Source organism: Paenibacillus sp. 7541, from assembly GCF_002276395.1.
Classification (GTDB): Bacteria; Bacillota; Bacilli; order Paenibacillales; family Paenibacillaceae; genus Paenibacillus_AQ; species Paenibacillus_AQ campinasensis.
Genome location: NZ_NQLZ01000013.1, coordinates 1 through 114,986 on the forward strand (window position 1 = coordinate 1; position 114,986 = coordinate 114,986).

At 52.8% G+C, this 114,986-nt stretch carries 112 protein-coding genes, 1 tRNA gene, 1 other RNA gene and 2 pseudogenes (1 of these 116 running past the window's edge); 74 read left to right on the forward strand and 42 right to left on the reverse strand.

Translation table 11 applies throughout. The features are described 5' to 3' along the window. From CHH75_RS08350 to CHH75_RS08360, 3 genes are all read left to right on the forward strand, one after another. A partial coding sequence (locus tag CHH75_RS08350) for an extracellular solute-binding protein (RefSeq protein WP_095397940.1) occupies window positions 1-1,339 on the forward strand: 1,339 nt, incomplete at its 5' end. A gap of 99 nt (window positions 1,340-1,438) precedes the next feature. Next, complete coding sequence (locus CHH75_RS08355; protein ID WP_095397941.1) at window positions 1,439-2,350, forward strand: ABC transporter permease; 912 nt, start codon at window positions 1,439-1,441, stop codon at window positions 2,348-2,350. A 24-nt stretch (window positions 2,351-2,374) separates the two neighbouring features. Continuing rightward, complete coding sequence (locus CHH75_RS08360) at window positions 2,375-3,274, forward strand: carbohydrate ABC transporter permease (RefSeq protein WP_095263923.1); 900 nt, start codon at window positions 2,375-2,377, stop codon at window positions 3,272-3,274. Window positions 3,275-3,440: 166 nt separating this feature from the next. On the opposite strand, the gene CHH75_RS08365 is transcribed toward CHH75_RS08360, so the two are convergent. The 4 genes from CHH75_RS08365 to CHH75_RS24625 form a co-directional block, all read right to left on the reverse strand. Further along, entirely contained in the window at window positions 3,441-6,557 is a 3,117-nt protein-coding gene (locus CHH75_RS08365; protein WP_095397942.1) for an ATP-binding protein, read from the reverse strand. Window positions 6,558-6,774: 217 nt separating this feature from the next. Next, window positions 6,775-9,945: an MMPL family transporter gene (locus CHH75_RS08370; protein ID WP_095397943.1), complete on the reverse strand. Its 3,171-nt coding sequence runs from the start codon at window positions 9,943-9,945 to the stop codon at window positions 6,775-6,777. Next, window positions 9,942-10,391, reverse strand: coding sequence for a MarR family winged helix-turn-helix transcriptional regulator (locus CHH75_RS08375; protein WP_095263926.1), 450 nt, complete (start codon window positions 10,389-10,391; stop codon window positions 9,942-9,944). Before CHH75_RS08375 ends, CHH75_RS08370 begins: the two co-directional genes overlap by 4 nt. A gap of 132 nt (window positions 10,392-10,523) precedes the next feature. Beyond that, window positions 10,524-10,730, reverse strand: coding sequence for a hypothetical protein (locus tag CHH75_RS24625; protein ID WP_141235821.1), 207 nt, complete (start codon window positions 10,728-10,730; stop codon window positions 10,524-10,526). 22 nt (window positions 10,731-10,752) lie between these two features. Here CHH75_RS24625 and uvrA point away from each other — a divergent pair, with 22 nt between their 5' ends. The 3 genes from uvrA (at window position 10,753) to CHH75_RS08390 (ending at window position 16,199) form a co-directional block, all read left to right on the forward strand. Further along, entirely contained in the window at window positions 10,753-13,257 is a 2,505-nt protein-coding gene (gene uvrA, locus CHH75_RS08380; protein ID WP_095397944.1) for an excinuclease ABC subunit UvrA, read from the forward strand. A gap of 46 nt (window positions 13,258-13,303) precedes the next feature. Next, a complete protein-coding gene (locus CHH75_RS08385; protein WP_095397996.1) occupies window positions 13,304-15,070 on the forward strand; it encodes an ABC transporter ATP-binding protein in 1,767 nt (588 codons plus the stop codon). Window positions 15,071-15,296: 226 nt separating this feature from the next. Further along, window positions 15,297-16,199 (forward strand): LysR family transcriptional regulator, encoded by a 903-nt coding sequence (locus tag CHH75_RS08390; RefSeq protein ID WP_095263928.1) that lies wholly within the window; start codon window positions 15,297-15,299, stop codon window positions 16,197-16,199. Window positions 16,200-16,789: 590 nt separating this feature from the next. On the opposite strand, the gene CHH75_RS08395 is transcribed toward CHH75_RS08390, so the two are convergent. Together CHH75_RS08395 and CHH75_RS25230 are read right to left on the reverse strand one after the other, a co-directional pair. Then, window positions 16,790-17,479, reverse strand: coding sequence for a hypothetical protein (locus tag CHH75_RS08395; RefSeq protein WP_230875637.1), 690 nt, complete (start codon window positions 17,477-17,479; stop codon window positions 16,790-16,792). Between the two features lie 33 nt (window positions 17,480-17,512). After that, window positions 17,513-17,692: pseudogene (locus CHH75_RS25230) on the reverse strand (transposase); the annotation flags it as partial. Window positions 17,693-18,042: 350 nt separating this feature from the next. On the opposite strand from CHH75_RS25230, the gene CHH75_RS08400 reads away from it, so the two are divergent. The 6 genes and pseudogenes from CHH75_RS08400 (at window position 18,043) to CHH75_RS08425 (ending at window position 24,739) form a co-directional block, all read left to right on the forward strand. After that, on the forward strand, window positions 18,043-19,236 hold the full coding sequence (locus CHH75_RS08400) for a glycine C-acetyltransferase (RefSeq protein ID WP_095397946.1): 1,194 nt from the start codon (window positions 18,043-18,045) through the stop codon (window positions 19,234-19,236). 15 nt (window positions 19,237-19,251) lie between these two features. Beyond that, complete coding sequence (locus CHH75_RS08405) at window positions 19,252-20,220, forward strand: NAD-dependent epimerase/dehydratase family protein (protein ID WP_095397947.1); 969 nt, start codon at window positions 19,252-19,254, stop codon at window positions 20,218-20,220. A gap of 36 nt (window positions 20,221-20,256) precedes the next feature. Beyond that, window positions 20,257-20,826 (forward strand): helix-turn-helix domain-containing protein, encoded by a 570-nt coding sequence (locus CHH75_RS08410; protein ID WP_095397948.1) that lies wholly within the window; start codon window positions 20,257-20,259, stop codon window positions 20,824-20,826. Between the two features lie 218 nt (window positions 20,827-21,044). Beyond that, window positions 21,045-22,508 carry an aminotransferase-like domain-containing protein gene (locus CHH75_RS08415; RefSeq protein WP_095397949.1) on the forward strand — a complete coding sequence of 488 codons (1,464 nt, stop codon included), beginning with the start codon at window positions 21,045-21,047 and terminating at the stop codon, window positions 22,506-22,508. A 58-nt stretch (window positions 22,509-22,566) separates the two neighbouring features. Beyond that, window positions 22,567-23,495: pseudogene (locus tag CHH75_RS08420) on the forward strand (D-alanine--D-alanine ligase). After that, on the forward strand, window positions 23,492-24,739 hold the full coding sequence (locus CHH75_RS08425) for a pyridoxal phosphate-dependent aminotransferase (protein ID WP_095263945.1): 1,248 nt from the start codon (window positions 23,492-23,494) through the stop codon (window positions 24,737-24,739). The pseudogene CHH75_RS08420 and the gene CHH75_RS08425 overlap by 4 nt, the downstream one beginning before the upstream one ends. Here CHH75_RS08425 and CHH75_RS08430 read toward each other — a convergent pair. Beyond that, a complete protein-coding gene (locus tag CHH75_RS08430) occupies window positions 24,664-25,572 on the reverse strand; it encodes a helix-turn-helix domain-containing protein (protein ID WP_244908090.1) in 909 nt (302 codons plus the stop codon). The two genes, CHH75_RS08425 and CHH75_RS08430, sit on opposite strands and share 76 nt — an antisense overlap. A 207-nt stretch (window positions 25,573-25,779) precedes the next feature. On the opposite strand from CHH75_RS08430, the gene CHH75_RS08435 reads away from it, so the two are divergent. After that, complete coding sequence (locus tag CHH75_RS08435; protein ID WP_095263934.1) at window positions 25,780-26,628, forward strand: sugar phosphate isomerase/epimerase family protein; 849 nt, start codon at window positions 25,780-25,782, stop codon at window positions 26,626-26,628. A 75-nt stretch (window positions 26,629-26,703) separates the two neighbouring features. After that, window positions 26,704-27,738 (forward strand): Gfo/Idh/MocA family protein, encoded by a 1,035-nt coding sequence (locus tag CHH75_RS08440; protein WP_095263935.1) that lies wholly within the window; start codon window positions 26,704-26,706, stop codon window positions 27,736-27,738. Between the two features lie 350 nt (window positions 27,739-28,088). Here the strand turns inward: CHH75_RS08440 and CHH75_RS08445 are convergent, their stop codons facing one another. From CHH75_RS08445 to CHH75_RS08455, 3 genes are read right to left on the reverse strand one after another with little or no spacing between them, the layout of a single operon-like run. After that, complete coding sequence (locus CHH75_RS08445; RefSeq protein ID WP_095263936.1) at window positions 28,089-28,985, reverse strand: sugar phosphate isomerase/epimerase family protein; 897 nt, start codon at window positions 28,983-28,985, stop codon at window positions 28,089-28,091. A 36-nt stretch (window positions 28,986-29,021) separates the two neighbouring features. Next, window positions 29,022-29,879 carry a sugar phosphate isomerase/epimerase family protein gene (locus CHH75_RS08450; RefSeq protein ID WP_095263937.1) on the reverse strand — a complete coding sequence of 286 codons (858 nt, stop codon included), beginning with the start codon at window positions 29,877-29,879 and terminating at the stop codon, window positions 29,022-29,024. Next, window positions 29,876-30,934: a Gfo/Idh/MocA family protein gene (locus CHH75_RS08455; protein WP_095263938.1), complete on the reverse strand. Its 1,059-nt coding sequence runs from the start codon at window positions 30,932-30,934 to the stop codon at window positions 29,876-29,878. The genes CHH75_RS08450 and CHH75_RS08455 overlap by 4 nt, the downstream gene beginning before the upstream one ends. A 128-nt stretch (window positions 30,935-31,062) precedes the next feature. Between CHH75_RS08455 and CHH75_RS08460 the strand changes: the two genes are divergently transcribed. From CHH75_RS08460 to CHH75_RS08510, 11 genes are all read left to right on the forward strand, one after another. Next, complete coding sequence (locus tag CHH75_RS08460) at window positions 31,063-31,935, forward strand: helix-turn-helix domain-containing protein (protein ID WP_095263939.1); 873 nt, start codon at window positions 31,063-31,065, stop codon at window positions 31,933-31,935. A 290-nt stretch (window positions 31,936-32,225) separates the two neighbouring features. Next, window positions 32,226-32,942, forward strand: coding sequence for an MgtC/SapB family protein (locus CHH75_RS08465; protein ID WP_095263940.1), 717 nt, complete (start codon window positions 32,226-32,228; stop codon window positions 32,940-32,942). A gap of 187 nt (window positions 32,943-33,129) precedes the next feature. Further along, a tRNA-Leu gene (locus CHH75_RS08470) sits at window positions 33,130-33,214 on the forward strand. Window positions 33,215-33,454: 240 nt separating this feature from the next. Next, a complete protein-coding gene (locus CHH75_RS08475) occupies window positions 33,455-35,071 on the forward strand; it encodes a glycoside hydrolase family 5 protein (protein WP_095397950.1) in 1,617 nt (538 codons plus the stop codon). Between the two features lie 144 nt (window positions 35,072-35,215). Further along, entirely contained in the window at window positions 35,216-35,461 is a 246-nt protein-coding gene (locus CHH75_RS08480; protein WP_095263948.1) for a Ger(x)C family spore germination C-terminal domain-containing protein, read from the forward strand. A gap of 4 nt (window positions 35,462-35,465) precedes the next feature. Further along, complete coding sequence (locus CHH75_RS08485) at window positions 35,466-35,657, forward strand: hypothetical protein (RefSeq protein ID WP_095397951.1); 192 nt, start codon at window positions 35,466-35,468, stop codon at window positions 35,655-35,657. Between the two features lie 160 nt (window positions 35,658-35,817). After that, the gene (locus CHH75_RS08490) at window positions 35,818-36,708 is read left to right on the forward strand and encodes a fructosamine kinase family protein (protein ID WP_255222992.1); all 891 of its coding nucleotides are present in this window, start codon (window positions 35,818-35,820) and stop codon (window positions 36,706-36,708) included. A gap of 213 nt (window positions 36,709-36,921) precedes the next feature. Beyond that, entirely contained in the window at window positions 36,922-37,581 is a 660-nt protein-coding gene (locus CHH75_RS08495) for an NAD(P)H-dependent oxidoreductase (RefSeq protein ID WP_095397952.1), read from the forward strand. Between the two features lie 163 nt (window positions 37,582-37,744). Next, the gene (locus CHH75_RS08500) at window positions 37,745-38,245 is read left to right on the forward strand and encodes a hypothetical protein (protein ID WP_095397953.1); all 501 of its coding nucleotides are present in this window, start codon (window positions 37,745-37,747) and stop codon (window positions 38,243-38,245) included. Between the two features lie 159 nt (window positions 38,246-38,404). Further along, a complete protein-coding gene (locus CHH75_RS08505; protein WP_095263952.1) occupies window positions 38,405-38,932 on the forward strand; it encodes a zinc metalloprotease in 528 nt (175 codons plus the stop codon). Window positions 38,933-38,972: 40 nt separating this feature from the next. Beyond that, window positions 38,973-39,605: a hypothetical protein gene (locus CHH75_RS08510; RefSeq protein WP_095397954.1), complete on the forward strand. Its 633-nt coding sequence runs from the start codon at window positions 38,973-38,975 to the stop codon at window positions 39,603-39,605. A gap of 127 nt (window positions 39,606-39,732) precedes the next feature. Here the strand turns inward: CHH75_RS08510 and CHH75_RS08515 are convergent, their stop codons facing one another. Next, entirely contained in the window at window positions 39,733-40,494 is a 762-nt protein-coding gene (locus CHH75_RS08515; protein WP_095397955.1) for a DUF4367 domain-containing protein, read from the reverse strand. Further along, window positions 40,487-41,053, reverse strand: coding sequence for an RNA polymerase sigma factor (locus CHH75_RS08520; RefSeq protein WP_095263955.1), 567 nt, complete (start codon window positions 41,051-41,053; stop codon window positions 40,487-40,489). Before CHH75_RS08520 ends, CHH75_RS08515 begins: the two co-directional genes overlap by 8 nt. Window positions 41,054-41,379: 326 nt before the next feature. On the opposite strand from CHH75_RS08520, the gene CHH75_RS08525 reads away from it, so the two are divergent. Then, window positions 41,380-42,300, forward strand: a complete 921-nt coding sequence (locus tag CHH75_RS08525; RefSeq protein ID WP_095263956.1) for a bifunctional helix-turn-helix transcriptional regulator/GNAT family N-acetyltransferase — start codon at window positions 41,380-41,382, stop codon at window positions 42,298-42,300. A gap of 205 nt (window positions 42,301-42,505) precedes the next feature. Here the strand turns inward: CHH75_RS08525 and CHH75_RS08530 are convergent, their stop codons facing one another. Next, window positions 42,506-42,694, reverse strand: a complete 189-nt coding sequence (locus tag CHH75_RS08530) for a hypothetical protein (protein ID WP_095263957.1) — start codon at window positions 42,692-42,694, stop codon at window positions 42,506-42,508. Between the two features lie 166 nt (window positions 42,695-42,860). Then, complete coding sequence (locus tag CHH75_RS08535) at window positions 42,861-43,466, reverse strand: helix-turn-helix domain-containing protein (RefSeq protein WP_095263958.1); 606 nt, start codon at window positions 43,464-43,466, stop codon at window positions 42,861-42,863. A gap of 230 nt (window positions 43,467-43,696) precedes the next feature. On the opposite strand from CHH75_RS08535, the gene CHH75_RS08540 reads away from it, so the two are divergent. The 4 genes from CHH75_RS08540 to CHH75_RS08555 all read left to right on the forward strand — a co-directional run bounded on the left by CHH75_RS08540 (window position 43,697) and on the right by CHH75_RS08555 (window position 45,561). Further along, on the forward strand, window positions 43,697-43,984 hold the full coding sequence (locus CHH75_RS08540; protein ID WP_095263959.1) for a Dabb family protein: 288 nt from the start codon (window positions 43,697-43,699) through the stop codon (window positions 43,982-43,984). A 104-nt stretch (window positions 43,985-44,088) separates the two neighbouring features. Beyond that, complete coding sequence (locus CHH75_RS08545; RefSeq protein WP_095263960.1) at window positions 44,089-44,508, forward strand: DUF86 domain-containing protein; 420 nt, start codon at window positions 44,089-44,091, stop codon at window positions 44,506-44,508. Window positions 44,509-44,748: 240 nt separating this feature from the next. After that, a complete protein-coding gene (locus CHH75_RS08550) occupies window positions 44,749-45,201 on the forward strand; it encodes a hypothetical protein (RefSeq protein ID WP_095263961.1) in 453 nt (150 codons plus the stop codon). A 15-nt stretch (window positions 45,202-45,216) separates the two neighbouring features. Then, window positions 45,217-45,561, forward strand: coding sequence for a YtxH domain-containing protein (locus CHH75_RS08555; protein WP_095263962.1), 345 nt, complete (start codon window positions 45,217-45,219; stop codon window positions 45,559-45,561). 128 nt (window positions 45,562-45,689) lie between these two features. On the opposite strand, the gene CHH75_RS08560 is transcribed toward CHH75_RS08555, so the two are convergent. Further along, window positions 45,690-46,778, reverse strand: a complete 1,089-nt coding sequence (locus CHH75_RS08560; RefSeq protein WP_413773595.1) for a nitric oxide synthase oxygenase — start codon at window positions 46,776-46,778, stop codon at window positions 45,690-45,692. A 299-nt stretch (window positions 46,779-47,077) separates the two neighbouring features. Between CHH75_RS08560 and racE the strand changes: the two genes are divergently transcribed. From racE to CHH75_RS08590, 6 genes are all read left to right on the forward strand, one after another. Next, a complete protein-coding gene (gene racE, locus CHH75_RS08565; protein WP_095263963.1) occupies window positions 47,078-47,884 on the forward strand; it encodes a glutamate racemase in 807 nt (268 codons plus the stop codon). 374 nt (window positions 47,885-48,258) lie between these two features. Further along, the gene (locus CHH75_RS08570) at window positions 48,259-49,461 is read left to right on the forward strand and encodes a M14 family metallopeptidase (protein ID WP_095397956.1); all 1,203 of its coding nucleotides are present in this window, start codon (window positions 48,259-48,261) and stop codon (window positions 49,459-49,461) included. Between the two features lie 182 nt (window positions 49,462-49,643). Then, entirely contained in the window at window positions 49,644-49,892 is a 249-nt protein-coding gene (locus tag CHH75_RS08575; protein WP_095397957.1) for a hypothetical protein, read from the forward strand. A gap of 143 nt (window positions 49,893-50,035) precedes the next feature. Continuing rightward, window positions 50,036-50,338: a HesB/IscA family protein gene (locus CHH75_RS08580; RefSeq protein ID WP_095263966.1), complete on the forward strand. Its 303-nt coding sequence runs from the start codon at window positions 50,036-50,038 to the stop codon at window positions 50,336-50,338. Window positions 50,339-50,367: 29 nt separating this feature from the next. After that, the gene (locus tag CHH75_RS08585; RefSeq protein WP_095263967.1) at window positions 50,368-50,598 is read left to right on the forward strand and encodes a YuzB family protein; all 231 of its coding nucleotides are present in this window, start codon (window positions 50,368-50,370) and stop codon (window positions 50,596-50,598) included. A 114-nt stretch (window positions 50,599-50,712) separates the two neighbouring features. Continuing rightward, complete coding sequence (locus CHH75_RS08590) at window positions 50,713-50,976, forward strand: hypothetical protein (RefSeq protein ID WP_095264043.1); 264 nt, start codon at window positions 50,713-50,715, stop codon at window positions 50,974-50,976. A gap of 404 nt (window positions 50,977-51,380) precedes the next feature. Here the strand turns inward: CHH75_RS08590 and mgtE are convergent, their stop codons facing one another. Beyond that, window positions 51,381-52,727, reverse strand: a complete 1,347-nt coding sequence (gene mgtE, locus CHH75_RS08595) for a magnesium transporter (protein ID WP_095263968.1) — start codon at window positions 52,725-52,727, stop codon at window positions 51,381-51,383. A 234-nt stretch (window positions 52,728-52,961) separates the two neighbouring features. Between mgtE and CHH75_RS08600 the strand changes: the two genes are divergently transcribed. Beyond that, entirely contained in the window at window positions 52,962-54,209 is a 1,248-nt protein-coding gene (locus CHH75_RS08600) for a mechanosensitive ion channel family protein (protein ID WP_095263969.1), read from the forward strand. A 67-nt stretch (window positions 54,210-54,276) separates the two neighbouring features. Here the strand turns inward: CHH75_RS08600 and CHH75_RS08605 are convergent, their stop codons facing one another. Then, window positions 54,277-56,280, reverse strand: coding sequence for an LTA synthase family protein (locus CHH75_RS08605; protein WP_095263970.1), 2,004 nt, complete (start codon window positions 56,278-56,280; stop codon window positions 54,277-54,279). A 55-nt stretch (window positions 56,281-56,335) separates the two neighbouring features. After that, complete coding sequence (locus tag CHH75_RS08610) at window positions 56,336-57,469, reverse strand: THUMP domain-containing class I SAM-dependent RNA methyltransferase (protein ID WP_095397958.1); 1,134 nt, start codon at window positions 57,467-57,469, stop codon at window positions 56,336-56,338. A gap of 169 nt (window positions 57,470-57,638) precedes the next feature. On the opposite strand from CHH75_RS08610, the gene CHH75_RS08615 reads away from it, so the two are divergent. Next, the gene (locus CHH75_RS08615) at window positions 57,639-58,271 is read left to right on the forward strand and encodes an O-methyltransferase (protein ID WP_095263972.1); all 633 of its coding nucleotides are present in this window, start codon (window positions 57,639-57,641) and stop codon (window positions 58,269-58,271) included. A 104-nt stretch (window positions 58,272-58,375) separates the two neighbouring features. On the opposite strand, the gene CHH75_RS08620 is transcribed toward CHH75_RS08615, so the two are convergent. Continuing rightward, window positions 58,376-59,587: an MFS transporter gene (locus tag CHH75_RS08620; protein WP_095263973.1), complete on the reverse strand. Its 1,212-nt coding sequence runs from the start codon at window positions 59,585-59,587 to the stop codon at window positions 58,376-58,378. A 240-nt stretch (window positions 59,588-59,827) separates the two neighbouring features. On the opposite strand from CHH75_RS08620, the gene hemE reads away from it, so the two are divergent. From hemE to CHH75_RS08665, 9 genes are all read left to right on the forward strand, one after another. Then, complete coding sequence (gene hemE / locus CHH75_RS08625) at window positions 59,828-60,892, forward strand: uroporphyrinogen decarboxylase (protein ID WP_095397959.1); 1,065 nt, start codon at window positions 59,828-59,830, stop codon at window positions 60,890-60,892. A gap of 51 nt (window positions 60,893-60,943) precedes the next feature. Then, the gene (gene hemH, locus CHH75_RS08630) at window positions 60,944-61,894 is read left to right on the forward strand and encodes a ferrochelatase (protein WP_095263975.1); all 951 of its coding nucleotides are present in this window, start codon (window positions 60,944-60,946) and stop codon (window positions 61,892-61,894) included. A gap of 150 nt (window positions 61,895-62,044) precedes the next feature. Further along, window positions 62,045-63,343, forward strand: a complete 1,299-nt coding sequence (locus tag CHH75_RS08635) for a CapA family protein (protein WP_095263976.1) — start codon at window positions 62,045-62,047, stop codon at window positions 63,341-63,343. Between the two features lie 31 nt (window positions 63,344-63,374). Continuing rightward, window positions 63,375-64,154, forward strand: coding sequence for a glycerophosphodiester phosphodiesterase (locus tag CHH75_RS08640; protein ID WP_095263977.1), 780 nt, complete (start codon window positions 63,375-63,377; stop codon window positions 64,152-64,154). A 3-nt stretch (window positions 64,155-64,157) separates the two neighbouring features. Beyond that, window positions 64,158-64,781: a fumarylacetoacetate hydrolase family protein gene (locus tag CHH75_RS08645; protein ID WP_095397960.1), complete on the forward strand. Its 624-nt coding sequence runs from the start codon at window positions 64,158-64,160 to the stop codon at window positions 64,779-64,781. Window positions 64,782-64,823: 42 nt separating this feature from the next. Further along, window positions 64,824-65,630 (forward strand): DUF92 domain-containing protein, encoded by an 807-nt coding sequence (locus CHH75_RS08650; RefSeq protein WP_095397961.1) that lies wholly within the window; start codon window positions 64,824-64,826, stop codon window positions 65,628-65,630. A 187-nt stretch (window positions 65,631-65,817) separates the two neighbouring features. After that, window positions 65,818-67,791: an ABC-F family ATP-binding cassette domain-containing protein gene (locus CHH75_RS08655; protein WP_095397962.1), complete on the forward strand. Its 1,974-nt coding sequence runs from the start codon at window positions 65,818-65,820 to the stop codon at window positions 67,789-67,791. A gap of 256 nt (window positions 67,792-68,047) precedes the next feature. Then, window positions 68,048-68,641, forward strand: a complete 594-nt coding sequence (locus CHH75_RS08660) for an RNA polymerase sigma factor (RefSeq protein ID WP_095263981.1) — start codon at window positions 68,048-68,050, stop codon at window positions 68,639-68,641. Window positions 68,642-68,732: 91 nt separating this feature from the next. Continuing rightward, window positions 68,733-69,782, forward strand: a complete 1,050-nt coding sequence (locus tag CHH75_RS08665; RefSeq protein WP_330163942.1) for a DUF4179 domain-containing protein — start codon at window positions 68,733-68,735, stop codon at window positions 69,780-69,782. Between the two features lie 181 nt (window positions 69,783-69,963). Here CHH75_RS08665 and CHH75_RS08670 read toward each other — a convergent pair whose 3' ends face one another. The 5 genes from CHH75_RS08670 to CHH75_RS08690 all read right to left on the reverse strand — a co-directional run bounded on the left by CHH75_RS08670 (window position 69,964) and on the right by CHH75_RS08690 (window position 73,901). Beyond that, window positions 69,964-71,001 (reverse strand): M42 family metallopeptidase, encoded by a 1,038-nt coding sequence (locus CHH75_RS08670; protein ID WP_095397964.1) that lies wholly within the window; start codon window positions 70,999-71,001, stop codon window positions 69,964-69,966. A 45-nt stretch (window positions 71,002-71,046) separates the two neighbouring features. Next, window positions 71,047-71,388, reverse strand: coding sequence for a LapA family protein (locus tag CHH75_RS08675; protein WP_095263984.1), 342 nt, complete (start codon window positions 71,386-71,388; stop codon window positions 71,047-71,049). Window positions 71,389-71,484: 96 nt separating this feature from the next. Then, window positions 71,485-73,275 carry an oligoendopeptidase F gene (gene pepF / locus CHH75_RS08680; protein WP_095397965.1) on the reverse strand — a complete coding sequence of 597 codons (1,791 nt, stop codon included), beginning with the start codon at window positions 73,273-73,275 and terminating at the stop codon, window positions 71,485-71,487. Between the two features lie 206 nt (window positions 73,276-73,481). Beyond that, on the reverse strand, window positions 73,482-73,664 hold the full coding sequence (locus tag CHH75_RS08685) for a hypothetical protein (RefSeq protein ID WP_095264044.1): 183 nt from the start codon (window positions 73,662-73,664) through the stop codon (window positions 73,482-73,484). A gap of 3 nt (window positions 73,665-73,667) precedes the next feature. Further along, entirely contained in the window at window positions 73,668-73,901 is a 234-nt protein-coding gene (locus CHH75_RS08690) for a hypothetical protein (RefSeq protein ID WP_095263986.1), read from the reverse strand. Window positions 73,902-74,098: 197 nt separating this feature from the next. Between CHH75_RS08690 and CHH75_RS08695 the strand changes: the two genes are divergently transcribed. Continuing rightward, window positions 74,099-74,296: a cold-shock protein gene (locus CHH75_RS08695; protein WP_028405178.1), complete on the forward strand. Its 198-nt coding sequence runs from the start codon at window positions 74,099-74,101 to the stop codon at window positions 74,294-74,296. 133 nt (window positions 74,297-74,429) lie between these two features. Here CHH75_RS08695 and CHH75_RS08700 read toward each other — a convergent pair whose 3' ends face one another. After that, window positions 74,430-75,623: an MFS transporter gene (locus tag CHH75_RS08700; RefSeq protein WP_230875623.1), complete on the reverse strand. Its 1,194-nt coding sequence runs from the start codon at window positions 75,621-75,623 to the stop codon at window positions 74,430-74,432. 219 nt (window positions 75,624-75,842) lie between these two features. On the opposite strand from CHH75_RS08700, the gene CHH75_RS08705 reads away from it, so the two are divergent. After that, entirely contained in the window at window positions 75,843-76,922 is a 1,080-nt protein-coding gene (locus CHH75_RS08705) for a tetraprenyl-beta-curcumene synthase family protein (RefSeq protein WP_095263987.1), read from the forward strand. Window positions 76,923-76,946: 24 nt separating this feature from the next. Further along, a complete protein-coding gene (pfkA, locus tag CHH75_RS08710; protein ID WP_095263988.1) occupies window positions 76,947-77,918 on the forward strand; it encodes a 6-phosphofructokinase in 972 nt (323 codons plus the stop codon). A gap of 186 nt (window positions 77,919-78,104) precedes the next feature. Here pfkA and CHH75_RS08715 read toward each other — a convergent pair whose 3' ends face one another. The 4 genes from CHH75_RS08715 to CHH75_RS08730 form a co-directional block, all read right to left on the reverse strand. Continuing rightward, the gene (locus CHH75_RS08715; RefSeq protein WP_095263989.1) at window positions 78,105-79,481 is read right to left on the reverse strand and encodes an MATE family efflux transporter; all 1,377 of its coding nucleotides are present in this window, start codon (window positions 79,479-79,481) and stop codon (window positions 78,105-78,107) included. 334 nt (window positions 79,482-79,815) lie between these two features. Continuing rightward, complete coding sequence (locus CHH75_RS08720; protein WP_095263991.1) at window positions 79,816-80,994, reverse strand: putative glycoside hydrolase; 1,179 nt, start codon at window positions 80,992-80,994, stop codon at window positions 79,816-79,818. Between the two features lie 288 nt (window positions 80,995-81,282). Beyond that, the gene (locus tag CHH75_RS08725) at window positions 81,283-81,477 is read right to left on the reverse strand and encodes a hypothetical protein (protein WP_095264046.1); all 195 of its coding nucleotides are present in this window, start codon (window positions 81,475-81,477) and stop codon (window positions 81,283-81,285) included. 177 nt (window positions 81,478-81,654) lie between these two features. Then, window positions 81,655-82,476 carry a YitT family protein gene (locus CHH75_RS08730; RefSeq protein WP_095397966.1) on the reverse strand — a complete coding sequence of 274 codons (822 nt, stop codon included), beginning with the start codon at window positions 82,474-82,476 and terminating at the stop codon, window positions 81,655-81,657. 287 nt (window positions 82,477-82,763) lie between these two features. On the opposite strand from CHH75_RS08730, the gene cshA reads away from it, so the two are divergent. Beyond that, the gene (cshA, locus tag CHH75_RS08735) at window positions 82,764-84,341 is read left to right on the forward strand and encodes a degradosome RNA helicase CshA (protein ID WP_095263993.1); all 1,578 of its coding nucleotides are present in this window, start codon (window positions 82,764-82,766) and stop codon (window positions 84,339-84,341) included. 259 nt (window positions 84,342-84,600) lie between these two features. Here cshA and CHH75_RS25035 read toward each other — a convergent pair whose 3' ends face one another. Then, on the reverse strand, window positions 84,601-84,711 hold the full coding sequence (locus tag CHH75_RS25035) for a sporulation protein YjcZ (protein WP_196426406.1): 111 nt from the start codon (window positions 84,709-84,711) through the stop codon (window positions 84,601-84,603). A gap of 174 nt (window positions 84,712-84,885) precedes the next feature. Here CHH75_RS25035 and CHH75_RS08740 point away from each other — a divergent pair, with 174 nt between their 5' ends. The 3 genes from CHH75_RS08740 (at window position 84,886) to CHH75_RS08750 (ending at window position 86,461) form a co-directional block, all read left to right on the forward strand. Further along, on the forward strand, window positions 84,886-85,689 hold the full coding sequence (locus CHH75_RS08740) for a YesL family protein (RefSeq protein WP_095263994.1): 804 nt from the start codon (window positions 84,886-84,888) through the stop codon (window positions 85,687-85,689). A gap of 43 nt (window positions 85,690-85,732) precedes the next feature. Then, window positions 85,733-85,924, forward strand: a non-coding RNA gene (gene ssrS, locus CHH75_RS08745) — 6S RNA. A gap of 144 nt (window positions 85,925-86,068) precedes the next feature. Next, window positions 86,069-86,461, forward strand: coding sequence for a DUF1499 domain-containing protein (locus CHH75_RS08750; RefSeq protein ID WP_095263995.1), 393 nt, complete (start codon window positions 86,069-86,071; stop codon window positions 86,459-86,461). A gap of 116 nt (window positions 86,462-86,577) precedes the next feature. On the opposite strand, the gene tpx is transcribed toward CHH75_RS08750, so the two are convergent. Beyond that, entirely contained in the window at window positions 86,578-87,096 is a 519-nt protein-coding gene (gene tpx / locus CHH75_RS08755) for a thiol peroxidase (RefSeq protein ID WP_095397967.1), read from the reverse strand. Window positions 87,097-87,214: 118 nt separating this feature from the next. Between tpx and CHH75_RS08760 the strand changes: the two genes are divergently transcribed. Then, window positions 87,215-87,844 (forward strand): rhomboid family intramembrane serine protease, encoded by a 630-nt coding sequence (locus CHH75_RS08760; protein ID WP_095398000.1) that lies wholly within the window; start codon window positions 87,215-87,217, stop codon window positions 87,842-87,844. Window positions 87,845-87,917: 73 nt separating this feature from the next. Continuing rightward, window positions 87,918-88,850, forward strand: coding sequence for a glutamate biosynthesis transcriptional regulator GltC (gene gltC, locus CHH75_RS08765; RefSeq protein WP_095263998.1), 933 nt, complete (start codon window positions 87,918-87,920; stop codon window positions 88,848-88,850). Window positions 88,851-88,952: 102 nt separating this feature from the next. Here the strand turns inward: gltC and CHH75_RS08770 are convergent, their stop codons facing one another. Together CHH75_RS08770 and CHH75_RS08775 are read right to left on the reverse strand one after the other, a co-directional pair. Then, complete coding sequence (locus tag CHH75_RS08770; RefSeq protein WP_095264000.1) at window positions 88,953-89,633, reverse strand: zinc metallopeptidase; 681 nt, start codon at window positions 89,631-89,633, stop codon at window positions 88,953-88,955. 41 nt (window positions 89,634-89,674) lie between these two features. Then, window positions 89,675-90,130, reverse strand: a complete 456-nt coding sequence (locus tag CHH75_RS08775) for a MerR family transcriptional regulator (RefSeq protein WP_230875621.1) — start codon at window positions 90,128-90,130, stop codon at window positions 89,675-89,677. 332 nt (window positions 90,131-90,462) lie between these two features. On the opposite strand from CHH75_RS08775, the gene CHH75_RS08780 reads away from it, so the two are divergent. From CHH75_RS08780 to CHH75_RS08790, 3 genes are read left to right on the forward strand one after another with little or no spacing between them, the layout of a single operon-like run. Further along, a complete protein-coding gene (locus CHH75_RS08780) occupies window positions 90,463-91,857 on the forward strand; it encodes an ammonium transporter (RefSeq protein ID WP_095264002.1) in 1,395 nt (464 codons plus the stop codon). Window positions 91,858-91,915: 58 nt separating this feature from the next. Next, window positions 91,916-93,004 (forward strand): DUF294 nucleotidyltransferase-like domain-containing protein, encoded by a 1,089-nt coding sequence (locus tag CHH75_RS08785; protein WP_095397968.1) that lies wholly within the window; start codon window positions 91,916-91,918, stop codon window positions 93,002-93,004. Next, window positions 93,001-93,741, forward strand: coding sequence for a 3'-5' exonuclease (locus CHH75_RS08790; protein ID WP_095397969.1), 741 nt, complete (start codon window positions 93,001-93,003; stop codon window positions 93,739-93,741). Before CHH75_RS08785 ends, CHH75_RS08790 begins: the two co-directional genes overlap by 4 nt. On the opposite strand, the gene CHH75_RS08795 is transcribed toward CHH75_RS08790, so the two are convergent. After that, window positions 93,723-94,271, reverse strand: coding sequence for a M67 family metallopeptidase (locus tag CHH75_RS08795; RefSeq protein ID WP_095397970.1), 549 nt, complete (start codon window positions 94,269-94,271; stop codon window positions 93,723-93,725). The two genes, CHH75_RS08790 and CHH75_RS08795, sit on opposite strands and share 19 nt — an antisense overlap. Window positions 94,272-94,375: 104 nt before the next feature. Between CHH75_RS08795 and CHH75_RS08800 the strand changes: the two genes are divergently transcribed. Then, entirely contained in the window at window positions 94,376-94,924 is a 549-nt protein-coding gene (locus CHH75_RS08800; RefSeq protein ID WP_095397971.1) for a TlpA family protein disulfide reductase, read from the forward strand. 133 nt (window positions 94,925-95,057) lie between these two features. On the opposite strand, the gene cimA is transcribed toward CHH75_RS08800, so the two are convergent. Further along, window positions 95,058-96,674 (reverse strand): citramalate synthase, encoded by a 1,617-nt coding sequence (gene cimA / locus CHH75_RS08805; protein WP_095397972.1) that lies wholly within the window; start codon window positions 96,672-96,674, stop codon window positions 95,058-95,060. A 188-nt stretch (window positions 96,675-96,862) separates the two neighbouring features. On the opposite strand from cimA, the gene CHH75_RS08810 reads away from it, so the two are divergent. The 3 genes from CHH75_RS08810 (at window position 96,863) to CHH75_RS08820 (ending at window position 100,318) form a co-directional block, all read left to right on the forward strand. Next, window positions 96,863-98,164 (forward strand): DNA polymerase IV, encoded by a 1,302-nt coding sequence (locus CHH75_RS08810; RefSeq protein ID WP_095397973.1) that lies wholly within the window; start codon window positions 96,863-96,865, stop codon window positions 98,162-98,164. A gap of 206 nt (window positions 98,165-98,370) precedes the next feature. Then, on the forward strand, window positions 98,371-98,610 hold the full coding sequence (locus CHH75_RS08815) for a ferredoxin (protein ID WP_095264012.1): 240 nt from the start codon (window positions 98,371-98,373) through the stop codon (window positions 98,608-98,610). 292 nt (window positions 98,611-98,902) lie between these two features. Further along, window positions 98,903-100,318 (forward strand): L,D-transpeptidase, encoded by a 1,416-nt coding sequence (locus CHH75_RS08820; RefSeq protein WP_095397974.1) that lies wholly within the window; start codon window positions 98,903-98,905, stop codon window positions 100,316-100,318. Here the strand turns inward: CHH75_RS08820 and CHH75_RS24810 are convergent. Next, window positions 100,315-100,452 (reverse strand): hypothetical protein, encoded by a 138-nt coding sequence (locus CHH75_RS24810; RefSeq protein ID WP_176475501.1) that lies wholly within the window; start codon window positions 100,450-100,452, stop codon window positions 100,315-100,317. The genes CHH75_RS08820 and CHH75_RS24810 overlap by 4 nt on opposite strands. 182 nt (window positions 100,453-100,634) lie before the next feature. On the opposite strand from CHH75_RS24810, the gene CHH75_RS08825 reads away from it, so the two are divergent. Genes CHH75_RS08825 through CHH75_RS08835 form a run of 3 tightly spaced genes read left to right on the forward strand, consistent with a single transcriptional unit; the run spans window position 100,635 to window position 103,010 of the window. Next, a complete protein-coding gene (locus tag CHH75_RS08825; RefSeq protein ID WP_176475508.1) occupies window positions 100,635-101,729 on the forward strand; it encodes a quinone-dependent dihydroorotate dehydrogenase in 1,095 nt (364 codons plus the stop codon). Window positions 101,730-101,755: 26 nt separating this feature from the next. Then, the gene (yjbM, locus tag CHH75_RS08830) at window positions 101,756-102,568 is read left to right on the forward strand and encodes a GTP diphosphokinase (protein WP_095264017.1); all 813 of its coding nucleotides are present in this window, start codon (window positions 101,756-101,758) and stop codon (window positions 102,566-102,568) included. Continuing rightward, window positions 102,558-103,010 carry a DUF309 domain-containing protein gene (locus CHH75_RS08835; RefSeq protein ID WP_155617674.1) on the forward strand — a complete coding sequence of 151 codons (453 nt, stop codon included), beginning with the start codon at window positions 102,558-102,560 and terminating at the stop codon, window positions 103,008-103,010. Before yjbM ends, CHH75_RS08835 begins: the two co-directional genes overlap by 11 nt. 153 nt (window positions 103,011-103,163) lie before the next feature. On the opposite strand, the gene CHH75_RS08840 is transcribed toward CHH75_RS08835, so the two are convergent. Both CHH75_RS08840 and CHH75_RS08845 read right to left on the reverse strand, forming a co-directional pair. Then, on the reverse strand, window positions 103,164-103,619 hold the full coding sequence (locus CHH75_RS08840) for a PCYCGC motif-containing (lipo)protein (RefSeq protein WP_095397976.1): 456 nt from the start codon (window positions 103,617-103,619) through the stop codon (window positions 103,164-103,166). Then, complete coding sequence (locus CHH75_RS08845; RefSeq protein WP_095397977.1) at window positions 103,616-104,143, reverse strand: thioredoxin family protein; 528 nt, start codon at window positions 104,141-104,143, stop codon at window positions 103,616-103,618. Before CHH75_RS08845 ends, CHH75_RS08840 begins: the two co-directional genes overlap by 4 nt. 162 nt (window positions 104,144-104,305) lie before the next feature. Here CHH75_RS08845 and CHH75_RS08850 point away from each other — a divergent pair, with 162 nt between their 5' ends. The 3 genes from CHH75_RS08850 (at window position 104,306) to CHH75_RS08860 (ending at window position 107,576) form a co-directional block, all read left to right on the forward strand. Continuing rightward, window positions 104,306-105,907, forward strand: a complete 1,602-nt coding sequence (locus tag CHH75_RS08850) for an RsmB/NOP family class I SAM-dependent RNA methyltransferase (RefSeq protein ID WP_095397978.1) — start codon at window positions 104,306-104,308, stop codon at window positions 105,905-105,907. Further along, complete coding sequence (locus tag CHH75_RS08855) at window positions 105,904-106,653, forward strand: pseudouridine synthase (protein WP_095397979.1); 750 nt, start codon at window positions 105,904-105,906, stop codon at window positions 106,651-106,653. Before CHH75_RS08850 ends, CHH75_RS08855 begins: the two co-directional genes overlap by 4 nt. Window positions 106,654-106,775: 122 nt before the next feature. After that, window positions 106,776-107,576: a Cof-type HAD-IIB family hydrolase gene (locus tag CHH75_RS08860; RefSeq protein WP_095397980.1), complete on the forward strand. Its 801-nt coding sequence runs from the start codon at window positions 106,776-106,778 to the stop codon at window positions 107,574-107,576. 151 nt (window positions 107,577-107,727) lie between these two features. On the opposite strand, the gene CHH75_RS08865 is transcribed toward CHH75_RS08860, so the two are convergent. Beyond that, window positions 107,728-109,107, reverse strand: a complete 1,380-nt coding sequence (locus tag CHH75_RS08865; protein ID WP_095264028.1) for an RsmB/NOP family class I SAM-dependent RNA methyltransferase — start codon at window positions 109,105-109,107, stop codon at window positions 107,728-107,730. Window positions 109,108-109,188: 81 nt separating this feature from the next. After that, on the reverse strand, window positions 109,189-110,361 hold the full coding sequence (locus CHH75_RS08870) for a GGDEF domain-containing protein (protein ID WP_095264029.1): 1,173 nt from the start codon (window positions 110,359-110,361) through the stop codon (window positions 109,189-109,191). A gap of 107 nt (window positions 110,362-110,468) precedes the next feature. On the opposite strand from CHH75_RS08870, the gene CHH75_RS08875 reads away from it, so the two are divergent. Beyond that, a complete protein-coding gene (locus CHH75_RS08875; protein ID WP_095264031.1) occupies window positions 110,469-111,596 on the forward strand; it encodes a glycosyltransferase family 4 protein in 1,128 nt (375 codons plus the stop codon). A gap of 43 nt (window positions 111,597-111,639) precedes the next feature. On the opposite strand, the gene CHH75_RS08880 is transcribed toward CHH75_RS08875, so the two are convergent. Further along, entirely contained in the window at window positions 111,640-112,683 is a 1,044-nt protein-coding gene (locus CHH75_RS08880; RefSeq protein WP_095264033.1) for a YkvI family membrane protein, read from the reverse strand. 271 nt (window positions 112,684-112,954) lie between these two features. On the opposite strand from CHH75_RS08880, the gene CHH75_RS08885 reads away from it, so the two are divergent. The 4 genes from CHH75_RS08885 (at window position 112,955) to CHH75_RS08900 (ending at window position 114,756) form a co-directional block, all read left to right on the forward strand. Beyond that, window positions 112,955-113,527, forward strand: a complete 573-nt coding sequence (locus tag CHH75_RS08885; RefSeq protein ID WP_095264034.1) for a xanthine phosphoribosyltransferase — start codon at window positions 112,955-112,957, stop codon at window positions 113,525-113,527. Between the two features lie 108 nt (window positions 113,528-113,635). After that, window positions 113,636-113,965: a hypothetical protein gene (locus tag CHH75_RS08890; protein ID WP_095264036.1), complete on the forward strand. Its 330-nt coding sequence runs from the start codon at window positions 113,636-113,638 to the stop codon at window positions 113,963-113,965. 99 nt (window positions 113,966-114,064) lie between these two features. Further along, on the forward strand, window positions 114,065-114,286 hold the full coding sequence (locus CHH75_RS08895) for a hypothetical protein (protein WP_095264049.1): 222 nt from the start codon (window positions 114,065-114,067) through the stop codon (window positions 114,284-114,286). 140 nt (window positions 114,287-114,426) lie between these two features. After that, window positions 114,427-114,756, forward strand: coding sequence for a carboxymuconolactone decarboxylase family protein (locus CHH75_RS08900; protein ID WP_095264038.1), 330 nt, complete (start codon window positions 114,427-114,429; stop codon window positions 114,754-114,756). A 229-nt stretch (window positions 114,757-114,985) separates the two neighbouring features. On the opposite strand, the gene CHH75_RS08905 is transcribed toward CHH75_RS08900, so the two are convergent. Beyond that, a protein-coding gene (locus CHH75_RS08905; RefSeq protein ID WP_095264040.1) for a YhjD family protein crosses the window boundary here: on the reverse strand, window position 114,986 shows a 1-nt sliver of it. Its footprint extends 410 nt past the window's final position; just 1 of its 411 coding nucleotides falls inside the window; its start codon lies off the right edge, out of view; only part of the stop codon is in view: it crosses the right edge, with 1 base visible at window position 114,986.

The following is a 114,986-nucleotide window of genomic DNA, read 5'->3' on the forward strand; positions in this document are numbered from 1 at the left end:
CGCCAGCGGAGACATCCCGGATCTGTTTATCGGGCCCAATGTGATTACAGACGCGGATTTTGCCCAGTTCCAAGGGCTGTTTCAGGACCTGACCGAGATGCTGGATCTGGCTCCCAATGTACAGACGATGTTCAATGAACGTCCTGAGACACAGCGGATTGCAACCCAGGCTGACGGGAAAATATACGGGCTGCCCAAGTACCAGCGTTTCTGGCCGGACACGGCCTCCAGACAGTATATCAATCAGCAATGGCTGGATGAGCTGGGGCTTGAGATGCCGACGACGTGGGATGAGTTATATGAGGTGCTGCTCGCTTTCAAAGAGCGCGATGCCAACGGCAACGGCGATATGAACGACGAAATTCCGATGGATTGGCCTGGCGGCATCGGCGGAAACTTTAACGCTGCACTGCTGCTGGGCAGCATGGGCATTACGTTGTCGGAGGGAAGCAGCCAAGGCTATTTTGTAGAGGATGGTCAGGTAAAGAACTTCCTGATTGACGAACGCTATAAAACGATGGTGATATTTCTGAACAAGCTGTATAAGGCCGGGCTGATCAACCCCGAGGTATTCACGCATGATTACACTAAATACCAATCGATCGCCAGGGGCGATGGGGACACCGCCAAAGTCGGGTTCACCTGGGGCTGGGTCGCTTCAGACCGGTTCGGGGAACGGGTAGCCTCGCAGTACGTATCCTTGCCGCCGCTTAAAGTATCGGATGATTATACGGGCAAGCTGTCCTGGAGTTATGACTACAACTCCCTGAACTACGGGGTGAACCATATCGTGATGTCTGCAAGAACGAAAAATAAGGAGGCGGCCATGCGCTTGATCAACGAACTGTATGATCCGGAAGTGGGTATGCAGGTGCTGTTTGGCTCCATCGGCCCGAATATTCAGGATAACGGGGACGGGAGCTACACCATTCTTCCACCTGGAAATCCAGAGATGGACCCGGGGACATGGAAATGGACATCCACGATGGCCGACCACGGCGCTTTCTATATACCGGATTCGCTCCAGCTTACGCTTGGCAAAGACATGCAGGAGGTCATCGAGCAGTCGGAACCCTTGCAGGAGGCGCTGCAGGTGGATCTGGACAAGGATGTGTTTCCGGCAATGTTTATTAAATATTCGATGATGGACAACAACACGATGAGTTTGAACAATACCAATATCATGAATCTGGCAGAGTCGAGCTTTGCCAAGTGGGTGACCAAGGGCGGTATAGAGGTCGAGTGGGACGCGTATGTCAGAGAAGCCCAGAAGGCCGGCATCACCCAGAACCTGGAGATTATGCAGAAGTACTACGACGAGTACAGAAGCAATCATTGATGTCTGATCAACATGGAATGATGCCATGTCTAGTCTAGCGGCCGTATAGGCCGTATCAACGCCTGGACGGGCATTTCCGTTAAGCTGAGGGGGGATAGGATGCGGATCCACAAAGGAATATCGTCCATAATACGAGACTATCAGCTATGGCTGATGATTATGCCAGCGATTCTCGTCATATTGATCTTTAATTATATACCGATGTACGGTATTCAGCTCGCTTTCCGGGATTATGATTTCAGCAAGGGCCTCACCGGAGGGGAATGGCGCGGGCTGGCGTATTTCCAGCAATTCATCGATAGCTATCTGTTCACCGACCTCATGCGGAATACCTTTCTGATTAGTTTGTCCAGCATTGTGCTGGGCTTTCCGGCCCCGATCATTCTAGCGTTGATTCTGAATCAGATCCGGCGAAAAAAGATGAAGCAGCTGATGCAAACCACCGTTTATTTGCCGCATTTTATTTCGATTATCGTGCTTGTTGGCATGCTGAATGTGCTGCTGTCCTCGGAGACCGGGGTGGTCGGACATTTGATGAAATCCATAGGACTGGGACATATCCAGCTGCTGGCATCCACGTCGACCTTTATCCCGGTATACGTGCTCTCCGACATTTGGCAGCACTGCGGCTGGAACAGCATCATTTATCTTGCTGCCTTGTCCTCGGTGGACCCCCAGCTGTATGACGCGGCCAAGATCGACGGGGCAAGCCGGTGGCAGACGATCCGTTATATTGATTTTCCGGCCCTTGTGCCGACCATCATTATTCTGTTTATTCTCAGTATGGGCAACATCCTCAGCACTGGCTTTGAAAAGATATTTCTGATGCAAAATTCGCTTAATTTGCCGGTATCTGAAGTGATAGCCACTTATGTATATAAAATCGGGATCGTATCCAGCCAGTTCAGCCTGGCCTCGGCCATTGGACTGTTTAATACGCTCATCAACTTTGTGTTTCTGTTTGCGATGAATATGATCTCCAAGAAAGCATCCAATCAAAGCCTATTCTAACGAAGAGAGGAAGGAGGGACCAAGATGGGGCATACCGGATGGCGCGTTAGCGGAAAAGAGATCACATTTAAGATGATGCTGGCGTTTGTGTGCACGATCATCTTTCTGTTGATCGCTTACCCGCTCTATTTTATCGTTATTGCATCCTTTAGCGATTCAACCCTGGTATCAACAGGGAAGGTGCTGTTCTTTCCGAAAAACATCAGTTTGTTTGGATATCGGGAAATTTTTCAGGACGCGAGGATTTGGACGGGGTATCGCAATACGGTGTTTTACACCCTGTTTGGCACCCTGGTCAATATGCTGTTTACGCTGCCGGCTGCTTACGTGCTGTCCAGGCGGGAGTTTCGGCCGAGACGGGTCATCATGTTCTTCTTTGTCGTCACGATGTTTTTTAACGGGGGGTTGATCCCAACCTATTTGCTGATGAAGGATTTGCATTTGACCAACACGATATGGGTGTTCATCATTCCGTTTTCCGTGAATGTGTTTTATTTGATTATCGCCCGTACGTTTTTTGAAAACTCGCTGCCGCAGGAGCTGCATGAGGCGGCTGTAATGGACGGCTGCTCTCACTTCACCTTCTTTGTTAAAGTGGCTCTGCCGCTGTCGAAGGCGCTCATATCCGTTATCGGTCTCTATTATTTGGTCGGACACTGGAATGATTTTTTCACCGCCCTGATCTACATTCGGGATAACCATCTGCAGCCGCTGCAGATCGTGCTGCGGGATATTTTGCTCTCCAATCAGGTGTTTGCCGGAGGGGCGGGAACAGGTGGAGACGCCGGAGGTTATGCCCAGCGATATGCCGATCAGATCAAGTACGGTGTCATTATTGTATCGACCCTGCCGATTCTCATGATCTATCCGTTTATTCAAAAGTATTTTGAGAAGGGGGTCATGATCGGGTCGATCAAAGGTTAAGTAACCTGAAAAACGCCTCGGGTGCCCCTGCGTTGTGCAGGTGCCTCGAGGCGTCCTTATGAGCTTATACAACACTTCATGAATGATGACTCAAGTAGAGCCGCAGGCAGTACCGCAAGACAGCCAATGGCTGTGGGGCGGCTGTCTGCATGATTACCTTTCGCGTTTACGCTTGCCGATAATTCATTTCCGGAATGACAAAAGAGATGCTGGTTCCCTCGTTCGGCACGCTTCGAACGACCAGGCCCGACCCATAAGTCTGGACCAGCCGGCGATGCGTATTGTACATGCCGATGCCGCGCTTCGCCGGACCGGGCTCATCCAGCAGATGAAGCACTTTCTCCGGCTCCATTCCTTTGCCGTTGTCCTTGACTTCCACGAGGATATGCTGCTCCTGCCGCACAATCCGAATGCGGATTGTACCGCCCTTGGCTTTCTGCAGGATGCCATGCCGAACGGCATTTTCAACCAGGGGCTGAATGGTGAGCGGAGGCAGAACCATATCGATCTCCGGATCAACGTCCCATGCAATCGTCATTCGGTTGCTGTGGCGCTCTTGTTCGACATAGAGATAGGCGCGTACCAGTTCAAGCTCCTGCGAAAGCGAAACGAACTGATCCGAATTCTGATAATGGAAGCTGATCTGCAGATAAGAGCTGAACGCTTCGCTCAGGCTGCGCATCCGGTCAAGGTCAATCTCGCTGAGGGCCATAATTGAGTTCAAGGTATTAAACAGAAAGTGCGGGTGAATTTGCGCCTGTAAATACGCAGCCTCCATGCGGAGCCGCTCATCAATCGAGCGCTTCATCGCGGTTAAGGAGCGAATGCGGTATTTCAGTTCCAGCGAATCCACCGGCTTGGTCACATAGTCATTGGCGCCGGCTTGAAACCCTGTATAGATGTCTGCCGCCTCGCTGCGTGCGGTCAGCAGCAGCACAGGGAGCTCGGAAGGGCTAAAGCGCTCCCGGATTCGGCGCGTCAGCTCATACCCCGACATTTGGGGCATCATGACATCCGTGATGACAAGATCCCAGGACTTGGTGCCGAGCAGCTCCAGCGCTTCGCTGCCTGACGAAGCAAACGTAATATGGTAAGGCTCCTGAAACAGGATTCCTCCGAGCACTCTCAGATTGACCCTGTCGTCATCTACGGCGAGCACGTTGAACGGATGCTTGGCCGTGACGGTATCAGCCTCCGGTGGAAGCAGGCTCAGTTGATCGAGCTGGCTGCCCTCCACGATATAGCTGAATGACTCTTGGCCCGCGGCCAGCTCAGCTGCCGCCTCGTCGCCTGTCGCTTCCGCGACAGGCAGCATGAACGCAAAGGTGGAGCCTTGTCCAAGCTCCGACGTAACGCTCAGCGTTCCGCCATGCAGCTCCACCAGCTCTTTGCTGATGCTGAGCCCAAGCCCGATTCCCTTGGCATCGTTAAAGCCGGGATGTCCCTGTTCATAAGGAAGGAATACGCGCTGGCGCGTCTCCTCATCCATACCCACGCCGGTATCGGTGACTTCGATCAGGACGTGATCGTTCACCACCTTGGCACTTACGGTGATCGTTCCGGCTTCGGTAAATTTAAGTGCGTTATGAAGCAGATTCAGCAAAATCTGCAGCAGCCGTTTTTCATCAGCCAAAATGTAAGGAAGCTGCTCCGGGATATCCATCCGCATCTCTACGCCCGCTGCCTTTGGCGTAAATTTCAGAATGTCGAATACGCCATGAACGACCGATTGCAGCGACATCGGCTTCGTCTTAAGCATGATTCGCTTCTCCCTCAGGCGGACGGCATCCAGCAGATCATTCAGCAGATGAGACATCTGATGACCGAGGGTGACAAGCAGCTTCAGATCCTCCACGCTTCGGTATGTCATGCCGGCCTGTTCCCTGTCGGCGACGCTTTGCGCGATATTGATGATGCCGTGCAGCGGCGTTCTCAGCTCATGCGAAGTGTTGGCAAGGAACCGGTCTTTCATCTTGTCCGCAGCTTTCAGCTCTTCGTTCAGCTGGCTGATTTGCTGGGTATTGTGGTAATAGCGGCTGAACCAGTAGGACGAAAATCCGACGACGGCAGCCAGAATATCAAAAGGATAATAGACAACAGGCAGTTCTATAAATATTTCACTGATGGACCATGCCACCCCGCAGAAGATCCCGCTCGATGACAGCAGCAAATAAATGGCGTGCTTGCGGCTTTCGATGACCATGCGCACAAATCGGTACAGGAACACCGGCATCGGAAGCAGATACAATGCCGAGAACACCCGGTAGTGATAGGTGATTGACACCCAAGATGGCGGAGCAAACAGCACAAACACCGAATATAGCAGCAGCAGGGCGGAATAAATGTAAAACCAGGTGCCTTTTGTAGGCTTGCCGTAAAATCTGCTGCTTAACTTGACGAAGAAGAAGACCATCCACATGTACGAAAGAAGTCTGATTTTCAGCGTCCATTCATAGTTGAGCGGCACCCATTGCAGCAGAATTGAGTCTGTACTGATGGCGACCGTAATAGCCGTGATGAGCATCATCAGAAGAAAATCAAGCAGCATGAACTCCCGTGGGTTTAAGAAATACAAGATACATGCATAAAGCGCATGCAGCAGCAAAATGACAAAGGTGATGAGCTGAAGATCAACCGACACGCCGTAGGTGCGGTCGATCTCTTCCTCAGAGCCCAGCATAACGGATCTTGCAATTCCGCCGACGAACGGTTCGTCAAAATTGGCCACGCGAATAAAAAGCTCAATTTCTTCAGCATCGCGAGCACCATCATAGTCAACGACCAATGAGTTTCGGACCGGCACATAGGAATCTGCATTCGTTCCTATTTGGCCGATTTGCAGCAGGGTAGTTCCGTTGATCTCGACTTCGGCGGATAGCCGGATCTCCGACAGCCACAGCGATATCGGCGTTCCTAAAGGCTCGTCCAGCATAATTCGGAGTCTGTAAGTCCCCACACCGAAGGCAGTTTCAGCAAACTCTGAGCTGACGTCCCGCCAGCTCTGGGGCACCTGAATATAGTGAGGCTTCAGCGCTTGTTGCTGTAGCTCTGCCCTTCCGATAAGCACGCCAGGATAAAATTCCCATTCTCCGTCGATCGGGATTGCCGGCAACGGGTTATGCTGATAATTGCGCAGATCCAGAACCCCATGCTTAGCTGAGGGATGAGGCGGCAAGGAGTATGCCTGAAGCCAAATCAGCCGCATGCCCAGAAGCACAGCCAGAAATATAATGACAATCAAGAAGTTTTTTAGTATGGATTTTCTGATGATTTTATCAGGCATTATGGCACCGTCCGCTTTAGCATGTAGTTTCATTATCATACGAAAAAAATCCCGGCGCGTACAGAAGAAAGTCAGGACAATGGCTTAATATTTCTCTATATGAGTCATAAGACCTTGGCTCTAAAGACCTATAAAAACTCGCCTTACTCCTGAAATGGAATAAGGCGAGTGAAGTGAATGGAACTGTCCCGGTTATGAGGCTATAACGAATCAATAATTACATATGAATATCTCGGTTGGTGCTGACGGCATCCTTAGGCGACTCTTTCGGTGTGAACGGCCACCAGTTCGCACGTCCGAATAAACGCACCATCACAGGCACGAAGAACGGAAGGAACACGAGGGCGTACAGTACAAGACCGACAAGTACCACGGTGGCAATCTGCATCATCGACAGCACACCGGACGGATACATGGCTGCGAAGGTGCCGCCAAGGATGACCACCGCAGACAGGATGACGGTTCCCATATTTCGCATCGCGTGAAGGATGGCGTCTTTAACGTCCCAGGTTTTGTTCTCGTTAAACCGGGCCATCAGGAAGATGCTGTAATCGACGCCGAGCGCAATCAGCATGACGAAGCTGAAGAACGGTGTCGCCCATGTAATTCCGGAATAGCCAAGCCCGTTCACGAAGATCAGTTCGGTCACGCCGACAGAGGTGAAGTACGTAATGACCAGAGAGATAATCAGATAGATCGGCATCACGATGGAACGGAGAAGCACGATCAGGATTATGAAGATGCCGGTGAGCATTAAAATAACAGTTCGGCTGTAATCTTCATTCGAGATCGTTTGCAGATCATGGTTGGTGCTCGTAATTCCGCTGATAGCCACTTCGGCATTTTCCAGCTTCGTATGAGCCACCGCGCGTTCTACAGCGGACTGGATCTGCTCAAGACTGTCCATCGCTTCCTCGCTGTACGGATTGGCTGACAGCACGACATCCAGCTTCATCACCTTGCGGTTATCGGACAGGTAAGTGTCGAAGACGGTCTGGAAATCGCTGTTCTCCAGCGCTTCCTGCGGAATGAAGAATCCGCTCAGTTCCTCATCCTGGATGCTTTGAAGCTGTTCTAGGTATCCTTGGGCGGAACCCAGGCCATCCGAGATTTGCCGCAGCCCGTCGGCGCTTGCAGTCAGCCCTTCGGTCAGCTCACCGATTTGGCCGGTTAGTTCGCTGAAGCCGTCTGCCAGCTGCTTCTGTCCGCCTTCCAGCTGTCCCAGCCCATCGGTGATGGACGGAATCTGCCCGACGATTTGCTGCTGTCCATATGCGGCCTGCGACAGTCCGGCTTGCAGTTCACCGATGCCGGCCACAATCTGCTTCAGCCCTTCGGCAAGCGCGTCCTGCCCAGCGGCTGCCTGTGCATATCCGGCATTCGCTTCTTCAACGCCGGCAGCAGCGCCTTTTATCTGCTCTGATATTTGTCCCAGCCCGGCTGCCAACTGGGCTGCGCCGGATCCGGCTTGGGTTACGGTTCCTTTAATGGTCAGGTAATCCGGATTTTGCAGCAGATCCGGGTGGCTGCTCTCCAATCCGGAGAAGGAGGCATCCAGACTGCTCAGGGCAGCTGCAACACCATCCAGCTGCTCTCTGATGCCGGCAACGCCGCCGTCAAGCGCGGATAATCCGCTGCCGAGCTGCTTGTAGCCTTCCAGCAGCTGGGCGTGCGCATCCGCCAGCTCCTTGGCGCTGTCGGCCGCTTGCTGCAAGCCGGCTTTCAATTCGCCGGCGCCGGCGGAGCCGCTCGCAATCCCTTGCTGGATCGCGTTCAAGGCCTGACCAAGCTCGCCAATGCCCTGCTTCAGATCCGCTGTCCCCTGGGTCAGCTCCATGGCGCCGGCAGCGGCTTCGCTCAGCTTGGGCGCATTTTCACTCAGCTGTTTGCCGGCCTCGGACAGGCCATTTTCAATTTCATTCAGCCCGCCTTGAGTCTGATCCAGGCCGTCATTTAAAGTCTGAACCTGTGTCGGGATCAGGAAGTCATGAATTTGTTCCCCGGTCGGGCGCGAGAGGCTGCGAACTGCAGAAACGCCGTCAACCTTTTCGATCTCTCGGCTGATTTTCTCTGCCAGACCGACATATTCGGCCGTATCCATCAGGTCATCGTTTCGGATGACAACGGTAGAAGGCATGGATTCACCAGGTCCGAAGCTCTCAGAGATGATATTAAATCCTTTGACCGACTCGTATTGCGGCCCGATCTCCTCCAGACTGTTAAAGGACAGCTTGCCGCTATAGGTGAGAAGGAACGGTGCTACGATGACTGCAACAACGAGCAGCGACGCCAGGGGACGCTTGAGCGAGAATGCCCCGGCGACTCCCCACAGCTTGTTCTCCGAGTGCTCCAGACTGCCGCGGGAAGGCCAGAAGAGCGCCTTGCCCAGCAGTGCCATGAAGAAGGGCACCACGGTCAGCAATGCAATTAGCATGATCGCAATACCGACGGCTACGGCAACTGCGGATTTGTACAGAATGAATTCAGACAGGCCGATGGCAATAAAGCCAACAAATACCGCGAGCCCGGAGTATATGACTGTACCGCCGGCTTTGCGGTAAGTTTCGATAACCGCTGTTTTGGTATCCTCAGCGGCTGCCAATTCCTCCTTAAAGCGGCTGATCAGCAAAATGCAGTAATCGGTGCCGATCCCGAACATGACAGCGACCATGAATACCTGGGTAAAGGTCGAAATCGGGAAATCGAATCGGTCGACTAGAAAGGAGACCACCGATTGAGACACAATGTAGCTCAAGCCCACGGTCAGCAGTGGCACAAACGGAGCAACAAAGGAACGGAACACAATGAATAGAATGACGAGAATGAAAACGACAGTAATATATTCCGTTTTCTTCAGCCCTTCCTCGGAGCTGACGATGGTATCCTCATTGATGAGGCCTTCACTGGTCAGATAATGGTCTGCTGTTACGTCTGCCAGCAGCTCTTTCACCTGTCCCGGCAACTGCTTGACTGCTTCCTGGCCTCCGCTGACCTGGAGCGCAACCATAATGGTGTTGCCGTCTGCCGCGATCAGCGTATCCGCCAGCTCCGACTGTGTGAACGGATCGTTAATGGAGGTGATGCTGAGCTTATCTCTATTCTCGCTCAGACGCTCCACGCCCTGCCGTATACTGTCTTGATCCGCCTCGCTTAATCCGTCAGGCTTGTTGAAGACAAGCGCCACCTGACTCAGCGAACGGCCGTCCTCACTGTCGGAGGCTTCCCTTAGTATTTGAGAAGCTCTCGAGGAGGAGTAGCCATCCGGAACGGAGAGCTGTCCCTTCTCTCTTACAAGATCCGCCATGGATGGCGCCGTTAGAAACAAGCCAGCGGCTACAGCAATCCATAGGATCATGATGAACCATCTTGCTCTCAGTATGGTTTTCAATTCTTTCTCCCGCCTTCCTGCATTAACTGCCCCAACTTTTCAAAATTAGAAATGAAGGATTCGATTTCTTCCTCCTCAAAATGCTGCAAATAAGGTGAAATGAGTTCCCTGATTTGCTTGCGGCACGAATCGAAAATGGAGCGTCCGTGATCGGTAATCGATAGATAGATGATGCGGCGGTCAGCTTCATCCCGCGTTCGCTCAACCATTCCGGCCTGCACCAGACGATTGACTATCGCCGTAATGGAGCTTTTGCCGACGGAGAACATCTCCGCTAGCTGGGAAGGCGTGCATTGCGGGATATCGTTAATCAGCAGCATGATCTGATATTGATCATCGGTCAGCGTTTCGCCAAGCTCCTCCCGAATACGGGCATTGATTCGACGTACAACAAATGAGTGAGCATTCACATACCGGTCGATCCACTCCTTTATTTTATCGTCCAACAGATTGTTCCTCCTTCAAATAGTTCGATTATGAAATAGTTTTATTATAGAACTATATAGCAGCAGAATATTGAAGTCAAGATGACGCCTTGTCGGACATGGGGGGCTTTCGCTCATTTCGCAAGCCTAGCTTTATACAGATTGTAACATTAAATATAAACCTTCAAGCACCATGACGGTATCAGCTTCGGAAAAGCGGACTGCATCAAGGTTCGGAGTCATCAAATTTTGTACTTGCATCAATGTTGTAAGATAGGAATGCACTGCCGGAGATAGCGTTAATAATGCTTCCGAAGTCAGTTTTGTTGCGAAGACCCCCCAATGAAGCATCTGCTCCACAAAACTTTTAGGAGGTTAAATCATGCACCCAACCATCAAAATCCGCGGGGCGAGGGAGAACAATCTCAAGAACATCTCCCTTGAAATCCCCAAACACAAGCTGATCGTCGTTACAGGTCCTTCCGGTTCGGGGAAATCAACCTTAGCCATGGACACACTCCAGCGGGAATGCCAGAGGCAATATATGGAGTCCATGGGCATGGTATCCGATTCGGTCAGCAAGCCCAAGGTCGATTCCATCGAGGGATTATCTCCTTCCATCAGCGTTGGCCAGCATGTGACCAATCGCAATCCGAGATCGACAATCGGGACGGTTACCGATATCTATACCCTGCTTCGTATATTGTTTGCCAAGCTCGGGGAGCGGCCGTGCCCTGCTTGCGGTGAGACGGTTGCCCCGCCGGTCGATGGCGTGCCTGCCCAGATCTCTGCGGATGACTCCGAGCCCTACGATGCATTTGAGACGGTTCGTTGCAGGCGATGCGGTCATTCACTGGAGAAGCTGACCATGTCGCATTTTTCGTTCAACAAGCCAGAAGGGGCTTGTGAGACTTGCAGCGGTCTTGGCCATACAGTCGAACTGAACATGGAGGCGGTGTTCAGACCGGAGCTGAGCTTGAAAGACGGGGCTGTCACGACATGGTACAGCGCGATTGTGGATTACAGCACGAATATATTAAAGGCGGCCGCGAAGTATTACGGCTTTTCGTTTGATGAGCATCTGCCTTTGCAGGATTATTCGGAAATCCAGCGCGATTTGCTCTATTACGGTGTGGAAAGCGAGCCATTTGCCCGCCATTTCCCAGACATGAAACCGCCGAAGACGGTGAGTCAAGGCAAATTCGAAGGGGTGGTGACTGGGATCCGCCGAAGATATCTGGAGAAAGGAAGCGAATCCTCCGAGGCTTCCCTGTTCCACGAGTTCACATGCACCGATTGCCAAGGCTCCAAGCTGAAGAAAAGCAGCCGCGAGGTCCGGGTGGACGGTGTATCCATCAGCGAAGTCAATGCCTGGGCGATCGGCGATGCATTAACCTGGCTGGAAAGGCTTGGCGGCAAGCTTTCGGAAGATCACCTGCATATCGTGGAACCGATCATTCATGACTGCGTAATAAGACTGAAACGCATAATGGACGTCGGGCTAGGCTATATGTCGCTGGAGCGGCAGGTCGTCACGATGTCCGGAGGTGAAGCCCAGCGACTGCGGCTCGCTTCAATTCTTGGCTCAGGACTCACCGGTGTGCTGTACATTTTGGATGAGCCGACTACCGGTCTGCACCCGAAAGATACAAGAGGATTGATCCAGGTGCTGAAGCAGCTTCGTGATCTGGGGAACACCGTGCTTGTCATTGAGCATGACGAGGAAGTGATGCAGGCTGCTGATCATATTATCGACATCGGCCCGGGAGCAGGCTCGAAGGGCGGTACGGTCGTAGGCCAAGGAACATTCGAGCAGCTGTTGCAACAGCCTTCTTCCGTGACGGGTGCTTATTATAGGGAGTATGGAGGGCATTGGCCGGGAAGGCAGCCAAGGCCGGGCAACGGCAACAAACTAACGATTCATGAAGCCTCCCTTCGGAATTTGAAGCAAATTACGGTTTCCTTCCCGCTCGGTTGTCTGGTCTCGGTAACGGGTGTGTCCGGTTCCGGCAAATCAACGCTGTTATTCGATCTGCTGGCCGAATCAGGCAGCGGGAGCAAGACGCCTCCCGGCTGCAAGGACATTACCGGCTGGGATTCGATTGGCCAGCTTGTTACGGTGGATCAGTCCCCGGTATCTCGCATGCAGCGTTCGAACGTAGCCACATACACGGATGTGTATACCCATATTCGAAGCGTGTTCGCGAGCTTGCCTGAAGCCAGACGAAACCGGCTGACTGCCAAGCATTTTTCCTTTAACACGCCGGGAGGACGCTGTGAAACCTGTCAGGGGCTTGGTGTCGTACCGATGCACATGCACTTTCTGCCCGAGATCGAAATTCGTTGTCCGGCATGCCGAGGCAAACGTTTCAAGCCGGAGGTGCTCGAGGTGACGTATCAAGGGTATTCTATCTCCGATATGCTTGATATGACGGTGGAGGAAAGTCTGCCGGTGCTGGAGGGCCAGCCGAAAGTTCTTGAGCTGACTCGCCTGCTCTGCGAAGTTGGACTTGGTTATTTGAAATGGGGACAGTCTGTGCGCACTTTGTCCGGCGGTGAGGGTCAGCGGATTAAGCTGGCGAAGGAGCTAAGCAAGAAGACGAAGAAGCATACGCTGTACCTTCTGGACGAGCCTTCAACCGGACTTCATCCCGCCGACGTCAGACAGCTGCTGCATCTGCTAGACCGGTTGGTCGATGCAGGCAACACGGTTATTCTGGTTGAACATCATATGGATCTAATTGCTGCCTCGGACTGGATTGTTGATATCGGTCCGGGTGGAGGGGCAGCCGGCGGAGCGGTTGTGGCCGAGGGGACCCCCGAAGCGGTCGCACAAGTGGAGAAGTCGCATACCGGGCGATTCCTCAAGGAATTAAGATATGGATAGGAAAGAGGAGTGAGGCTTGGTGGATCAAACGACAGAGAATGTAAAGATGGAAGAAGAGAAAGGGGCGGTCACACGGACGACCGTCCGTTACCTGATCCGGCTGCTGGGATCGGCAGGCATTCCCAAGCTGGTGCTTGCCTTTGCAGTAGTGCTGAGCTTGATCGGAGCGGTCACAGGGCTCATCGTTCCGCTGATCACCGGGCAGCTGATCGACAGCTTCTCGGCCGATATGCTGCGGATGGAGACGATTGGCATTCTGATTGCGATGTTCCTGCTTGAAGCGGTATCCAGCGGGTTCTCGTACTATATGCTCGCTTATGTCGGGAACCAGACGGTGAATAAAATCCGAAAGCGACTCTGGAACAAGGTACTGGCACTGCCAGTCCCGTTCTTTGATCGCCATCGCTCGGCAGAGACAATGAGCCGGGTCACGAATGATACGAATGAGGTGAAGACACTCATCACCGACCACCTCATCTCATTTTTCTCCAATTTGCTTACCGTTGCCGGGGCGGTGGCGATCCTGTTCTATCTGGATTGGCAAATGACGCTGATTATTCTGATTGCTGTGCCGGTCGGTTTCGGCATTCTGATGCCAATCGGCGGTAAAATGTACAAGGTATCCATGAGCCAGTACGGCAAACTTGCCCAATTGTCGGCCATGCTGACCCAGGTGATCGGCGAAATCCGCCTAGTTAAAGCCTCCAACGCCGAGCGGCGTGAGGAGAAGAGCGGCTATGAACAGATGGATGATCTGTACCGCTTCGGCATGAAGGAAGCGAAGATCAATGCGGTGCTCATTCCGCTCATGTCGATGGTGATGGTGGTGCTGCTGGTCGTCATTATCGGTTACGGCGGTGTCCGGGTATCCTCGGGTGCGCTGAGCGCAGGCGAGCTGGTTTCCTTCATCCTGCTGCTGTTCCAGATCATGTTCCCCTTCAGTCAGTTTGCCACGTTCTACACGCAGCTCCAGAAGGTTATGGCGGCGACAGAGCGTTTGAGACTGATTCTTGAATACGAGCCGGAGACGGAAGAACGCGCAGCGCTGCAGGCTCCGCAGGGACATCAGGACTTGGCATTCCGCGAGGTTACCTTTGCTTATCATGAAGGGGAGACGATTCTGTCAGAGGTAAGCTTCACCATTCCGGCCAAAAAAGTGACGGCGCTTGTCGGACCGAGCGGAAGCGGCAAAACAACGGTGTTCTCTTTGATCGAGCGTTTCTATACGCCAAGCAGCGGCTCGATCGAGTTTGGGGAGGTGCCAATCCGGGATTACAGCCTGGACTCCTGGCGCAGAAAGCTCGGCTACGTCTCCCAGGACAGCCCGCTCATGACCGGGACGATCCGCGACAACATTATCTACGGCCGGGAGGAGCCTGTGACCGAGGAGGAGATCGCTGAGGTGGCAAGGTTGGCTTATGCGGAAGGTTTTATTCAATCGCTGCCAAGAGGCTATGATACGGAGGTTGGCGAGAGAGGCATTCAGCTGTCTGGCGGTCAGCGGCAGCGGGTGGCCATCGCCAGAGCCTTGCTCAGGAAGCCGGATATCCTGCTGCTGGATGAAGCGACGGCCAGCCTGGACAGCGACTCCGAGCATGAAGTGCAGAAGGCGCTCAACAATCTGATGGAGGAGCGGACAACGGTGGTCATCGCGCATCGACTGTCCACGGTCGTGGAAGCCGACCAGATTGTCGTGCTGGAGAACGGTCGCATTACGGGCAGCGGGAAGCATGAGGAGCTGCTGCTTAGCCATCCGTCCTATGCGGAGTGGGCCAAGAAGCAGTTTCATATCGGGAATGACGCAGAAGCGTGAAGTTGTCGTCTCATGAAGAAAAGTCAGGGGAGCTCAGGCCTATCAACGGCCTGAAGTCGCTTCCTATAACAAACACTGGACTCCGGGGCTAAGTATAGCTTAACGGAGTCCCTTTTTTCTGTAATCGACTACCGGTCTTATGGATATACGGATATAATATTTCATCGGTTTGTCGGCCCGAAATTTGATATGATCAATGTAAATATAAAAAAGGGGGAGGCTTTCTATGACTTTGCAGCAGTTAAGATACGTCATTGAGGTTGCCAACCGCGGCTCGATGAACGAGGCGGCCAGGAGGCTGTTCATTTCGCAGCCCAGTCTCTCCAGTGCGATCAAGGATCTGGAAGAGGAGCTTGGCATTACAATCTTCGAACGGACGAACAAAGGGATCATCTTGTCCAAAGAGGGAGCCGAGTTTCTCGGATATGCGCGTCAGGTGGTGGAGCAGGCTGAGCTGCTGGAGAGCAGATATTTGAACGCTAAGCCTTCACCGCAGCATTTTTCCGTCTCGACGCAGCACTATGCGTTTGCTGTGAATGCTTTTGTCTATTTGGTGCAGCAATACGGGCAGGACGAATACGAGCTGGCGCTGCGTGAAACGAAGACCTACGAGATCATCCAAGACGTCAAGACGCTGCGGAGCGAAATAGGCATTCTGTATCTCAACGAATTCAACTCCAAGGTGATTAACAAGCTGTTGAAGGATGCGGGCTTGCAGTTTACAAGCTTGTTTACGGCACGGCCGCATATATTCATCAGCATTAAAAATCCGCTTGCGAAGCAGTCGATAGTGACCATTGAGGAGCTGCAAAATTATCCGTACCTGTCCTTTGAGCAGGGGGAGTACAACTCCTTCCACTTCTCTGAGGAAATTCTGAGCACGCTGTCTCACAAGAAAAGCATTCGTGTCAACGACCGGGCTACATTGTTTAATTTGTTGATCGGTCTGAATGGGTATACGATCTCCACCGGCGTGCTGAGCGCGGATCTGAACGGCAATGAAATTATTCCGGTGCCGCTGGACTGTGACGAGACGATCAACGTAGGCTGGATCAATCATAAGAACGTGTCGCTGTCCAAGCTTGCCGAGGCCTATGTGGAGGCACTGCACCGGGCGATTGCGGAGTAGATGCAAAATAGATGCAAGGATAGATGCAAGGATAGATGCAAGGATAGATGCAACGTAGATGCAAAATAGAGGCAGAGAAACTGCGGCACAGCTGTGGAGTAACTGCGGAGTAGCGGATTAACACTCGCTATTCAGGAACTTTGCATCATTATCCCTTTTGATCAGGTAGCACAGAGATCAGGTAGCACAGAGATCAGGCAGCATAGAGATCAGGTAGCACAGAGATCAGGTAGTACAGAAACAGCCAACTAGGAAGAGCGATAAATTTACATGCTCAGAAGAAGATATATTTTGGTAAAGGCACTAACTAGGCCAATTGCAGATCATGAGCTTGTCTCAGGCGAAGGTCGAAGTTTAAGTGAAGTGAACCAAGCCAGGCAGCAGATCCTGAATTTAGATGAGATGAACCGAGCCAGACAAAGGTTCTACATTTAGACGAGATGAACCAAACTAGGCAGTAAATCCTGAATTTTACAAGATGAAACAGACCCGACAATAGTTCCAGGTTTAGGCGAAGTGAAAAGGGCGGAGCAGAAGATAAAGCCCACGCAAAATGAAACAGAGTGCCCATCACCTTTCCATTCTCACGTTCACGAAACAGCCGCGAAAGGCTGTTTCCGTTGGACTTCGATCAGCTGGCGGTAGGGAAGCGCGGGGATCGCCATACAGATCTGCAGCAGCTTATGCCGCATCGTTTCAACAGTTCCGGACAGGCGTAGCCAGCGGCGTCTGGTGTATTCATTCAGGTATGCCTGCAGATGCTTAACTCCCAGAGCTCCATACGTACTCTTCAGCGATTGCCACGCCTCTCTAACCACTTTCCGCAAAGGAGCATACAACCGAAAGGCTTGAGGAAACAATTGAACCGCTGATGTACCGGCATCCACATGCTCGTCAATGAATGCGGTTAAATCGCGGCGGGTTGCCCTTTCATCGCCTCCTCGCTTATGTGGCACCAGGCGTATTTTCACCTGCTGCAGCTCGCCGGACTCCGCTACCGAGCAGGCGACGGTGACCGCCGTGGCATACGGATGCGAAACTGAACACCGGGAGGGATTACGTCCATACTGATCGGAGTTCACCTTTACCTCTCCGTAGAGCAGTTCCCGGGCATCGAATTCCAGGGCGGCATGGCGTATTTTGTGCAGCATGAGCCACGCAGTCTTGTAAGTAACCCCAATTACCTGACTCAGCCGCATCGCCGAGATGCCATCAGGGAGCAGGAACAATTCCAGGGCCATGAACCACTTGAGCAGAGGCAGACGAGTTCCTTCAAACATCGTGCCAACCAGAGCCGACGTTTGATGCTTGCAACGTCCGCACTCAAACAAGGGGATGCGCCGTGAGGTCAGACGGCTACACCGGGTGTGTGCGCAACGCGGGCAGATGAAGCCGCTCGGCCACTTCATAGCGATCAGTGTTTCCATGCAAGCTTGCTCGCTAGAATAACGACTATTGAAGGATTGAAGCGCTGCTTCCAGATGAACATCCATTTCCACTCGTCCCCTCCAAACAACAAAATACGTACATGTGTTCTATTATCTGTATTATATCGAACTAATGTTCCCATATCAAGTCGAAAATATCATTTGAATGATCCATGGATCCCCACCTCTATTTGTTTACTCTTTCATCTTGCCTGTTCCTTGTTCTCTCCTCTGTCCTGACTTATAGGGATAATCATGCTAAAGCAATGAATAAAGATATCAAGACACCAAGATACCAAGACACTGAGGAATTTGCTATAACATATTTTTGTTTAATATATTGCACAAAGGGGTAGGATTGCATACAATAGGGGTGAAATCATACTTTGAATTTCCATGTGCGGGAGGGAATGGGGATGACAAGCAGGTCATTGGCTTCTTTTTTAACAGAAAATCTGGAGGCGCTCAAGGCAAACGGGCTGTACAATACGATTCAATCATTAGAGGGGCCGAACGGGCCGGTGATCACGATTGATGGGCGGGAGTTGGTCAATCTATCATCCAACAACTATCTCGGATTGGCGAACGATGACCGGCTGAAGCAGGCGGCAATTCGCGCCACCGAGCAGTACGGAGCCGGCAGCGGTGCGGTTCGCACTATCAATGGTACGCTTCAGCTGCATGTGGAGCTGGAGGAGAAGCTGGCGAAATTTAAAGGCACGGAGGCCGTGCTTTCGTATCAATCGGGGTTTAACTGCAACATGGCTGCCATATCGGCGGTGATGGGGCCGCAGGATGCGATTTTGTCCGATGAGCTTAACCATGCTTCGATTATCGATGGCTGCCGTCTGTCGAGAGCCAAAGTCATCCGTTACAGCCACTCGGATATGGAGGATTTGCGGAATAAAGCGAAGGAAGCTAGAGCTTCCGGTCAGTATGAGAAAATAATGGTGATTACCGACGGGGTATTTTCCATGGATGGCGATATTGCCAAGCTGCCGGAAATCGTCGATATTGCGGAACAATTCGATCTCATAACTTACGTGGATGACGCGCATGGCTCCGGCGTGCTGGGAGGCGGGGCAGGCACGGTGAAGCATTTTGGCCTGTCACACAAAATCGATTTTCAGATCGGCACCTTGTCCAAGGCGGTGGGCGTCGTTGGCGGTTATGTAGCCGGTTCCCGGGAGCTGATTGACTGGTTAAAGGTGCGGAGCAGACCGTTCCTGTTCTCGACAGCGCTTCCACCGGGAGCGGTAGCGGCTTGCATTGCGGCCATCGACATTTTGCACAGCAGTCAAGAACTGCAATCCAAGCTGTGGGACAATGCCCGCTACTTGCAGGAGGGACTTAAGAAGCTCGGATTCTCAGTCGGTGCTACCGAGACGCCGATTACGCCATGCATGATCGGCGACGAAGCGGCTACGCAAACATTCAGCCAACGGCTGTATGAAGAGGGCGTGTATGCTAAAGCGATTGTGTTCCCGACCGTTCCAAAGGGGACTGGACGCGTTCGCAACATGCCGACCGCCATCCATACCCGTGACATGCTGGATCAGGCGCTGGATGCCTATGAGCGAATCGGGCGCGAGCTCGGATTGATTCATTAAAGGAGGTTATCGGGGATGAAAAGAATTATGGTCACCGGGGCGCTGGGCCAGATTGGATCTGACCTGGTAACCGTCCTCCGGCAAAGCTATGGTACGGACGCGGTGCTGGCCACCGATATTCGGCTGACAGATCATGAGGTGGCCAAGTCCGGCCCGTTTCAGGTGCTGGACGTGACTGACGGGGCTGCGTTCTACCAGACGGCACACGATTTTCGCGCCGATGCGATCATCCATTTGGCTGCACTGCTGTCCGCGAAAGCGGAGGCGGATCCGATTCTGGCTTGGCAGCTCAATATGGGCGGATTGCTGAACGGACTGGAGACGGCGCGTACGCTGGCCAGCCAGTTCTTCACGCCAAGCTCCATCGCTGCATTCGGCGCGACCACGCCGCGACAGGGTACGCCGCAGGACACACTTCAGCGACCAGCAACGATATACGGCGTGAGCAAGGTGTCGGGGGAGCTGCTGTGCGACTATTATTTTCATAAATACGGGGTGGACACCCGCGGTCTGCGTTTTCCGGGCTTGATCTCTCATTCGGCGCCGCCTGGGGGAGGAACGACCGATTATGCGGTCGACATGTATTGGTCTGCGGTTCATAGTGGAAGTTACGCAAGTTATATTGCGCAGGGAACATACCTCGATATGATGTATATGCCGGATGCGATCCGGGCGATTATTCAGCTGATGGAGGCCGACGGCTCGAAGCTGAAGCATCGCAACGCTTTTAACGTGACCGCGATGAGCGTTGATCCAGAGGCGATTGCGGCAAGCATTCGCAGGCATGTGCCGGAGTTTGTGCTGCGATATGAGATTGATCCGGTGCGGCAACGGATCGCCGAGGAATGGCCGGACTCGATTGACACGTCTTCGGCGCGCGAAGAATGGGGCTTTGATGTACAATATGATTTGGATCGTATGACGGACGATATGATATCCAAATTGACACAGAAGCTCCGGGAAGACCGCGCCAAGATTGGCTGATTCGCCGGATGTCATTGAAGGAGGGCAATAATTCGATTGGAAGCAATTCATAAGAAGGTAGGCAGAAATCTGCAGGCGATTCGGAAATCACGGGGGCTGAGCCTGGATAATGTGGCTGAACTGACAGGGGTAAGCAAGGCGATGCTCGGTCAGATTGAACGTGGGGACTCGAACCCGACCATTTCCGTCCTGTGGCGCATTGTGAACGGACTGAGCATATCCTTTACGACGCTGATTGAAGAGGTGAAGCCGGAGGTTACGGTCGTATCGCCGGATGAATCGGAGCCTTTCATGGAGGCTGATGGCGCATACCGGGTGCATCCTCTGTTCTCCTACAATTTGCGCACCAAATTCGAATCCTACATGGTTGTGATGGACCCGGGCTGCGACTATGGCTCTGAGGCGCATAATGACGGGGTCGAGGAATATATTTTTGTCCATGAAGGCGAATTGGAACTGTGGTGTGACGATGAGAGCTACCGGGTGCCAGCGGGAAGCTCCCTGCATTTCTCGGCGAACCGGCCGCATCGCTACCGCAACCCCGGGACGGATACGGCCAAGTTTTACACCATTATTTTTTATGCGGATGCCGCAGCACGGGGATAGTGGGCTTTCAAGAGAGGTTGTCTCAACAGTCATCGTAGATGACGAAGAGACAGCCTTTTTTTATTTGCCGATAGTTGTACGACAATTCATCCCTATCACCTTATGTTATTTCTGCTCCCTCTGAACAAGACCAACCACGCCCCTTCTGAAACCGGCGTGCTGTGGTTCTAGTGGTTCAGTTCATTTTGTGCCATCATAGTAATCAAGGGGGTTATGGGATGTATTCCGATTTCAAGCTGGCGTCTGATCGCCCGGCATATATACAGGTCAAGGATTATATGAAGCGGCTGATGATGACCGGAGCCATTCAAGGTGACCAGAAGTTGCCGTCCACGCGCGAGTTGAGCGCGCTGTTGCATGTGAGCCGCAATACGGTACTGAGCGCCTACGCTGATCTGGAGGATGAAGGGTATATTTATGCGGTCAAGGGCCGAGGGCATTTTGCGGTTCCGTCCTCCAGGGACAGTGAGGCGAAGCCGCAAGGCGGGCAGCTGGATTGGGGAGCCAGGCTGAATGATTACGCCAGACTTGCGGAGGCCCATGACCTGATGAAGCACGGCATACGAGCACCTAAAGGCGCCATAGTGTTCACAAGCATCGCGCCTGACGAGAAGCTGTTTGATCTGCCGAATGTGAGACGCGCGTTTCTGGACCGGATGGCGATGGAGGGCGAGGTTCTGCTCAATTATGGCTATGCCAAGGGCTACAAGCCGCTCATCGAATATCTTGCTGCTTACATGGAGAATAAGGGCGTTGACATGGAGGGGAAGGATCTGCTCATTACGAGCGGTTTTACCGAAGGATTGAACCTGGTCTTATCTGTTCTGAACAAGGAATCCGGGCGTATTCTGTGTGAAAATCCGACCCATCATACGGCGATTAAAAATTTCAAAATGCACGGCTATGACATTGCCGGCGTAGATATGGAGCCCGATGGCATCAGCCTGGAGAAGCTGGAGCTTGCGTTGTCGCAAGGGAGCTACGATGCAGCCTATCTCGTGCCTTCCTATCACAATCCGACCGGAATCGTCATGTCCCAGCAGAAGAGGCTGGAGGCGCTGCGCCTGCTTGGCAAGGCTCAAATTCCGGTCATTGAAGACGGATTTAACGAGGAACTGCGATACTCGGGGGCGCATATTGCTCCGCTGGCCGCTTGTGTGGGAGAGGGTAATAACAGCCTGATTTATTTAGGCAGTTTCTCGAAGATTTTATTTCCCGGAATCCGGGTGGGGTGGGTGCTTGCAGACCGGACGCTGATCGACGTTCTGGAGAGCGTGAAGCGGGCGCGCAGCATCCATACCTCGACGCTGGATCAATCGCTGCTGTATCAATATTTGTACAATGGCAATTTCGAAAAATATTTAAAGCGCGTGAAGGCGGTATATAAGCGGAAATACGAGCTGGCCACCCAATGCTGCGAAGCATCGATTCCGATGAAGCGCTTGTCGGGGGACGGCGGACTGCATCTGTTTGTAGAATTTGATCCGGGATTTCGGACACGGGAACTGCTAGAGGTCTGCTCCGCCCAAGGGGTTGTTTTCACGCCGGGTGACATCTTCTTCACGGACGGAGGCGGCCACCATACGCTGCGGCTTGGCTTCTCGCGGGTAAGCGAAGACGATATTGTCAAAGGCATTCGCATCATTGGCGAGGCCGCAAAAGGCATGCTGCAGCAACCGTAGGTTCTGGATAGCGCATCACAGAAACATCGAAGAAGATCTGTAGGAGGGAGAAGGCATGATGAAGGTTGGTGTTGTGATGGGAGGCGTATCCTCCGAGCGAGAGGTATCCCTGCTCACTGGCAAGGAGATGATGGCACATCTGGATCCTGGCCGGTACGAGGTGCGCGCGATTGAAATCAGCCATAAACGCGATCTGATCGAGAAGGCGGCGGAGATCGATATGGCGCTGCTTGCGCTTCATGGCAGTTACGGCGAGGATGGAACGGTACAGGGGACGCTGGAGACGATGGGCATTCCGTACACGGGCAGCGGTGTTCTGGCCAGCAGCATATGTATGGATAAGGATGTCAGCAAAAGGCTGATTCGCAGTGAAGAATTGCCGACACCGGACTGGGTGACGGTATCCGGCCTGGCAGATTTGGAAGGAGCAGACGTGCAGCGGCTCGGATTTCCGATTGTAGTCAAACCGAATCGGGGCGGTTCCAGCATCGGGATCCGGATCGTGCATTCGGCCGACGACCTGACTTCTGCTGTGAAAGAAGCGCTAGAGTGGGACCGCACGATCATGTTGGAGCGGTATATCGACGGTCAGGAAATCACCTGTTCGATTCTGAACGGCGAGCTGCTTCCGGTGCTGTCCATCAAGCCGCATGCTGATTTTTTTGATTACAAGTCCAAATATGAAGAAGGCGAGGACGAGGAAACGGTGGCTGTACTTCCGGCGCCAGTGCGGGAGCAGGTCGAAGCTGCTGCTCTGAGTGCTATCATGCTTTAAAATGCAGTGTGTATGCCAGGGTAGACATGATGCTGAAGGATGATAACCTCTATATTCTGGAGGTCAACACCCTTCCCGGACTGACCAAGAACAGCCTGCTTCCCAAAAGCGCAGCGGCAGCAGGCATATCCTTTAGCAGGCTGCTCGACATCATCATCGAATCTTCGCTTCGCGAGCGGCTAGGGGAAGAAGGCAAGGGGCCATGGATATGAATCCCATCAGCAGCCGGATATCACCCGTTGTGCAGTCGATTCCGCCATCGGGGATCAGGCAGTTCTTCAATGTGGTGGAGGGTGACAAGGACATCATCTCCCTTGGGGTAGGAGAGCCGGACTTCTCAACGCCGAAGTGTGCAATCGATGCGGTGAAACGCAGCCTGGAGCAGGGGCAGACGATGTACACGCCAAACGAAGGCATGTCAGACCTGCGGGAGGCGATCGCCGAGTACATGCATGCCAGCTTCGGAATACGCTATGAACCGTCACGGGAGGTGCTGGTGACGGTAGGAGGCAGCGAGGCGATTGATCTTGCGCTGCGAGCGATCTTGTCACCGGGTGATGAGGTGATCGTACCGGTGCCGGGGTATATCGCATACGCTCCCTTGATCCGCTTAAATGGCGGCACCCCGGTCGAGCTTGAGCTGGCAGAGAAGGATCAGTTCAAGCTGACGGCAGAAGCGCTCAGGCAGGCTATTACACCGCAGACAAAAGCGATCATGGTTAATTATCCGAGTAATCCGACCGGAGCAATTATGACGCATGAGGATTGGCTCCCGATTGCTCGTCTTGCTGTACAGCATAATCTGATCATTCTATCGGACGAAATCTATGCGGAGCTGACGTACGAAGGCAAGCATGTCAGCATTGCTTCACTGCCAGGCATGCGGGAGCGAACCGTCGTGATCAGCGGCTTCTCGAAAGCCTATGCCATGACCGGCTGGCGGGTCGGATACGTCTGCGGGGACAGGGCGCTTATCGCGGCCATGACGAAGATTCATCAATATACCGCCCTCTGCGCCCCCCGCGTGGGGCAAGCGGCCGCGCTGGAATGCCTTCGCAGCGGGCAGGCAGACAAAGAGGAGATGAAACGGGCATTCAATGAGCGAAGACGGATGTTTGCAGCGGCGCTTAACGACATCGGCCTGTCGTGCCGCCAGCCGCAGGGCGCCTTCTATCTGTTTCCTTCCATAGCAGGAACCGGGCTGAGCTCCCAGGTGTTCGCCGAGCGTTTGCTTGTGGAAGCGAAAGTTGCGGTCGTGCCAGGGCATGTGTTCGGTGCCGGTGGAGAAGGCTTCATCCGCTGCTCCTACGCGGCTTCAAGCGTACAACTGGCCGAGGCCGTAGAGCGAATAGATCGCTGGCTGAAGCAGACGGGTCTGGTCTACAAAATTCGTGACAGCTTGCGGTATTCCGTAGCGGTAATGCCCTCGAGCCTGCGAAAGATACGGCTGAAATAATGGATATCGGCGTAGCCGACATGGGCACCTACCATCTCGATTGACAGATCGGATTCCCGCAGCAGCCTTCTGGCTTCCCTGTGGCGGATGGACTGGACATATTCGCTCGGCGGCATCCCCGTCAACTGCTTAAACAGCTTGGCTGCATGATCAAGGCTCAGCATGAGTCGTTCCGCAATCACTTTATTGCTCCAGTCTTCGGCTGGAGCTTGTTCCATTTGGGCTATCAATTCATATAGTTTGGCGTCGTGCGGCGATGAATCTGCGAGTGTGCGTGCGGGACGAGAGCGAAGCAGCTGAATAAGAATGTCCAGCATCAGGCCTTTGCATACCAGCTCATAGCCGGCAGGACGCAGCGTGAATTCATCTACAACGCGCTCCATCATCTGTACGCAGGGAACCGGGGGGGTGTAGATGGTGCGGGATGAGAGCGGCGGAAGATGGTCCAAGACTCCCTCGCTGGCGAACTTCTCAGGTGCAAGCCTCGCTTCATTCACAATCATATCCGCTTCTGTCTGAATGTTCAGCTCATCGAAAAAGTCAAAATGAATGCCAAGAAACTTCGCATCCGGCCGTGATACGACCTCATTCTGATGATACACCCCGGATGGCAGGAAGATAAGCTGCCCCGCCTCAATGGGATGACGCTGACCGTACATCGTCGTTACGGCTTCTCCCTGACATACATACAACAGCTCAAAATCATACAACCTCCGCGCAGGCAAAGCGCCGGTCGGCATCCGCTGAAACTGCGCATAATGAATGCTCGGTGACCATGCCTTCGCGGGAGCCTGTCTTTTCCTAGGGTAATCCTGCTCCTGTGGTGGGTACACGCATCTCCCTCCTTTCTGTATGTCTCAAGTCATATTAAAATCACGGAATTATCCAAATATTCGCTTTTCTATCTAAATCAATTATTGAATTAATTATTTAATATATAAGTAATTATTGCAACTCCAAGGACTTCATATCTCAACGGATATGGACAAAACGGAGGCTGCTGAGTCTGTCTTTATCATGAAAATAAAGGAGGGCTTCACATGAGAAAAGGGATTAATATATGGTCGTTTCCCGAGCATGCGTCCATTGCCGAATGCATTTCACTGGCCAAGAATGCGGGCTTTGAGGGGATTGAATTGTCGCTGAACAAGACAGGGGAGCTTGGACTTGAGGCAACCGACAAGGAAGTTGCGGTTATTCAATCCGCGCTCAGGGAAGCAGAGCTGGACATTGCTGGGCTTGCGACCGGGCTGTACTGGGATTACTCCATGACGAGCGACGATCCGGCAATGCGGGAGAAGGCGGTGGATGTATGCAAGAAACAGCTGGAGCTTGCTTCTGCATTTGGCGTGGATGCGATTCTGGTTATTCCCGGCGCAGTGGGAGTAGATTTTATTCCGGGTGCGGCGGTCGTGGACTATGAATATGCGTATGAACGGGCTCAGGAGGCGATCGCGGGACTTGTACCTTTTGCCAAGAGTGCAGGGGTATCCCTAGCTATCGAAAATGTATGGAACAAGTTTCTGTTATCCCCGCTGGAGCTTCGCAGATTCATCGATGAAATCGGCTCCGAACTGGTCGGCTCCTATTTTGATGTAGGCAATGTTGTGCACAGCGGTTATCCAGAGCAGTGGATTCGAATTCTGGGCAAGCGGATTAAAAAGGTGCATTTCAAAGATTACCGTAGACAGGCGGGCGGACTGCACGGCTTTGTTGATTTGCTTGCTGGCGATGTCAACTATCCGGAGGTCGTGAGTGCGCTCCGTTCCATCGGTTATGACAACTACGTAACGGCCGAAATGATTCCAGGGTACACGCATTATGCTGAGCAAATCATTGTGAACACGTCCTTGGCGATGGATGTTATTCTGGGCCGAGCTCAAGGTTAAGGCGTAAGGTTTTACGATGGCAGATGACATTGACAGATGACATTGACAGATGACTTTAAAAAGGAGGGCTTCTGGATGTTGAAGGTGGGATTGCTGGGATTTGGCTTTATGGGACGCATGCATTTTGACAATTACGTCCGTCTGATGGAAGAGGGGGCGGGCGTTCAGCTTCAAGCCATTTGTGATGTTCGCATGGATGAACTCAAGAATGCCAAGGCAAGCGGGAACATGGCGACAGAGAAAGAGGTGTACGACCTGTCGGATTACCGTCTGTATAGCCGTCTGGAGGACATGCTGGAGCAGGAGCAGCTGGACATTGTGGATGTGTGCCTGCAGACGTATCTGCATGCCGATCTTACTTGTATGCTGCTGGAGAAAGGCTATCATGTCCTGTGCGAGAAGCCGGTGGCGGGCTCTTCCGATGAGGGCTGGCGCATGGTGCAGGCTGCTAAGCGTTCCGGAAAGCAGCTGATGATCGGGCAATGTCTTCGCTTCTGGCCGGAGTACGAATACCTGAAAGCATGTGTAGAGGATGGACGGTACGGGAAGGCGCTGGCGGGACAATTCTATCGAGGCTCGGAGTCGCCGACTGGCTGGTTTCTCGATGGGGATCTTAGCGGGGGCTGCATACTGGATATGCACATTCATGATGCGGATATGATTCACTGGCTCTTCGGAAAGCCCGATGCGGTGACAACACAGGCACTGAATGTGATTCCGGGGAGCGGATACGATATTGTGTCGACCCATTACAGCTATCCGGATGGCAAGGTCATACACGGGCATGCGGATTGGACGCTCCAAGGAGAGCATGGTTTCTTCATGGGATACCGGGTGAACTTTGAGCGGGCGACGCTCGTGTTCGATCAGAACGTGCTTACGGTGTATCCAGCAGAAGCTCCTCGCTTCCAGCCTGATTTGTCAACGGATGCGGGATATTACCGTGAGATCAAGTATTTCCTCAACTGTGTGGCGAATGGGGAAAGCACGACAGTATGTACGCCGGACAGCGCGGTAGGATCATTGGAAATAATCGAGGCGGAGATTCGTTCAGCCAAGGAGAACGGCCGGGCAGTGACGGTTGCAAATAATCGGTACACCAAGTCTTGAATATAACCGGGTAAACCGCCATCCGGGCTGTGGTATCAGGGATCAGGTCATGTGTCTGTTGCTGCCTTTGCACCATTATCCCTTTCTTTCAGGTAGCGGGGTCAGGGACAATGGGGGAAGAAAGAGTTACCGGATCGAACGGGATAATCGTGCAAGGCGTACCGAAGCGATCCAAATCCTTTAGGCTGCAAATGATTTAGACCCAAGCTGATATAGTCCTAAAAATGTTGTAACCCTATGTTGTAACCCAAATGTTGTAGCCCTAAATGCATAAGGGAAATGCAATAAGAAACAGGCCGTGTCAAGGAGCAACTCCAACCTTGAACGGCCTGTTCTCATTTGCCTGTCTATTAAGCTCGGAATCCTTTCAGGAAATTCACAGCAAGCTGAATATCCTCTTCCGGATTCGTTTTTACTTCGCGCTCAATCGTCAAGTAGCCGGTGTATCCGATATCCTTCAATGCCTGTAGGTAAGCCGGCCAATCCACGCCGCCTTCCCCGAGCGGCACTTCGCGGAATTTCTCACCGGATTCGGCCATATCGGCCATTTTGTCATGGTCGAGCGCAGGTGCTTCATACCCGAAATCGCCATACACATCGCGCGGATCGATGAAGTCAGCCAGCTTGATGCCATCCTTCGCGTGGGTATGCACGATGTAATCCTTCAGCGTGTATACGCCTTGCACAGGGTCATCACCGGTGACCATTACCATATTGGCCGGGTCGAAGTTAACGGAGACGCCGTTGGAGCCGAGGCTGTCCAGGAACGATTTCAGATGGGCCGAGGGCTCCGGACCTGTCTCAATCGCGAAATAGGCGCCCATCGATTTCGCAAACGAGCTGAGCTCGGAGCAGGCCTTGTGCATCGTTCCATACACCGGGCCGTTCTTGTCTTGTGGCACGATGCCGATATGGGTAGTCACGATGTTGGTGCCGAGATCGAGCGCAAGCTCCATAATCCGTTTGGATTTTTCGATTTTGGCTGGATTTTCAGCAGGGTCCTGGAAGCCGTGACCGCCAAGATCGCCGACCAGGGCGGAGATTTCCAGCCCAAGCGAGGCAATGTAATCCTTCAGCTCCTTGCGGGCGGATGCTGATAGATTAGCTGGATCCATCTCGCCATGTACGGCATAGATCTGGACGCCGTCCGCGCCGACCTTTTTCGCTTTTTGCAGACCTTCTCTCACGCCAACCCGAAAGCTGTCCACAATGACACCGATTTTGTTCGGCATAATAGGCTTTGTCATGCGTAATCCTCCATTCTTATTGAATGCTTTCGCTCTTTATACTTCATTCCATGTTTTACGCAAATATTCCAGTCCAAGCTTCGTGCCTGTCCGGCAGTCTTCCATGCCTTCAAACTCAATGGAAATGTAGCCATCATATCCGGATTCCTTCACGATGCGGATGACATCGCGCATCGGAATATCGCCATGACCGACAATCGCCCCGCGCAGCCAGTTGCCGCTGGAGGTGTTAAACCAGCCTGGACCTGGCGCGAGCTCCTTGGAGCGATAGTAGAAATCCTTGAAGTGGACCATAGAGGCCAGTCCAATATTGTTGGCTACGGCAACGGTTGACGGTTCATCCGCACAGAGGAAGTTGCCGACATCAAGCGTTGTTTTGAAATTCGGATGGTTCACGGTTTGCACCAGCGCCTGGACACGGTCACTATGCTGGATGAAGTACCCGTGGTTCTCCACGCTGGTTGTAATCCCGCGCTCTGCGGCATAATCCGCGATGATGCGGCAGGCATTCGCGAGGCGAGGAAGCTCTTCCAGGAAGTGCTTCATCGACAGGTCCTGGGAGGAGGCGACGTCATGCCGCATCAGCTTGACGCCAAGGGCGGAAGCGATGTCCACTTCGCTTTTCACTCTTTCGATTTCGGCCTCGTAAGCGGCATCGTCCAGTTCAGCGAAGTTTGCGCCGATGGCATAGTTGGAAATGTCCAGCCCTTTGGCTGCGGCATGTGTCTTGATCGTCTCGATCAGCTCCGGGTTCTCCTTCAGGTTGAAGCCGAGCGGAACGATCTCGATATGCTCGCCGCCGATGTCAGCGATATAGTCAATTACGTCGGTGATGGTCATCTCGCCTTTATTCAAGGCTTGGAAGAGGCTGTATGAGCTTACGCCAAACTTCATAGCTTCACTTCAGCTCCTTTTTCCGCAGACTCGTAAATGCCGCACAGAATTTTCATAATTTCCACGCCGTCTTCCACCGGGCTGATCGGGGTGGTTCCGTTCTTAATGCTATCAATAAAATGATCAACCTCGCTCTGGAAAGCCGAGTTGAAGTCAAAGCCTTTGTTATCTGTTTGCGGGTAAATGTTCACGATCGTATCATGCTTCTCGGATACAACGACAACCTCCGGATCCACCTCGAAGCCGCCTTTGTCACCGTACAGCTTGATGGACGTGTCGTTCTCCTTCGCATGGAGGGTGAAGCTGACATCGATCATCAGGGAAGCGCCGTTTTCGAAACGGATCAGGGCGTTGGCCATATCCTCCACGGTGTTCTTCTCGGCATCGTAATCCGCTGCTTTGTAGAAGGACAGATTGCGGACGTTGGAGCGGTTGCCCAGCTTCTTGTATGTGTTAGCGCTGACAGACACCGGTTTTGGACGTCCCATCATGTACCAGCACAGATCGATGACATGCACGCCGATGTCGATCAGCGGGCCGCCGCCGGAGCGTTCGATGTCGGAGAACCAGCCGCCCGGATTGCCCAGTCTGCGAATGGCGGACGCCTTGGCAAAATACAATTCGCCGAATTCGCCTTGATCCGCGAACTGACGAAGCATCTGTGCGTTCGGATCGTAACGTCTGACGAAACCGACCTGAAGCAGCTTGCCGGATGTTTTAACCGCTTCCTGAACGCGGAGCGCTTCTTCAACCGTGCGGCACAGCGGCTTCTCGACAAGCACATGCTTGCCGGCATGAAGGGCAGCGATGCTGATCTCGGCATGGGTGTTATTCCAGGTACAGATGCTGACTGCATCAATCTCCGGATCGGCGAGCAGCTCGTTGTAATCGGTAAATACTTTGGTTGCACCGTATTTGTCAGCAGCTTGGCGTGCTCTTTCCTCGTTCAGATCGCACACCGCAACCAGATTCACCTCCGGATGCTTCATATAAGATTGCAAATGCATGGATGAAATCGATCCAGTTCCAATGACACCAACATTAAAGGTTTTCATCATGTCAACTCCTCTGATTTACTGGCTTGCTACTTTTGTATTATAATGCTAATAACGCATGAAGCCATGATGAACCGTGCTGTTTGTTTGTACATTTGTGCTGACTTCACTGGAAGGAGTTTTTAGCATTGGACAAGTCGCTGCAGGAGCCCATGACGATGCCTGATCCGCATTTTCCGATCAAGGTTCACCGCTGTATCAAGGAAGGAATCGGACAGGTGCTGTTTCCGCATCACTGGCACGAACAACTTGAATTCCTGTATTTTGTCGAAGGTGAGGCTACGCTTGAGCTGGGGTCCTCCACGCTGCAGGTGAAGGAGGGGGATTTCATTGCGGTCAACCGAAACGAGCTTCATTATGGTGTCAGCCGGACCCCTCATTTGTTCTATTATGCCTTGATCGCAGATTTCTCTCTGCTTCAGAGTCATTCCATGGATGCGCCCGAGATGAAGTTCATCACACCGATTGCCCAGAACCGGCTGCTGTTCAACAACCGGATCGGAGGGGATGATGCGATTGCCTCTATGCTGTCCATCATTAAAGAGCTGGAAGAGCGCGAGTTCGGTTATGAGCTGGCGATCAAATCCGAGCTCTACCGGTTGCTGACGCTGCTGCTGCGCGGCTATGTTTCCACGGTGCTGACACAGGAAGAGTATGTGGAACGAATGAAGAACGTCGAGCGCTTCGCACCGATTTTTAAATATATCGAGGATCATTACAAAGAGAATCTGACCGTTGAGCTGCTGTCCGGCATGGCCGGGCTGAGCCGCTATCATTTCAGCAGGTTGTTCAAGGAGATCAGCGGCAGAACGGTAACCGAATATGTCAATGAAACGAGGCTGAACAAGGCGGATTATCTGCTGCGCGAAAGCCCGCTGACAATTTCCGAGATTGCAACCGCGACAGGTTTCAACGACATCTATTACTTCAGCCGCACCTTCAAGAAGGTTAAACAGGTTGCCCCTTCCGCCGTGAGGAAGAAAAGACCGGCAATGAGATAAGCTCTTTCATTCCAGGCTGCTTGCCCGATCGTTATCGGGACAGCACGCTTGGAGTGGGAGGGCTTTTTGTTATGCACGATGCCAGGGGCAGCGGGATTAGGAGCCGTTTTACACGAATGAGGACTAAACGCGCGAGGACACTCATACACATATTGGCGTTGGTCAATCGGGATCTTCTTATGGACTTGAGCCTTCCGTGTTATACATATGAGGTTGAGAGGGTATTATTTAACGGAACATGTCCATCTGATAAAGATTTGGCAGCCGAGGAGAGGAGTGACATATGGATCATGACCATTTATCTGGAAAGTGAAATTATGCTGATGCGGCTGCTGCTGGCTGCGCTGCTCGGCGGTCTCATCGGTTGGGAGCGGGAGCGAAGGAACAAGCAGGCTGGACTCAAAACCCATCTGCTGGTGGCGGTCGGCTCCACCCTGATTATGCTGACCTCCATCTACGGATTTGACAGCACGCTGATCAATCACCCTAATGCCAGGTTCGACCCGGCGCGATTGTCAGCCCAGGTGGTCAGCGGGATCGGATTTTTGGGGGCTGGGGCAATATTACGGCGCTCCAATAACATTATCTCCGGCTTGACGACAGCGGCCACATTATGGGTGGCGGCTGCCATCGGATTAAGTGTCGGGTCCGGGTACTATTTGCCGGCCGTCGTGACAACGATCATTGTGCTGCTTAGCACATTGGTGCTGAATCGGTTTGAGGCACGCTTCTTGTTTATCAAAAAATCCGGACGCTTAAAAATTACCGTGGAATCTGAAGACCAGCCGGTTGAAGTCAGCGCGATCACGTCGCTGCTGCATAAAGCCAATGTCAGTCTGGAAGATATGACGGTTAACAATGAAGGGGCAGACGGGGAATCGACCAGGGTGACGATGGAATTCCGGGTGTATTCTTTTAACGGGAAAGGCGTGGATGAACTGCTGGAGCAGCTGTGGAAGGTGGAAGGCATCAAGCAGGTGCGGATGAACTGGAGAGACAAGGACTAGAACAAGAACCAGAGCGGGGAAGTTGCGGGGAATACTGACATCGCGTATTATGTAAAAAATGAAGAGTATGTATCATCTCGAAAATAATCAAAAAAATCAAAAAAAGGTCTTGCATTTTATTGATGAGCGGGATATACTCTTAATTACGGTGATTGAAACACAGATGACAAACACCACTACATAATATGCGGTCGTGGCGGAATTGGCAGACGCGCACGGTTCAGGTCCGTGTGGGCTAACCCCCCGTGGAGGTTCGAGTCCTCTCGACCGCATCCGGTAAGAACGAGAAAGCTCCGGAGTCTTCTTTCATGAAGATTCCGGGGCTTTTTTGTATATCCGTCGAAATCTCTATCCCGAATCGTGGGACGGTCATACCGGCCGATCATCTAAACAGGAGCCAAGGCCATAATTTTCGGGTTAGGGTCGCAAATATCGGGACGGCTATGATGGGCCAGGACAGGGTGCTATAATGATTGCGTTAAATCGAAGAATAGCACCGGGAGGATGAAACGATGCATGAGAAAACAGATCGTTCGCGCGTGAAGGGCTTTCTGCAGGCCAGAGGGACAAGCATAGTCAACGGCGATGGCGAGGAAATCATTCTGACAGGATGGGGCCTCGGGAATTGGCTGCTCTGTGAAGGGTACATGTGGCTGTCCCACAACACGCGGTTCGACCGTCCACGGCGGATCGAAGCGGTGATTGAGGAAGTGGCGGGCAAGCCGTATGCCGAACAATTCTGGAAGCGTTTCCGTGATAATTATGTGACTCGTGAAGATATCCGGCTTATGGCCGAACAGGGCTACAACTCGGTTCGCATTCCATTCGGATGGAGAGTGCTGATGGAGGACGAGCCGGGGATCCGCTGGAAGGAAGACGGTTTTGCGCTGATCGACCGCTGTCTGGACTGGTGCGAAGAGTTCGGCCTCTACGCCTTCCTGGATTTGCATGGGGCGCCCGGCGGGCAGACGGGGGCCAACATCGATGATTCGGTGGATGACTTTCCGCGTCTGTTCACGGATGAAGACAGCTGGAACAAGGGGATCGAGCTATGGCGGGAATTGGCCCGCCGGTACCGCGACCGCTGGATTGTAGGCGGTTACGACTTGCTGAATGAGCCGGTTCGGCCGGGACTGATGGAAGGGAAGCATGAAGATTATCTTGTGCGCCGCCTGGTGAAGTTCTACGAGGAGGCCATCGCCGCGATCCGGGAAATTGATGATCGGCATCTGCTGTCGGTGGAAGGCCATCACTGGGCAACGAACACAGCGGTATTCTATAAACGGTACGACCCGAACATGGTCATTCATTTCCACCGGTATGCCTGCAAGCCTGGCAAAGAGGTATACGATGAATATTTGGCGCTCTCCAAGGCATTGGATCAGCCGTTATGGCTGGGCGAGACAGGGGAGAACGAACTGGAGTGGTTTGCCGCGATGTATCCGCTGGCGGTGTCGCTGGGGATTGGCTACAACTTATGGCCGTGGAAAAAGATGGGGCGTGCAAATTCACCTTATACCGTGAATAAGCCTGAGGGCTGGGATGAGTTTCTGGCCTACACCGAAGGCGGGGCGCGGCCGAGTTATGATCGTACAAAGCAGATATTGGACGAGTATCTGAATAATATTAAAGTAGAGAATTGCACCGCTCATCCGGAGGTGACGGCATCTGTATTCCGAACGCCGGGCTGCCGGGTGCGGGGAACTGATTTTGACGAGTTTCCGGGAAAGGGCGTATCCTTTAGCGGACTTCGCACGGAAGGAAATATTTATAAGTATCGGGACAAAACGGGCATGAAATTCGTTCCGATTTCTGATGAGCCCCAGACGAAGGCGTTTGTGTTCGACAGCGGCTGGATGAATCTCGCCCTGGAGCTGACAGAGGGCGAATTTGCTGTCTACTCCTTCCGCGGCATCGAGGCGGGAAATTCGGTAACGCTTGAGCTGGTTTGCAGGGAGGCGGCCACTGTTACCGTCCGGCAGGACGGAGCCGAGAAGACGGTCACGTCATTGTCTCCGGGCAGCGACCTATGCCGCGTTAGTGCTACACTTGCACCTGCGGACGCTTCCTCGATTGAAGTTAGAGTGGATGGCGGCAGAATTGAATTGCATTCCGTCGCTTTAGGATAAATTAAAGTGGATAGATCATAGTGATTTATAACCAGCATGCCGTAATAATGAAGGCGCTTGCGCTCCTCAATGGAGATCCAAGCGCCTTTTTGTATTCGGCTAATGATTATTCCCTGTAATGGTATATTTTAAGGGTATGTATCGATGAACTTAATTAAGGGAGAGGCTGATTTAATTCCGGAAATAAACGGACAGCAATTAAAAATGACGTTAAGGATCGAGACTGTAGACGATGTCATTCAGAACCAAACAGAGTGGGATCTAAAGGAAGTGGATAGCATCCGAAAGCTGGAGGATGCCTTGGCTCGCAAGATCGAAGAGCGCTTATCAGCTACACTTGAAGTCGTGCAAAAAGAGTTGAAAGTGGACGTTTCTCAAGCAAAGAGGTGAAAGCATGAAAGTGGTGTATATCGTCGGTATTACATTCCTCGTCCTGTTGATGTTCATCTATCAATGGCCGAGAATACAATCAGGCGAGAGGAGAGAAAAAGCCGCCTTTGCAGCCCTGACAGTAATGACCTCTCCGGCCAAAATCATTGATTTTCTATTGGTGCAGTTAAGAAATATCGTGACAAGTCCTTTTTAGCGCATTTCCACCCAATCAAACTGACATTGCATATGCAGCCAAGTTCCCCTAAGATATGGACTATGGTAAATTGGTGATCGAATCGTGAAGAATGGATCGCCTCTTGTTATTGCGGCAATAAGACACGGTTTGAAGGGAATCCGGGGGAGTGAAGCGATCAATGAGTACAGAGCAGTGGAACACACCACTGATGCAAATATTAACGAAACATGGCATCGATGCCAAGGAGGTTACGCTGACCCCGTTGTCCGGCGGAAGCATCAGCCCGGTGTGGAAGGCAGGTACAACTAAGGGAGATTATCTTGTGAAAATCGGCGAGGTTCCGGCCATGCTGGAGAAGGAAGCAGAGGGTTTGCAGGCCATTGCTTCAGCGGAGGCGATTCCGGTTCCGCATATTTACGGTCGTGGGACGGTCGGCGAGGAGAAGGCGGAAGCGCTAGCGTATATCGTGATGTCGTACGTGCAAGGAAGCGAGGCGCCGGATACGGCAGAGCGACTGGGACGCGGCGTAGCGGGGCTGCATGCCCGGACGACTGGACGATTCGGCTATGGCGCCGACAATTATATTGGCCGCCTGTCCCAGCCGAATGCTTGGGCAGACAATTGGGTTGCATTTCTGCGCACGCATCGGCTCGGGCATCAGCTAGAGCTTGCCATCGCGGGAGGCCATATGCCGGGTGAGCGGCGGGAGCGCATGGAGCGGCTGCTTGACCGGCTCGACCAGTGGATACCGACCCATCCGTCGCCATCTTTGCTGCACGGCGATTTGTGGCGCGGCAACTGGATTGTTGGCCCGGGGGGTCAGCCGTATTTGATTGATCCGGCCGTTTATTACGGAGATGCCGAGATGGAACTGGCCTTCACTGAACTGTTCAGCGGCTTCCCGGAACGCTTCTATGAAGCCTACCGGGAAGTCCGGCCCTTCGATCAGCAGCGCTATGCCGAGCGGCGGCCGCTCTATCAGTTGTACTACCTGCTCGTTCACCTGAATCATTTTGGCGAATCCTATGGCCCCGCTGTCGACCGGGTGCTGGCACGATACGCAGGCTGAAGCAAGATCCGGAGTAGTGAAAGCATCATGGATGAAAGGCATGCATCGGTTGTCGTGAATCTGCGGCGTGAAGTTTTCTTTTGAGGTTATTTTTGTTATTGTTGTACTTGGAAAAGGGCAGGATAGTCGATGCATTTCTCTAGGAAGCATGAACGGTTCACCGGCCGCTGCTTGTCACGGCGCCCTTACTTAATACCGAAGGAGAGAGTGAATATGACCATAACGAAAGAAGAAATTTTGGCTGCGTACCATTTTCGGCATGCAACAAAAGCATTCGACCCGAGCAAAACGATCTCCGATGACGATTTTGAATTTATTTTGGAGACCGGCCGCTTGTCGCCGAGCTCGTTTGGCACAGAGCCATGGCGTTTTCTCGTCATTCAGAATGAACAGCTTCGAACCAAGATTAAAAACGCCTCGTGGGGAGCGGCCGGCAAGCTGCCGGAGGCAAGCGACTTTGTCATCATCCTCGCGCGGACGCATCAGGATACAAGATATGACTCCGCCTATTTAAAGGAGCAGTTCAAAGACATTCCGGAAGAACATTTGGCCAAGTTTTTGGGGATGGTTGAGGAGTTTCAGAGACAGGATTTTAAGCTGCTCGATAACGAGCGCTTCCTTAACGATTGGGCAATGAAGCAGACGTACATCGCGCTTGCCAACATGATGACAGCTGCGGCTCAAATCGGCATCGATTCCTGTCCGATTGAAGGTTTTAATATGGAGACGATGGATCAGCTGCTGGAGGAGGAAGGGCTGCTGGAGGGCGGACGCTTTACGGCTTCCGTGATGGTTGCCTTCGGCTATCGGAAGGAAGAGCCGAGACCGAAGAAACGCAGACCGTATGAGGATGTTGTAAAGTGGGTTAAATAAGCAAGAAATAAGCGAAGCGAGGCGGGAAACCTCGGTATGCAAGCCGACTGCGGTGCAGGGGGAGAAGCCCTTGCGCCGCTTTTTGATGTGACGAGCGTCAGGAAAAGCCAGCGCCCTGCGTTATATACATAGAAGTTAACATGAAGTTAAGGAGGCGAACCCATTGATCGTAACCAAGAGGAACATCCGGATCATCCGATATGTACAGTTAGTTCTGGGCGTGTCGCTGCTGCTTCTGCTGCCCCTTCCGGCATCGGCTTACGAGCCGGCGGCAAGCGCCGAGGCCCATACTTTGCCACCGCGCGAGAACCTAGCTCCGAACACGGTATTTGATCCGAAGTTCGATTATTTGGAGAAAGGGCAGGGTTATCTAACCAATCAGGGGAAACAAAGAGTCAATATTTGGGGTGAAAGCTATGGCACCGTAAGGGTGGATGAAATCGGCGTTCAGCTCACCCTGCAGCGATGGACCGGATCAGCCTGGATCGACGTCTACCTCGGTCCCAATAGCAAAGAACAGAACGCAGCCTATGTGTACTCGTCCATCAGCAATATCTCAGTGTTAAGCGGTTATTATTACCGGACGAAATCCTATCATTGGATCAAAAAGGGGTCAACGGTGGAATCGGGTTACCGCTATTCGCCATCGCATCTGATCCCGTAATGAGCATGAAGTGCGAGTGGGGAAGCCCATTCGCTTTTTTTTTTTATCTATCATCGTTAGAAATGAACCGGCAGCTTCGTTATATCTATAGAAGGAGGTGGAACCAAATAACATTTCTAGCAATAAAAGAATTTTGAATAAATATTAGGAGGCTGTGAAATGAAAAAGAAGTTTTATGTAAGTGTCGTCCTGCTGAGCGGATTGATTCTGCTGAGCAGCACGGCGGTGTATGCCAAGTATCTGAATTACGGATGGCCAAGCTCCACCATTCCGGTCAAATCGTACAGCTTCAACAGCACATGGCAAGCGCCGATGGATCAGTCCCTGTCCAATTGGAACAATGCCGGTGCGAAAGTGAAATTCTCCAAGAACAGCTCCTCCTCGAACACCATCTCGGCAGCACAATACAGCTGGGAAGCCTATGGCAGAAACTATGCGACCTATTCGGGCAGCAAGCTCACCAAGTTCCGGATCGAGATGAATGCGAGAACGATCTCGAGAGACCGGCAGGACGGAAAGTTCAGCAATTTTGTACAGAGCGTCTTTGTCCACGAACTGGGCCACTCCATTTGGCTGTCTGACAATCCGAACACAAGCAGCTCCTCCATTATGAAATACACCCGCAACCGCAACACGATGACGAAACCTCAGACTTACGATATCAATAACGTAAAGGCTAAATATTAATCGAAATCCATCAATAATCAATATTCGAGGAGGGCATGGGATGAGAAAACTTCGTTTCTTTATCATAAGCGCAGCGGCGCTGCTGATGTTGACGGCTTGTGCTGCCGGAAATCAGGCGAGCCATGAGGAACCGGTGACCGTGGTCGTTAGCGAGGACTTCCCGCACTACACCAGCATTAACGGTTTGTCCGACAAGGCGGATACCGTTATTAGCGGCAAGATCGTTGATACTCGAGTAGAGGAGATTGACGATATGATCCATACCGATTCGGCGGATGAAGAGCTGAATCCCGGCGGGGAGTTATATGTAGAGAAGAACATCTACACCATTTATACGATTGCCGTTGAGGAGACGTTCAAAGGCAACTACAAGCCAGGGGACAAACTAGAGTTCAAAGAGCTGGGCGGGCAGATCGGAGACATCACGTTTGTGTCCGAGGATGCTGTCTCTATTTCGAGCGATCATCAGTACGTATTTTTCCTAGCGACGTATGCTGATTCGCCTGCCAGTCTGTTGAATCCGGTCCAAAGCCTGTACATCTATGATCCGGTGGACAAGGATGAGGCGGATCCGAAACTGATGGAGCAGGCGGTGCTGAAAAGCGCCAGCCCGGACAATGATTTAACACTCAGCGTTGAAGCATTGCTGGAGATCAAAGACAAGTTTAATTGAGGCACACAGGGAAAGATCCCACGGCGGGTTAACCCCTAAGGAACCTGGGAATCATTCAGTCCTATATGTGGAATAAGAAAGCCTTCGAAACCACTGCTAAAGTGGGTTTGAAGGCTTCTCTATTGCTTTAGTGCAAAGATTCAGCTACACGCATCAATTCTTGCCCGGTCAGCTTGCCGGAGATCGATATTTTGATCCCATCCTCTGTCAGCCACTCGAGTGTTGCATAACCTTCAGGCACAATAATCAGGACGCCCTGACTGCCGCCGATCCAAACCTGCTGTATATCTCCGGCACTAGCCGAAATATCGCTTTTCACTCGTGTCGACCCAGGCGATATGACATGCTGGCTGATTTTCACAATATGCTGGTCACTGCTGGCATACTCCAAATAGGCATTGCGATATTCGCCATCCTCCTCCTGGAAAATACGCACCCTGTCCAGGGAATAGCGATCCGGCATAGCGGCTGGCACGAGGAGTGAAAAGCCCAGTTTCGCCTGAGCGGCTTCAAGCGATACCTCTTCCGGAAGGGCAGCATGCTCAGCTTCGTCAGGGGCTGGAGGCGCGGTGACGGCTGCCGAATGATCAAACGCCTCCTTCGTAAAGAAAATTTCGACGAGATAATCCCTTACCTCCTGGAGCAGGGAGGACATCTGCGCATAGGTTTTCGAAATGCTGATGGTGGCGGCAGCGTTGATCATGAGTGCAGCTGCAACAACGGCAGCAAGAATCGCCATTCGTGAACGCAGTTTCTTATGCCGGCGCCGCCGCTCCAATTGAATGCGAACCTTATCCCATGCGGGCGAGGGGTCTGGAATTTCGATGCTATTATACTCATCCTGCAGCCATTTTCGGATCACGCGATCCTGTTCGTTTTGTTCATTCATGGTTATCCGCCCATTTTCTCAAAAAATGTTGAAGCAATTTCTTGCGTGCCCTGGCCAAACGCTGTGTCAGTACAGGCTCGGACATGCCCAGCTCCTTGCAAATGTCGCGATACGGCCTTCCCTCGATGTAGAACAGGAGCAGCACCTGCCGATAATCCGATTTCAGTTCGGCCATTGCTTGATACAGCAGCTTGTCCCTTTCACGGACCTCCACCTCGCTGGTCACACTGATCTCCTCGAATGCCGTATCACCTCTATGAACGAAAGATTCGACAAGGATCTGACGGTCCCGTTTCAATTTCCTTAGATGATCCAGGGCGGTATTGCGGGTCACCTGCTTGATCCACGCCGGGATGTTCGCGCATGATCTCATCTGCGGTCCCTTGGTAATCGCTTTGATGAAGGCCTCCTGAATAATATCCTCGGCAAGCGAATGGTCACGCACCATAAACAAGATGTCCCGATATACAAACTGATAGAAGGAGCGAAACACCAGCTCCTGAATCTTGGTGTCCAGCTCATCAAGCGGACTTTGCAGGAGATAAAACCATTGTTCCATAGATTCCTCCGGATCCATTATCGATGTCCAATTCAGCGTCCATACCGATTCTGTGTATGTTTAATTATACAACACTAATGGAAATTAAAGGAATCCCTATTGATATATAGTTGAATATCCTGCAACTGGTTGACTGGGGCTGGCCGTTTAAGAGCTAACTTGCCGCCTTGTTGCGTGCATATAACGGTGCTTTTCCGAAGCGGAAGTAAGGGTGCCTAAATTATTAGTTGACTTAATCAACTAATGGAGGATATAACTGAATATATAGTTGACATAGTCAATTAAAACATTGCGTTGACTATTTGAAATTTTGCAAGGAGGATAATATGAACTCGGTCGTACATGCAATTCGAAAATTCAATCGGTTCTATACCAACATTCTCGGACTGCTTGATCAGCATTTGCTGCAAAGCGATTATTCCTTGTCGGAGGCCCGGGTTTTGTTCGAAATCGGACATGACGAGAATTGTACAGCAACCATGCTTATTGACAAGCTGCGCCTGGATGCCGGCTATTTAAGCCGGATATTGAAACGGTTTGAGAAGCAGGAACTGATCTGTCGAGTACGCTCGGAGGAGGACGGAAGATTGTATCATCTCAGTTTGACGGATCGGGGCAGGGAGATATTGTCCAGACTGAACGCGCTGTCCGATGAACAAATCCGCCGTTTGATCAACCCGCTACCGGAAAACGAGCGCAGCAGGATTGCACATCATATGGCATCCATTGAGCGTGTTCTATCACTTAATGACACAGCAGCACCGGAGGTTCGCATTCGTACAGACTTGAGGCCCGGGGATGTAGGGAGCCTGATTCATCTTCACGGATGGATTTACGCCCAGGAATGCGGGTACAATCATGTATTTGAAGGTTATGTATGCCAGACGTTTGCTGATTTCTTCAACGGTTATAACCCGGAGAAGGACCGCTTTTGGATCGCGGAGGACGGGGAGCAGATCGTTGGCGCAATTGCGATTGTCGGTCATTCCGAGCATACCGGGCAGCTGAGATGGTTCATTCTGCATCCGGAATATAGAGGCATCGGGCTGGGAAAAACCTTGCTTCGGCAGTCTGTGCAGTACTGTAAAGAGAAAGGCTACCGGCGTGTATTTCTGGAAACGACGGAAGATCAGAAGACGGCGATTGCCATGTACGAGAAGGAAGGCTTCCGCCAAGTCGCCGAACATCACAATCGCGCTTGGGGTGTGGATCATGTCGAGCTAACCTATGAGCTTCTTCTTCCGTAGAATATTTGCTTCACCCCAAACACGGAATCCTTCTTGGCCGAGGGGAGGGCGGCTTTGTCCCGGGTGCGCTCGCTACCCGGGCGGAAGCGGCGGCCGTCATGATGCGAATACAGCATAATGCCGGGCAGGGCACTCGGTAGGGATGCACAGAAAGGGCGGACTCCTAAAATCCATTGGGATTTTGAGCGTCCGCCCTTTCAATCGTTCACGGAATTTCCTTGAACAATCGGCGTGAACCGAGCCAGCAGCCTATGGCGACGCCCAGCAACCCGAACGTGCTTACCAGGACGATCAAGTTGACGGAATGCCAGCCGAACAGAAAGCCGATGCCGCTGCCAAGCGTCGTTCCTGCGAGAAGCCCGAGCGACGCCCCCAGCTCTTTTTGCGATTTCACGAACATCACCTCCAGGGGAGATCCATAACTTTCTGCTCTATGTATGTCCACGACCGGGGGGAAATATCCCTGCTGGCCGTGTGGGGTTCAATAAAAACGCTCAACCGTCCCCGAGCCATGCGGGCGGTTGAGCTAAGTTGTCGGTACGATCTGCAAGCGAGGCCGATTAGCGGGACGCATCATGTTGACTCAATACACAATCTGCGAACAGAACCGTCTTCGGGATGCGGAAGAATTGTTCCGCTTTCTCTTGAAATGCTGCAGACGGCAGCGTGCCTTGATGCAGCCACTTCCGGAACGTTCCCGGATGAATGCCGATCCAGTGACTGACATCGCTCACGGACAAGTCATGAACCATGCACAAGCCGGTGAGGATCTGGTTGCTGACCGGTGAACGCGTAAGCGTGCGCTTCATAAATCGCGATGGAGCCGGCTGGCAAATCAGCGGCGACTGCTCAAGCAGTTCTTCGCGGAACAGAATATGACGGGGGTAACCGAGGTAGCTGCAAGCTTTCTCCAGGTTGTTTTTTCCTGGGATTCGTCCCTCGTATACCCAAGCGCTGACACTGCGTGAGGACACGCCAAGTTCTTCGGCCAGCTGAGACAACTTAATATCTTTGGCCATCAGGACGGCTAGCAGGACGCGGTTTCGAATCTGGCAGCGAGTAGGTCTGCGAAATCGCTTCACTCGCACGCCCTTCCCCAAATATTTACGATTGATCAGGGACCACGCCTCAATGGAGTGTTTTTCTTGTTGAAGTTGTGTAGGCATAATTCCTCCGATTTTTTTAACATAATTCTACATTATTCGACATATTCATTTCAACAGGTAACAACGATACATTTGTTTCCAACGGCTTCTTATAGGTCATGAACCCGCGAAATCGAGCAGAATCTGATCAATTAATCGGCCGACCCACAGGGTGTGCACGATTTCTTTTTCGTTCTGGACGGGGTATGATAAAGAGAGGTACATACATTCTAGAAGATGGGGGAAGGGCAATGATTAAGCATATCGTATTTTTCAAATTAAAAGAGCCTACTGCCGAGAACATTGAACAGACCGTGAAGGTGCTTCGGGATATGGATGGAAAAATTCCACAGCTGCGTTCCCTGCAGGTTGGTGCGGATATCGTCCGTTCCGAGCGTTCTTATGACCTGGCTTTAATTATTGAAGTGGATTCGCTGGAGGATCTGGAGGCTTATGCCGTACATCCTGTTCATCAGGAAGTGATCCGTTATATTAATACCGTGAAGGATCATACGCTCGCCGTTGATTTTGAAATATAAGCGGCCGGAGGTTTTGAAACCGGTTTAAATGATATGTGAAGACTGTTATGAACGAATGAAGAACGAATGATGAACGATAAGAATATCCCTTGGAGGGACATGCGATGTATTATGTAAACCAAGAACAGATAGAACGCAGATTGAATGCGATTCCGGAAGTGGCAGAAGGATTAAGAACGGTGCAGGCTTCCTGGGATAAAGGCCTGATAGCCGGTATGGTTCAGGAGCGTGCCCTTCATCTGGCCATTGAAATTGTGACTGATGTCGGCAGCTATTTGATTGACGGATTTATTATGCGGGATGCGAGCAGTTACGAGGATATCATCGACATCGTGCATCAGGAGAACGTCTTCTCGAAAGAGATCCACGAAGTGCTGATGGAACTGGTCAAGCTTCGCAAGCCGCTAGTACAGGAATATTATGAATGGGACAGACATGCGCTTCACCCGCTATCCCGGGTTCTGCCGGAGACGCTGGAGCAGTTCGCTGTGTCTGTGCGCGACTATTTGGCAAAAGAATTATAGTGCGGCGGCATGAGGCCGCCAATCAAGGCCGAAGACCGAGGGCTTGCACAAGAGCCCGGGTCTTCGGCCTTTTTATGATGCGGCCTGAATGGATCTGATGAGTAAGGGGACGCCGCAAGGCGCCACGGATTATAGATTCAGCGAAAAAAAGCAGAAAGCTGTGTCAAAACAAGCCCAACCTGCTTATAATGCATCAAGCGACTAGGCATTCGCCCGGTCGGATTGAAAGGAGGGGTTCCTATGGCGGAGTGGAGTGCTCTTGCGGCGGGGATCGGCATTATGCTGATGGCAGCTGCAGCAGTGGTCATGGCTGTCTCGTTCCGAAAAGTGTTACAGCGGACCGAAGCGGTGCTGAGCAGGCTTGAAGCGGACAGCGCACATTTGTCGGAGGAAGCATCACAGGTATTGGAGCAGGCGAATGCGGCTTTAACGAGTGTGCAGCATCAACTGGCAGCCGGTGAAGCTTTTGCCTCGTCCATGTCCGAGGCCGCTGCAGCGGTAGCTGAAACGGCTGAAAACATTCGTGCCATCGGAAAAAGAGCATCGGTATCGGCCATCGAGCATATTGAGCGTGCGCGCCTGGACAACGAACGGCACATCGGTGAGATTTTCCGGTGGATCGATGCCGGAGTGACCGTATGGCACTCATGGAACCGCCATGCCTCCAAGTCCGACGAAGGGCAGGCCAAATAGAAGGAGATGGGTCTTATGAAGGACAAAACGAAAGGTCTGTTATGGGGAGTTCTGATCGGCAGTGTTGCCGGCTCCGCGGCTGCGCTTCTGTTTGCTCCGAAATCAGGCAAGGAGCTGCGCGGCGATATCGCTGAAGGAACCCGGAACTTGGGCAGCAAAGTGCAGGAAGTTGCCGGGAAAGTGGGCGAGCAAGGGGTGCAGCTGATCGGTCTGATGACCGACCGGGCAGAGCATGTCATCTCGGACATCCAATCCTGGAGAAGCGGCAAGGAGCTGTGGAATGACGCGGAAGAGGACCAGGTTGCGGACAAGGAAAAAGTGGTTCAAGTATCTTCCGTTCAGCTCGGTGAGCATATTTAATAACGATCTGCTTGGCGCCTGTTGATTCTACGAATCAAGTAAGCAAGACCTCCCAATACATCAGAAGTGAAGGACGGCTGGTCCCGAAGGGCCAGCCGTCCTTGTTGACGGTGGAAGCGGATATTCGCTCACTGTTTTTTGTTGCGGTAAAGAAAGTTTGGCGATTTGATTTGGTTGCTGTACTTCTTATGGAAAATGTGAGTTGTAGCGGGCGACATCGGCGGAATCAGCCAAGTCCAATCCCCGGTAACGTCCCTTCCGGCCTGTGCTTCGCGCTGCTCGAACAGATGGAACTGATGGGCGGCGGTATGATGATCGACAATGCTGACCCCCGCCTTCTTGAAGGAGTGAAGCACGGCATAATTCAGCTCGACCAGCACGCGGTCCCGCCACAGCGTAGCTTCACTCCGGGTATCGAGGCCCATCGCTTGGGCGACCGCCGACAGCTTGTTGTATCGCTGCTCGTCTGCCAGATTGCGCGCCCCGATCTCCGTCCCCATATACCAGCCGTTAAAGGGGGCGGCCGCATAGATAATACCGCCAATCTCCAGCATCATATCGGCGATGATCGGCGTGGAATACCAGCGCAGCCCGAGCTCGCTGATGGCCGGGATATCCGGATGCTCGATGGGAACCTCCAGCACGGAGGCTTCGGGGACCGGACACCAGTGCGGAGGTTCCTCGCCTTGCTGGATGACGAGGGGCAGCAGATCATAATCGGTGCCGTTCCCTTCCCAGCCGAGGGCAAGGCATTCCCGGGTGAAGGCGATGGAAGCCGGATCGCCGATAATGCCGGCCGGGGTGTCGTAGCCGGCATACCGGATCAGCTGATGATTGCGGATCATCAGCGGGGCTTCATTTGGCGCAGCTGCCTTGAACACGGTGATTGTCGGAATAATTTTGCCGCCGTTCGTGGCCGTATCGATATGCGCGATGAGCCGGGCTAATATATCGTCAGGATTCGTTGCATCTCTGGCGTCCTGCACCCGGAGCTTGTCCCAGAACAAGCGGCCGATGCAGCGGTTGCTGTTTCGCCAGGCCATTTTGGCTCCATGAACCAGCTCTTCCCGAGTATGCTCATAGGTGCCGGTACGCTCAATCTCGCGTTCAATCTCCTTGACGCGTCTATCGGCTTCTTGCTCGCCCAGGCCGAGTTCATGGTAACAGGCATGGATGAAATGAGCGGCTGCTTCTGTCAGCTCCATGCGCTGATGAATAGATGGATCAGTTCCTTTCACGTTCCAACGCTCCTTTGCTTCGCTCGTCCGCAGAGCCTCAGGCGGTCTATGAATGTGGTTGCTTCCTGTATGCGGTACAACTAGTATACCTGGTAAGCGTGGCGGATATGGAGCATGAGTCCTACAATTTGTTGAACAAAGTCGACTGATGGTCCTCCGCGAATGGTCCTGTGTTGAAGAACGGGGGGAATTGCAGTAAGATTTAGGTACGTTTCATTCTGAAACGACATATGGTATCACGTAAGCCATGAATTTGATGAGAAGGAAGCGGTGGGTTCGTGCAGCAAGCAATCGCAATACTAGACTCGGGTGTAGGCGGATTAACGGTAGCCAAGGAAGTGATGAGACAGCTCCCTAGGGAGAAGATTATTTACTTTGGCGATACGGCACGCGCACCCTACGGACCCCGTACCCCGGAAGAAGTCCGTGTTTTTACGGAGCAAATTGTAGACTATTTGATTCAGTATGATCCGAAAATGGTAGTTATCGCCTGTAACACCGCGACGGCGGCAGCACTTGATTATATTTCCTCCAAAGTGTCGGTACCGGTGATCGGCGTCATTCATCCCGGAGCCCGGGCAGCCATCAGCGCAACGAAATCCGGCCATGTAGGTGTCATCGGAACGGTTGGCACCATAAGCAGCGGGGCCTATACGGCGGCTCTGAAGCAGCTATCGCCTTATGTGGAAGTGCGGAGCCAGGCTTGTCCTCAGCTTGTTCAGCTGGTAGAACACGGCCTGTATCGTTCCAGCCAGTCGCTCAAGGTCGTTGAGGAATCGTTGAACGGAATTAAAGACTCGCCCATCGACTGCCTGATTCTCGGTTGCACGCATTACCCGTTTCTGATGGAGCCAATTCAACAGGTGATGGGTCCTGGCGTGAAGCTGATCAGCTCTGCCGATGAGACGGCGCGGGAAGTCAGCACGATATTGTATGACAAAGAGCAGCTGGCCAGCAATGATGAGAGCCCGGTACACCAGTTCTTCTGCACAGGGGACCCGATCATGTTCCAGCGGATTGCGACCGAATGGCTGGGTGACCACATTACCCGCACCCCGGTCGTGTGGCAGATCACGAAGCTGTAGCCAAGGAAGACCCGCATTCGGATAGGATGATTTTATGACAGCAGACTGTGCTATGGAGTCCAGCTTTTTTGTGTTGTTCGGCATTAACAGACATGGCATTGCCGAATCTAGCAGCAGAGATCGGTTGGCTCTCCGGAGGGATGGTCTTTCTATGATTCACAAGCAGTGGCGGCGAAGGGGAATCTCCTTTTTGGCCGCCATTTGCATGTGGCGCTCCCAGAAGAAGATGCCCGAGGCTGGACGTCTTTTGCAGCGGCGGCATAAACTTGCCTTTCACATTCATGTCGGACGACTTGCCCTACATATAATTTGGCGTACCCTTTTTTTGAATACTGGCATTACGATCGCGGTTCATCCGCAGAAAGGACGTAGTCATGCAGCAGTATATCGTTCAGAAAGGCGATACGCTTACACGAATAGCCGCACGCTTCGGACTGGCAGAGGAACAGCTGCTCATCGCCAACCCTTGGGCAGCGCGCCAGCCTTATTTGCACCGGGGGCAAATGCTGTATCTCCCGGCATCCCTTCGCCGCAGATATGTCATCCAGCAGGGGGACAGCCTTGAGAGCATTGCGGAGACGTTTCGATTCAGCAAAGATGCGCTCAAGGAATTAAATCCGGGATTGTCCGATCAGGGACTGCGGGAAGGGAAGGTGATCGTCCTGCCGTCATCGGATGTTTCTCATACCATTACACTAGCCGGTGAATACGGACCAGCCCAGCTGGTGCAAGACATGGAACGCTTGTCAACGCTGTATCCGTTTATCGAATGGAGCGAGATTGGCACGAGCGTCTTAGGCAAAGCGATCTATGCTGCGAAAATCGGAAAGGGAGACCGGCATTTGCATATCAATGCGGCTCTGCATGCCAATGAATGGATAACGGCTCCGTGCCTGCTTCGCTTTGCCGAGGATTACGCAAGATCGCTTCACGAGGGATCAGGCCTCTATGGCCATAACACAGGAGCGTGGTACAGCGAATATACGCTGTGGCTCGTGCCGATGGCGAATCCCGACGGGGTTGAGCTGGTGCAGGAGGGGGCCGGGCCTGAGCATCCGCTGCATGAGCAGCTGCTTGTCTGGAACGGGGGCCGCCAAGATTTTCGCCGCTGGAAGGCGAATGTGAACGGTGTCGATCTTGGAGATCAATTCCCGGCGTATTGGGAGGAGGAAGTGAAGCGTCGCGGCCGACAGGAGCCGGCTCCGCAAGATTATGGCGGCCCTTCCCCGCTGTCCGAGCCGGAGGCGCAGGCGCTCTACCAGCACACGCTGGCCATTTCCCCTGTCCGGGCCATTTCCCTGCACAGCCAGGGAAGGGAGATTTACTGGAACTACCGGGATGCCGAGCCGCCGGAGAGCGAAGCCTGGGCTACCCGCTTGGGGCAGGCGGGCGGTTACCGTCCGGTGAAGCTGACGGGGAGCGATGCCGGCTACAAGGACTGGTTCATCCAGCACTTCAGACGGCCGGGATTTACGATTGAGATCGGATACGGGGTGAATCCGCTGCCGCTGGAGGATTTTGAAGACTTATGTGTCGAGACAGGGGCCATCCTGGCGGCGTTTATGGCGCTGGAATGAACATTCCGGCATTCGCATTTCGTACTGCCGATTCCGACAGGAGCTGATGAGGGGAAGATGGTTCGTGTCTTGACGACGCACGAGCGGTCTTCCTTTAGCTCGGTCAAGAGTGCTATTGATTGAGGGAACGTCGAATGGGTAAAGATAACGCAAAGAATGGACTTGGAACGGAGGAACGGTAGATGAAATGGAGAAGACTGTTCTCATTGCGGCGCTGGGCGCATGTCTTTCAGCGGATATTCCGGTATTTGGCATCGCCTCAGATTACGATAGTGGACAAGCTGCTGTTCTTTATCCCGGTGGCCTTATACTGGGTGCTGCCGGATGTGATGCCCCTGGTGCCGATCGATGATATCGGGGTGACCATGCTGATGATGAACTGGTTCGTATCCCGAATCGAGCGCAAGTACCCTGGCATTGAACAGAATTAGGCGTGTAACCGACGTCTGAATCCTTGCCGCGAGGTAACGGCGCTTCATCTAACCGCGGGTGTCCCGCCATTGGCCTTGCGAAAAACGTCGCCTGGGGCTACAATAACATACTGAAGGAATCGTCCATGAGGAGATGAACAAAAGTGAAATGTAAAATTACCCGCAACGCGGCAAAAGTCATAAAGAGAGAGCTGGAAAAGGAAGAGAACAAGGATAAAAAACTCCGTGTTGTCGTAACCCATGCTCATGGCGATCATGCCCACTATGGTTTGGATCTGGACACGCCGAAAGAGAATGATATCGTCGTGTCGACAGACAAAGATATTGATGTCATTCTGGAGACTGGACAACCTTTCCTGGACGGTGTCAAAATCGACTATCTGTACTTTCCGCAGGAAGGCTTTGTCATTACGAATCCATCCCAAGGGAATCATGGCGACCACTAAGGTTGCCGGGAGCAAAAGAGGTAATGGTTATGGCAAATGATATTCGTGTCTGCGAAAAATGCAAGCATACGCGCCTGAAGACGATCATTCCGAAAATCAAAAAGATGGCTCCGGATGCTGAAATCAAGGTCGGCTGCAAATCGTATTGCGGACCGTGTGGCAAACGTGCGTTCATCTATATTAACGGCCGTTATGTCAGCGCCCCTACCGAAGATGAAGTGCTGGAGAAGGCTCAGGCTTTTGTCAAACAGCCATCCTAGTGCGAACATCACTACAGCAGCACTTTAGACCGCTTCCCAAGAGGTATAGTTCCTGTCTGAACCATCCATGCTAAGAGGGCAGCAGGAACTATGACTTTTGAAGGGAGCAGCGATATGAACAGTCACGATTCCAGTCTTCAACGTAACAATCCGGCCAACAGTGCGCTGGATTCGGTAGAGAAACTGCATCGGGCGGTATCCTCGGCCATGTCCCATCCGACAGAGCAGCTGATCCAGCAGGCGGAGAACTCCCTGTCTCACGCAGAGCGTGCCGTCGCCCAGCTAACAGATGAAGGCAATCCGAACTCTGTCGAGCTGGCGGAAGAATTGCTTGGGGAAGAGAAGGAGCGTCTGTCCGAGCTTCATTCCAAAAGGTAAGCGTACAGCTTATTCCTGTTAGCTGGTAGAAATCCCGCGAGAGTGTGATGCTCTCGCGGGATTTTTTTGGGCTCAGATTCACGCACTCGTTTTCCGAGCGCTTGCTCCATCATCCCTTTTGGTCAGGTAAGCTTAGAGGCAAACAAGCTCGTCTTAGGGCTGCTAAAGACTGAAGGACCGAAATACCGAAATACCGAAATACCGAAAGGACTAAAGACCGTTTCCTGTATGAATGACCGTGCGACCTGGCCTCCCATAGCTGTACGCGCTGGCCACATCATCCATCGTCAAGTTACGGGTTTGGGCCTGGTGCCATACAACTCCCTCTTCTTATCCAGCCTCCTTACCTTAGCGACCAGCCCTTTGCCTCCAAGCTTCCTGAACGAAAGGGATAATCAAGCAAGTCACACCAGATAAGCGATAAAAATCGAGGCAATTCCAAAATAAATCGAGAGGGATAGAATATCATTAATCGTTGTAATTAACGGGCCCGAAGCGATGGCCGGGTCGACATTAAATTTATACAAGATCAGAGGGATAATGGTCCCGGCCAATGTGCCAATGATTAATGTGACCAACAGGGAGCTGCCCACTACAAGCCCAAGGACAGCATTGCCTTGCCAGACGAACGCAATGATGGCGATAAGAGCTCCGCATGTCACCCCTATGATCACTCCAACCCCAAGCTCTCTGCTGATCAGACGAAAGACCGTCCGCTTATCAAGCTCACGCGTGATCAATCCTCGCACGACAACAGCGAGCGACTGGGTGCCGGTATTCCCGGTCATTCCGGCGATCATCGGCATGAAGAATGCCAGAGCAACGACCTGGGCCAGCGTCTCTTCAAACCCGCTGATGATGCTGCCGGATAGAAGGCCAATCAACAGCAGCAGGATCAGCCACGGCAAGCGGCGAAGAGCTGCCGTCCAGGCTTGGGTATCGAAGTTGATCGCTTTGCCCCCGGCAGACAACTTCTCAATGTCTTCATTAGCCTCAGAGATGACAACGTCCACGATGTCATCGACGGTAATAATGCCTACCAGGACGTTGCTTGCTTCAACGACGGGCACAGCCAGAAGGTCATACCGCTCGATCACCCGGGCCACTTCCTCTTGGTCCATCGTGACCGGGACGGAGATCACCCGTGCATTCATAAAATCCGCCACCGGATCCTCGGCATGTGCGAGTAGAAGATCCCGATAAGAGACCACGCCGAGGATGCGTTTGTCTTCGTCCACAACATACACGTAATTGATAGTCTCGGAAATTTCGGCGAATGTGCGTAATTTTTGCACGACATCCTGTACCGTATAATAAACAGGAACCCACACATAACGGTTGGTCATCATTCTTCCCGCTGTTTCCTGCGGGTAGTGCATCAGGCTTACTAGCGCCTGCGATTCCTCTTCCTTCATTTCAGATAGAAAATGCTCAAGATTATCCGCATCCAGCACGTCCAGGAGTTGAGCCAAATCGTCATGGTCCATCAGGTTCATGGCTTGCAATGTTTTCTCCACGCCAAGCTGGTTCAATACTTCGATCTGATCGGTCGTGTCCAGCTCTGCAATCAGACTGGCTAGTTGTTCAACCGTAAGAAGGAGCAGAAATTTAAAGCGTTTTTTGCGGGACAGTTCCTTGTAGATCCTGGCGATATCATAAGGATGAAGCTCGTCCAATATGGCTTGCAGCTCCTTGCGGTCCGTTTCTTTGATGTGGTTTATCATTTTTAAATTCCACTGATTATCGGACATATACGCCCCTCCATCCCTTCATCTATCGATTATTGTTTCGGAACAAGGCTGAGATGTGACTGCTAAACGAGATACGGCTACGCATACTTCCAAGTTTAACGTAAGTATATCCAACACCCTGGCTGTATAACATGGATAGGCCGAATATGTGCGAAGTTCGCACTTCTTTTGCTATAATAGTAGACTAAGCCAGGTTATCTTGCCTGCAAAAATGTTGCGAATTCAGGAGGAACTATGGAGTACATCACGAAGCTGCTGGTCGATTACGGCCTGGAGACCCGCACGGCGGGTTATCTTGCCAATGTCATCATGATTCTGCTCATTACCGGACTCAGCATGGTGGCTAACTTTATTACGAAAAAAATCGTACTAAGGATCATTACCCACTACATTAACAATAACCGATACACATGGGACAATATCATATTGGAGAAAAAGGTATTTCAGAAGCTCTCGCACATCGTGCCCGCCCTGATCATTTATTATTTTGCCTCGGTTTTTCCAAGCTATCAAATCTGGATTGAGAAAGCCGCCGTTGTATACATTATGGTGGTCATGATTCTGGTTCTGGATTCATTCTTGAATGCGGTCAATGCCATCTACCAGACATTTGAAGTGTCCAAGATCAAGCCGATTAAAGGATATTTGCAGGTTGTCAAAATTTTCATCTTTATTATCGGCGGCATTCTGATCATCGCCAACCTGATCGGCCAAAGTCCGCTCATTCTTCTCAGCGGAATCGGTGCGCTGTCCGCGGTGCTGATGCTTGTGTTCCGGGATTCACTGCTGGGGTTGGTGGCAGGCGTCCAGTTGACAACCAATGATATGGTGCGTGTAGGTGACTGGATCGAGATGCCGAAATACGGCGCGGATGGTGATGTCATCGACATTTCCTTGAATACGGTCAAGGTGATGAATTTTGACAAGACAATTACGACCATTCCAAGCTATGCTCTCATCTCGGATTCATTCAGAAACTGGCGCGGGATGCAGGCTTCCGGCGGGCGGAGAATCAAGCGTCCGGTCTACATTGATACAAGCAGCATCAAGTTCTGCACCGACGAGATGATTGAGAAGTTCAAGTCGATTCATTACCTGGCCGATTACATTTCCGCGAAGGAAGAGGAGATCCGGGCTTACAATGAGGAACGACAGATCGATACATCGAACCGGGTCAACGGCAGGGCGATGACGAATATCGGCGTGTTTCGGATCTACATTGAGAACTATTTAAAGCAGCATCCTAAAATTCATAAAGGGATGAGCTTGATGGTCAGACAGCTCGAGCCCGGAGAGCATGGGCTGCCGCTGGAGATCTACGCTTTTTCCAACGATACGAACTGGGTGAATTACGAGGGTGTTCAGTCGGATATCTTCGATCATATTTTTGCGATTGCACCGGAGTTCGGATTACGGTTGTTCCAGAACCCGACCGGGCATGATTTGCAAAATCTAATGCGGGTGAACCAGCCTTCTTCCTAGGCCGCCAGCGGGATGATGCACTAAAAAACCTCCAAGCGAGCAGAAAAGCCGCTTGGAGGTTTTATGTTTATTTCGCTGCATGACCTTGATCGCTTGGCTGACCGTTAGATCGGAATTGCGGCAGCAGATGATACAGAATGACGTTGTCGGAAACCTCCAGCATCGTCTGCGCCTCATCGTATCCTTCACGGCAGGCCGCGACCGCTGTTGGTTGACGCGATTCCAGGCTGTAGCAGGTTCCTTCCTCGAATGCGCGGCTCTCTGATGGAAGATAATATACATCCTTCGAGGAAAAAGCGCCGCTGCGGAGCGGGATCAGCCGATCACGCTCATCGAACAGGCTGGTGCCGATCCAGTAATAAGGCTCGGAAGAGATACCGAGCAGATGCAGAATGGAAGGTGCAACATTCATCATTCCGGCCGCCTCGGGGTCGATCGTGCCGCCATGTGCCCCGTCAGGCAGACGAATGAGAAGCGGAACCTGGTTCATCATCTGCTCCATATCCAGCTCGGACAGCTCGCGTCCTAACCACTGCTCATAAGCGCTCTGATCTTTAATGGAGTTGTCATGGTCGCCATAGATGATGAGAATGGTGTTATCCCACAATCCCTGCTGCTTCATCTGCTCGATCAATTCGCCGAAGGCTTCATCGACATAATGAATCGAGTTCAAATAATCGCCAAGCATCGTGCCTTCAAGTTCCCCGGTATCCAGCTTGCGATGAGGCTCGGGAAGCCTGTATGGGTGATGGCTGGTCAATGTAATGAGAAAAGAGTAAAAGGGCTGCTGAATCCCCGACATCATCTCAAGGGATTGGGAGAAAAAAGCTTTGTCACTCAGCGACCAGCCCAACGTTTCGGTTAACTCGTAATCCTTCTTGCTGAAAAAGCGATCATAATCCATGGCGGCATACACGGTCTGCCGATTCCAGAAGCTGCTCTCATAGGCATGAAACACATTGGCGGCGTAGCCGTGTTCCTTCAGAATTTTCGGCAGAACATCGTAGCCTCGATCCGGATACCGTGTAAATACAGAGCCGGCGGACAACGGCAGCAGCGAGCTCTGGGTCACAAAATCCGCATCCGATGTGCGCCCGAGCGCCGTCTGGTGATAGAACTGGCTGTAGTACAGACTTTCTTCCATCAGCTTGTTCAGATTTGGCGTAATTTCCTGTCCGTTCACGCTTTGCCCGATGACCGCATTCATCAAGGCCTCGGTCTGTATCATCATGACGTTGCTGCCCCTATATTTGCCGAACAGGTCGTTCAGCTGTGCCCGGTTCGAACGGCGGCCATCCAGCCACTGCTTCACCTCTGCGATCTGTTCTTCCGACAAGCCCGGTTGGCCTACCAGATGATCCCGGCTGTAGCGGTACATGTCATAGCCATGAAAGGCGATGAGTCCGGTAACATTGTACAAGGTGACGTTCCACCAATTGCCGGCGAACAGCCCTTTGGCCCAGGTGTCGGAGGCTTTTTGGATCGGGAAGAAGGTCATGCATCCGCCCAGAATCAGCACGGCGGTTCCTGCTGCGGCGCGAGCAAGTCTGCGGTTTCTTCTGCGGCGGCGGTCGACAGGGGAATCGTAGCCCACACTGAGTTGGGGATTCTTCTTCCTGCGGAACAGAATCATGATCGCGACAGGGATCACGAGAATCCAGTCCAGGAAGAAGAGGATATCCCCCGGTTCCAGCAGCGTCCCGATGCTCCCGCCAAGCGAGCTGACTTGTCCTGCCTGCATCAGCACCGGTACGGTAATGAAATCATCGAAATACCGGTAAAACACAAGGTCGGCGTAGATCAGCCCGGTCAGAGCCAGATTCAGCAGGGTCAGTGCAGCAAGCCTTCCTTTTGGCGGCAGCCATAGTGTCCAGAATGAGACGAGCAGCAGCGAGCCGACAGCGATGATATAGTCGGCCCTGTCCATGTTCATATTAGCGAGCTGCAGATTGGTATGCATCCACACCAGCTTGTACAGCATCAGCACAAGAAACAGGATATACCAGGTATACCGGTAATGCAGCCAGCCCACGGAGCGAGCTGGGCCTCCGCTTGATATTCGCACTGGCATTGTGATCAAACCTCCCTTATGCAACCATCGGTTCCCAGCGTTATGTGCATTCGACTTATCGAGGAGGGAGCGGTCCAAGATATTGATAGTATTGGCATTCAATCCGGCCGTTGAACAGCTTCCGCCGCTTGTCGGCCTTGCGTCCGAAATAATGCTCGAACTGCTTCGTCGGGCTCAGGGCAAAAAAGGACCAGGACGGCAGCTGCTGCAGCGTCATGCCGAGCTGCCGGATCAGGCGTTCGACCTCGGTTTTCTCGCTCAGCCGCTCTCCATACGGAGGATTGGTAATCAGGCAGCCATATTCGCCTTCCGGCACCGCTTTGGACGCCGGGAGAACCTTGAAATCGATCTCGCCGGCCAGACCGGCGCTTTTGGCAGCGGCCTTGGCGACTTCAATCGCCTTCGGATCGATGTCGCTTCCGGCGATGAGCAGCGGAATGTCGTCCTTTACCGCATCGAACGCCTCTTCGCGGGCCTCCTCCCACAGCTTGTCCCCGATCATACCCCAGTGCTCGGAGGGGAAGGAGCGGCGAAGTCCAGGCGCAATGTTCCATGCCATCAGAGCCGCCTCGATCAGAATCGTGCCTGATCCGCAGCACGGATCATACAGCGGACGATGCGGGCCCCAGCGGCTCAGCTGAAGCATGGCCGAAGCCATCGTCTCTTTCAGTGGCGCTTCGGTCACCAGCTTCCGGTATCCGCGCTTATGCAGAGCGGGGCCTGTCGTATCCAGCGTCAGCAATGCGCGATCCTTGAGCAGCGAAATTTCGATCAGGTAGCGGGGACCGTCCTCGGGAAACCATTCCGTGTGATAGGACTGCTTCAGTTTCTCTACGATTGCTTTTTTGACGATGCCCTGACATGCAGGAACGCTGCTGAGCTGGGACTTATGCGATCTGCCTTCCACGGGAAACTCTCCGTCTGCCGGGATCCACTGCTCCCACGGGAGCGCCTTCGTTCCCTCGAACAGCTCATCAAAGGTGACGGCGTTGAATTCTCCCATCTTGACCAGGATGCGGTCCGAGGTGCGAAGCCACAGGTTGCAGCGGCAAATATCGATCAGATCTCCGGAAAAGGTGACTCTCCCGTTCTCCACTTCCATATCGGTGTATCCGAGCTCTTTCAGCTCGCGCGCTACGACAGCTTCCAATCCCATTGGGGCTGTGGCGATTAATTGTAATTGTGGCATTGATGAAGTCAACTCCATTAACATAATTACGGCGGTAAGGTCGCCGGTTCAATCTCTATAGTATAGGCGATTGCATTATTCAAGACAATTGTCATATGATAGACCACGAGTGAACGGCTTGGACGACGCATTCGGCGCGGTAATATTAGATTAGAAGGAGGGTTTCCCTTTGTTGATCGAAGCCCATGATTATGTTAACCAATTATACCCGGAAGATGAGGAATTGCTGCAGGTTCTGGAGGCCATCAAAGAACACGGCATGCCGGAGGTGTCTGTAGCGCCTGCCTACGGGAGGCTGCTCACCCTGCTTGTCCAGCTGGCGGGGGCACGAAGCGTGCTGGAGATCGGGGCGCTGGGCGGTTACAGCGGCATCTGTCTGTGCCGGGGTCTTCCCGAAGGAGGAAGGCTGACTTCGCTTGAGCTGAAGGAGGAGTACGCCGCCCTGGCTGGCAGCCATCTGGAGAAGGCTGGCTTCAAAGACCGGGTGGAATATCGGATTGGCCCTGCTGCGGAATCTTTAGCCGGACTGAAGCGCGAGGGACGGACCTTTGATTTTTTCTTCATCGATGCGGATAAGGAGAACTACCCGCTATACCTGGATTATGCGATTGAGCTGGCGAATCCGGGAGCGCTGATTGCAGGAGATAACTGCTTCCTGCGCGGCAGAACCCTCAATCCGGATAAGAATGGTCCCTCAGTGCAGGCAGTACGCCACTTCAACGAGCGGATCGCGACAGATCCGAGGCTGGTGAGCACGCTGCTTCCCGCCTACGACGGGCTCATTCTTGCGCGCGTGAAGTGAACAGCCCGGGTGGAATGCACGGCTGATGGTCCTATAATTGAAAAAGCGATGCACCCTCGGTTCAGGATGCATCGCTTTTTTGCCATTTCATTATAGTTCGCGGATTACCGGAACTTCGGTGCCGGCTTATGCGCGAACAGCTTGATTTTCACCCAGATCATATTCAGAATGAGCAGACTGCCCGAGATGAGGAACAGGCCCTCAATGCCGATGAATCCGGATAGGAATCCGCCGATGACCGCCCCAAGCATATTGCCCAGCGCCAGCGCGCTTGTGTTGAACCCGAAGGAGCGGCTTTCCATGCCATCGGGCGTGTAGGAACGAATCAGCGCGTTTACGCTCGGCAGCAATCCGCCCATGAATACCCCCATCATAAACCGGACAACGATCAGCTGCCATACCTCCTGCACGAACGCCTGCGGGATGAGTGTCAGTCCGGCACCGATCAAGGAATAGGTGAGAATGCGATGCGCACCGAGCTTGTCGCTCAATCGGCCCAGGATCGGTGAAGCGATCATATTGGACAAACCCGTGACGGCCACAACGAAGCCGGCCCATAATGCGATGCCCTCTGCGGTGCCGTGCAGCTTCTGGACATACAGCGGCAGGAGCGACATCGGGCTGATCATGGCAAACTGCAGCAGAAACGTAACGGCGAACAAGGCCGGAAGCTGCGGAATATGACTGAGTTCTCTAAGCCCGGCAAGCACCGAGGTTTGCGGTGTGTGGGCAGCCTCTTCCCGGTCGAAATTTTCTCTAACCATGAACAGGGCAAGCAGGGAAGCAAGGAAGATCAGTCCTCCCGTAATGAAAAAAATAGGCCGATATCCGACCCAGCCTGCCATCAGACCGCCGATGAGCGGGCCGAGAATCGTTCCGGCTACTTGACCCGACTGCATGATGCCCATGGCGAAGCCCATGCGGTTTTTTGGGGTGGTGCCCGATACGAGCGAGATCGCTGCCGGATTGAAGCCCGAGATCGTTCCGTTCAGCAGCCGCAGTGCCAGCAGATGCCACGGGTGTGTGGCAAATCCCATACAGCCAATGACAATGGCCATTCCGAACCCGGAGCGCAGCAGCATGATTTTACGTCCATACTTATCGGCGACCTTGCCCCATATCGGCTGGAAAATGAACGATGTTAAAAAGTTGGCCGCAAAGATTAACCCCGCCCATACCCCGATGGTCCGATCGCCGGTCACATTCAGGTCCTGTGCCAGATACAAGGTTAGGAACGGAGTAATCATCGTCATGCCGGAATTGACCAGGAACTGTCCGAACCACAGCACGATAAGATTTACTTTCCAACTGCTCAATGTTCTCCTCACACTCCTTTCTCAGATGTCTTCTCCGAACACCAAGCGATAGACATTTCGAGAGAACACGAAAAACGCCGTTCCTCCAGTATAACATATTTCAACAAATACATATGATGACAATGTCATAAGATTGTCATGCGATTTTCATAGGATATCCATGTTAGACGGTTGTTACCTACTTTTAAAAAGGGCATAATGATGAAAGGAACTTTTATACACAATGATGGGGGCCTAATGATGACCTATAACGACCAGTTTATTCGAGCCTGCCGCAAGCAGCAGGTGGACCGTATTCCCGTTTGGTACATGCGGCAAGCCGGCCGCTATGACCCGGAATATCGAAAAATCAAAGAGAAATACTCCTTGCTTGAAATTTGCAGCCAACCCGAGCTAGCGGCAGAAGTGACCATGATGCCGGTTCGGAAGCTGGGTGTCGACGCTGCGATACTGTATTCCGACATTATGAATCCGGTGGCTTCCATCGGGATCGATTTTGATATCGTCAAGAATATCGGCCCTGTCATCGACAATCCGATCCGCACGGCGGCCGATGTCGAGAAGCTGCGGCCGATTGATGTGGAAGGCGACCTGGGCCATGTGCTGGAAACGATCCGCATCCTCGACAAGGAGCTTGAGGTGCCACTAATTACGTTTGCCGGTGCACCGTTTACGATCGCGAGTTATCTGATCGAAGGCCGACCGTCGAGAAACTATCTCCGCACCAAAGAGATGATGTACAGCGAGCCGAAAGTATGGTTTTCCTTGATGGAGAAGCTCGGCGATATGGTTATTACTTATTTGAAGGCGCATATCGCAAACGGAGGCAAAGCGTTCCAACTGTTTGACAGCTGGGTGGGAGCGCTCTCTCCGCAGGATTTCCAAACGTACGTATTGCCTACGATAGAACGTATTTTTGCCGAACTTCAGGAATTGAATGTGCCGAAGATTTATTTTCCGGGTGTAAGTTCTGGCGAGCTTCTGCCTACACTTACCCAGCTTCAAGCCGATGTAATCGGTCTGGACTGGAGGGTGTCCATCACGGAGGGCCGCCGTCGCTTGAATCATCAGTACGCGGTTCAGGGCAATCTCGATCCGACGGTGCTGACCGCCCCGATGCCGGTGATCCAGCAGTATGCCAAGGACATCATCGATCAGGGAATCCTGGAGCCTGGATTTGTGTTTAATCTGGGACATGGATTGTTTCCGGAAGCCTCGCTGGACAAGCTGCGTGAGCTGACGGGCTTTATTCATGAATATTCGGAAACGGCGCTGAAGGCTGGCGCACACGAGCTGCGTTCCTAATCGGTTCTTGACGCGAGCATCATCTAAATCAGCAGAAGAGGTGAATGGAATATGAAATCCAGAATCGGCGTATTGGTCATGTCATACGGTACACCGGAAAGCATGGAAGGAATCGAAAGCTACTACACCCATATTCGCAGAGGAAACAAGCCTTCGGAGGAGCAGCTAAAGGAGCTGACCGAGCGTTATGAGGCCATTGTCGGAGGGGTATTCCCGCTTCGGGAAAATACCGACCGTCAGGTTCAAACGCTGCAGGAGACGCTGAACGTTGATCCGCGGGCGGTTGATACGGAGTTTGTATGCTATCAAGGCTTGAAGCATGCGTCCCCGTACATCGAGGACGGCGTGGAAAGCATGGTGCGAGACGGGATCACGAAGGCGGTTGGCATTGTGCTGGCCCCTCATTACTCGATCATGAGCATCGGATCTTATATAAAACGAGCGCAGGCGAAAGCGGATGAACTTGGACTTGAGATTTCGTTTGTGGAGAGCTATCATCTGCATCCGAAGCTGATCGAGGCGTTCGCCGACCGGGTATCGGCCAAGCTGAACCAGTTCGAGGAGGCGGGCGCAGACCGTGACAGTGTCAGAGTGCTGTTCAGCGCCCACAGTTTGCCGGAGCGGATCTTGTCGATGGGCGACCCATACCAGGATCAGCTGCTCGAAACGTCCAAAGCCGTTGCCGACCAAGCGGGAGTCAAGCAGTGGCAGTTCACATGGCAGAGCGCAGGCCGCACCGCCGAGCCGTGGCTCGGTCCGGATATTCTGGACACGCTGCAAAATCTCAACAAGGAGCAGGTGGAGGATGTGCTCGTCGCACCGGTCGGATTCGTGTCAGACCATCTCGAAGTGCTGTATGACCTGGACATTGAAGCGAAGAGCGTGGCTAAAGAGATGGACATGCGGCTTATGCGCATTGACTCGCTGAACAGCGATCCGCTGTATATGGAGGCGTTAAGCGATTCGGTCATTACGCTGCTGGCTGAGACGCAGGAGCAGTAATATTTGATAAGCCCAATATTTAAATAGGTTTGCCAATAAAGAACTCCCCGGCGATGACGGGGGGTTCTACTCTTTGAAGAGAAGCTGGTATAATGGAAAAGGCGTTACGAAAATGATGTGAAAAAAATGAATATTTTCAAGGAGTGAACGATGCAACTGTCGCGTACGGAGAAGAGCAAGGCCGAGAAGAAGGCCCATCGTGAGCGAGGCGGCAGGGTATGGATGTTTTTGAACTTATTGTTGATCATACTGATCGCTGCCTTGCTTGTATATTATTTTGTGCTGCAGGAGCCGCAGGCGGAAGAGGGACCTGCGTATCCGGCAACCGGCATGACGGAGGACGGAGCCGACGACCACGGAGCGAGCAGCCATGAAGCGTCAAGTGACGAGGAGCCTCCGCCGGAGCTGCCGCCGGAAGGTGAAGGAAATCCGCCGCTGACGGATGAACCGGACGCTTCTTCTGAAGGAAATGAGAACATAGAAGAGCCGGATTCGCCGAGATCGGTGGTCATGAGTTTTGCTGGAGACACCCTATTTTCCGGCAAGGTGGAAGGGATGCTCCAGGAGCACGGTTATGATTATCCTTATCGCTATCTGGGAACGACATTTCTTGATGATGATCTGACGGTTCTGAATTTGGAGACACCGGTGACGGTAAGAGGTGTTCCGGCCAACAAGCGCTATGTGTTCAAGTCCTCCCCGGAAGCGCTGGGCCCTATGCGGGAGGCAGGCGTTGATGCGGTTAACCTGGCCAACAATCATATTCTGGACCAGGGCGTGGACGGCTTGCTGGATACGCTGCAGCATTTGCAGGAGTATGGCATTGATTATGTCGGCGCCGGGAAGAATGCACAGGAAGCTTACAGTGCCCGTTATTTCGAATTGAACGGGATGACCGTGGCGCTGCTTGGATTCAGCAGGGTGCTCCCGGAAACGAGCTGGTACGCTCTGGATGACAGGCCCGGCGTAGCCGGGGCCTATGATCATGTGCTGCCTCAAGTGGTTGAAGCCATTGGGGAAGCGCGGGAGCGTGCCGATCTGGTGGTGGTGATGGCGCATTGGGGCGAGGAGCTGAAATTCCGTCCGAACGATAACCAGCTGATGCTGGCGCGCGCCTTCATTGATGCGGGAGCCGATCTGTGTATCGGCGGGCATCCGCATGTGCTGCAGGGGCTGGAACGCTATAACGGGAAATGGATTGCTTACAGCACTGGTAATTTTATTTTTACGAAATCAACGAACCCGGATACTTGGAAGACCGCGGTGTTCCAGGCTACCTGCACGGACAAGGGCGATTGCGACATGAAGCTGATCCCGTACCGGACAGAGGTGGGGCAAGTGATTCCGCTTGAGGGCGATGAGGCGCTTGCGCTGCTGCAAGAGGTTCAGGAACGCTCGATCGGCGGGATTCAGATCAAGCCAAGTGGTGAGGCTGTTCCAGGCCCGTAAACATATTTCGAAGTATGCAGGGAGGTCCCCCATGAATAATTTATGTGTGGCTCACCGGGGTTTCTCGGGCAAAGCGCCTGAGAATACGCGGGCGGCGATTCAAATGGCGATGGATGAGCCGTTTGTGGAATGGCTGGAGATTGATGTGCAGATGACCCGAGACGGTGTGCCTGTTGTCATTCATGATTTCAGTGTAGACCGCACCACGACCGGGCGGGGGAAAGTGAAGGATCTGACCTGGCAGGAAATACGGAAGATGGACGCCGGGATTTGGAAGGGGCGGCAATTCGCTGGAGAGCAGATCCCCTCCCTGGATGAGGTGCTGCAGCTGGTCAAAGGGCGTCTGAAGGTGAACATTGAGCTGAAGACGAGCGGGAATATGTATCCCGGGCTGGAGGAGAAGGTGCTCGCGTGTGTTGAAACGCATGACATGCTGTCTGACATTGTGCTGACCTCGTTTGAGCCGAAGGCTTTGGTCACGGCGAAGGAGCTAGAGCCGAAGGTGCGGACCGGCCTCATTATCGACAGCCACCCGCGCAATCTGTTGTCGCGGCTCAAGCGGATGAAATGCACGTTTCTGTCCATCGGTTACTCGCATCTGGACGCTGCCTTTGCAGCCGATCTGGTGAAGAACGGCATTACGCCGATGGCCTGGACCGTGGATGATCCGAAAGTGATGAGATCCTTGGCCCGCATGAACCCGGAAATTATGATCTGTACGAACCGCCCCGATACGTGGGGCCAAATATTTATGAGCAAACTTGGGCAGAAGATTTCGTTCTGGCGAAGAATATGGAGAGGATGGGCGTAAAGAATGAGTACATTCATCAGAAACGTGTATTGTGTGGGGCGAAATTATCGTCTCCATGCCGAAGAGCTAGGCAATGCCGTACCGGAGTCGCCGATGATCTTTATGAAGCCGACGCATGCGGTGGTTCCGCTGGATGGAGCGGTGCTGGATCTGCCGCTAAACCGGGGCAGCCTGCATTTTGAAGGCGAATTGGTCATTCGTGCCGAACGCGAGTATAAGCCGGGAATGAAGGTTGAGGAACTGGTGGAGAGCATGGCGCTTGGCATTGACTTTACGCTGCGCGACGTCCAGGATGTGCTGAAGAAGAAGGGGCATCCATGGACGGCGGCGAAGGCGTTCAAATCGTCTGCGCCTCTGACGGATTTCGTGCCGTTCCCGGGTGTGGATAAGCTGAATGAAACGGATTTTACCGTTATGAAGAACGGGCAAGAGGTACAGAGAGGCAATGCGAAGGATATGATTTTCTCGCTGCAGACGATCATTAATCATATCGGGGCATTCTATGGCATTGGCGAAGGGGATCTGATCTTTACCGGTACGCCTGCCGGTGTCGGTCCTGTAGAGAGCAACGATGTGTTTGAGCTGTTCTGGGGAGAGAGCAGGCTGGGACGCTGCCAGATCGGATAGACATCGCATATCGAGAAGAGGAATCAGATGGGAGGATGAGCCGTGGACTGGTTGATCGGGGCCGCAGGTGCCGCGGCAGTCGCCGGAGCCGCTTATTGGAAAGAATCGCTGTCGAAATCCGGAGCGATCGCAGCGCTGGTGATGGGTACCATCTATTACGGAGCAGGGAACATGCTGTGGTTTGGGATCCTGCTTCTTTTTTTCATTACCTCGACGCTGCTGTCGCGGTTTCGCTCGGCCCGAAAGGCCGACCTTGAGAAATCATACGCGAAGACGGGCCGCAGGGATGCCGGACAGGTGCTGGCGAACGGCGGTCTCGGCATGCTGCTGTGTCTCATCCATTACTGGAGCCCGGGCGAGGTATGGATATGGCTGTTCATCGGCGTGATGGCTGCGGTGACGGCGGATACCTGGGCAACGGAAGTTGGCAGTCTCAGCCGAAAGCCGCCGCGCTCGATTCTCAGCGGCAAGGTGCTGCCGGCGGGGACGTCAGGCGGCGTATCCTGGCTCGGATCAGCAGCTGCGGCGCTCGGCGGTCTCATTATCGGCCTGGGCGCCTATGCATTTGCGGCAGTCGCCGGGATGGCCCCGCATCTGGCCGCGTACAGTCTGGCCGGACTGGCGGGCGGGCTTGTCGGGGCTTTCACCGACTCGTACCTGGGCGCGACGGTGCAGCTCATGTACCGCTGCCAGGTCTGCAGGAAGGAAGTGGAGGTGCCGAATCACTGCGGCGCGGCGACGGTGCGTGCAAGAGGCTGGTCAGCGATGAATAACGATGCCGTCAATATGATCAGCTCGCTGCTTGGCGGTGCTGCCGCTTGGGCAGTCGGCTTGCTGATCGCGGGGTAAGTGGGTTGCGGTGCGTATTCACTAGGTCACTGGGCTGTGGAGGCGTGACGGTGGGTACTCATCGGCCATGGAGGTATGTATGGTGCAATATCAAGTGGACTAGTGCGGCGCGATACCCACCAGGCAGGCCAATCTGTGTGCTGTGATCAATGTTCGGAAAACTAATACGTAAGTAGGGATCAGTTACATGAATATTATGACCGTTCAGCAGTTAAGCAAAAGCTATGGAGACAAAATACTGTTTCAGGACGCCTCCTTTGGCATGGAGGATCAGGATAAAGTCGGAGTTATCGGGGTGAACGGAACGGGCAAATCAACCTTTCTCAAGGTGATTGCCGGCCTGGAGCCGGCCGATGCCGGCAAGATTACGATCGGAAACCGGATTCGCGTGCAATATCTAGCGCAGAATCCGGACTTCGACCCGGACAAAACGGTGCTTCAGCAAGTATTCGATGGTGATCTTCCGGAGATGAAGCTTGTCCGCGATTATACGGAGACGATGGAACTGCTGGAGCTGAATCCCGGCAATGCCGAGCTTCAAGAGAAGCTGCTTGCGCTTAATGCGAAGATGGACGAGCTGCAGACATGGCAGTTTGAAAGTGACGCCAAGAGCATCCTGTCCAAGCTGGGAATCCGGTCTTATGATGCCAAAATGGGAGCGCTCTCCGGCGGACAGCGCAAGCGGGTTGCACTGGCTGCTGCACTCATTCAGCCATCCGATCTGCTTATTCTTGATGAGCCAACCAACCATATCGACAACGAATCGGTGGCTTGGCTGGAGCAGTATTTGCAGAAGCGGCGGGGGGCGCTGCTTATGATTACGCATGACCGCTATTTCCTGGATCGGGTAGCCAACGTCATGCTGGAGCTGGATCACGGACGGCTGTTTCGATATGAAGCGAACTACAGCCGATTCCTCGAGCTGAAGGCCGAGCGGGAGGAGCGCGAGGCAGCGGCTGAGCAGAAGCGGCAAAATCTGCTCCGTAGCGAGCTGGCCTGGATACGGCGAGGGGCCAAAGCCCGCACGACGAAGCAAAAGGCCAGAATCGAACGCTTCGAGAAGCTCAAGGATCAGGAGCTGGTTCACCAGTCCGGGGAACTGGATGTGTCCGTGGCATCCTCGCGCTTGGGACGCAAAATTGTGGAGCTGGAGCATCTGCATAAGCAGGCGGATGAGAAGGTGCTGATTCAGGACTTTTCCTATATCGCCGTTCCGGGGGACCGGATTGGCATCGTCGGCCCGAACGGAAGCGGAAAATCGACGCTTCTGAACATGATTGCCGGGAAGCTGCAGCCAGATAGCGGCACGGTTACGCTGGGGCCAACGGTGAAGCTGGGCTATTTTACACAGGAGCATCAGGAGATGGACGACACCCAGCGCGTTATTGAGTATATCAAGGACGAGGCGGAGGTGGTCCGGACGGCGGACGGAACGCCGATTACGGCTGCGCAGATGCTTGAGCGCTTCCTGTTCTCCCCGACGATGCAGTGGACGCCGATTGCCAAGCTGTCGGGAGGAGAGAAGCGCAGGCTATACTTGCTGCGCGTGCTGATGAGCGCACCGAACGTGCTGCTGCTCGATGAGCCGACCAACGATCTGGATATCCAGACGCTGTCGGTGCTGGAGCAGTATCTGGACGAGTTCCCGGGCGTGGTCATCGTCGTTTCCCATGACCGCTTCTTCCTGGATCGTACCGCGGACAAAATCTGGGCCTTCGAAGGCGACGGGAAGGTTAGGGTCCATGTCGGAGCTTACACCGAATATGCGGAATGGATCGCAAAGTTTGGGAGCTCGGCGGAAGATCAGGCGAAGGGGACCCGTCACGTTGCGGGCGCAGCCGGTTCGGCCCGCGAATCGGAAGCCTCGGAGCCGGGACAGCATGACCGGCCGGGTCCATCCGGGCAAGGAGCCAGGGAGCGATTGAAATTCAGTTACAATGAGCAGCGTGAATATGAACAGATCGACGACAGAATAGAGCAGACCGAGCGCAAGCTGCAGGACATCCTGCAGGAGATGGAACAGGCAGTCAGCGACGCAGCCCGCCTTCAGGAGCTGATGCAGGCGCAGCAGGAGACGGAGGCCGAGCTGGAGCATCTGATGGAGCGCTGGACGTATCTGAATGAACTGGCAGAGAAAATTGAAGCCCAGCGAAATACGTAAATCTGGAAGCTTTATCTTTACCAGTAAAGCACCCACCATGGACAATTCCGGAGTCTAAGGACTCCCGAAATATAATAAAGGAATTTTGGCGCTATTTCCGGCAGATTTGATTCATGTCTGGCGAGGAAATAGCGCCATTCTCTTTTTCTTGGGTGACTTATGACCGGATCAATGACCATGCAAATTTGATGGGCTTGTCACAAAACAGCGAATTCAAGTTGTTATATAAATGTAAACAGCAAAGGAGGTGAGCTTCTTGCATCCTGTAATCCCCGGGGAAGCTATGGACAAGAACCAAAAAATCGAATGGCTTATAGAGCGGGTTAAGGCTGGAGACAAGGAGGCCTATGCTCCAATTATTCGCCAGTTTGAACGGCAGATGTACACGTATTGTTATTATATTCTGCGAAATCACGAAGAGACGGAGGATGCGGTTCAGGAAATTTTTATCAGGGCCTATACTAATCTTCATCAGTACAGCAATCAAGTATCCTTTTCTGCCTGGTTATACAAGGTAGCCTACCATCATCTGATCAATATAAAGAAGAAACAGGGCCGAATTGTAAAACTGATTGAGCGCTGCCAAGAACAGCATACGGTACAGGATATTTCCCCGCATCAGTCGGCAGTTGAGGAACTATTAACGTATCTCACAGCAGAGGAGCGTCACATTCTACTGCTCAAATCGGTAGAGGAATACCATTTTGAGGAGATTGCAGAAGTGATGGGGATCAAGCCCGCGACCTTGCGCAAGAAGTATGAGCGAATACGCAAAAAGTTGATGGCAAAAGCAAAAGAAAAAGGAGTGTTGGCCCATGGTACATTTGCCGAATCGCATGGAATCCGCTGAAATGGAGGACATCGAGCGGATGATCCGCCATTCGTCGATGCCAAGAGAAAGCATGAGTACAAAAATTATGAATCGAATAGGAGAGATGGAAATGAGCAGAACAAGTAACAAGGCTTCAAGACAAGGGAAAATGTGGAAACGTACTATCGTGGCCGCTACGGCAGCCGCAGTTCTCGGAGGAGGGATTATCGGTTCCGGCTTCGTGTCCCCGGTGATGGCAGATGCTCTTAAGCAGGTTCCGGTGTTCGGTACGCTCTTTAAAGGCACCTCAGAGGAAAGCGTGAAAGCCGCTTTGGATCAAGGAATCGTCAGTGATCCGAATATGAGTGTAACGCAGGATGGCGTAACGCTGAAATTGAGCGATCTGCTGTATGACGGAACGAGATTGTCCTTTGTGCTGGACCGGGAAGGGGTGGACCTTGAGGGAACGGTCGCACCTTTAAGCGAAAGGGAAAAGCCTGAAGACGAAATGCCAAAAGGGTATATTAAATCGGCAGGAACGACGATACTTATCGACGGCAAAGAATTCAAGTTCAGTGAAGGGGGAGCCAGTACAGGCAGCTTTGGAGATTACCCTCTTCGAGATAATGCTTACCGCGCAGAGTGGCAGTTAAACGACAAAGCAGCTTGGGGCAATGAATTTGAGCTGACGATTCGGGTCGAAGTGACGGGCGTTGATGAAGCCTTCGAATTCAAGGTTCCGGTGAAAATCGAGAACGATGCCATGTTGCTCAAGCCGAACGCTACCCAAAGTTATGAGGGTTTCAGTTACACAGTCAAACAGATTTCCCTCACGCCGGTAACGACCCAGCTGGTCATCGACAGCACTGGGATGGTGCCAAGATCCGTGGAACAAACCGGCGATTTGATCGCCAGCATGATGTATTACGATATTGTAGATGAGGAAGGCAATCTGTTAACCCACGATAAGTTCGGATATTTCAACAGTGAGCCAAAAACGGAATACCATGTTGATCAGCTGTACAGTCCGGTTAAAGGGACGCCGAAGCAACTTACCATTAAGCCGTTTACACTTACAGTAAACAAAAAGGATTGGAGCGTTGTTGGCCAAGGTAAAGATAGCTATGGCGACAAAACGTACATTAAGGAATTGGAAATGACCATTCCTGTTATAGAATAAGAAAAAGGCGGTTCTCGAGAATAATTTCGAGAACCGCCTTTTTGTCCAATTGCTGGACAGCGTCTCCAACGTCCGAGCCCATGTCAATCTCTGGTCTATAGGTTGTCAGAAGGTTTCATTCATATCTCGGTCCATCGGGTACTTTCATAGTATCGAGCTCAGGGCTCAGGGATGCGGCCTGCTATTCAGCTACATACGCGGCGAGCAAGCGGGTCGTGTTCAGCACAGCCTGCTTGTGCGTTCGCTCCATCGCGTGCGATGCGTGCACGCCCGGACCGATCAGCGCGGCCCGGATATTGCTTCCGGCGGAGAGGGCTGCCGAGGCATCGGAGCCGTAGTTCGGGTAGACGTCGACCGCGTACGGTATGCCTTCTTGCTCTGCCAGACGGATCAGGCGAGAAGTCATTTCATAATCATAAGGGCCTGAGGAATCCTTGGCACAGATCGATACATCGGTCTCCTTGCAGCTGAGATCATCGCCGATGCATCCCATATCCACCGCAATCATCTCGCTGATATCGGATGGAATATAGGCGGCGCCGTGCCCAACTTCCTCGTAGTTGGAAATGAGAATTTTCACGTGATGGCGCGGGCTCCAGTTGTCCCGCTTCATCGATTCCAGCAGACCGAAGAGGGCAGCTACGCTTGCCTTGTCATCCAGATGCCGGGATTTGATGTAGCCGCTTGGCGTGATGACCGGCCGGGCATCGAAGGAGATAAAGTCACCGACGCCGATGCCAAGCTTCTTCACATCATCAGCGTTCTCAACCTGCTCGTCTATTCGGACCTGCATATGGCTTTCCTCACGTTCAAATGTGCGGGCATCGTTGAAGACGTGGACAGACGGCTTCGTTGTCATAATCGTTCCGGTGCATACCTTGCCGGCGCGGGTGTGGATTTGGCAATATTCGTTCTCGATGCTGTTCATCATGAAGCCGCCGACGCGGGTCAGGCGGAGCGTGCCGTCGGTGTTGATCGAGCGAACCATCGCGCCTAGCGTGTCCACATGGCTGCTGAGACCGATGGTTCGGCTGCCATCGGTGCCAGGAACGCTTAGAATAGCACCGCCTTTCTCGTTATATTGAAAATCGATGCCGAGCTTTGCTGCCTCTTGCTCAATGCGTTTCATAATATGGGCGGTATAACCGGTCGGGCTCGGGGTGTCCAGAAGCTCGGTCAGCAAACTCAAAATATAATCTTCATTCGGCTGGATAGACATAGAGAAAACTCCTTTAATTCAATTCGTGTTTTTTGTTTAGGTCTGCTACTTGCTTTCTTCCGGTGCGCGGTCTGATTCACTGTCCTGTGACTCGGCCTCGGTCTCCCTTTGCGGAATTTCAGGTGTATATCCTGTGACCTCCTGAATATGTATGAGCTGTCCGGCCAGGGATTTGATCTCCTTCTGCATCTGATATTGGCGGTATATCCCGTAAGAGCCGACGATGATCCCCCCGATCAATGTGCAGCCGATAATGAGCAGAATCAGCGGGATCGAAACCTTGGCGAACAGCAGATTGACTTGCACCGGATCCACATTGATCACGGCAAAAATGGCCGTCAGCAGTGCGAATATTAGCCCTGCGATCAGTGACCATTGCATTTTCATATGGACACCTCCTTCCACAACAGTATAAAATCCCTTGCCGCCATGGGGCAAGGGATTTTATGGAGCATGTCGTACCGGCCGCCTGGCAGGTACGAATTATCGGGTCAGCTCTTCCATCTGACGGATAATGTCTTCGAACACGCTCATCGCTTCGCGAATCGGTTCCGGCGAAGACATGTCAACACCGGCTTTTTTCAGAATGTTGATGGAATAATCGCTGCCCCCGCTCTTCAGGAAGCCAAGGTAGCGGTCCACAGCAGGCTGGCCTTCTTCAAGAATTTGCTTGGAGAAGCTGGTCGCTGCCGAGAATCCGGTAGCATATTTGTACACGTAGAAGCTGGTGTAGAAATGCGGGATACGCGCCCATTCCATCGCGATTTCTTTATCGACCGCCATGCCTTTGCCGTGGTACTTCACGTTCAGATCATAGTAAATGTCAGACAGATCCTGAGCTGTCAGCGATTCGCCGCTTTCGGCCCGGTCATGCACAAGCTTCTCGAATTCGGCAAACATCGTTTGACGGAACACGGTTGTACGGAACTGATCGGCATAGTAGGTGAGCAGGTACATTTTTTGCTTCAGATCGGTTGCGTTTTTCAGCAGGTAATCCATAAGCAGCGCCTCATTGGTTGTCGAGGCCACTTCCGCGAGGAAGATCGTGTACTGCGCGTCCCGGTATTTCAGGTTCGTGTCCGAGTAGAACGAGTGGAGCGCGTGACCCATTTCATGGGCAAGGGTGAACATGCTGTTCAGATTGTCCTTGTGGTTCAGAAGCACATATGGGTGGGTACCGTATGCGCCCCAGCTGTATGCGCCGGTCCGTTTGTTCTCGTTCTCGTACACGTCGATCCAGCCATTGTCATAACCGGCCTTCAGGTTGTTCAAATAATCTTCGCCGAGCGGAGCCAGACCCTCGATGGTCATCTGCTTGGCCTCGTCGTAGGTAATATCCCATTTGTATTCTTCCACCAGCGGTGCGAACAGGTCATACATATGCAGTTCAGCCACGCCGAGCAGCTTCTTGCGCAGCTCCATGTAACGGTGAAGCAGCGGAAGGCTCTCATGGATGGTGTCGATCAGATTCGTGTACACTTCCTTCGGAATGTTGTCGCCATACAGGGACATTTCCAGCACGGAAGGGTATTTGCGAACCCGGGAGTAGAACATGTTCTTGTTCACATTAGCATTCAAGGTCGCCGCAAGCGTGTTCTTCTGCTTGCCATATGTTTCATACACCGCTTTGAATGCACGCTCGCGCACTTCACGGTTCGGATTCTCGAGGAACTGGATGTAGTTTCCGTGTGTCAGCTCGACTTCCTTGCCTTCTTCGTTCATGATCTTCGGAAATTTCATGTCCGCATTGTTCATCATGCCGAAGATCGTCTGCGGGGCAGTAGACAGGTTGCCGACCTGGGCCAGCAGCGCCTCCTCGGTTTTGGACAGGACATGCGCTTTCTCACGCTTCATCTCCGTCAGGGTAAAACGGTAATCCTGAAGGCTCGGATCGGCAATCAGCTTGTCGAGCTCGGCGTCGGACAATGCAAGAATCTCCGGCGTAATGAAGGAGAGCGCTTCGCCGACTTCGACATTGAGTTTCTTGGCTTTCGAAGAAAGAGCTTGGTATGTAGGGTTAGCCGTATCCTCATCATGATGCAGATGGGCGTACACGTATAGCCGCTCGGTATGGTAGGAAATTTCGTCTTCGAGCTCGAAGCAGGATTTGATCGCTTCGGCGCTGTTCAGTTTTCCGTGAAATTCATGGGTGCGCTTCAGCAGTTCGCGGACATTCGCGTAGCTCTCATCCCATGCTTTCTGATCGGCAAACAAATCCTCCAGCTTCCATTTATGCTCAGCGGGAACTTCAGAGCGCTTCAATAATTTTTCCATAGGAATCCTCCTTAGATGATAGGTATGAAATGAAGTTCGGGCGGCTTCCGCTCTCGGAACAGCGGATGAGACAGCGGTACAAGGGATTAGCGTCAGCGCTGCGGCAACGCACAGCACCTTAAAACATCTCATATGGCATCCTCCTAAAAAGTAGCAATCGAGCCATAGTATGCCGCGATATCCGCTGTTTCATCCTTTATTCTTATTTAAGAGGAACCCGAACTTAAGAAACTGTATACAATGAGGTAAAAGGCAAACAGGACCATGACAGCTGCAATGAGGGCCATTCCCCGTCTTAACTGGGTCGGAATCCGATCCCTGTTCATAATCATGATGAACCCGAGGCTAAAGGCCAATATGATGAAAATAACGGCATTTGTGTAATCCATCATCTACACCTGCTTGAAACGGTCCATGATTTGCTGCCATTCCTCTTCCCGTCCTTCGAATTCCTCTTTAGGAAAGCGTTGCTGCACCCACTGCATGAGTGCCGGACGGCTCATAAAGGTTTGTGTATCCTCGCCCCACTGATCGGAAATTTCCCGAAGTACAATGTAGCGTCCCTGGACCTCAACAGTCATCATGTTCCATTTGTCTTTTTTGTATATCTCATGTTTTTTGATCATGTGGCAATTCCTTCTCCGTCTGCGACTTAGGCTTTTGGGTCAATGATAACGCAATGGCGGGTTGAAAAGCAAATGATCTTCCGTTAAAAAATGCTAAAAAACCCGGCATAGGAAAATGACGGATTGCAATGTAGGAAAACATGGGATATAATATGGGTATTCGCCATAGATGGCGGTATTTTTAGGAGGTTGTTCATTTGAAAGGTACAGTTAAATGGTTTAACGCAGAAAAAGGTTACGGCTTCATTTCCGTTGAAGGTGGCGAGGATGTATTCGTACATTTCTCCGCAATCCAAGAAGAAGGCTTCAAAACTTTGGAAGAAGGCCAAGCGGTAGAGTTCGAGATTACAGAAGGCAACCGCGGTCCTCAAGCAGCCAACGTAACAAAACTGTAAGTCAACTCCGAAGCGGAGATCTTATAGAATTACCTAGGCATGGAAGCACAGTTCCTACATGGAACTGTGTTTTTTTGCGTGTAGGGACCCGGTGCGGGTCCAAGCTTGGGGCAATGCCTATAACCGGGGGCGGTCAGCCCCCGATTCCTTCATCATAGACCTGCCCAGGCTTCGCCAGCAGATGGCGGCCGAGGAAGCCGGCAAAAGCCAGCACGGACAACATCGCCGCCAACATGTAGAAGAAGGGGCGTCCGGCATGTTCAAACAGGATGCCGCCAAAGGCGCCGCTGATCAGCCCCGAAGCGCTGGACCAGAAGATGGTGAACAACGCCATGCCGGTCGCCCTGAATTGGAGCGGCATCATCCGCGTAATATACCGGACGGCCGTTACATAGAAGACGCCGAAGGTGATGCTGTGCAGGCACTGCACGGCAAGCACGACGATTGGATCGGCCGCGAGCGCCATCAGCAGAAAGCGCAGTCCAAACATGAGGCTGGCAAAAGCGAGCAGCGGAAGTTCCTTGATGTTGTCGCCGTATTTGCTCAGCAGAAAGAAAATCGGAATTTCGCTCACAGCCGCAATCATGAGCGCCCAGCCAATCAGTCCTTCTCCCGCCCCGAGCTGGGACAGGGTTACCGTGAAGAAGGCCTCGTTCATGCGGTGGGCGAGCGCCAGGCAGAGCGTGCACCCGAAGAACCACAAGAGCTCCCTGGAGCGCAAAAGTCTCAGCAGGTTCGCCGCATTCATGCCTTCGACCTTGTTCATGACCCCGTCTTTCAGCTGAAGGGAGAACAGCAGCGTAAATACGCTGAGCGCAATGCCGATGGCCAGCGTCCAGGACACCCCTTGAGCGCCGATGACATACCCGATCGCGAGTGCAAAAAAAGCGTAGCCGAGCGATCCGAACACGCGAATCACCGTGAAGCTGCGCCCGTAGCGCTGCGCGGTCTGGATGGCCATCGTGTCCGCCAGCGGATAGACCGGATAATAGAAGAAATAGAACAGGCTGATCACGGTGAACACCAGCGCGAAGCCTGACACCTGCCAGAGCAGAAGCAGCAGCACAAGCTGGCCGATCAGCAGCAATGTCAGAATGCGCTTGATCGTACGGTATTTGTCGCTGGCGTAGCTCCAGATCATGTTCGAGAACATCGAGATCAGCGGACCGATAGCATACAGATAGCCGATCTGGGCGCTGCTGAACCCGATGCTTTTGTAATACAAAGGAAAGTATGAGATGACCAGGGCGGTGGAGCCGAATATCGTAAACATAAACGCGCGCAGCCAGTTCTGGTCTGACGCGGCGGGCATCGTTTTCTTGTTCATAAACGAAAGCTTCTCCATATCTTTATTTCAAATGACAACTCCGCTAAGTATATAACATATTGCGTAATGGAGATAGATGAATATATGCCTGTATTCACGATATCGCCGGCGAAATTCCAAAGTCAATGAAGGTTGTTATTTGTGCAAAATGTACGATCATATTATAATTAAGTGTGGTTTGGATAGGTATAAAAGACAACCGTGTGGAGGCAGAGTTCATTGAATGATCAGGAGCTGAGCCGTAAGGTACCGCGCAGCCCGTTTGGGCTGATGAACCGGGTATACAAATTCATATTGCCGGAAGTGCGGATTGAACTGGATAAGTGGCGTCAGGAAGCCGAACGAATACCGGATGAGGAGCTGCGGAGGCAGGCGCTGGCCAGCATCGACACCAAGCGCTTCCACTGTCAAGGGGGAGCGGTCTATGCTGCGGCAAGTCTCCCGGACAAACATATCCTTATTCCGCTCATTGTGGCATACCAGACGATCAGTGATTATCTGGATAATTTATGCGACCGCAGCACTTCTTTGGATCCCGCGGATTTCAGGCAGCTTCATCAATCGATGCTGGATGCCGTCACCCCGGGAAGCGAGCTGGCTGATTATTATTCGCTCCGGACAGAGAAGGAGGATGGGGGATATCTGACCCGTCTTGTAGAGACCTGCCGGAACCGGATTGCAGAGCTTCCTGGATATGAGGCGGCACAGCCCTACATAAGGGATCTGGCTGAGCTGTACACCGATCTGCAAGTGTACAAGCACATCCATCCGCAAGAGAGAGAATCCGCATTGCTGGAATGGTGGTCCCGCCATGCGCACCGGACGCCGCATTTGCGCTGGAATGAGTTTGCAGCGGCAACGGGCTCGACGCTCGGCGTGTTCATGCTGTTTCTGGCCGCCACCGACCCCTTTCTGGATGACGAGGATGCGTCGACCATTCATGGGTCTTATTTTCCTAACGTATGCAGTCTCCATATTATGCTGGATTACCTGATTGATCAGGACGAAGACAGGCTGGGCGGCGATTTGAACTTTTGCAATTACTACGAAGATGCGGATACGATGCTAAACCGTATTGCTTCTATCGTTGAGTGGGCACGGAAGGATGTCACGGCGATCCCCTCGACCCCTTTTCATCGCATGATTATAGAGGGGCTACTTGCCCTATATTTATCCGACCCCAAAGTCAGCGAGCAGCAGCTGGTACGCTCCGTATCCAGGCGCCTGATGAAGAGAAGCCCGATGACCCGGTTATTTTTCTTTGTCAACAGCCGATGGATTCGCAAGCATAAAGTATGAGTCACTTAAGGAGGAATAAGAATCATGTCAGAAATTAAAAAAATCGCAGTTCTTACCAGTGGGGGCGACTCCCAGGGGATGAACGCAGCCGTTCGTGCTGTCGTTCGCAGCGGCTTGTACCATGGGCTGGAAGTGTATGGGGTTCAGCGTGGGTATCAGGGACTTTTGAATAATGATATTTTCAAAATGGATCTGCGCAGCGTCGGAGACATTATCCAGCGCGGCGGAACCATTCTGCAGTCGGCTCGCTGTGAAGAGTTCAAGACGGCCGAGGGACAGCAGAAGGGCGCGGACATTTTGAGACAGAACGGAATTGACGGTCTTGTTGTTATCGGCGGCGACGGTTCTTATCAAGGTGCCAACAAGCTGAGCAAGCTCGGCATCAAGACGATGGGACTGCCTGGCACGATCGACAACGATATTTCATATACGGACTATACGATCGGGTTTGACACAGCGGTGAGCGTTGTGGTGGATGCGGTGAACAAGCTTCGGGATACGATGTCTTCCCATGCCCGTTCGTCTGTGGTAGAGGTTATGGGCCGTCATTGCGGTGACATCGCCCTGCATTCCGGTCTTGCCTCCGGTGCGGAGACGATTCTGGTGCCTGAAGTGGAGTTCAACCTGGATGAAGTGGCTGACCGGATGAGAGAGAACTTCGCAAATGGCAAACGCCACAGCATTATCATCGTTGCTGAAGGTGTAGGCCGCGGGGAAGATATCGTCAAAGGATTGAAGGAACGCCATGCGTCCATCGATGCGCGTGTAACGGTGCTTGGACATATCCAGCGCGGCGGCGCACCGACTCCGTTTGACCGGAACCTGGCGAGCCGTCTCGGTGATTTCGCGGTTCGCAGCTTGATTAACGGCGAGTCGGATAAAGGCTGCGGTATTATTAAAGGAGAGCTGGTGCTCACCGACATCGACAAGGTTGTCAACACGAAGAAGCAGTTTGACATGGAGATGTACAACCTGGCGCTGCGTCTGTCCCAATAATCAGGGACAGCAGCAAGCGCGGTTATACGCTCGAAATTGAAACATACGCCAATAACGAAACAACAAGGTCGAGGACAGGGGCTGATCAGCCCGATCCTCGACCTTGTTGTTTGTTGGCTTGTTAGCCGCGCCGTGCAGCGAAGCGCCGATGACAACCGACGATCGGCGCGGACTGTGCGAATGAGATCAACCTTGGCTTGTGTTCGTGCCGCTGGCCTCGCGCTCGAACTTTCGCTGAACTTTCACCAGCCGCAGCAGCATCAGCGTGGCCCCGACGGCAAGGCCGGTAATGAGTCCGATCCAGTAGCCGAAGGCCTCTAGTTCTGTGAAGTTCGCCAGCACGTACCCAACGGGCAGTCCGATCACCCAATAGGACAGAAACGCGAGCACAAAGGCCACATTTACATCCTTGTAGCCGCGGAGCGCACCCTGTGTCGGGGTTGCGATGGCATCTGAAATCTGGAAGAAAATCGCGAACAGCAGGAACTGCTGAATAAGCGCGATAACCTCCGGCTCGCTCGAATACAGCCCGGCAACCTGACGCCCGGCGACGAGCAGAATGATCGCGGTTGCCAGCGAGAGCAGGACAGCAAGGCCGATGCCGAGCTTGGCATACTGCCGGGCATCCTTCATACGGCCGGAGCCTGCTTCGAACCCGACCACAATCGTCAAGCTCATGCAGATGCTGAGCGGCAGCATATAGAGCGTGGAGGCAAAGTTCATCGCCGCTTGGTGTGCCGCGATCGTCATAGTGTTAAAGCTGCTCATGAGCAGGGTTACCGCAGCGAATACGGCGGTCTCGAAGAAGATCGAGAAGCCGATGGGCACCCCGATTTTCATAATGCCTTTCCACGCGCTGAGCGATGCCTTGCTAAGCTTGCGGAACATGCCGAAATCGGAGAACGGATGAACTCTATGGACGATCAGAATGGTAATCATCAGAACGATCCAGTAGGTGATCGCCGAGGCGACACCCGCGCCTACACCGCCGAGTCTCGGAAAGAACCACAAACCGTAAATGAACATGGCGTTCAGCACCACGTTCACCGGCAGCGAGATCAGCGTAATGATCATGGATGTGCGCGTCTGCCCGAGCGCATCAATAAAGCTGCGCAGTACGGTATAGGCAAACAGCGGGATGATCCCGAAGGAAATGGCCGTTAAATATTCGATTGCCACGCGGTGCACCTCGGGCTCGAGACGCATGCTGTTCAGAATGGAAGGAACAATCGCATAGCCTGCGCCAATGACGATCAGAGCCAGCGCAGCCGAGAGCCAGAGCGCCTGATTCACCTGATAGGGCACTTCCGCTTCCTCGCGCCTGCCCATAAGCTGAGACACGATCGGGGTGATGCCGATCAGAATGCCGCTGAGACCGGTCTGGACCGGAAGCCAGAGGCTGGTGGCGATGGCGACGCCGGCCAAATCAACCGAGCTGAATCGTCCGGACATGTTGGTATCAAAAAAACTGATGGCTGACAAAGCCAGCTGAGTGATCAAGATCGGAATCAAGATAATCGCAAACTGCTTCATCTTGCCGCGCATAGTCGTGGTTTGCAACATTAGAAATAGCCTGCCTTTGATGTAGGATGATGATGAACGAGATGTGCTGCACAAAAAAATCACACTCCCTGCAGTCATCATGGGAGATGAGCTGTAAGGAGCGCTTGGGTCTGAACGTATATGCCGGCTATCGCCGAGCCTCTATTCACGGACATCATATCCATATATCCATGCAAGTTGTGTTCATCGTTTCGTATGCAGCCAGCAATCATCATATCACATTCATTGTTAGCTATCTACCTGATTATTGTTAAAATCGTGAACAGGGAGAGGCGCGAGCACGCGGACGAAAAAAAGCCCGGCCGCCCAAGGCAGCCGAACCTGTCATCGCTTCTTAGTGGTCAACGCCTTCCGTATAACGGTTGGAGGCGTTCCAGAGCAGATATTCGTCCACATTCGTATCCTTCAGTGCCCGGATCTGCTCTTCAATTTCAAATTTCCCATACTTCGTATAATTCCCGCTGCCGAGCCAGCTGGCTGTGAAATCCTGAATCCAGGGCCTGATGATCGGCTTTTTCTCGCCAAGCTCATCCAGCTTCTTGTGCGTATCCTCCATCGAGCCTTTGATGACCTGATACGGCGCCTTGTCCGGCGTTTGTGATCCGTACCAGCCGGCTGAATAATGGCTTGGATACACCATCGGGCTGATGACGTCGACATTTTTGGATATTTTGACAAAATCCTGACCGATGCCTTCCGCTGCCGGAACCGAGGCGGCATAACCGAAGATGTCGACAGACACCCGGATGCCCATCGGGGCCAGCTCCTCGCGCGCGTACTGCACAAAATCCGCTACGACATCGACCCGGGACTGTTCGGTTTTGGTGTACTTGAGGGAATCGGCTCTTTTCTCAAATCCCTCGGGGAAACGGACATAATCGAACTGGATCTCTTTAAATCCCAGCTTGGCCGCTTCTTTGGCGATTTCGAGGTTGTATTCCCATACTTCGCGCTCGTATGGATTGACAAAGCTGTCACCACCGCCATTTTTCCATACGGTGCCGTCGCTCTTCCGGAAGGAGAGCTCGGGATTTTTCTTTGCCAATATCGTATCCTTGAACACAACGACTCTGGCGATCGGATAAATATCATGCTTCTCAAGCCGGTCCATCAGCTGATGGATGTCTTTGATGAAGGGCTGTGAATCCCCAAGCTCAAGCAGCTTCGGATTGTCGGTTTTGTACGTTATGTAGCCCTCGTCATCCTTGATGTCGATCACCATCGCATTCAGCTCGGTGTCGTCGATCAGGTTGATGAGCTGATCCATTCTGGAGCCGCCTGCGCTGTAGGCGGTTACGTAAACGCCCTTCACTTTGGGGGCATCTGCCTGCGGATCGATTTCGGTCGTGTTCTGCTTGACGCCAGGCTTTCCTGGAACCTGCTGCTTGCTTTGGATGACGGCGGAGGTAATGGATGATTGCATGATGGTGGAAAGCGTGTCCTCACGCTGATCTGTCCCCGTTACGCCAAAACCCGATGAGGCCAGGATGATGAAGGCCAAGATGATGTTCATATTATTCCCTCTCCCTTGTGTACGTTCAATCAAATTATAATGGAATGGAAGAAACGAAAAAGAACAGGATTGTTACATTGTACTGTATACTGTGCCGTATGTACTTTGTCTTTAAACGGGGAAATGGTGGTTCAAACGTCAGCCGGGGCGGGTGAGCCATCTGGAGGAAGAAAAAAACCCCCGCGTGGCAGGGAAATATAGAGGCAACAAAAAATGCCGCTACCGCCGGGAACATCCGGACGAATAACGGCATTTTGTAATGCAATCATGCAATTGTACGTGTAAAAATTAGTGAAGCGGAGCTTGGCTCTGGTGCTCACAAAGGCTGTACTGAATGATCTCCAGCGCATCCTCCTGTTCGAGGATATTCAGCCCGTCCCTCAGAACAATCATGGAGTTGAGTTCGTTTTGTCTGAAGAATGGGATCATCTCCGGGAACCACTTCATAACGATCTGTGACAATCTTACCGTTTCCATTTCCATCAAAATCACCCTTTCCTTCCTTGAATGTTAGGTTAGGCAGGACGTCTTCAGTAAAACGGAAAAACAGATAAAAATGGGCCTGGGGATGGTGCCTGGCTCAAGCTTTCTTAAGACTATTGTAGGAACACCGCACCAATATTATACCACAAAATTAACAATTGCTCATCCCTGAGGGGATCAGTTGCGCCTAAATTGTCCCATCACAGCAACGGTTTCGACGACATTCACAAACGCCTCGGGGTCTGTCTCAGTAATGATTCGCCGCAGCTCAGCCAGCTCATAGCGGGTCGTAACGGTCATCAGCATATCTTTTTCCCGATGGGTAAACGCGCCCTCGGTTTTAATCTTCGTGACGCCTCTAGGCCGCTGCAGCAGCTTGCTCAGCAGTGCTTCGGTCTGGTTGGTGACGATAAATACCGTCACTTTGATATGGCTGATATGCAGCAAATCAATCATTTTTCCGCTGACATAGATGGAGACCATCGAGGCCAGCGCCAGATTCCAATCCTGGTCCAGGTAAGCGACAGCCAGGATGACGATCGCATTCAAGGTAACAAGCACGCTTCCGACCGGGAAATCCCGGTACTTGGTCACGAGCGAGCCGATAATATCAAAACCGCCTGTCGAGCCGCCCACGCGGAATGACAACCCGGTGCCAAATCCGACCAGGACGCCCCCGAAGACGGAGGAGAGCAGCATGTCCGTAGCTACAGCCTGTACCGGAATCAACTCCAGGAACAGGGTGGTGACAATAACAGAAAAGATACTCAGCACGACAAATCGTTTCCCGAGCTGAAACCAGCCGGTCACCAGAATCGGGATGTTCAGAACAAAATACATGAGGCTGACGCTGAGTGGTGAAAAATAAGAAATGAGCAGCGCGATACCGGATACGCCCCCGCTGAGAAGGTGGTGGGGGATTAGAAAAAGATTGAATCCGGCCGCGATCACAATCCCTCCAAACAGGATTGCAGCATAGGTCCATAGACGCTTCAACATAGGAATCACCTCCCGGTTATTATGACTTTCTTAAGCTTGATGGTATTCCGGTTTCGTTTTGTGATATAATGTATTGGATATTCTTGAGTAGTTCGTTACAATGAAAACTTTGCAAGGTATCAGGATGATTATACATTATTGCCTGCCATTTACCAGGCGTATGAGAGATATACTTGGTTGCACCATGCAGAAAATCCTGCTGGCCGGGAAAGCCTATAAACGTTACCGCTACTTGAGAATACAGATAAGAAAGTGGGATGCCCACAGATAGAAGGAGTATGAACCTATTGAAAAACTTCGCAGATTTTGGTTTGGAGCCACGCGTGCTCCAAGCGATTACCGAGCTTGGCTTTGAAGAAGCCACGCCGATTCAGGCGCAATCGATTCCTATTGCCCTGACAGGGAAGGACATGATTGGACAAGCACAGACGGGGACCGGTAAAACGGCCGCATTCGGCCTGCCGCTAATCCACAAGATTGCCAAGGAAGAAGAGCGGATCGTCGCTCTCGTTATGACCCCAACCCGTGAGCTTGCCATTCAGGTTGCGGAAGAAATCGGCAAACTGTCCCGTTTCAAAGGCATTCGTTCATTAGCAATTTATGGCGGTCAGGATATCGGCCGTCAGATCCGGGCTTTGAAAAAGAAGCCTCAAATTATTATCGGCACGCCGGGTCGTTTACTTGACCATATCAACAGAAAAACGATTCGTCTTGACGACGTGCAGACGGTTGTTCTGGATGAAGCGGATGAAATGCTGGATATGGGCTTCATGGACGACATCCAGTCGATCCTCAAGCTCGTGCCGGAGGAACGTCAAACGCTGCTCTTCTCGGCCACGATGCCGGCGAACATTCAGAAGCTCGCTTCCCAGTTTCTGAAGGATCCGGAGCATGTATCGGTGATTCCGAAGCATGTTAGCGCGCCGCTGATTGATCAGGCTTATATCGAGGTTCCTGAACGCCAGAAATTCGAGGCGCTGAGCCGGCTGCTGGATATGGAGTCTCCGGAGCTCGCGATCGTATTTGGCCGTACCAAGCGCCGGGTGGATGAGCTGGCAGAAGCGCTCCAGAAGCGCGGTTATTCTGCAGACGGACTTCACGGTGACCTGTCCCAGCATCAGCGGGATACCGTAATGCGCAAGTTCCGTGACGGCAGCATTGACGTTCTGGTTGCAACCGACGTAGCTGCGCGCGGACTTGATGTATCCGGCGTAACCCATGTTGTGAACTTCGACCTTCCGCAGGATCCGGAAAGCTATGTACACCGTATCGGCCGTACAGGGCGCGCGGGCAAGGAAGGAACGGCCTGGTCGTTTGTTACACCACGCGAGATGGATCATCTGTATTTCATCGAGCGCGTGACGCGTCAGCGCATTCCGCGCAAGCCGCTGCCTACGATGGCTGAAGCGATTGAAGGCAAGCAGCGCGTCATCGCCGAGCGTGTGCTTGAAATTATCGAGCAGGGAGAATTGACCGAATACAAAGGTCTTGCGATTCAACTGCTTGAGCAGTATGATTCCGTACAGCTGCTGGCAGCTGCGATGAAACTGCTCACCGGTGACAAGAAGGAATCGGTGGATATCCATCTGACACCGGAAGATCCGATTCGCGCGAAGCGCCGCAAGCCGGACATTCGCAGCGGACGCAAGCCGAGCGGCGGCTATGGCGGACGCAGCAACAGCGGCGGATATCGCCAGAACCGCGAAGGCGGCGGCAACCGCGGAGGATACTCCAAGGGCGGTTACAACCGTGATGGCAACCGCAGCTACGGCAGCCGCGACGGCAACCGCAACAGCAGCGACCGCAGAGAGCGCAGCTATAGCGGTGGAGATCGCCGCAGCAGCAACCGCAGCGGAGACGAATAAGCCGCGCTGAACGAATCAGTAGAAGGCGCATGAACACGAGAGGCGCCGAAGTCAGGCTCTGCAACAGAGCGATGGCTTCGGCGCCTTTTTTTTACATAGTTATAGTCTAACCGGTTGCTGCAAGGCTTGTTCGTCAGCCGCCAATGGTACGAACACAGAAAAAAGACGAAGCCCGGTCCGTCAAGACCGTCTTCGCCACATGCTTGCCCTTGAAATCATATATCCAAACCCTAGTAACGTTTATAATTGATAGGATTCGTTATACCCAGAAAGCACGCAGAATGATAACCAGAAGAATGAAGAGAACAAGAACGATGCCAGTCGTTCCATACAGTCCAGCTCCTGCTCCATATCCACCAACACAAGACATTGAAACTCCTCCTTCATCTTTAAGGATTGCTGCTTGGTTATGGTTCATATTATGAGAAGCTGCGGAATCCGGTTTGGACGTGTACCCAGACGCTATAAATTAGGCACTGGTCACGGGCAGGGCAAATAAGGTATATTTATAGATACATGCATGTTTAGTGAGGAGGAAAAAGACTTGGAAATGAAAGGAGCCATGGGTGGCTTATACAGGCTCACCGAATGGATTACCCGTATCGCTTTTTCAAATGTGCTGTGGGTTCTTTGCACATCGCCTTTCCTGTTTATTCTATTGACCAAGTACTTGATGGCGGTTCAGACGCCGGAAGCCCATAATGAGCAGCTTCTATCGAACTGGATTTTGGCCATTTTGTCGCCTTTTGTACTGTTTCCTGCCACCGCGGCCCTGTTTACGGTTGTCCGCAAGTGGGTTATGGGCAATCCGGATGTATCCGTATTCAAAACGTTCTTTAAAGGGTACAAAGAGAACTACAAGCACAGTATGATTGGCGGTATTGTGTATACGCTTCTATTCGTTATTATGTATGTTGACTATACCGTCTACATGACTCAGCTGGAAGGCTTCCAGCTTGTCGGCATCGTGATGCTCGTGCTGCTTCTGGTGGTGTTTGTATCGCTGTTTAATTTCTTCTCGATGACGGTTCATTATGAGATGAAGATTACACAGATTCTGAAAAATTCGATTTTGCTGACACTGATTCGTCCGTTTCGGGTGTTCTCGACGCTGGCGGGAAGTGCGGTTCTGATCTATATAGGTTTTCAGATGCCGGTGCTCTTTATGTTCTTCCTGTTCTGTCTGATCGCACTGCTCGCCTTCTTTAACTTCTATGCCACATTTATGAAAATGCAGGAGCAGCAGGAGAAGATGAGACTCGCAGAAGAAGAGAACACTGAGACGGAGCAGGAGCTGCTGGACAGCGCAGATTCCGTCAAGAAAGACCGGAAAGAGTCGAAATCCTAGAACACTTAGTTTACTTTTTCTAAAAAACCCCCTATAATAAGACTACATCCTGCGATGTTCGTTTCGGTTTTCCGTTGTTTTGAACCAATGACGATGTCTAGGGAGACTCATATTGAATCGTGGCTGAACAGCCCTGTCACTCAAGACAAGGGGAATTCATAAGCGTTTCTGCGGTCACCCACCTGCTATAGCAGGTTCGAAGACAATGATACCGGACGGCATAGGCGGGTTTCGTACAACGAATGAATGGGCATCTCTTATTTCGGAATTTCGAAATAAAGAGGTGCCTTTTTGCTGTATATAAAGGTTTGCTGAAAGCATAAACAATGTTAAACTAGAGTATGGAAAGGAACGGTCATTTATAAAGGAGGAACGGTCTTTGTCATTAAAACGAGTTCTAATCGGTATCGTGCGCAGCTATGACGGCACAAGCGACCGTGCTAAAGATCCAAAGCTGAAAACGCGGTATTACAATCTTTCAAAAGAAAAGTGTTTTGAAGAGGTTTCCTCGACCCTTAAAAAAATTCCAGGCTACAAAGTGCTCCATGAAGTCAAGTCGGTCGGAGAAATTACACTAGAGAAAAAAACGTCGTTTGGCCGTACGCTGGATATCACGGTCTCTGTGCTTGGGATCAATCCGGTGCGCAGTGCGGTGGATATGTATTCGGCTTCCCGCGGTTCCCTGGGGGATCTCGGAGCGAACTACCGTGTAATTTTAAATCTGTTCTCCGTTCTGGATAAAAAGCTGAGCAAGTATAAAGTGGAAGCGTAGCTGAGTATATATACATCAATCGGGCAACAGGCTGCTTTCGGTATAAAGATTAAAAAGCGGGAGAGCTTCTCCCGCTTTTTAATCAAGTGCACGTATTTATGTAAACCGCCAGCGGCTTAACGAAGCGCCTTCACGGCTTCCACTGCAGCTTCATAATTCGGATGCTCGGTCATTTCGCTCAGGTATTCCACATAAGCGATTTTGTCGTTCTGATCCAGAACAAAGATCGAGCGCATGTCGAGCTGGAATTCCTTGATCAGGACGCCGTACGCTTCTCCGAAGGAACGGTTCTTGTAATCGGACAGCGTTACGACACGATCAATGCCGGCCGCACCGCACCAGCGTGCTTGGGCGAATGGAAGATCAACGCTGATGGTAATGACAACGACATCATCTCCAAGTCCGGCAGCTTCTTCGTTGAATCGGCGTGTTTGCGCATCACAAACGCCGGTATCCAGAGAAGGCACAACGCTGATCAGTTTGATTTTTCCGGCAAAATCTTTCAGGGATGCGTCCTCCAGCAGATTTTTGCTCACCGTAAAATCAGGTGCTGTATCACCGACCTTAAGCTCCGGGCCGATCAGTGTGATGGGATTACCTTTGAATGTGGCAGCTCCCGAACGTTCTTGAGCCATGAATATCTCCTCCTTGTTTCTTTGAAATTTGGTAATTGGGTTCATGGTACATTATAATCTTTTTAAAAAGGGAATGTCCACAAGGATGATCCAAGGCCGGCTTGGATGGGAGGATGCTATGATATTTATTCGTTATGAAAATTGGAAGAGCTATCTGCGTTACTATCCGGTAACCGTTCTTCTGCTAATTGCCAATCTCGTCATGTTCATCATTACGTCTTTTGATGGCGGATCAAGAAATTATGTAACGCTGCTGAAGTATGGCGCCGCATCGGATTTGCCGCAGGTTAGCGGGGAGCTGTGGCGCTTATTCACCGCGATGTTCCTCCATAACGGATTTGACCATCTGCTGTTCAACAGTTTTGCACTGCTCGTATTCGCACCGCCTCTGGAGCGGATCATGGGCAGCTGGAAATACGTATTGCTTTACCTGGCGAGCGGCGTGCTGGGCAATGCGATCGGGCTTGCTTACTACACCCGGCAGCTGGACCACTACACCTTCCTCGTCGGGGCCTCAGGCGCGATCTATGGCGTATATGGCGCCTATCTGTATATCGCGCTGTTCCAGCGTCATGTGATGGATGAGGCGTCGCGCAAAATGCTGTACACGCTGCTTATTATCGGGGTTGTTTTCTCTTTTGCCCCGGGAATCAGCATGGCAGGTCATATCGGTGGATTGATCGGCGGATTCTTTATATACGGGCTGATGATTCGTCTGTTCAAGACGCGAACTTCAGATATGCCGTAGTGCCGCAATTGGTTGGGAAAGTTGCAGGATATATTAAGTTTTCTAGGGAAATGAGAATGGAGCGATCAAGATCGTGGAATTAAGACAGTTGCAATACTTTGTAAAGGTTGCGCAAAAGGAACACGTTACCCAAGCGGCAGAGGAGCTGCATGTGGCCCAGTCGGCAGTCAGCAGGCAGATTCATCAGCTGGAAGAAGAGCTGGGTGTGAATCTGTTCATGCAGAAGGGGCGGAACTTGCAGTTAACTCCGGTAGGCCAGCTGTTTTGCAAACGGGTGGAAGGCATCATGAAGGATCTGGACCGGGCTGTGATGGAAATTCATGAGTTTCTGGACCCTGAACAAGGGGAGGTTCGGATTGGATTTCCCCACAGTCTGGGCATTCATCTTATACCGTCCATCGTAGCCGAATTTCGGAAGAAGTACCCGAATGTGAAATTTCGGTTCAAGCAGGGGATGTTTCCAACATTGATACGCGATGTCATCTCGGCTGAGGTGGATCTTGCTTTCGTATCGCCATTTCCGGACCGCCATGATCAGGTGGATGGGGATGTGGTGCTGACAGAGGAGTTGTTCGCGATTCTGCCGCCCAACCATCCGCTTGCGGGTGAGGAGTCGATCAAGCTGGAGCAATTGAAGGAAGAGCGCTTTGTGCTCTTCAGCAAGGGCTATTCGTTGCGGCCGATTGTATGGCATGCCTGCCTTGAAGCGGGATTCACGCCGAAAATCGCCTTTGAAGGCGAGGAAACCGATACGATACGCGGGCTGGTTGCGGCGGGCATGGGTGTAAGCCTGCTGCCGGAGATGGCGCTCTTTCAGACGAACCCGCTCCAGCCTGCGAGGGTTCGCATCTCGGAGCCGAAGGTGACGCGCTCAATCGGTCTTATTCACCGGGCTGATGAAAAGCTCCCTCCCGTAGCCCAGGCATTTCGGAAGTTTCTGCTTCAATACTTTGGCCTGGATGCGACTTCCAAGGAGACTCAGAAAAAACCGAAAAGTCCATCATAGATGCATGAAAAAAGAAGGGAAGCGATCCTGCAGCTTGCGCTGCGAGAATCGCTTCCCTCTTTCGTATATGCAATGACCGGAATCATTGTTGCAGTTAGATCCTTATTCGCGATTGCTGGTGAAGATCATAATGTAACGAATCAGCTCAAGCAAGGAGATCAGCGCGGCAGCCACATACGTCAGGGCAGCTGCGTTCAGCACTTTCGCTACGCCGCGCTCTTCGTCATTGGCGATGTATCCTTCTTGGATCATCAACTGGCGAGCACGGTTGCTGGCGTTAAATTCGACCGGCAGTGTCACGAGCTGGAAAGCCACGGCAGCGGAGAAGAAGATGATCCCGAGGCCGATGAGATTCATGGCGCCAAACAGGAAGCCAGCAATGAGCAGGAACGGTGCAATACCAGAGGCAATGTTCACGACCGGGAACATTTTGTGGCGGGCAACCAGCATCGGGTAATGTTCCTGGTGCTGGATGGCATGGCCAACCTCGTGACAGGCAACCGCTACGGCGGAGATGGAGCGCTCGTAGTATACCGGTTCAGACAGGCGGACAACCCGGTTGATCGGATCATAGTGGTCAGACAACGTGCCTGGAACCGGCTCGACAGGAACATCATGCAGGCCGTTGGCGTCCAGCAAACGTCTGGCGGCGTCGTAGCCTGTCATCCCGGTGCTTGTTCCGACTTCAGCCCATTTCTTAAAGGTGCCCTTGACGCGGAATTGAGCCCACATCGAGAAGATAAAAGCGATAATAATCAAAACGAACATGCCGTCAAAGTACATTTATCATACCCCCATATTCAGTATATTGTGAGACTGGCATTTCATGACATGGACGTGAACTGATTGATCAGGATCTGCAAAGATTGGATGCAAGCAGCCCCTTTGGGAAGAATGCTGGCCAGTGCCTGACGCTTCTGACTAGGCTTCATTTCACGCAGGATCGGGCTTAGCTCCTTCACTTCGCGTTCGAGCTGCTTTAGATGAATTTCAAGTTGAGTGAGCTTGTCGGTCATATCCTGATCTCCGCCGAGTGATCGCCACTGCTCTAGCCTCTCCTTGATCTCATCTAATGTATATTTCTCCTGCTTCAATTGATTAATACGTTTGAGCGTATCTAACGTTTCAGTGCTATACAGCCGGTAGTTCTTCATGGTTCGCTTCTCCGGTGCAATCAGACCGAGCTTCGTATAATAATCGATGGTTCTTTCACTGATTCCGGCAGCCTTCGCAAGTTCGCCAATCCGAAAAAGATTGGTGCTTGCACTCATAGTCCCCATTTCTTCTCACCTCACAGGCCTTGAGTAATTGTCATGAATGAAACTGCAGTTTCCCTATCATTAAAGATACATGATTCGGAACCATACAGTCAAACGTCATGCTTCTACCTTTAATATAGCTGGAATCACGGTCAATGAGAAGTTGTACGATATGTACTTTTTATGAACTTGATTTGCACTGTAAACGCTTAATGTTATATTTCATTACATAAAAGACGCTTTTCGGACTTTTTTTCAAAAAAAATCGTTGCCATTTTGAAATGTCGCCCCTATAATGACAATATGAAATCAAGGAGATGTTAAGTAAGTTAACACAAAGGGGAGTGTAAACCATGAAGAAAAAATGGCTAAGCTTAATGATCGGATCGCTAGCTTTAGTAGCGTTCCCGGCCAGTGCTTTCGCGTCGGATGCGGGGGCTTCAACTCTGGAACTGACAGGCGGTTTGAACGCATTGTTCGTCTTCTTGGCGGCATTGCTGGTGTTTTTCATGCAAGCAGGCTTTGCATTGCTGGAGGCAGGTTCGGTCCGCATGAAAAATGCCGGTCACGTGGCAGGCAAAACGTTCCTGACATTCGGGATTGCCATCCTTGCATTCTGGACATTCGGATTTGGTCTCGGATTTGGTAATGGTAACAGCTTCTTCGGAACCGAGGGCTTCTTCCTGAGCGGTGACAGCATGGTCGGCTCGTTCGATTCCGTAGCGGGTGATGTGCCGCTGACGATTATGTTCCTGTTCCACCTGTCCTTTGCGGCAGTATCGCTGGCGATTGCCAGTGGCGGTATGGCTGAGCGTGCGAAGCTGAGCGTATATATCGTCTTCGGATTGCTCTTCACGATTATTATTTATCCGGTTGTCGCTCACTGGGTATGGGGCGGAGGCTGGCTCCACGCGATGGGCATGCAGGATTTTGCCGGCTCGACGGTTGTTCACCTTACCGGTGCGACAGCGGCTCTGGTGGCTACCATTCTGCTCAAGCCGCGTCTTGGCAAGTACAACAAAGACGGCAAGCCTAACAGCATTCCTGGTCACAACCAAGTCTTCTCGATTCTCGGTGTATTCATTATCTGGATTGGCTGGTTCGGATTTAACCCGGGCAGCACGTTGTCCGCATTGATGGACGGGTTCTTCGGCTTCGTGGCGATGAATACGAACATTGCGGCTGCCGCAGGTGCGGTTGCAGCGCTGCTGGTGTCCTGGGCGGTTCTTGGCAAGGCGGATATTCCTAGCATGCTGAACGGTATTCTGGCCGCCTTCGTTGCCATCACAGGCGCTTGTGCTTTCGTTGAGCCTTGGGCTGCGATCGTGATTGGTGCGGTAGCCGGGATTATCACCTTCTTTACGGCTCAATGGTTCGACCGCAAAGGTATTGACGATCCGATCTACGCTTTCTCTGTACACGGTGTAGCCGGTATGTGGGGCGCGGTATCCACAGGGTTGTTCGCTTCTCCTCGCCTGGTCGAGATTACAGAAGTCGGCAAGGCAGGTCTGTTCTACGGCGGTGGCTTTGGTCAGCTCGGCGTACAGATTCTGGGTCTGGTTGGTGCGTTTGCATTCGTACTCGTGATTTCGTTCATTATCCTGTATCTGATGAAGATTACGATGGGCATCCGTGTAACGGAGGAAGAGGAATTGATGGGTCTGGATATCAGCGAGCATGGCACGTATGGTTATCCGGAGCAAATGAAACTGCTGACAGAGTCGGAAGGCAAATCAGCTAAAGCTTGATCCGCATGCGGATAAATGCGTAATTGGGACATAGTTCTTAGATAAAGGAGGCCGTGGCATGAAACGACACAATTCCGTCCAGCTGTTTCCGGAACTTTCGGAATTGCAGACAGCAGCAACGGCCCGGCAATTGCGTGAAATGCGGATCATCTGTCAAAACAAGCTGCTGGATATGCGCAGTTCCATGGAGCTTAAAGCATGGGTTGCATCGGTCAATCTGATGCATGATCTCATCGGACAGCGCGCTGCAGCGATCTGTGAGCACGACATGTGGGAGGCTGGCTTTGGCCGGCCTCCTGCACGTTATGCTTTTGTTGCATTTGGCAGCGGTGGCCGTCAGGAAGCGACGCTGTGGAGCGATCAGGATAACGGTATGATTCTGGGCGATGAGTTGAAGGAGGATGAGCTGCCGTTCTTCCGTGAGTTTGGCCGGCGGCTGTCCGGCATATTGGAGCTTGTGGGCTATCCCAAGTGCTCGGGAAAGGTGATGTGCTCGGAGCCGTTATGGAGCAAGCGGCTTGCGGAATGGACGGAGCAGCTGAGGCAATGGACGGATCAGTTGGAATGGGAGCCGGTGCGCAATTTCATCATCGCCTCCGATCTGCGGTTTATCGCTGGGGATCCAGGGCTGACAGAGGCGTGGATGGAGGCGTACAGGGCCATCGTTGAGCAGCGGCCGGACATCGCCAATGCCGTTCTTCGCAACACCGTCAAGCATAAGGCAACCCTGAACGTGATGGGCCGAATCGTCACCGAGCGCTTTGGCGAACACGCGGGTGAGTTTGACGTCAAGTACGGCATGTACATTCCGCTGGTGAACAGCATCCGGACGATGGCTTTGCAGCGTGGAATCGTCGAGACCTCGACCTTGAAAAGGATGGAGAAGGTCATTCTGCTCGAAGGCGGGAACCTGCTCCTTGAGAGTGTGCAGCGTGCTTTCGTGACGGCTTTGCGGTATCGGAACGATACGCCTCATGCCGAGGAGGACGGTCTGGTTGTCAGCAGCGGATACTTGCCGCCGGAGCAGTTGAAACTTAAAAATGTGCAGTACGAGCTTCGCGACACCCTCGGGGTTGTCCGCCGCATACACCGCTCACTTCAGCGTGAGCACCGCTTAGCGGAAAGAGCGGAAAGGAGGCACCTATGACCGATCCGGTACGCTCTGGAGGGGGCTTCTGGCGCTCGCTTCGCTCCGGCGGCTTCAACTCGGCTCTGTCGTCGATGCGCGGAGCCCAGACGGCACAGCAGATGGCCTTCATCCGTTCCCAAATGAAAGATAACCGCAGGCCGGAGGAGCTTGGAACGCCGCTGGATGAGCTTGAGGTTATCGTGTTCGATCTTGAAACGACGGGGTTCAACCATCAGCACGGGGACGAAATTCTGTCCTTCGGTGCAATCAAGGTCGTCGGCAACCACGTGCTTGAATCGGAAACGTTCCATATGATAGTCAACAGCGGCGTGAGGGTGCCTCCGGTCATCACGGAATTGACCGGGATTTCACAGAAGATGGTGGATGATGCGCCGCCTTTAATGGAGGGGCTGCATGATTTCATGGCTTTTGTCGGGGGCAGGGTTCTTGTCGCGCATGCGGCAGCGCATGACCGCGGCTTCTTGAATGCGGCTCTGTGGAAAACATCCAAGGTACGATTGACCCACCGATTGCTGGATACGATGATGCTTGCCCAGCGGCTGTATCCGGAGCTGAGGGATTTCAGCCTGGATGAGCTGCTGCGGCACAAGGGCATCCCAGTGGAAGGGCGTCATCACGCCCTCTCCGATGCCAGCATGACCGCCCGGCTGTGGGCGAATTATATTAGAGAGATTCAGCACCGCGGCTATGCGGAAACGCTGGGAGATATGTATGTTTATCTAAGCGAAGCATAAGGCACAGGCTGGAGATGATATCGCTGCGCCCTGCAATGCGCAGGGGAAGGGGCCGCTGGCCCGGCGTTGTCATTCAGATGGCCGATGCTGCCTGAATGATCAGGCAGCGTCACTTCGTAGGTTGCAAGCTTGAGCCGGAAGCCGTCGGAGACTCGGAAGGGGGTCCCGATGGCGTAAATCCGGAGCAGGCTCCCGAATGCCTCTAGCTCGGCCAAGTCCTTGGCGGATGGCTCGGGCGGAGTATGCGGATGGCTGTGAAACAATCCGACCAGATCCGGTCTCGTCAGGACGACGGATGTCCACTCGGCGGGATGGAGAGTAAATGCATGCAGCGGTTGATCCGCTGTATTTTTTATGGGGAGAAATTCGGTGACGGTGATGAGGCCGCCGTTCGCATCGTACCCGAGCAGCACGCCGCAGGCTTCCTCAGGATAGCAGGTCCTCACATGATCTTCGATCCGCTTCAGAACGGAGCACGGGAATTCAATTCTATGGATGCTGCCGGACGGGTTGCTCATAGTCTCCTCCATTTTCGAAATGATCTTGTTTTAAAAATGATGGCTTTCAGGGTACAATATAGGATAGGATGTGACAAGTGATAACCTAATAACCTAACGCAAAGGATACTCTACCTATGAAACGTAATCTGATCATTCTGGCGGTGCTCCTGCTGGCTGCAGGGGCGGTCATATATAATCAGGCCGGGCCGGAAATCAAGGCCGTCTTCATGGAGGAACCCCTTCCTACCGAAGTGGGAGCCAGGGACGGGCTGCTGGCACCGTCGTTCACGCTGAAAGGCATGGATGATGCGACCTACAGTGCCGGCGGGCAGCGAGACAAAGCGATCATCGTGAACTTCTGGGCTTCCTGGTGCGATCCCTGCAAGGAAGAAGCGCCGGAGCTGATGAAGCTGGCGGCGAAGTATGAGCAGGATTTGGACGTTTATGGGGTCAATGTGACCAAGTATGATAATGAAAAGAACGCACGCGCTTTTGTGGAAGACTACGGATTGACCTATCCGATTCTGTTTGACCCGGATGGTGAGGTGTACGAGCAGCTGTACAAAGGCAAGGTATTCCCGACCAATGTGCTGATTGACAAAAACGGCGTCATTCAGGAGATCATTCTCGGAGCTCCGCGGCCGCAGGACCTGGAGAAGAAGGTAGCCAGACTTATTCGTTAATCGCTCGTTGTATTTTTATCCCTTTACGTGCCTTTCGCATGGAGAAAAAAGCAGGCTCCTCTGGATGTTGGAGGACCTGCTTTTTTTTACGGTTATGCATGACTCATCGCACTCATTCATGTCCGGATCAATCTTAGTGGTTCACAAGCCCTTGCGGAATTTGCGTTTCCGATACATGCTCTGGCGTGATCTGTCCGAGCAGGGCGTAGCGCATACTGTCCACCAGCGCTTCCCAGCTCGCTTCAAGGACGTTGCTGGATACGCCGACGGTGTTCCAGGAACTCTCGATGTTCTTCGATTCGATCAGCACCCGAACCTTCGCGGCGGTAGCATCTTTGTCATCCAGCACGCGCACTTTGTAATCCGCCAGATGCATTTCCTTGAGCGTTGGGAAATACTGTACGAGCGCTTTGCGCAGCGCGTTGTCCAGCGCATTGACCGGACCGTTTCCTTCCGCGGCGGTGTAGATGCTCTCCCCAGCCACTTTGATTTTGACAAAAGCTTCAGAGACAACCGGTTGACCGGCCACTTTCTCCACCAGCATCTTGAACGATTCGAAGGTGAACAGCTCCTGCAACTGGCCGTCCGCTTCACGCAGCAGCAGCTCCAAGGATGCATCGGCGCCTTCGAATTGGTAGCCTTGATGCTCAAGCTCCTTGATCTTGCCGATAATTTCCTTGGCTTTCTCGCTGCTTGGATCAAATTCAATCCCCATGTCATGCGCCTTGGATACGATGTTGCTCTGTCCGGCAAGCTCCGATACGAGCACGCGCTGCTTGTTGCCGACCTTCTCCGGCTCGATATGCTCGTACGTTCTCGAATCGCGCAAGATGGCCGATACGTGAATGCCGCCTTTATGGGCGAATGCCGCATTGCCGACATAAGGCTGGTTGACCGGCATGTTCACATTGGCGATCTCGCTGACATAGCGGGCCGTGCTGGTCAGATTGCGAAGGTTGTTCTCCCCGATGCAGTCATAACCGAGCTTGAGCTGCAGGTTCGGGATGATGGAGCACAGATTCGCGTTGCCGCAGCGTTCGCCGTAGCCGTTCATCGTGCCCTGCACCTGACGTACACCGGCCTGGACGGCGCTTAATGTGTTGGCCACAGCCAGCTCGCAATCATTGTGGGTGTGGATGCCAAGATTGGCATCCGGCAAAATCGACGTCAAGGAGGTGACGATGTCCGAAATTTCGTTCGGCATGCTGCCCCCGTTCGTGTCGCACATGACGAGCCAGTCCGCCCCGGCTTCGTACGCTTTGGTCATGACTTGTGCGGCGTAATCCGGATTGTTCTTGAAGCCGTCGAAGAAATGCTCGGCATCGAAGATGACCTCAAGTCCTTTTTGTTTCAGGAAAGCGATGGAATCATAGATCATGGCCAGGTTCTCTTCGAGCGTGGTTTGAAGCGCCGTATGCACATGGAAATCCCATGATTTCCCGACCAGTGTCGCTGCGCTGACGCCGGACTCCACCATCCGCTGCAGATTGGCATCCTGATCGGCCACTGAGCCCTTGCGCCGGGTGCTTCCGAACGCAGTCACCTTCGAGGTCAGGCCAAGCTCCTTCACTCTTTTGAAAAATTCGATGTCCTTGCTGTTGCTTCCCGGAATACCGCCTTCAATATAATGAACTCCAAGCGCATTCAGCTTCAAGGCAATTTTGACTTTATCGTCCGCTGACAAGCTGATTCCTTCGCCCTGTGTACCGTCGCGAAGTGTCGTATCAAAGATGGATATGGACTTAGACATAATGTCCTCCTTTTGGATATCCGGGATGGACCACGGTAGTGATATAATGATGTATTATAGCATTTCTTTGCGGGAAAGTAACAGAGTATGTGAAACTTTTAAAGCGCTTTGTTTTCTTGACCCTTGCCAGAGGCAGGGGTATGCTGAAATCAGCCGTAACGATATCATGATTAAAGAGGGTTTGTTTCATGGGACATATTGATGAACATTATCCGGCGAATGGCCGCGTCATTCTTCATGTAGACATGAATGCCTTTTATTGTTCCGTGCATGAAGCGGAGGAGCCGGAGAAGTATCTTGGCAAGCCGACTGCGGTCGCGGGGAGCACCGAGCTTCGCAAAGGCGTGATCGTCACATGCTCCTACGCTGCCCGGGCCAAGGGAATCCGCACCGGGATGAACGTAAGGCAGGCGCTTCGTCTGTATCCGGACCTGATCATCATTGCGCCGGATTTCCATCTGTATCGCAAATATTCCCAAGCGTTTATGAATATTGCTTATTCCTATAGCCCGCTGCTGGAAGCGACGTCGATTGACGAGTGCTACCTGGACATTACCGGCTCGAAGCAGTTCGGAACCCCGCTTGATATCGCCCGGGAAATCCAGGAGCGCATCGGAGAAGAACTGTCCCTGCCGTGCTCGATTGGCATCGCTCCGAACAAGCTGCTGGCGAAGATGGCGTCCGATATGAAGAAGCCGCGGGGTCTGTCTGTGCTGCGCATCCGCGATGTGCCGAAGCTGCTGTGGCACAAGCCGTGCATCGAGCTGTTTGGCATCGGGGCCAAAACCGCAGAGAAGCTGAAGAAGCTGAATATTTACACAATCGGTCAGCTGGCTGCAGCCGACGAGAGCTTGCTTATCCACACCTTCGGCGTGACCGGCTCCTGGATGAAGAGGGCGGCTAACGGCATCGATCATGCGCCGGTTGTCGCGGAGCGCGAGCAGAGCAAGTCCATCGGGCATACAACGACGCTGCCGCATGATATTACAAGGCTTGAAGATGCGAAGCGTGTGTTCCTCAACTTGAGCGATCAGGTGGCACGGCGGCTTCGCCGACAGGGTCTGATGGCATCAGGCGTCCAGATTACGCTGCGCACGCCCGATATGAAGACGATTACCCGTTCCAAGCAGCTGCCAACTCCGACCGAGAATATGGAGGACATCTACAGGGAAGCCTGTCTATTGTACGAGCATCATTGGCGGGAAGAGAAGCCGCTGCGCCTGCTTGGCGTCACGCTGCAGCAGCTGACGCCGAAGGAGGCGTCGGCGATCCAGCTCGACTTGTTCGAATATGAGAAGCAACCGCGCAAGGAGTCGCTGACCAAGGTGATGGACGAGCTGCGCAACAAATTCGGGGAAAGCGCCGTGCTGACCGCCGGCATGCTTAGCGATGATCCCTCGGCGCTGATTCGCAATCACAAGCGGAGGGGAACGTCCCTGCAGATGGATTTTGCCAGAGAGCGAAAGCTGGACGATGATGACGGGAGTTAGCATGCCGCTTCGGGAATCGGCCGCGTCCATATATGGTAGCTGCAGGCGGCTGAAATCGGGATTTGCCAAATGCTAAAATCAATATATTCAACAGAATTTCATTTGTATTCACAGAAAAATTGTATTAATATATGTAGAAGTGATGGGACTCACAATCATCTGGACAGGATGATGTGATGCTATAGATATACAGGAGGACGAGAGATATGGCGAAGTACACTTGGGTAGATAAAGACACCTGCATCGCTTGCGGCGCTTGCGGCGCAACGGCACCCGATATTTACGATTACGATGATGAAGGCCTTGCAGAGGTCATTTATAACGGCGACAACAACCGCGGAATCACAGAGATTCCTGAGGATATGTACGACGATATGCAGGATGCGTGCGACGGATGTCCAACCGACTCCATTCGCGTAGCTGACGAGCCGTTTAACGAAGAATAAGCGACGGCTATTACGGCATTCGGCTTTCGACCAAGGCATCAAGTTTATACCACCGGCACTCATATAAGACGTCTCCTGCTAGCGGGGACGTTTTTTTATTATGTTGAATGTCATCTCATCGGCTCGACCTGCAAGTCACGAAAGGGAAAAGGTTATGAGTAACGGGCTGTCCGTAAACGCTTCTCACAACTTAAGAGGGGTGTTTATTATGGAGGATATGCGGGTTCATACATATTATGCGGCAAGCTGCCGATATACAGGTATAGATGAATGAGAAGTGGAGGTTCTGGATGTGAAGAACTCGCTGTACCTCAAACGATATGTGGAAATGCATCCGGATAACAAGATGGCATGGTACTTGCTGGGGAAAGAATACGAGCAGGCCGGGGAGCAGGGCAAAGCCAACTACTGTTACAACCGGGCTGAGGAAGTATATGAGGCTTTTGAGCTGAGCAAGGTGCCTTCTGATATATGGAAAAATTACGAGGCTAGACTGCTGCAGATGGAGAAGGAGAGAGAGAAGCGCCGCCGCAGAATGAGACGCATGCTGCTGGCGCTCATGCTGCTTCTCCTGGCCTTCATCCCTGCGGTCAAGGCGCCCGGCGTCCCGAGCTCGCCCGAGGAAATTCTCGCCTCGATCAACAGCCTTGAGCTGGCCGATCCGGGTGCAGACCGCGAAGCGGCGTCCCCTTCGCGGCGGGGGCCGCTGTTTACCGCCGTAGCTGCGAAGGCGCTGGCGGCGGGCGCTGGCGGCGGTCCCGAAAGCACGGGTCCGCTGCCGGCGCTGCTGTCCAGCCCGGACCAGCTGCCGCCGTGGTCGGTCGCGCTCGGCATGGAGCGCTCCGGGGACTGGCTGCGCTGGAGCCGGGATATGCCGCGGCTGTATGGCGTGCACCGGGCTTCGTCCGGGGCGATCGCCATCGAGCCGTATGAAGGAGCGGCGGCGGAATGCGTATGCGAGCCGGCCGACAGCTCGTCCCTGAAGCAGGCAGCCGCGAAGTGGGCGGACCTGCAGCTGGAGACGGCTGTGCTGAGCGAGGCCGCAAGCCAATTTCGGGCGCGGCATGGTCGGCTGCCGCACAGCCTGGACGAGCTGACGCAGCCGTTCCCGGACAATTGGCTGGCCGGCAGATCCCCTGCGATGGAAGCGATGTTCGATCCGCTGATGGAGCATCTGGCCGGCCTTGCAGGGCGTCCGGAAGAGGACGGCGGCGAAGCGCCGCTTGGGCAGTGGGGCACTTCCCCGGACGGGCTTCCGTACTTCACCGAGCCGCTTGAAGTCATTATCGACCGCAAGCATCACCGGCTGGCGGTCGTAAGCGGCTCGATCCTCATCCGGAATTACGAGGTTGGCCTGGGCGGTGCCAAAACGCCGCTCGGCCAGTTTCAAATCGATGTGAAGGTGGTCAATCCCAACGGAACGACCAAAGGCCCCTACGGCACACGGGGGATGCAGCTGTCAGATACCGATTATGCGATTCACGGCACCTATGACCTGGACAGCATTGGCGCGAACGAGTCGGAAGGCTGCATTCGCATGAGCATCGCCGATGTCGAGGAGCTGTTTGATCTGGTGCCGATGGGCACGCCGGTGAAGATACAGGATGGGGGACTCCCGGGCGAGCGGCTTGTCCCGAAAGAGCGCTTCAAGCTCAAGCTGGCCAAGGGGCAGCAGAACCCAAGCGAGGAGTACCACTGGCTGGATTAAGGCTGGGCCAGAATAATGAGAATGATGATCAGAAGAATAAGAAGAGCGATGCTTGAGCCGATCCACCACAGGGCTTTCTTGTTGACCTCTTCTTTTTTCTGCTGTAATACTGGCGGTTTTCGTTTGGATGCCAAGATGCTTCCCCTCTTTCTTAAGGATTTATGATACCCCTTACATTTTATAAGGTTTGTCCCGAAATTGCTATGATCACGATTCTCTCTTGCGGGGCCGAATGGAACGTTATAACTTTCTTTTTTTGATGGAAAAGGATAAACTGAAGGGTAGAGAAATTAACTGGATGAGAGGAAGTAATGATGTGTTATATCGCCAAATAGGCAAACCTATCTTTTTCAAAATGGATCCGGAGAAAGCCCATCATCTTGTAATTGGAGGGCTTGGCCGCACCGCCGGACTGCCGGGCGGAGAAACCGTCCTGCGCAGCATGTACGGCGTCAAGGAAACCCCGGATCTGGCTGTAGATCTGTTCGGCATGCATTTTCCGACCCCGGTCGGACTGGCTGCCGGTCTGGATAAAAACGCGCAGGCGGTCAAGGGCTTCTCGTCCATCGGCTTTGGCTTTATGGAAGTGGGGACCGTGACGCCGAAGGGGCAGCCGGGGAACGAGCAGCCAAGGCTGTTTCGCCTGCCGCCGGATGAGGCGCTCATCAACCGGATGGGCTTTAACAACGAAGGCGCAGAGGCGATGGCACGCAGGCTGTCGGCATTCAAGCGGCGCCCGATTCCGATTGCCGTGAACATCGGCAAGAACAAAACGACGCCAAACGAGGAAGCGAACGCCGATTATGAGGCCTGTATTCGCACCCTGTATCCATACGGCGATTTCTTCGTGGTGAACATCAGCTCACCGAATACGCCGGACCTGCGCAGCTTGCAGCATGGCAGCGAGCTGGCTTCCTTGCTGCAGGCCGTGATGGCGGAGATGGAGCGGCAGGCCGAGAAGCACGGGCAGTCGAAGGCCGTGCTGGTGAAGATCGCTCCGGATGTGAGCGATGAAGAATTGGAATTTATGGTGAATACGATCAGCGCAAGCGGCGTATCCGGCATTATAGCGACCAATACGACGCTGTCGCGCGAGGGGTTAACGCATGGGCATGCGAAGGAGACGGGCGGACTCAGCGGCAAGCCGCTGCGCGACCGTTCCACTGACATCGTAGCCCGAATTTATAAGCAGACCGGCGGCTCGCTGCCGATTATCGGCTCTGGCGGCATCTTCACCGCCGAGGACGCCTACCGCAAAATCCGGGCGGGAGCCAGTCTGGTTGAAATTTATACGTCATTGATATACGAAGGACCCGAGGTGAATCGCAAGCTCCACTCTGGCCTGAGGGAGCTGCTGCGCCGCGATGGCTACAGCCACATATCCGAGGCGGTCGGGGCTGACCATCGTTAAGGGGTAATGGACAGGAGGCAGGAGCAATGGACGTTAGAGACTGGGGGACATTTTTGCTTCCTTATGAGCAGACTGTTGAAGAATTGAAGGTTAAATTCAAGACGATGCGCGCGGAGCTCAAAAAGCGGGAAGAATATGCGCCCATTGAATTCGTAACCGGACGGGTAAAGCGAATCTCCAGCATCCTGGACAAGGCAAAACGGTTGCAGGTGCCGATGGATCAGCTGGAGACCGGCATTGAGGATATTGCCGGCATTCGCATCATGTGCCAGTTCGTGGAGGACATCCGGCGGGTAGCGGAATATATTCGCGCCCGCAAGGATTTGACGGTGCTGTACGAGAAGGATTATATTACGAATTTTAAGGAAAGCGGCTATCGCAGCTTCCATATGATTATCGAATATCCGGTACAGACCGCGCTTGGACAGAAGAAGGTGCTGGCGGAGATTCAAATCCGTACATTGGCAATGAATTTCTGGGCGACGATTGAGCATTCGCTCAGCTATAAATACAGGGAGAGCCTCCCCGAAGAGATCAAGATGCGGTTGAAAAAGGCCGGGGAAGCCGCCAATACGCTGGATAACGAGATGTCGAGCATCCGCGAGGAGATTTTGGAGGCGCAAAAGCAGTTTGAGGACAATTCCAACATTACGGCACAGGTGCTGCATGCGATCCATCAGCTCTATTTTTTCCATCTGGTGAACGAGGCCATTTCCTTCCAGGAGCGCTTTAATGTGTTGTGGCAGGCGCATGATATGGATGCGATCAAGGATATGCTGGATGAAGTGAAGCAGATGCTGGCCGAAGCCAAGAAGAAAGTTTCCGATTATGAACTATGAGCCGTTATATGTAGCGTTCCTCGTATATTTCAACCGCGACCAGGATTATTTCGAATGCCATGAGGTGCTGGAGGAATTGTGGCTGAAGAAGGACCGGGATCCGAGGTATAAAGGGCTGCTGCAGGTCGCTGTCGGGCTGTATCACTTTCGCAACGGCAACATTCGCGGCGGATACAAAATGCTGTCCAGCGCAGCCGAAAGGCTTATACCTTATGCTGAGGATGAGCTAGGGATTCGGCTCGGCAAGCTTGTTGGGCAGGTCCAAGATTACGCCGGCAGGCTGGCTGATTATGAAGCCCATCCGTTTCCTTATGCCGATCTGACGATTGAGATCTGGGACCCGAAGCTGCGGCTTGCAGTTGAACAGGCTGGAGCAGAGATAAAGCCGAATATTCCGCAGCGGCGCAAGCCAACCCGGGGCAAGAACAACGAGACGAAATAGAAAGAAGGGCTGCTCCACGCAGGTAGATCATAGAATCTACGGGGTGGGCAGCCCTTGCTTCTTGCTTCTGTTCATGGAACCTGCCGTATACAGCTTATAAAGATGATGACGGTAGTCGAGGCGATGCTCAGCCGATCAGCGGATTAGAGCGGATCAGGATTCAGCGCCTTTGTATTTGTCGTCGATAAACTGTTTGATTTCGTCGAGGGATTTGCCTTCCTCGTTCAGGCGTTTGGCGTCCTGAAGCTCCGTGAGGCAGATGCCGCACTGGGCGCCGTGGTCGGTCCAGGTCACTTCGCCGTCCGCGGTCTCCGCGATAAAGCAGCGATAGAGGGAATCATGATAGCCGTGCTGCTCGTCCATACAGCCGCAGTAGCATTTAATCTCCTTCAGAATAGCTTCAAGCTCGCCGACTGCAGCATAGGTTGCTTGCGTATTGTCTGTATAGCTCGACAAAAATGTCGGCATTTCCGTAAGGCTGGCCGTCGTCTCGTACCGTTCGGACTCGGCGCCGTGATTATGCTCCAGGGCGGACGGCTTACCGCCGCAGGCAGCCAGCAGCATGCCGGTGATGGCCAGCGTCAGCAGGACAGCGCGGGCACGGTTCATGATGTGCTCCCCTCCTTATACTTGTCAAAGAATGCTCTGAAATCGTCGACATCGAATCCGTTTTCCGCTCCTGGGGAAGCCAGGCCGCCCACGATGCGTTCTTTCTCTACACCGTTCTCGAAATAGACGAGAGTTGGTGTGAATTCGATATTGTAGGATCTCCAGCCCTCCTGGAATTCGCGGAGGTTATACTGGTGAAGGGTCACTCCGGACTCGTCTGCCAGAGGCATCAGCTCCGGTGTTGTCACGCGGCAGTGCGGACAGTCGGACGCAAAGAAATACACGAAGAAGCTTTCTTGGTCCTGCACCTTCTGCTCCAGTTGATCAGGCAGAATAATCTGCTGGTAGTTCGGGTCATCCAGAATTTCCCGAGTCGCCGGATTCAGTTCGGACACCTTTTTCCCGCCGTACAGCTCGCTTTTCTCCCCTTGGGTATTCAGGAAGATAAGCGCGCCGATCAAGATGAGGAAAATGCCGCCGAACACATATAAACCGGTGTAGCTTTTTTTCTTGCCGCGGCTCATTGACCCACCCCCTTATCATCAATAATAAAAGTTAGGAACTTGTCCTTTGTAACAGGCTATATTATACAATATAAAAAGTCACAGCGGAACATTCGAAAGTCCTCATCGAATCTTCAAATTACCAATACAACATCAAACTATACAGAACAGGCAGGTACGAATATGGCTTTACATCTGCCTTCGCCGTTCCAGGCGAAGATGAAATCACTATTAGGAAGCAACTTTGACGATTTTATGAAATCCTATCACGAGAGCCCGCATGCCGGGATTCGGGTGAACACCCTCAAAATATCCAATGAACAGTTCCGGGAAATTTCACCGTTTGCACTTGAACCCGTACCGTGGTGCCCTACCGGCTACTATGTCGAGGACGGCGCCCGCCCGGGACGGCACCCATATTATCATGCAGGGCTGTACTACATACAGGAGCCAAGCGCCATGTCGCCGGTGGAGCTGCTGGATGTTCAGCCGGGAGACCGGGTGCTGGATCTGTGTGCGGCGCCGGGAGGGAAGTCGACTCAAATTGCAGCCAAGCTGGGCGGGCAAGGCGTGCTGATCAGCAACGACCTGAACCCGGACCGGACCAAGGCGCTTGCGAAAAATCTGGAGATGTGCGGAGTAAGAAACGCCATCGTGCTGAATGAACAGCCGGATCGGATTGCCGAGGCGTTCCCTGCCTATTTTGATAAAATATTGGTCGATGCCCCCTGCTCGGGGGAAGGCATGTTTCGTAAGGACGAGTCGATGCTGAAATACTGGGAGGCGTCCTCGCCGCTCGTGTTTGCAGAGATGCAGCGGGACATTCTGCGGTCCGCAGTGAACATGCTGGCGCCGGGAGGAACGATGGTCTATTCAACCTGCACCTTCTCGCCGGAGGAGAATGAAGGCATGATCGCCGCGTTTCTGGAGGAGCATCCAGAGTTCTCCGTAATTCCGATTGACGCTTCCTTTGGCTTCGCCTCCGGAGAAACGGCGTGGCTGCAGCGCCATGGTCTGGCGATGAGCGAGGCGCTTCGTGAACAGATTGCGGGAACCGGCAGGCTCTGGCCTCACAAGGTTCGGGGGGAAGGGCACTTTGTTGCCGTCCTAGCAAAAGAGGGCGAGGTTAATCGCGATGAGGAGCCGCGGTCTCTTCCGCATGTGAATGGGCAGATGACTGGTGGCGAAGCTGCGCTGGCCGCAACCTCCCGCCAGGAGGGCAACAACTCCCGGAAGAGCAAGGCAGAGCTGAAGGCGGCTCGTCACGGCCACAAGGACAGAAACAGGAAGGAAGCGGCCGGGAGCCGAGGCAGCGGCAAAGGTGCGCAGGCGTTCGCGGGGGATTTGGGCCCGTTTATGGAGTTCATCCATGAACGGCTGCCCGTCGATCTGCAAGGGCATGTCGTGGTATATGGCAGTCAGATTTATATTTCAGCGCTGCCGGAGAAGGAGCGTTTGAGCCAGCTCAAAACAGTAAGGCCCGGCTGGTATGCCGGTCAGCTGAAGTCCGGCCGTTTCGTTCCCGGCCATCCGCTGGCCGTTGCCTTGAAGGCGGAGGAAGCGGCCAGGCATGTCAACCTGTCCTCGGCGGACGGTGAGGCTGTCCGGTATTTGAAGGGAGAGACGCTGACCGTGGACGAGGAGAGGATCATCTGTCATCCGGGTATCGAAACGAAGGGATATGTGTTAGTCTGTATAGACGGATATTCGGCCGGCTGGGGCAAGTGGCAGGCCGGAATGTTGAAGAATGAGTACCCTGCCGGCTGGAGGTGGACCTCGGTATGAGTTCAAAGGGAAGAACGACGATGCGGCTGGACAAGCTGCTTGGCAATATGGGGTTTGGCACGAGAGCGGAGCTGAAGAAGCTGGCCAAGGCCGGATGGATTACAGTGAACGGAGAGACCATCAAGGATCCGGGCAAACATGTGGACCCCGCTTCGGACACGATTGTGTTCGATGGGGAGCCTGTGCTGTACCGGGAGTTTGTGTACATTATGCTGCACAAGCCTCAGGGGGTTATATCGGCGACAGAGGATATGAGAGAACGGACGGTGCTGGATCTTCTGGACCCGCCGTACCGCGCTTTTGAACCGTTTCCGGTAGGTAGACTGGACAAGGATACGGAGGGGCTGCTGCTGCTGACCAACGATGGCAAGCTTGCTCATGAGCTGCTGTCTCCCAAGAAGCATGTGCCGAAAACATATGAAGCCATTGTGGAAGGCCGGGTCGATGAACAGGATATTGTTCAGTTTGCCCGGGGCGTCACCTTGGATGATGGTTACGTCACGATGCCGGCAGAGCTGACGATTCAATCCTGTGAGGAACAGGCGGAGGGCAGCTTTATTTCACGAATTTCGCTGATCATTCAGGAAGGGAAGTTTCATCAGGTGAAGCGGATGTTCCAGGCGGTAGGGAAGAAGGTAGTCTATCTGAAGCGGGTGCGCATGGGCGATCTCCGGCTGGATGAATCACTGCCGCTGGGCGCTTACCGGGAGCTGACGGCGGAAGAGCTGGCTGCGATCGGAAGGTAAATTGGTCCTTGCCCGGCCAAACTCGAATCGTGTATGGCAAGGTTCAGCTTGCAGGTCGCTTCGCTTGTGGCGTCTTGCATGTTTGAATATATATATATCATGGTCAAAGGATGGGTGGAGAAATGACGTACAAACTGGTAGCTTTGGATGTGGACGGGACACTGCTGAACGATGAACATGAAATGACGGAGCGCACCAAAAATACGGTGATGGAGGCGGCCAGGCAGGGAATTGAAATCGTGCTGTGCACGGGCCGTGGTCCACAGAACTCCATTCCGTTCATGGAGAGCATGGGGCTGGAGGGCTATGTGATCAGCCATAACGGCGCTGCTACGGTGGAGGTGGCTACTCGTACAATTGTGCATCAATTCGAGATGGACCGTGGGGGACTGACACCGTTCATGGAGTATTGCCGCGAGCAAGGGATTCATTTTGACATTAACACGGCCTTTGAGATGTATGTGGATCATGTGGAGGAGCTTGCCGGTCCGGTGCGCTACATGTATGAAAACTTCCTGATGATGCCGAGCAATCTGCCAGCCTGGGAGGCGCTTGCGGACCCGGTTGTGAAATTCACGGCCTTCGGGGAATCGGCTGATCTGGACCGTGTGTTTGGAGCGTGGAGCAAGTGGACGCTCCCGTTCAATATGCTGCGCAGCGGCGAGTATTTCATCGATCTGATGCATCAGGAGGCCTCCAAGGGCAACGCGCTCGCACAACTGGCGGCGAAGCGGGGCTACAAGCCGGAAGAGGTGCTGGCGATTGGCAATTACTACAATGATATTACGATGCTCACCTATGCCGGTATGGGCATAGCGATGGACAATTCCCCGGTGGAGGTCAAGGCGGCAGCCGACGCGATTACGGCCTCCAACAATGAGGATGGCGTGCATGAAGCGCTGGTGAAGTACTGCTTGTCTTGAATGTAAGGGCCGGGATATGAAGAAAAAGGACCTGACGGAAGCGGCGTGCGCCGAGTTCGCGACAGATTAGCTTGTAATCGATCTGTTTGCGATAGAAGCGCTACAGGCTGCTCTTCCGTTTGGTCCTTTTGTGTTTGTAATAATGGTCCGGCTAGCGCAGTGAGCGAAGCCCTTTAGGCAGATGGTTCTTCAGCTGGCCGCTGCTGGCTTTGCCCCAGCCGACAGGCAGTCCGTCTGTCGTCACAAGCGTCCAGCCGCGGTAGTCAGGGTCGACCGGCAGCGTCTCGCCGCGCAGAAACGCGGCGATTTCCGGCGAATCGGCGGACAGATTCCAGCTTCTTGCGGCCTGCTCGGGACGGGAAGCCATCGCGAGGGCGTGAGCGGGTTCAATCCGGTTCTTCTTCAAATGCGCGAGATGAAGGCCGGCACGGGGGATTTTGAGGCCCCGAAGCTGCCGCTCGGTCCAGGTCCAAGACGCGTTCTCCGGCAGCCAGTACAGCTCGTCTCCGAACAATAACGGACGGCCGGATGTCGGTACGAATCCGGGAAGATCCTCTCTGGCCCATTCCAGAAAAGCCTGGTAGGCCGCTTGTTCAGGCGCTTGCTTGGCACGCTTCCCGCCTCTGCCAGCAGGCCTCGTATCTTGAACGCCCCCTTCGAGCTCATCGGAAGCGCCACCCCTCTTCCTTACTACGGCTACGAAATGTCCTTCCCCGCGCTGCAAATGCGGCCAGAATCGCTCCATCTTGAGCAGCTCCAGGTCCGGATATTGAGCGAGCATTCGCTCCACCATCTCTTCATTCTCGGCCTTGTTGAACGTACAGGTGGAGTAAGCAAGCGAACCGCCAGGCTTCAGCATGACGTAAGCCTCCTGGATGATGTCCCATTGGCGGGCTGCACACAGCTCTACGAGCGCAGGCGACCATTCCTCGATGGCGCCGGGATCTTTCCGGAACATGCCTTCGCCCGAGCAGGGCGCATCCAGCATGATTCGGTCGAAGCTGGCCGGGAATCTCCGGGCCAGCTCATCCGGAGCGGCGCAGGTGACAACCGCATTATCAATTCCCATTCGTTCTACGTTCTCTGCAAGAATCCGAGCCCGTTCGGGGTGAATTTCATTGGACACGAGCAGGCCCTTTCCTGTCATTTTGGAGGCGATGTGCGATGTCTTTCCCCCGGGGGCCGCGGCGAGATCAAGAACGGTTTCGCCGGGTTGCGGATTCAGCATTTCCACGGCTGACATGGCCGAGGGCTCCTGAATATAATATAGTCCGGCAGCGTGGTACGGATGACGGCCTGGCCGCATGGTCTCCTCATAATAATAACCATCCGCACACCATGGAACCGGGGTCAGCTCAAACATGGAAATCAGGGCGCGAACGGCTTGATCGGCTCCATCCGACTTCAGCCGGTTCAGCCGAAGGCCGTGGGTGCGCGGTGCGTTGTAACTATCCAGAAATTCATCCAGCGTTTCACCCGCAAGTTCCTTCATCCCGGAAACAAACGCCGCTGGCAGTTTTTCCTCTCCCATCGGTACAGCTCCTTTTATGTAAGAAAAATGGTGCGTAATCTGTGATGTCAGCTTAGACGGTCACTACAAGGTCGCGTTAAGCTAAGCTGGACTTCCGGCAGCCGCTTCCCTGGATTTAGGGGATGCCTCCTTCATGGAGCGGTAATCGGTGACTTTATTTTTGCCAGTCGTTTTGGAGCGATACATCGCCTGATCGGCTTGCTTCATCAGCTCGTCGCCCTGCACGCCCTGGCGCAGTACACTGAAGCCAACGCTGATGGTGACGATCGTCTCGCTTGCGACTCTGGCGCGAATGCTCTCGGCTACCTGGGCAGGCTTGACCTTGCGGTCAACGACGAGGGCCACCAGCTCTTCACCGCCATAGCGTCCAGTTAGGCCGATTCCATCCAGCTCCTCCTGCATGATCGCAGCGACTTGCTGCAGCACTTCGTCCGCCTTGGCATGACCTTGCGTGTCGTTCAGCTTCTTGAAATTGTCGATGTCGCAGAAGATAACCGCGATCTTCAGCTGCTGCTCCACATACTGCTCCAGATGCTTCGTGAAATGCTTGCGATTATACAGCCCGGTCAGGCCATCGGTGATCGAGGAACGGTAAATCGACTGCATCAGCTCGACAATGCGCCGGAACAGGACAAAAAACACAATAGCATAAAAGATAACCGGCAGAAATGGCACCGTGTTGTTCAGTGCCGGCGGCATCGTCAGACCGTAGCCGGATGCTGTTTTCATTGCTGCCCAAACCGCATAGGTGAGAAGTCCGATCGTGTATTTGACCGGCTGTCCGATTTTTTTAGGGATTCGGAGCAGGCACAGCACAATGACGGCCCCGTGCATCAGATCGAAGCTGACCTTCTGCCATAGCGGATCCACCGGAAAAGGAAGTACGGCAGGCAGAATCAGCAGAGCCAGAATCGCCAGTGTGAACAGAAGCGGCATCCAGAAATGGCGCTTCTTCATTCTCCGATATAATAGCAGGACCGCGGTGTTTAACAGAGCGAAGGAGAATAGCTGGAGGGCATGCGGGGTTGCGGAAGTCGCCCCGAGTGCAGGTGCTGTCCCCAAAGCCGAATGGATGTTCAGTCCTTCGTATGTCATAATAAAGAAGAACGCTGCCGCCATATAGATATAGGCCTTCTTGCGCTGCTTGGTGTACATAAACAGACACATCATCAACATCATCAAGGCGATACACAAGCTGCAGACGGCCGCGATCAACGGCAACAAAGAGGGCCAAGAGGCCGCTTGATAAGACAAATGGACTCACTCCTGATAGGGATAGGTTTCCTTTGCATGAAACATATGTTCTAATATATCATAACGAAAAAGTATCTGAAAAGAGATTAGAGAAAGGGGGATTCCCCATGAAACTACTTCAAGCCTTATTTTTTCCTCCGGAACAGCCTGGCGGCGTCTCTTCCATGATTCCTTATCTTCAGGAACGGTTTCATTCCCCTCGCTGGGAAATGGAGCTGTTCTGGCTTCCGAAACGGATCCGCAACAAGGGCCAGGAGGAGCCGATATTCCATACCTTTGATTGGAGAGAGTTCGAATCCAGCCCTGTCGTCGCCAAGTATATTCAGACTTACCGCGATTACCTGTGGTGGACCCGTCTTCGAATCCAAAAGCCATATGATCTTATCCATAGCCATCATCCGATTCCAGGCATGGCCATGAAGGCGGTCTTCCCGGATACGCCCCTGATTCAGACCGTGCACTCCAGTTACGAAAGAGAGCTTATTCTGAACGGAAGAATCAAGGAGAACGGGCTTGAGCACCGCTTTCTCGTTTCCTTATATAAAGAGCTGGAGTTTATCAGCGATCGGCTGATGACCGTATCGAACTCATTCAAACATTATATGACGCCTTACGTAGAACGCCCTGAAGACATCGGCGTGATTCCGAACGGCTTTGATGAGAAAAGATTCAAGCCTGTCCCTCATGAAAATGTCGTGCCTCAGCTGATTACGGTGTGCCGGCTCGTCCCAGCCAAAGGGCTGGACGTTCTGCTTAAAGCATGCGCCGAGCTGAAGGAGCGGGGTCATGATTATGTCCTGCATATTATCGGGGACGGTCCTTCCCGGCAGGAGCTGGAGGAAATGGCGAAGGAGCTTGGTATATACCAGGAGACGATTTTTTACGGATATACCCTTCATCCGGAGGAGTTTATGCCGTTCTTCGATATTTTTGTACTGCCGTCCAGAGCCGAGGCGTTCGGATCGGTGTTCGCAGAGGCTGCGCTGAGCTGTCTGGCGCTGGTGGGAACGAATGTTGGCGGTATAGCGGAGCAGATTGAGGATGGGGTTAACGGCCTGCTGGTGCCGCCGGAGGACCCGATGGCACTGGCAGACGCTTTGGAGAAGGTGATCGGCGATCCGCTGTATCGCTACGAGCTTGCGCGGACCGCCTGGGACAAGGCGAAGAATCAATATTCCCTGTCTCGTTCCGTCAATGAGCTGAAGAAAATGTATTTGCAGTTTCGCCCTCGGTGAAAAGAACCGTTGTGTCAGAAGGGAGCAGCAGCGAGCTTTCGCTTTATTCCCGAAGTGCAGGCTTGCCGAACAAGGTGAGCCGCAGCACCCATAATAGACAGAGCGCTCCGAACATTGGGTACAGCAGCGACAACAGCGAACTGAAGCCAAACTGGCTGAATATATAGCAGAAGAGCATGATGCCAAGTGTGATGATGCGTGGCGACAGCGTGGTCCGTTGCTGGACCAACAGGGTAATGCCATAAATATTGGCTACAAAGGTGCTGAAAATTTCCAGGAAGATCAGCATCAGATAGATGATTTGCACCACCAGGCCAAGCTGGTTGGCGATGCTGCCCATCGGAATTTCATACTGAGATATGCCGGGCATTTGGGCTGACATCGCGAAATGGGCTGCCATCAGCATGAATCCGACGCCTGTGCCGCCGATAATTCCTCCCCATTTTACCGCGCGGTGACTGTCGGTTTGACTGCCAAGCGGAACGAGGACCGGCATGGCCATCACCAGGTTGAAGGCGGTGTAGAGCAGCGGGGCTATCCAGGCATAGGACAAGGGATGGTCGGATGTCAGTGTCAGGAACCGGGAGGAGCCCGGGGAATGAATCGTTTGCGATATAATGACAAGCGACAGCGTGAGCATCATGGGAACGACAAAGCTGTTCATCGTCATGATGGAGCGAATGCCTTTGCGCAGAATAAAATAGGTGCCGATCATGGTCACGAATAGCCCCGTCTGGTAGCTAAGGTTCAGATGCTCCATAAATACCGAGCCGGCTCCGGCCAGCATAATGCTGTTGACGCCCAGCAAAATAACAAACATGAACAGGCTGATCCATCCGCCCGATCGTTCGCCGAAGAGATGTTTGTTCAAGTCTTCGAATGATTTGGCCTGAATGCGCCTGGATATAATCATGATTTTAGTTCCGAGCCAAATGAACAGCCCTGTAGCGAGCACGATCGTGATGGTAGCCCAATACCCGTATTGGGTAAAAAACTCCATGATTTCGCGTCCGGTAGCAAAGCCGGCACCCACGATCGTTCCGATGTATGTAAATGCGATTTGAAATACCCGAAAATGGTTTCGCAAGCGTCCCCAGCCTCCCCCGTATCTGCTTCTCTCATCTGTTCCTATAGTACAAGGTATGCCTGTCTGGGCTGGGACATGACTCCGACCTGTCCCTATTTCAGTGTGAGTGATATGTCATATACACTGGGTCCGCTGGGTGGTATAAAGATGTTAATGTAAGATAATGTTCCCTGCCAGGTTAGAAGAGGAGAGAAGGAACGTCGTTTATACTTGCCGGGCACCGATGATTTATGTTACTTTTACGTCAAAGGATTGGGTGGGAGGTCAACGTATGGAGTGGTTAAAGGAACGAATTATGCGTGAGGGTGTTGTGCTCTCGGATCAGGTGCTGAAGCTGGATGCGCTGTTGACGCATCAGGTGGACCCGGCACTGATCATGGAGATGGGCCGTGAATTTGCCGAAAGATTCAAGGAGCAAGAAGTGACCAAGGTCGTGACGCTGGAGTCATCCGGCATCTCGGTTGCCTTTGCAACCGCACATCATCTCGGCGTGCCAATGGTATTTGCCCGGCGTAAAAAAACGCTGTTGGCCGATCCTGATGCATTAAGCGAACGCGTGCCGTCTTTTACGAAAGGGATCGTAACGGACATTATGGTATCTCGCCAGTTTATTACTGAGAATGACCGAGTGCTGTTCATCGATGATATCATTGCCAACGGCGATGCTGCCCGGGGGCTGATCAAGATCATACATCGAGCCGGAGCGAGGCTGGTCGGGCTCGGTGTGGTGATCGAGAAGAGTTTTCAGGCCGGAGCGCGTACGCTCAGAGAGCAGGATGTTCGGGTCGAATCGCTGGTCGACATCACGTCTTTGGAGAATGGACAGGTTCATTTTGGTAAATAAAATCATGACATGTTGCGTTATTCCAGCCTAAAAATTCAAGCAACGACTTTTCGCTAGGGCCATTTTGCCGTATAATAAAGGAGTAGGCAATAGAGAGGAGGCAGCACCATGGGGAAACAACCTGTAACCGAGCCGTTCCTGATTGAGAAGCTGAATGAAGCGAAAATTCATTTCGAACGCGCTCTGGATTGTAAGCATACGGAGTTCGATGATCTTTATCCCTATATGATTGAACATCCTCAGTTTTTCTGGTATAAGCGTTATGTTGCCTGGTCGGAATTGCTGACGATTGCCGGTCTGTGTGAGGAGCTTTCCTTCGATTGGAGAGAACAGTTCACTCCTCAGCAGGTGGAGTATATAGAGAAACGTGTCATGTCTTCAACGGTTCTGGATTTCTGGTACGAGAAGAATGACAGCATTGAGCCGGCCCAGCGCTAAAGGCTCGAAACCGAATACCCGAAAGACCTAAATGACCTCATTTAGGTCTTTTTTTAAGACCAAAACGAAATACGAGTGAGGGAGGCTGAAGATATGAGTATGATCAGTGATGAACGTTTGGACGAGCTTCGGCTGTCAGGTGAGCGGGTTCGCGTGGTGCGTGATGAACTGGAGAGCAACGATGTGATTGGCATCGTTGTGGCCTGGGACCCGACCCATGTGATTATTCGCCGCAGAAACCGGCGCGTTGTGAAATTAGACCGGAATTACAGCTACCAGCTGTACAGCGAGCCGCGCCAAAGTCGCCTGGAGGACAATTAAGCGACCTTTCCGAGAGTCTGAGAACTGACCCAGTACAACTGTGAATCCGGTGCCCCTGTGCGAATAGATCAGCTAATGGACGGATATCTTATACTGGAATACTGGGAAACAGACCATTAGGAGAGAGGTGCACACAAGCGATGGAATTGTCACAGGATAAAGTGTCGGCTTATAAAAACGAAATCACCAATATGAAGCAGTCCATGCCTGAAATGACGGAGGCATATCATCAATTCACAGGCGTCTGCTTTCGTGAAGGCGAGCTGGACGAAAAGACAAAGCAGTTGATTGCGCTTGGCATCAGCCTGTTTGCCAACAATGAGCTGTGTACGTTGTACCATATGCAGGAGGCCCGCTCCAAGGGGGCTTCAGAGCAGGCGATCATGGAGGCAGTAGCGGTCGCATCAGCAGCGAGCGCTGGACATGCCATGGCACAGGGACTTATGCGCGTGCAGCCCAATCTACACTAGGTAGCACGAGGCGCTGCATCCAAGATCAAGATGATAGCAAAGAATTAGCCGCTTTCCGGTGGGGAGAGCGGCTTTTTCGATGGAATAAGGCAGACTCGGAAAGCTATCGCTAAAGTTATCGTTAAAGTTATCGTTAAAGTTATCGATAAATTTAGCGATAGAAGGAACTGCCATAATAAAGTAGCCATTGTCGCTGCTCAGCATGAGTATGGGGCAAGGATGGCCTGATT

Bases quoted from the DNA above. Each gene is read 5' to 3' on its own strand.
- CHH75_RS08355 (WP_095397941.1), top strand. From the start codon at position 1,439: ATGCGGATCCACAAAGGAATATCGTCCATAATACGAGACTATCAGCTA.
- CHH75_RS08360 (WP_095263923.1), top strand. From the start codon at position 2,375: ATGGGGCATACCGGATGGCGCGTTAGCGGAAAAGAGATCACATTTAAG.
- CHH75_RS08365 (WP_095397942.1), bottom strand. From the start codon at position 6,557: ATGCCTGATAAAATCATCAGAAAATCCATACTAAAAAACTTCTTGATT.
- uvrA (WP_095397944.1), top strand. From the start codon at position 10,753: ATGCACCCAACCATCAAAATCCGCGGGGCGAGGGAGAACAATCTCAAG.
- CHH75_RS08385 (WP_095397996.1), top strand. From the start codon at position 13,304: ATGGAAGAAGAGAAAGGGGCGGTCACACGGACGACCGTCCGTTACCTG.
- CHH75_RS08390 (WP_095263928.1), top strand. From the start codon at position 15,297: ATGACTTTGCAGCAGTTAAGATACGTCATTGAGGTTGCCAACCGCGGC.
- CHH75_RS08395 (WP_230875637.1), bottom strand. From the start codon at position 17,479: ATGTTTGAAGGAACTCGTCTGCCTCTGCTCAAGTGGTTCATGGCCCTG.
- CHH75_RS08400 (WP_095397946.1), top strand. From the start codon at position 18,043: ATGACAAGCAGGTCATTGGCTTCTTTTTTAACAGAAAATCTGGAGGCG.
- CHH75_RS08405 (WP_095397947.1), top strand. From the start codon at position 19,252: ATGAAAAGAATTATGGTCACCGGGGCGCTGGGCCAGATTGGATCTGAC.
- CHH75_RS08415 (WP_095397949.1), top strand. From the start codon at position 21,045: ATGTATTCCGATTTCAAGCTGGCGTCTGATCGCCCGGCATATATACAG.
- CHH75_RS08425 (WP_095263945.1), top strand. From the start codon at position 23,492: ATGAATCCCATCAGCAGCCGGATATCACCCGTTGTGCAGTCGATTCCG.
- CHH75_RS08435 (WP_095263934.1), top strand. From the start codon at position 25,780: ATGAGAAAAGGGATTAATATATGGTCGTTTCCCGAGCATGCGTCCATT.
- CHH75_RS08440 (WP_095263935.1), top strand. From the start codon at position 26,704: ATGTTGAAGGTGGGATTGCTGGGATTTGGCTTTATGGGACGCATGCAT.
- CHH75_RS08445 (WP_095263936.1), bottom strand. From the start codon at position 28,985: ATGACAAAGCCTATTATGCCGAACAAAATCGGTGTCATTGTGGACAGC.
- CHH75_RS08450 (WP_095263937.1), bottom strand. From the start codon at position 29,879: ATGAAGTTTGGCGTAAGCTCATACAGCCTCTTCCAAGCCTTGAATAAA.
- CHH75_RS08455 (WP_095263938.1), bottom strand. From the start codon at position 30,934: ATGAAAACCTTTAATGTTGGTGTCATTGGAACTGGATCGATTTCATCC.
- CHH75_RS08465 (WP_095263940.1), top strand. From the start codon at position 32,226: ATGACCATTTATCTGGAAAGTGAAATTATGCTGATGCGGCTGCTGCTG.
- CHH75_RS08475 (WP_095397950.1), top strand. From the start codon at position 33,455: ATGCATGAGAAAACAGATCGTTCGCGCGTGAAGGGCTTTCTGCAGGCC.
- CHH75_RS08480 (WP_095263948.1), top strand. From the start codon at position 35,216: ATGAACTTAATTAAGGGAGAGGCTGATTTAATTCCGGAAATAAACGGA.
- CHH75_RS08485 (WP_095397951.1), top strand. From the start codon at position 35,466: ATGAAAGTGGTGTATATCGTCGGTATTACATTCCTCGTCCTGTTGATG.
- CHH75_RS08490 (WP_255222992.1), top strand. From the start codon at position 35,818: ATGAGTACAGAGCAGTGGAACACACCACTGATGCAAATATTAACGAAA.
- CHH75_RS08495 (WP_095397952.1), top strand. From the start codon at position 36,922: ATGACCATAACGAAAGAAGAAATTTTGGCTGCGTACCATTTTCGGCAT.
- CHH75_RS08505 (WP_095263952.1), top strand. From the start codon at position 38,405: ATGAAAAAGAAGTTTTATGTAAGTGTCGTCCTGCTGAGCGGATTGATT.
- CHH75_RS08510 (WP_095397954.1), top strand. From the start codon at position 38,973: ATGAGAAAACTTCGTTTCTTTATCATAAGCGCAGCGGCGCTGCTGATG.
- CHH75_RS08515 (WP_095397955.1), bottom strand. From the start codon at position 40,494: ATGAATGAACAAAACGAACAGGATCGCGTGATCCGAAAATGGCTGCAG.
- CHH75_RS08520 (WP_095263955.1), bottom strand. From the start codon at position 41,053: ATGGAACAATGGTTTTATCTCCTGCAAAGTCCGCTTGATGAGCTGGAC.
- CHH75_RS08525 (WP_095263956.1), top strand. From the start codon at position 41,380: ATGAACTCGGTCGTACATGCAATTCGAAAATTCAATCGGTTCTATACC.
- CHH75_RS08535 (WP_095263958.1), bottom strand. From the start codon at position 43,466: ATGCCTACACAACTTCAACAAGAAAAACACTCCATTGAGGCGTGGTCC.
- CHH75_RS08540 (WP_095263959.1), top strand. From the start codon at position 43,697: ATGATTAAGCATATCGTATTTTTCAAATTAAAAGAGCCTACTGCCGAG.
- CHH75_RS08545 (WP_095263960.1), top strand. From the start codon at position 44,089: ATGTATTATGTAAACCAAGAACAGATAGAACGCAGATTGAATGCGATT.
- CHH75_RS08550 (WP_095263961.1), top strand. From the start codon at position 44,749: ATGGCGGAGTGGAGTGCTCTTGCGGCGGGGATCGGCATTATGCTGATG.
- CHH75_RS08555 (WP_095263962.1), top strand. From the start codon at position 45,217: ATGAAGGACAAAACGAAAGGTCTGTTATGGGGAGTTCTGATCGGCAGT.
- CHH75_RS08570 (WP_095397956.1), top strand. From the start codon at position 48,259: ATGCAGCAGTATATCGTTCAGAAAGGCGATACGCTTACACGAATAGCC.
- CHH75_RS08575 (WP_095397957.1), top strand. From the start codon at position 49,644: ATGAAATGGAGAAGACTGTTCTCATTGCGGCGCTGGGCGCATGTCTTT.
- CHH75_RS08585 (WP_095263967.1), top strand. From the start codon at position 50,368: ATGGCAAATGATATTCGTGTCTGCGAAAAATGCAAGCATACGCGCCTG.
- CHH75_RS08590 (WP_095264043.1), top strand. From the start codon at position 50,713: ATGAACAGTCACGATTCCAGTCTTCAACGTAACAATCCGGCCAACAGT.
- mgtE (WP_095263968.1), bottom strand. From the start codon at position 52,727: ATGTCCGATAATCAGTGGAATTTAAAAATGATAAACCACATCAAAGAA.
- CHH75_RS08600 (WP_095263969.1), top strand. From the start codon at position 52,962: ATGGAGTACATCACGAAGCTGCTGGTCGATTACGGCCTGGAGACCCGC.
- CHH75_RS08605 (WP_095263970.1), bottom strand. From the start codon at position 56,280: ATGCCAGTGCGAATATCAAGCGGAGGCCCAGCTCGCTCCGTGGGCTGG.
- CHH75_RS08610 (WP_095397958.1), bottom strand. From the start codon at position 57,469: ATGCCACAATTACAATTAATCGCCACAGCCCCAATGGGATTGGAAGCT.
- hemE (WP_095397959.1), top strand. From the start codon at position 59,828: ATGACCTATAACGACCAGTTTATTCGAGCCTGCCGCAAGCAGCAGGTG.
- hemH (WP_095263975.1), top strand. From the start codon at position 60,944: ATGAAATCCAGAATCGGCGTATTGGTCATGTCATACGGTACACCGGAA.
- CHH75_RS08635 (WP_095263976.1), top strand. From the start codon at position 62,045: ATGCAACTGTCGCGTACGGAGAAGAGCAAGGCCGAGAAGAAGGCCCAT.
- CHH75_RS08640 (WP_095263977.1), top strand. From the start codon at position 63,375: ATGAATAATTTATGTGTGGCTCACCGGGGTTTCTCGGGCAAAGCGCCT.
- CHH75_RS08645 (WP_095397960.1), top strand. From the start codon at position 64,158: ATGAGTACATTCATCAGAAACGTGTATTGTGTGGGGCGAAATTATCGT.
- CHH75_RS08655 (WP_095397962.1), top strand. From the start codon at position 65,818: ATGAATATTATGACCGTTCAGCAGTTAAGCAAAAGCTATGGAGACAAA.
- CHH75_RS08665 (WP_330163942.1), top strand. From the start codon at position 68,733: ATGAGCAGAACAAGTAACAAGGCTTCAAGACAAGGGAAAATGTGGAAA.
- CHH75_RS08670 (WP_095397964.1), bottom strand. From the start codon at position 71,001: ATGTCTATCCAGCCGAATGAAGATTATATTTTGAGTTTGCTGACCGAG.
- CHH75_RS08675 (WP_095263984.1), bottom strand. From the start codon at position 71,388: ATGAAAATGCAATGGTCACTGATCGCAGGGCTAATATTCGCACTGCTG.
- pepF (WP_095397965.1), bottom strand. From the start codon at position 73,275: ATGGAAAAATTATTGAAGCGCTCTGAAGTTCCCGCTGAGCATAAATGG.
- CHH75_RS08685 (WP_095264044.1), bottom strand. From the start codon at position 73,664: ATGGATTACACAAATGCCGTTATTTTCATCATATTGGCCTTTAGCCTC.
- CHH75_RS08690 (WP_095263986.1), bottom strand. From the start codon at position 73,901: ATGATCAAAAAACATGAGATATACAAAAAAGACAAATGGAACATGATG.
- CHH75_RS08700 (WP_230875623.1), bottom strand. From the start codon at position 75,623: ATGAACAAGAAAACGATGCCCGCCGCGTCAGACCAGAACTGGCTGCGC.
- pfkA (WP_095263988.1), top strand. From the start codon at position 76,947: ATGTCAGAAATTAAAAAAATCGCAGTTCTTACCAGTGGGGGCGACTCC.
- CHH75_RS08715 (WP_095263989.1), bottom strand. From the start codon at position 79,481: ATGTTGCAAACCACGACTATGCGCGGCAAGATGAAGCAGTTTGCGATT.
- CHH75_RS08720 (WP_095263991.1), bottom strand. From the start codon at position 80,994: ATGAACATCATCTTGGCCTTCATCATCCTGGCCTCATCGGGTTTTGGC.
- CHH75_RS08725 (WP_095264046.1), bottom strand. From the start codon at position 81,477: ATGGAAATGGAAACGGTAAGATTGTCACAGATCGTTATGAAGTGGTTC.
- CHH75_RS08730 (WP_095397966.1), bottom strand. From the start codon at position 82,476: ATGTTGAAGCGTCTATGGACCTATGCTGCAATCCTGTTTGGAGGGATT.
- CHH75_RS25035 (WP_196426406.1), bottom strand. From the start codon at position 84,711: ATGTCTTGTGTTGGTGGATATGGAGCAGGAGCTGGACTGTATGGAACG.
- tpx (WP_095397967.1), bottom strand. From the start codon at position 87,096: ATGGCTCAAGAACGTTCGGGAGCTGCCACATTCAAAGGTAATCCCATC.
- CHH75_RS08760 (WP_095398000.1), top strand. From the start codon at position 87,215: ATGATATTTATTCGTTATGAAAATTGGAAGAGCTATCTGCGTTACTAT.
- CHH75_RS08770 (WP_095264000.1), bottom strand. From the start codon at position 89,633: ATGTACTTTGACGGCATGTTCGTTTTGATTATTATCGCTTTTATCTTC.
- CHH75_RS08775 (WP_230875621.1), bottom strand. From the start codon at position 90,130: ATGGGGACTATGAGTGCAAGCACCAATCTTTTTCGGATTGGCGAACTT.
- CHH75_RS08780 (WP_095264002.1), top strand. From the start codon at position 90,463: ATGAAGAAAAAATGGCTAAGCTTAATGATCGGATCGCTAGCTTTAGTA.
- CHH75_RS08785 (WP_095397968.1), top strand. From the start codon at position 91,916: ATGAAACGACACAATTCCGTCCAGCTGTTTCCGGAACTTTCGGAATTG.
- CHH75_RS08790 (WP_095397969.1), top strand. From the start codon at position 93,001: ATGACCGATCCGGTACGCTCTGGAGGGGGCTTCTGGCGCTCGCTTCGC.
- CHH75_RS08795 (WP_095397970.1), bottom strand. From the start codon at position 94,271: ATGGAGGAGACTATGAGCAACCCGTCCGGCAGCATCCATAGAATTGAA.
- CHH75_RS08800 (WP_095397971.1), top strand. From the start codon at position 94,376: ATGAAACGTAATCTGATCATTCTGGCGGTGCTCCTGCTGGCTGCAGGG.
- cimA (WP_095397972.1), bottom strand. From the start codon at position 96,674: ATGTCTAAGTCCATATCCATCTTTGATACGACACTTCGCGACGGTACA.
- CHH75_RS08810 (WP_095397973.1), top strand. From the start codon at position 96,863: ATGGGACATATTGATGAACATTATCCGGCGAATGGCCGCGTCATTCTT.
- CHH75_RS08815 (WP_095264012.1), top strand. From the start codon at position 98,371: ATGGCGAAGTACACTTGGGTAGATAAAGACACCTGCATCGCTTGCGGC.
- yjbM (WP_095264017.1), top strand. From the start codon at position 101,756: ATGGACGTTAGAGACTGGGGGACATTTTTGCTTCCTTATGAGCAGACT.
- CHH75_RS08835 (WP_155617674.1), top strand. From the start codon at position 102,558: ATGAACTATGAGCCGTTATATGTAGCGTTCCTCGTATATTTCAACCGC.
- CHH75_RS08840 (WP_095397976.1), bottom strand. From the start codon at position 103,619: ATGAACCGTGCCCGCGCTGTCCTGCTGACGCTGGCCATCACCGGCATG.
- CHH75_RS08845 (WP_095397977.1), bottom strand. From the start codon at position 104,143: ATGAGCCGCGGCAAGAAAAAAAGCTACACCGGTTTATATGTGTTCGGC.
- CHH75_RS08850 (WP_095397978.1), top strand. From the start codon at position 104,306: ATGGCTTTACATCTGCCTTCGCCGTTCCAGGCGAAGATGAAATCACTA.
- CHH75_RS08855 (WP_095397979.1), top strand. From the start codon at position 105,904: ATGAGTTCAAAGGGAAGAACGACGATGCGGCTGGACAAGCTGCTTGGC.
- CHH75_RS08860 (WP_095397980.1), top strand. From the start codon at position 106,776: ATGACGTACAAACTGGTAGCTTTGGATGTGGACGGGACACTGCTGAAC.
- CHH75_RS08865 (WP_095264028.1), bottom strand. From the start codon at position 109,107: ATGGGAGAGGAAAAACTGCCAGCGGCGTTTGTTTCCGGGATGAAGGAA.
- CHH75_RS08875 (WP_095264031.1), top strand. From the start codon at position 110,469: ATGAAACTACTTCAAGCCTTATTTTTTCCTCCGGAACAGCCTGGCGGC.
- CHH75_RS08885 (WP_095264034.1), top strand. From the start codon at position 112,955: ATGGAGTGGTTAAAGGAACGAATTATGCGTGAGGGTGTTGTGCTCTCG.
- CHH75_RS08890 (WP_095264036.1), top strand. From the start codon at position 113,636: ATGGGGAAACAACCTGTAACCGAGCCGTTCCTGATTGAGAAGCTGAAT.
- CHH75_RS08895 (WP_095264049.1), top strand. From the start codon at position 114,065: ATGATCAGTGATGAACGTTTGGACGAGCTTCGGCTGTCAGGTGAGCGG.
- CHH75_RS08900 (WP_095264038.1), top strand. From the start codon at position 114,427: ATGGAATTGTCACAGGATAAAGTGTCGGCTTATAAAAACGAAATCACC.